The sequence below is a fragment of the Pararobbsia alpina genome, assembly GCF_965118125.1.
Lineage (GTDB): Bacteria > Pseudomonadota > Gammaproteobacteria > Burkholderiales > Burkholderiaceae > Pararobbsia > Pararobbsia alpina_A.
In genome coordinates this window covers 2,185,967-2,301,309 of record NZ_OZ221287.1, presented here as the reverse complement: position 1 = coordinate 2,301,309, position 115,343 = coordinate 2,185,967, and the positions used below count along the sequence as shown (strand labels likewise).

The window sequence follows — 115,343 nt, the reverse complement described above, 5'->3', positions numbered from 1 at the left end:
CCCACGCCGCAAATCTGATTGTCGACGACGACGGCGGTCGGCCGTGGATCGCAGAGCATCAGCCGCGCCATGCGTTCATAGCCGCCGACCTGATTCAACACGCCGTCGACCACATAGCGTGGATCGACCTGCAGACCGGCATCGGCCATCGCAGCCAGAAAGCCTTTGCGCCCCTGCTGCACGAAGTACAAATCCTGCGGACCGCACAGCAATGCGATACGGCGATGGCCGAGGCTCACGAGCCGCTCGACAGCACGGCGCACGCCAACCGCAGTATCGAGGTCGAGCCATGCATAAGGCTCAGGCAGGTTGCTGCGTCCGTACGCGACGAACGGGATGCGCTTTCGTGCGAGATATTGCAGTCGCGGATCGTCGAGCTTGGTCCGGGCCACGACCATGCCGTCGATACGGCGCCCTTCGATCATGCGCTCATACGTGCGCACTTCATCGAACTGCGAAGCGGAGGCGATGATCAGGTCCATGTCGGCACTGTTGAGCGCCTCCGTCATGCCACCGACGACCTCGAGGAAGTACGGGTCGCCAAGGTCTGCGACGCGCAGCGGATAGATGATGCCGATGGCATCGGCACGCCCGGTTGCAAGGCGTCTCGCAACGGGATTCGGACGGTACCCGGCCTCAGCGGCCGCCGCAATCACGCGTTCGCGCGTTTGCGCACTGACTTCGGGATAGCCGTTCAATGCACGGCTCACCGTTGTCTGCGACATACCGAGTCGCTGGGCCAGGTCCTTGAGATTCATCGCGTCATCGCGTCGTCGCGTTAGCCAGCGCGCGCGGCATCGCATGCCGCCCAGCAGAAACGGGTGCGCCGGAATGTGCGAATACTACCCCCTCCCCCCGCGAATTCAAAGCGCTTTGAAACAGGTACTACACCAAGACAAATGACGTGATCAGGCACGGGTTGCAGCGCACCCGCGATACTCGAGTACGACGATCGTGTTCATTGATACTGTCCATATTCACCATGCTGCGACGCACTTACCCGTTTACCCTGAGGATTCCAGAAAATCCTTGTGTTGCGCAAGCGGACTGCTAAATTGATTTCCAAAGCGCTTTGGACGATTCGTCATCATGGCCCGGAAGGCCTGTCCTGAGGGACGCCATCCGAAGCGCTTTCACGCAGGTTTCATCACGCCCCGAACCCGGTTCCAACCAGCCATGGAGCGATTCAAAGGTATGCGCAATGAATGACCGTCTCGCCTCTCTTCGCCACGCCAGCCTCAAACCCACCGAGTGGTGGCGCGGCGGCGTGATCTACCAGATCTATCCACGCAGCTTCGCCGATGGCAATGCCGACGGCACCGGTGATCTTCCGGGCATCACATCGCGCCTCGACTATGTCGCAAGCCTCGGCGTCGACGCGATCTGGCTTTCACCGTTTTTCAAGTCGCCGATGAAGGATTTCGGCTACGACGTGTCGGACTATCGTGAAGTCGACCCGATTTTCGGCACGCTCGCCGACTTCGATGCGCTGATCGAGCGCGCGCACACGCTCGGGCTCAAAGTCCTGATCGACAAGGTGTTGAGCCATACATCGGACGAGCATCCGTGGTTCCGGGAAAGCCGTTCGAGCCGCGAGAACCCGAAAGCAGACTGGTATGTGTGGGCCGATGCAAAGGCGGATGGCACGCCACCGAACAACTGGCTGTCGATCTTCGGCGGCTCGGCGTGGCAATGGGACTCGCGTCGCGGCCAGTACTACCTGCACAACTTCCTGACCAGCCAGCCCGATCTGAATTTCCACCACGCCGAGGTACGAACGCAGATGCTCGACGAGGTCAAGTTCTGGCTCGATCGAGGCGTTGACGGCTTGCGCCTCGACACGGTCAACTTCTACTTTCACGATCGTCTGCTGCGCGACAATCCGCCCAAGGAAGTCCGCAAAGTCGGACTCGATGCGATTCCGCTGTCGAACCCATACGGTTTCCAGCGCCACGTCTACGACAAGAGCCAGCCCGAAAATCTGGCCTTCCTCAATCAGCTGCGCGCGCTGCTCGACCGATACCCCGCCACGACGACCATCGGCGAAGTCGCTGACGACGATCCGTTCGGCACAATGGCTGAGTACACGAGCGGCACCGATCGGCTGCACAAAGCCTATACGTTCAGCCTGCTGACACACGACTTCAGCGCTGCGTATATTCGCGGCATTGTTGAAACGCTCGAATCGCGCATCGGCGGCGGCTGGCCATGCTGGTCGATTGGCAATCACGATGTCGAACGCGTGATGACGCGATGGGGCCGCGGGCAAGCCCCGGCTGCGCTCGCCAAGGTGCTGATGGCGCTGCTGCTGAGCTTGCGTGGCAGTGTGTGCATTTATCAGGGCGAAGAACTCGCGCTGACCGAAGCCTCGATTCCGTTCGAAGCGCTTCAGGATCCCTACGGCATCACCTTCTGGCCCGAATTCAAGGGGCGCGACGGATGTCGTACGCCGATGCCGTGGACGGCGGATGCCCTTCACGCCGGATTTTCAAAGGCCACGCCGTGGCTTCCGGTCCCGCCTGAACATGCACGTCAAGCGGTCGATGTCCAGGACGCCGACCCCGCTTCGGTGCTCAATGCTTATCGGCGCTTCCTGGCCTGGCGGCAGGACTACGCGCCGCTGATCAAGGGCTCGATCCGGTTTGTCGATGCCCCCGACGAACATCTCGCGTTTGTGCGGGAATTCAACAACGAGCGCGTGCTCGCGCTATTCAACCTGTCAGACAGGTCTTCGGAGTTCGCTCTGGGCGGCATCGCGTCGTCAGGGGCGTTCGCGCCCTTGAGCGGCCACGGCTTCGACGCTCAGGTCAGCGATGCCGCGGTTTCATTGCCACCGTATGGCGTCTTCTTTGCACGGATATAGCGCGACAACCATACCAACCAGGGCCAACAGACAGTTGCGCCCACGAGACTGGAGGCAACATGAACATGCAGAAGATGGCCGCGCTCGGCGCGAGCCTGCTTGTCGGTTCGGTGCTGTGTATCGGTGAAGCGTCGGCGACGACGGTGACAATTTCGTGCAGTGCGACCGGCCATGATCTCGAGCAATGTACGCAGGGCGCGCAGGCATGGGCCAAGAAAACCGGCAATGAGGTCAAGGTCGTGTCAATGCCCGCGACCGGGCAGCTTGCGCTGTATCAGCAATTGCTCAGCGCCGGATCGTCCGATATCGACGTGCTGCAGATCGATGTGGTCTGGCCCGGCATTCTCGCGCAGGACCTTGTCGACCTCACGAAATATGCCGGCAACAGCACCGCGGGCGACTTCCCGGTCTACGTGAAGAACGATACGGTCGGTGGCAAGCTGGTGGCCATGCCCTGGTTCGCCGACGCCGGCGTCATGTACTACCGCAAGGACCTGCTCGACAAGTATCACGTCGATGTCCCGAAGACCTGGGAAGAACTGACTGCGGATGCGAAGAAGATTCAAGACGCGGAACGGGCCGCAGGCAACAGCAAGATGTGGGGCTTCGTGTGGCAGGGCAAGAACTACGAAGGGCTGACCTGCGATGCGCTTGAATGGGTGCAAAGCTATAACGGCGGCTCTATCGTCGACGGTTCGGGCAAGGTCACGATCGACAATCCGGCTGCCGTCAATGCGCTCAAGATGGCGCATGGCTGGATCGGCACGATCAGCCCCGAGGGTGTGCTGAATTACCAGGAAGAAGAGGCACGCGGCGTGTTCCAGTCCGGCGACGCTGTCTTCATGCGGAACTGGCCGTACGCCTGGTCACTCGCGAACAGCGCCGACAGCCCGATCAAGGGCAAGGTCGGGATCACGACGCTGCCAGCAGGCGGCGCCAACGGCAGACACGCTGCAGTACTTGGCGGCTGGCAACTCGCCGTCTCGAAGTATTCGAAGAACCCCGACGCCGCCGCGAGCCTCGTCATGTATCTGACCAGCGAGCAGGAGCAAAAGCGCCGGGCCATCGAAGGCGGCTATGCGTCGACGATCGAAGCGCTCTACAAGGACAAGGACGTGCGCGATGCGATCGGACCGTTCGCCGATTCGCTGCACGATAACCTCGTCAATGCAGTCGCGCGGCCGTCGTCGATCACGAAGACCCGCTACAACCAGGTCAGCACCGAGTTTTCAGGCGCGGCGTATGCTGCGTTGTCGGGCAGCGTCGATCCGGCCGCCAGCCTCAAGGACCTCGACGACAAACTCCACGGCCTGAGCCACGGCGGAAAATGGTAACGACGAAGTCAGCGGGCACCTCGACCCCATCGGGTAGCCCGATCGTACCGGCGCCTTCCCGGAGGCGTCTGGGGTTACATCGCCGCTTGTCGTCACTCGAGCGCGAGCGCGTTCGCGCGGCGTGGACCTTCCTCGCGCCGATGCTGATCGTGCTTGCGCTGATCGCCGGCTGGCCGCTCGCACGCACGATCTGGTTCGGGTTCACGAATGCCAATCTCGCTGACTTGCGACATGCGCAATGGATTGGTCTGTCGAACTACCTGAGCCATGACGACGACGGGCGCTGGAGCGGACTGCTTGCCGACCCCGACTGGTGGCGTGCGGTACGCAACACGCTCGAGTTCGCCGTCGCTTCCGTCGCCCTTGAGACAGTATTCGGCATGATCATCGCACTCGTGCTCAACACGCCGTTTCGCGGTCGTGGTTTCGTGCGGGCGGCCGTTTTGATCCCTTGGGCCATCCCAACCATCGTGTCGGCGAAGATGTGGGGGTGGATGCTCAATGATCAGTTCGGCATCCTCAATCACGCGTTGATGGGCATCGGCCTGCTGTCGCATCCGATCGCGTGGACGGCGGACCCGCATCTCGCACTGATCGCGGTCGTTGTGGTCGATGTCTGGAAGACGACGCCTTTCATGGCCCTGCTCATCCTCGCGGGCCTGCAACTCCTGCCCTCCGACTGTTTCGAGGCGGCCAGGATCGATGGCGCGAATCCGGTTCAGGTGTTTTTTCGCATCACGCTGCCGTTGATCCGCCCTGCCGTCATTGTCGCAGTGATCTTTCGTGCACTCGACGCACTGCGCGTATTCGACCTGATCTACGTGCTGACTTCGAATAGCACCGACACGATGTCGATGTCGGTCTACGCGCGTCAGCAACTCGTCGATTTCCAGGAGATCGGCTACGGATCGGCTGCATCGACCCTGCTCTTTCTGATCATCGCGTTTTCGGTCATCGTGATGATCGTGTTCGGGCGATCGCGGTCCGAAAGACAAAATTGATGCCGCTATAGGCTACGAGGAAAGGACCATGCGTATCGCCGTCCCGAAGCCCATCCGCACCACGGCGTTTTATCTGCTCGTGGCCGTGATCGTGTTCTATGCGGTGTTCCCGTTCTACTACGCGGTCATTTCATCGCTGAAGCCCGCCTCACAGTTGTTCCGAATCGATTACTACCCTGCCTTCTTCGAATGGCGCAACTACGTCAGCATTTTCCGCGGGCAACCCTTTGCCGCGAATCTGCTGAACTCGTTGCTGGTGTCGGTGGCGACCGTCGCACTCTCAACGTTGTTGGGCATCACCGCAGCCTATGCGCTGGGCCGTGTCAGATTCCGCGGCAGACAGACGATTCTAATGTCGATCCTCGCTGTGTCGATGTTTCCGCAAGTCGCGGTGCTGTCGGGGATGTTCGAACTGATTCGGGCGCTCGGGCTCTATAACAACCTCGCTTCACTCGTGTTCTCGTATCTGATCTTCACCCTGCCCTTTACGGTCTGGGTGCTGACCACGTATGTACAAGGTCTGCCTCAGGAACTTGAAGAAGCCGCTGTCATGGATGGCGCGAGCCCGTGGTCCGTGCTGGTCCGAGTTTTCGTGCCGCTGATGATGCCGGCCCTCGTCACGACGGGCCTGCTCGCGTTTATCGCTGCATGGAACGAGTTCCTGTTCGCGCTGACCTTTACGCTGACCAACGAGCAGCGCACGGTGCCCGTCGCCATCTCGATGATCACCGGAGGCAGCGCGCATGAATTGCCCTGGGCCAATATCATGGCTGCCTCCGTGCTCGTGACCGTGCCAGTCGTTGCGCTCGTGCTCGTTTTTCAGAAACGCATCGTATCGGGGCTCACGACGGGTGCCGTCAAGGGCTGACGGGAACGCGTTCGCCGATAGTCGTACCTGGAGCGCGGTTGTGGGAGGCGGCGGCAGCGTTGTCGCCCGAGGCGTGATTGGCGGCGGTCCGGGCGTCCGCAGTGCTGCCGTCCACGCCGGGCGCATCAAACAACACACGCAAGCGCTCGAACATCGCCTCCGAGGCCTGCGTCATGGGCGCGCGAAGCGAGGGGTCGATTCGTCTCTGGATCGACAACGCGGCCTTCACCGGCGCCGGATTGGGCTCGCCGACGAGCGTCTGAATCATCGGCACGATGCGATGGAACGCGTCGCGTGCGTCGTCCAGCCGCCCGTCACGGACGGCATTCCACACAGCGACAAACTCATGCGTTCGCAGATGCGCAGTCGCAGCGATCGCTCCATGCCCACCGAGACAGACCGTATTGAAGAACTGGATATCGTCACCCGCCAGCACGGACAGCCGGCCATCGCGAATCAACGCAAGCGTGGTGTCGATCGATGCCGCGCAGTCCTTGATGGCAACGATATTCGGATGTGCGGCGAGCGCCAGCAAGGTCTGAAGCTCGATACGTACGCCCGTCCGATACGGAATGTCGTACACGATCAGCGGATGCTCGCTGAGATCAGCCAGTGTCGTGAAGTGCGTCTGCAAGCCCTGTTGCGAGGGCCTCACGTAGTACGGCGCCGGCACAAGCAGGCCGGCGAGCGGCAATGCGTTGAGTTCGGCGACTCGCGCATGGAGTTCCGCCGTGTTATTGCCTGCGAGGCCCGCGACGACCGGTAATCCCTGCGCGGCGTCGAGAATCGTAGCGAGCACCTCGCGTTGTTCCGCATCGGTCAGCGAAGCGGGTTCCCCCGTCGTGCCCAACGCCACAAAACCCGAGATGCCGCTATCCACGTAAGACGCGACGAGCGCGCGCAATGCCGGTTGATCCACCACGCCGCTAGAAAAAGGCGTGACCAAAGGAATCCAGATGCCAGAAAACGAGGACATATTCAATGCTCCATAGACCCATTAAGCTGAACCGATCAGGCCAGTCAGAGTCACGGACAACGCGGAAGGGAAAGAGATGAGCCGCAGCGATGGTTCCGTCACATCTGACGGAACAGCGCTCCGGTCAGATGAGCGGCTGTTTTTTTGCTTTCAGAACGACGCGCGTCAGCGCTGCGGCGGCGAAGGCCGTCGTCGCGTGACGAAAAGCGATGGAATGCGAAAAGGACGAGCGCGTGTTCATGGGTCAGTAATCTACACGAAATTGGCGGAGTGCGTGATGCACTGTATCGCGCGCGTTATCAATGCCGCATAAAAACTTCGACTATGTTTCTACCGTCCGCCATATGCTGCATTTCCGCCAATCGGACCTGAATGCTGTTCAGATCGCCATTCGGATCGGTTGCAAACCCTACTCGGGCTTGCGATCGAACAAGGCGAAGGGATCGTCCTTTTCTTTGCCGGTCGCCTCATCGGCGAGGTTGTATTCGGCTTGCACTGCTTCGAGCACCATGGCGATCGAACGTTCAAGGCCCGCTGCGTTGCCGAAGTGTTTCATTGTCCAGTTACACCCTTTCTTGTCGGGCTCCTGAAGCTTCGGCCTTGGCACCGCGATTCGCACGCCCTCGTCGTTCACTTCCGGCAACTTCTGCAAGCGGCGGCTGACTTCCTCTTGCAGACGTGAAGCATTGAGCGTCTTGCGGATCATGCGAACCTCCGTGGCTGTTCTCGACAGTCTAGCGCAGCTATGATTCGGCAACCGCCGCCTCTACGCGCATGACTGAATCCCTGACTCCCGCTTCGATTGCCTTTCGTGAAGACGGCACGCCGTATTCGTTGCTTCACGACGACATCTACCACAGCGCTGCGGGCGGGCTCGCGCAGGCACGCCATGTGTTTGTCGACGGCAATGGCTTGCCGCAGCGCTGGCAGAACCGATCGAGATTCACCGTGCTCGAAACGGGTTTCGGCATGGGCATCAACTTCCTGACGACCTGGGCGGCGTGGCGCGCGGATCCGGCGCGGTGTGCGCATCTGCACTTCGTGTCGCTTGAAAGGTTTCCGATGACCGTCGACGATCTGCGGCGTGCGCATGACGCTGTCATCAGCGACGCTCCTATGGGCGTTCTCGCGCATGAGCTGGCGAACGCGTGGCCCGCATTGCGCCCTGGCGCACACGCGATCGACTTTGAGCGCGGCGCGGTCCGCCTCACGCTGATGTTCGACGATGCGGTCGAAGCGCTGCCCGAGCTTGACCTGCATGCCGATGCGTTCTACCTCGACGGCTTTGCGCCGGCGAAGAACCCCGAACTCTGGTCACCCTCGCTGGTCGCTTCGCTCGCGCGCGTCGCGCATCCAGGTGCGACGCTGGCAACTTACACGAGCGCGGGCGAGGTCAAGCGCGCGCTGCGCGCCGCGGGCTTCGAAGTGCGACGTGCACCGGGCTTTGGGTGGAAACGCCACATGCTGGTGTGCCGGTATATCGGGCGCGTCTGAGCGTTAGAACAACGCGGCCTGTCCCGATACCAGCGTGTCGAAGTTCTGACGAAGAAACGGCAGAATGGCGTCCGCTAAAGGCTTGAGCTGGCGCGTCACGTAGAAGTCGTAGTCAATCGGAGAGCGCCACGTCTCGAGCGGCTCGGGACCACCGGTCGTCATCACATAGCTGATCCAGCCGCCGTTCTGGTATTGCAGCGGGCGTCCCTGCGTTCGATTGAAGTCATCGGCCAGGCGAGCCGCCCGAACATGCGGCGGCACGTTGCGTTCGTATTCCTTGAGCGGACGCCTCAGACGCTTGCGATACACGAGCAGCTCATCGAACTCCCCGCTCAGCGTGCGCCGCACGTAGTCGCGCAGAAAGTCCTCATGCGGTTCACGCTTGAAAATCCGACGATACAGCTCTTGCTGGAACTGCTGCGCTAGCGGCGTCCAGTCGGTGCGTACCGTCTCGAGTCCGCGATACACGACCTCTTCGATGCCATTCTGGCGCAACGTCAGCCCCGCATACCGCTTCTTGCTACCCTCTTCCGTGCCACGCACGGTCGGCATAAAGAAGCGGGCGTAGTGCGTTTCGAACTGAAGCTCGAGCACGCTGTCGAGCCCGTACTCCTCAGCGAGATGCTCCCGCCACCAGGCGTTGACATAGGCGACGAGCTTGCGACCGATCTCGCCCGCGTCTTCTTCGCTGCGCGCCCGCTTGAGCCAGACGAATGTCGAGTCGGTATCGCCGTAAATCACTTCGTAACCGCGGGCTTCGATAAGCGCGCGCGTCTTGTGCATGATTTCATGGCCGCGCATCGTGATCGACGACGTCAGACGGGGATCGAAGAACCGGCACCCGTTCGCACCGAGCACACCGGCGAACGCGTTCATGATGATCTTGAGTGCCTGCGAGAGCGGCTTGTTCTTGTCGCGCTTGGCCGCTTCTCGCCCCTGGGAAATCTGCGTCACGATGGACGGTAAAGCGTGTTTCTCGCGTGAGAAGCGCGCACCGATAAAGCCCGGCACCGTTGTTGAGACTCTAGCTCCAGCCTTGGGCCCGGCTTTGGCTCCGCCGCTGGTTTCGGAGCTGGCTCCGGCGTGGGTGTCGGCTTCAGCTTCGGACTCCGGTGCGTGCAGGCCTTCGACAAGACCCACAGGATCGATGAGGAACGTGCGAATGATCGACGGATAGAGGCTCTTGTAGTCGAGCACCAGCACCGAGTCGTACAAGCCGGGGCGTGAGTCCATCACAAAGCCGCCGGGAATCGCCGCGCCCTGAATGTCGCCCACATTGGGCGCGACATAACCCTGCCTGTGCATCAACGGCAGATATAGATGCGTAAAGGCTGCGACCGATCCACCGCTTCGATCGGCTTGCAGGCCCGTGACCGTTGCGCGTTCGAGCAGGAACGGCAGAAGTTCGGTCTTCTCGAAGATCCGTGTGACGAGTTCACAGTCCTTGAGGTTGTACTGCGCGAGCGCCGGCTTGTCCTCGTCGAAGCGACGCTGAATCTCGTCCATGCGTTGATACGGCGTGTCGATCGCCTTGCCTTCGCCGAGCAGCGTCTGAGAGACTGATTCGAGGCTGAACGACGGAAAGCTCCATGTCGCCGAGCGCAACGCTTCGATGCCGTCGATGATCAGTCGGCCCGCAGCCGATGCGAAGAAGTGCCCTTCACGCATACCGTGTTCGCGCCACTCGAGCACGCTGCGTCCGCGGCCAAGGCGCAGCGGTACGCGCAAACGCTGTGAGTGTTCGTGCAGGATTCGCAAGTCGAACTGCACGAGATTCCAGCCGATCACCGCATCGGGATCGTGTCGGTCAAACCACGCGACAAGCCGCTCGAGCATCTGCGCGCGCGACTCGCAATACTCGAGATCGAAATCAAGCGCCGGGGTTTTCTCGTTCGCCGCATTCGCCGAGTCGGTGCCGTTGGCCGCGTTGGCTCCGTTGGCTCCGTCGGCTCCGTTGGCTCCGTTGGCTCCGTTGGCCGGTCCGAGCATATAAACCTGACGCTGCCCGCATCCCTCTAGGGCGATCGAATAGAGATCGCCCTGTGCGCTTGTCTCGATGTCGAGGGACACGATCCTGAGCCGGGGCCGATAGGCGGGAGCCGGACGCATCTCGGCATTCACGAGAGCACCTCGAGCATCGGGCTCGCCGCTGAACGAGACCGGTGCGGTAATGAAGCGCTCCATCAGATAGCGATCGTGCGGGAAAATATCCGCCTCGTAGACGTCGACCCCGCTTTCACGCAGACGCTTGTCGAGCTTGGTCAGGACGCGATATTGATCGCAATAGAGACCGAAGACGGGCCGCTGATGGAAGTCGCGGAGTTCAAGGTCGCGCAGTTCGATGCGCGGAGCACGTCGCCCTTCCATCGCCAGGTCACGCGAATCCTGAATCACGCGTTCGACGTAGTCACGTTGCTCGACAGGGATAAAGGCGACCGACATCGGCGGGCGCAACCGCACTTGCCGCGGCCCAGCATCCGTCGCAAGCCAGAATTCGACTTCTGTGCCTGAGTCGGTATCCCGCCAATGACGGGTCAAAAGAAATCCCTGTTCCTGCTCGGTCAAACGCCCACCTCGATTTTCGGTCCGGCGCGATTCTAACGCCGTTACCCGGACATTGCTTCGAGGATACCCATCAGCGACATCGCGTTGCGCTGCCCCTGGTCCTCGTAGTTGTTGTTGAACACAACGTGCGTCATCGAGACGAGACGCGATATCTCGTAGATCTGCGTCGCGAGTTCGCCAAGTTCGTCGTCGTTGTAATCGTAGTTGAATCGCGACGATGCTGCGGTCGCGCCCTGGATATTCCAGGTTTCGTGGTTACGGCCATGCAGCCGGACGATCGCGAGGTCGTCGTTGGTCGGTTCCCAGACCGACGGAATGCTGTTCGTCGCGCCCTGTGGTTCGTCGACCGTCACATTGACGAGACCTAGCGCGCGTTTGAAATCCAGTGTGGCTTCGGTGCGCTTGTCGTCGGCAAACCAGGAGCGATGGCGGAATTCGGCCGCCACGGTGAAGCCGTCCATCCGTTCGGCGCAATGCTCGACGTGCTGACGACCTTCGGGGTTATTGACGATCCACGGCGCGAACTGGAAATGCACGGCGCCAAGCTTGCCACCGGTGCGCAGCGGATTGATCGCTTCAATATATCGGCGCCAGATTTCGTGGCGAATCTCGGGCGGCAAGTCCTTGTAGTAGAGGTTCTTCTTGCCGTTCTCGGGCAACGACGGCTGCATGTCCTTGGGGAACATCTCGCGCCCCGTCTGGTGGCCCGTCAGCAGCCGAAACGCCTTGATATTGAACGTGAAGTCCGGTGGCGTGCGCTCGACCCAAAGCGCCGAGTTCGCGCCATTGGGCATGGCGTAGTAGCTGCTGTCGACTTCGACCATCGGGAACACGGACGAATAAAAGCGCAGCCGCCCTTCCGCCGACGAACAACCGGGTGGATAAAAGCGCTTGGACTTGATGAGCGTAGGGTCCGTCCAGCTCGCCGTTCCGACTTTGATGGGCATGATTGGCACCAATCGAATCGTGGAGTCTGAAAGATACCTCAGAAGCTTCTACTGCGATTTTCCGAGATCGTCGAATAGCTTTACTACAAAGGCTTCTGGAGAATGTTTGGCATCCGATGCAAGTTGTTCGGATGCGCATTTAGAGCATCCGGAAGCGACGCGCGGACATCAGGAATCGCAACGCACGATACGACTCTGTGCCTGTGCGGCGAACCTAACTCATTCGATTGACGAGGTAGAAACACAGCTATGACCTGCATTGCCCGAGAGGAATTTGAAGCAAAGATCGAGACCATCGAGACACGGATGGATGCGCGCGTTGACCGAATCGAAGCGAACTCGCGAGAAACGATAGCGAAGATGGACGCACGCATAGAACGAGTCGAGGCACATTCGCGAGAAACGGTAGCGAATATAGGCGCGTGCTTACAACAGTTCGCGGCTGAATCGCGAGATGCCCAGACCAAGTTGGACGCACGCGTGCAGCAGACAACCAACGGTCTTGAAAGCTTGAAGGAGGTCATTGCGGAACGCGACAAACGTTTAGAGCTCACCACGGACCGAGCCATGAAGGCCGCCGAACATGCACTGACCGTGAAAGGTCATACTTGGGCAACTGCCATTGCGGTCACGGTTACCATCGTCGGCTCCATCCTCGGCACCAAAGTCTCCAGCCTCATTTTTGACGACGCCGGAGCAAAGAGCGCATCCTCAGAGGTACGTCACTCTTCGACCGTCGCAAAGTCGGTAGACTCGTTACAGCCTGCGGAGTGATAGACGTGGAAAAAACAGACTTGGATACGCGCGCAGGTCGTCTCGACGATCGTGTCAATAAAGCTGAGGCAGACATAAAGTCGCTCAATGAACAGATGGATCAAGTGCACGCCGCGATAGCAGGGATCAACGAAAGAGTGAACATCCGAGATGTTCAGCTCGACGTTGAGAAAGCGCACACCTCCATCTACAAGTGGATTGCTTCCGCACTCGTGTCTAGCGTTGTAATCGTCGTGTTCGTGTTTGCCACGCTTCGCTAGGAGATACTGTGCTGCCCGCATACCAATCAATCCAAGCGCAGAAGCCGTTGCAAAGGTTTGTGTCGTCGGCACAGACATGAAGGATGTAGTGGCGGGATCTGGCTGAACGGCCCTCGCTTGTGGGGGCAAGCCACGTCGAATCCCTGCGTTGCGATTCTCGTCCGACGGGGTATGATTTCGACGCGCCGTCCCGCTCAGCCCCATAGCGATAGGGGCGCCCGGCGCGTCGATACGAAGCATCCGAACAACTCGGCGAAGGCACACACTGCCAGCCTACCCCTGCGATCACATGAAATTAGCGACCTGGAACGTCAACTCCCTGAAGGTCCGTCTTGCGCATGTCCTCGAATGGCTCAAGTTGCAGCCGGTCGACGTGCTCGCGCTTCAGGAGCTTAAGCTGACCGATGACAAGTTTCCGGTCGAAGCCATTCGCGGCGCGGGGTATCACTCATTGTTCACCGGGCAAAAGACCTACAACGGCGTGGCATTGCTGATTCGCGATGGCTTGTCGTTTGATGAGAACGACGTCGTTCGCAATATCCCGGGTCTCGAAGACGAACAGAAGCGTGTGATTTCGGCGACCGTCGAAGGCGTGCGTGTCGTCAGCGCGTATTTTCCGAACGGCCAGGCCCCTGACAGCGAGAAGTTCGCCTACAAGCTCAATTGGCTCGAAGCCCTGCATGCATGGCTGGCCTCCGAACTTCAAGCCCACCCGAATCTCGCGCTCGGCGGCGATTTCAATATCGCCCCCGAAGACCGCGATGTTCATGATCCGGCCGCGTGGGTGGGTCAAAACCTCGTGTCCCCCGAAGAACGCGAACAATTCCAGCGCCTGGTCGCGCTCGGGTTCGTCGATGCGTTCCGCAAGTTTGAACAGCCTGAGAAGCTGTTTTCGTGGTGGGACTACCGGATGATGGCGTTCCGCCGCAACGCCGGGCTGCGCATCGATCACTGGCTGCTGTCCACACCGCTCGCCGAACGCTGCACGCATTGCGAGATCGACAAAGTGCCGCGCAAATGGGAGCAGCCCTCGGACCACGCACCTGTCGTGGTCGACATCACCTGATTAGGCATTGTCCTGCCACTGCAACAATCCGTCCCGGGCGGTGCGTCTTGTTCCGGGGCGTGACCGCCCTTACCTTATCGCCTAGACTCCTGCACTATTGGCAGGAAAAACGAGGCGATGACCATGACGACAGCTACCCCCATCGATACACGCGCCGAACGCCAGATTGCGGGCGTGTTCCGCGGCCCGGGATTCCACTGGGTCGGCGATGGCTTCCGTGTCTCGAACTATTTCCCCTCGGGCAACAATTTCGGCCACCGGATCAGCCCGTTCTTCCTGTTCGACTACCACGCGCCCTATTCGCATGCGCCGACCGATCAACCCGATCGCGGCGTCGGCTCGCATCCGCATCGCGGCTTCGAAACGGTCACGCTGGCCTGGGAAGGCAGCGTCGCACACCACGACAGCACGGGTAACTCGGGCGTCATTGGTCCGGGCGACGTGCAATGGATGACGGCAGCGTCGGGGATCCTGCACAAGGAATATCACGAGGCCGAGTACGCACGTCGAGGCGGTCCGATGCATATGGCGCAGATCTGGGTCAATCTGCCGAAAGCCCACAAGATGGCTGCGCCGGGTTATCAGGGCATCGTGGACGCCGACATTCCCCGCGTGGCGCTGGCCGGCGACAGCGGCTATGTGCGTGTGATCGCAGGTGAATATGCCGGCGTCAAAGGCGCCGCTCGCACGTTCACAAAGCTCAGCATGCTCGATATCCAGCTCAAGGCAAATGGACGGGCGGAGTTTGCGTTCCCGGCGCATGAGAACGCAGGGCTGATGGTGCTCAACGGTCACGTGACTATCAATGGGCATACCGTCGCGAAAACCCACGACTTCGTGCTGTTCGAGAACGCAGGCGAACAGATCGTCGTCGAAGCGTCGGAAGACTCGCATCTGCTGATGCTCAACGGCGAACCGATCAACGAACCGGTCGTGCAGTACGGCCCGTTCGTCATGAACACCGAACAGGAGATTCGTCAGGCGATCCTGGACTTCAACGCGGGCAAGTTCGGGCACATGGAAGACTGACGGACGCTGCATACTGCATATTGTGCGCGCCGTAAGGGTTCGTTCAAGCACCTTTCGGGATCATTTCATGCCTTAAATCAAGGCATGAAATGACGGGCCGATGAACTGAACCCTGAAAACAAAAGCGCTGAGTCATTCGATGACTCAGCGCTTTTTTGTGCGCAGATCAGTTACAGATCATAGGTACAGGCGCCGCATACCCGAGCGAGAGCGCGGTCACACGCTCTCCGATCCGATCACGGCTCGAGGTTGAGCTCCTGAATCTTGCGCGTAATCGTATTGCGACCGATCCCGAGGCGCTCAGCGGCTTCGACCTTCCGGCCGCGCGTGAAATCAAGCGCTTCGAGAATAACGGCAGCTTCGAAACGTCGCGTCAGCGCGTCCATCACATCGACCGATTGCTCGCGCAACAGCTTGGCCACCTCGGTGCGCAGTCCGCTTTCCCAGCCGGCGGCCGCATCAGGACGGCCCATCGTGCGCGAATAAATCCCGCCGGGTAGTGTCGCTGCGCCGACAGCCGACGCAGTCGCCGGGGCCAATGCCGTACCTGCATCCAGCCCACCACCTGCAACCACACCCGCATGCATCGCTGCGCCGTCGTTCGAAATCTGCGCACCAGGATCATTTGACGTCGTCGGCAACAGATCCGACGGCAGATCCTTGATTTCGATCGTCTGCGCAGGCGCCATCACGGTCAGCCAGTTGCAGAGATTCTCGAGCTGTCGGACGTTCCCTGGAAACGACAGCGACGAGAGGAACGCGAGCGCATCATCGGACACACGCTTGGGCTCGACACCCAGATCGCGCGCGCTCTTTTGCAGGAAGTGGCGCGTGAGCAGCGGGATGTCCTCATTGCGTTCGCGCAGCGCCGGCAGGCGCAGACGAATCACGTTGAGCCGGTGATACAAGTCCTCGCGGAACAAGCCTTGCCGTACACGTTGCTCGAGATTCTGGTGCGTCGCCGCGATCACACGGACGTTCGCGCGCAGCGGGTTGTGCCCGCCGACCCGATAGAACTGCCCGTCGGACAGCACGCGCAGCAAGCGCGTTTGCAGATCGAACGGCATATCGCCGATTTCATCGAGGAACAGCGTGCCGTTCTCGGCCTGCTCGAAGCGGCCCTGACGCATGGCCTGCGCGCCCGTGAACGCACCGCGCTCATGACCGAACAGTTCGGACTCGAGCAGGTCCTTCGGAATGGCTGCGGTATTCAGCGCGATAAACGGCCCGCTCGCACGCGGACTATGCCGATGCAGCGCACGTGCGACGAGTTCCTTACCCGTTCCCGATTCGCCCGTGATCAACACCGTCGCGCTCGAATTCGACAAGCGGCCGATCGCTCGGAACATGTCCTGCATCGCGCTCGCCTGGCCAAGCATTTCCGGCGTTTCGGTCAGGCGCTCTTCATACGCCTGCTCGCCGCGCAGACTTTCCTCGACCGCGCGTTGAATCAGTTCGACGGCCTTGTCGATATCGAACGGCTTGGCCAGATACTCGAACGCGCCGCCCTGAAACGCCGCGACCGCACTATCGAGGTCCGAAAACGCGGTCATGATGATGACCGGAATGCCGGGCCAGCGCTCGCGAACGATCTCGAGCAATTCGAAACCCGACCCACCCGGCATGCGGATGTCAGAGACCAGCACCTGCGGGGTATCGTGCTCGAACGCCGTTAATGCTTCGCGCGTGGTCGAGAAGCTGCGGGTCGCGAAGTTCTCGCGGGCAAGGGCCTTTTCAAGCACCCAACGGATCGATTGGTCGTCGTCTACTATCCAGATCGGCTTCATATATCGGTCGGCTGAAGTTCTTGTAAGCGCAGCATTGAAAACACGTCGTGCACGCAGGCCAGATGGCGAAACGTGGTCAGACTAAATCGACAGTGGCAACAGGATCTGGAACTCGGTGCGCCCAGGCCTGCTATCGCATTCAATCAGGCCCTCGTGCTGATGCACGAAAGTCTGGGCAAGCGTGAGTCCCAATCCGCTCCCGTCTTCACGACCGCTCACAAGCGGATAGAAGATACGATCGCGGATGTCCTCGGGAATGCCAGGTCCGTTGTCGATGATATGCAAGTCCAATGCCAGCTTATGCAGCTGCTTGGAAATCGTGACGTTGCGTGCGATACGCGTGCGCAGGTCGATGCGAGCATCGCCGGCAGCGATGCGCTCCTTGAGCGCTTCGGCCGCATTGCGCACGATGTTCAGAATCGTCTGAATCAGCTGTTCCTTGTCGCCGCGCAGTTCCGGCACGCTCACGTCGTAGTCGCGTTCGATCGTCAGCCCGCGCGGGAACTCGGCGAGAATCAGCGCGCGCACGCGTTCGCATACTTCGTGGATATTCACGTCGCCGACGATATGCGGATGCCGATGCGGCTCAAGCAACCGGTCGACCAGCGTCTGCAGCCGATCCGACTCCTTGATGATGACTTGTGTGTACTCGCGCAAGTCGCGCGAATCGCCGAGTTCGAATTCGAGCAATTGCGCCGCGCCACGGATCCCGCCAAGCGGGTTCTTGATTTCGTGGGCGAGATTGCGGATCAGTTGCTTGTTGACCGCGGTCAGGTCGTGAATGCGCTCTTCACGATCCGTACGCAGTTGCTGCTCGTTCTCGAAGAGCTCGAGCAACACGTAGTCCGGCACCGCTTCGAGATAGCCGACGATCGCGTGCACGTGCAGCGGTTCGCGGCCGGTTCGCTCGAGCGAGGCGTCGAGGTGTGTCGCGTTGAAGCGGTTGTCGGCAATCGCCGCAATCGCATCGATCGTCGCGATCAGCTGGTCCGAGTTCGTAAAGAGATCGGGCCAGCACATCTGCGAAAGCTGACGGCGCGACATCTCGAGCAGCGACTCGGCCACCGCATTCGCAAAGGCGACGCCCAGTGTGCGTCGTTCGATCACGAGCACCGCGGTTGGCAGTGCTTCGAGCCCGGGCAGCAGCGATGACTGCACGAGTGCGGCCGGACCGGATGCGATCTCGGCACGCTTGGATTTCATCAGGTCTTTCAGTCCCATCTACCTCATCCTCAAGACACTGACAAAATGAAGCGGTTCAGCTCACATCGGGCCTCGGGCCCTGATGCCGCGTGCATGGATCGCATGCACGCCTGTTGCACATACGCCGTACGCGTGTCGCTGTGCATGGCGTCCCCCGCGGGTTCAGCTTTCATTTTGTCAGGCTCTCACGGACAAAAAAGGGACGGCCCTGCCGTCCCTCTGCTGCGAGCTCACACCGGCCGACATGCATGGCCGGTGTGCATCGCCATCGACAGCAATTACAGCGAGTAGTACATCTCGAATTCGACCGGGTGCGTCGTCATGCGGAAACGCGTGACTTCTTCCATCTTCAGCGAGATGTAGGCATCGATCATGCCGTCGGTGAACACACCACCGCGCGTCAGGAATTCGCGATCCTTGTCGAGGTATTCGAGCGCCTGGTCGAGGCTCGAGCACACGGTCGGGATCTTTGCGTCTTCTTCCGGCGGCAGGTCGTACAGGTTCTTGTCGGCGGCTTCGCCCGGGTGGATCTTGTTCTGCACGCCATCCAGACCAGCCATCATCAGTGCCGAGAACGCGAGGTACGGATTCGCCATCGGATCCGGGAAGCGCGTTTCGATACGACGGCCCTTCGGGTTCGCCACGTGCGGAATACGGATCGATGCCGAACGGTTACGAGCCGAGTACGCGAGCTTGACCGGTGCTTCGAAGCCCGGAACCAGGCGCTTGTACGAGTTCGTCGTCGGGTTCGTGATCGCGTTCAGCGCGCGAGCATGCTTGATGATGCCGCCGATGTAGAACAGCGCGAATTCCGACAGGCCTGCATAGCCGTCACCAGCGAACAGGTTCTTGCCGTCCTTCCAGATCGACTGGTGAACGTGCATGCCCGAGCCGTTGTCGCCCACGATCGGCTTCGGCATGAACGTCGCCGTCTTGCCGTACGTGTGTGCGACGTTCTGGACGATGTACTTCAGTTGCTGCGTCCAGTCGGCGCGTTGCACGAGCGTCGAGAACTTCGTGCCGATTTCGTTCTGGCCCTGGCCCGCCACTTCGTGGTGGTGCACTTCAACCGGGATGCCGATTTGTTCGAGCAACAGGCACATTTCCGAGCGGATGTCCTGGAACTGATCAACCGGTGCAACCGGGAAGTAGCCGCCCTTCGTGCCCGGACGGTGACCCGTGTTGCCGTGTTCGAACGACTTGCCCGACGACCACGGTGCTTCTTCCGAGTTGATCTTCACGAAGCTGCCCGACATGTCGGTAGCCCATTCGACCGAGTCGAAAATGAAGAATTCGGGTTCCGGACCGAAGAAGGCCGTGTCGCCCAGGCCCGTGCTCTTCAGATAGGCTTCAGCACGACGTGCGAGCGAGCGCGGGTCGCGTTCATAGCCCTTGCCGTCCGACGGTTCGATGACGTCGCACGACAGCACGAGCGTCGATTCTTCGTAGAACGGGTCGATGTAAGCCGTGTTCGGATCCGGCATCAGCAACATGTCCGATGCTTCGATGCCCTTCCAGCCGGCGATCGAGGAACCGTCGAATGCGTGGCCGCTTTCGAACTTGTCTTCATCGAAGGCCGACACCGGTACCGAGACGTGCTGTTCCTTGCCTTTCGTATCCGTAAAACGGAAGTCGACGAACTTGACGTCCTCGTCCTTCACCATCTGAACGACGTCGGCCACGGATTTGCTCATACCTTTCTCCTGTTCCTTTTCACTTTCACTAGAAAGACGACCTCGGCCGTCCGAATCCCTACGCTTTGTTGACTGCACAAAACCGGATGCGTCGAAAAAGCACATACCATGCCAATATCGACCAGCACTGTGCACGCGGGCAACTTAAGGTGCATTTTCACCGGCTTGCGCGAATCGTCCGAGCGCATGCGACGCAGCGCTCGCGAGTGCATCCGCTGCTTCGCGGTGCCTCGAACGCACTATTATGATGCGTTGCCGCGATTGAGGCTAAGTTTACGCACCACAAAAGAACAATTCGTTAGCAAAGCACCTGGATTGTGCGCCGATGCCGACTCGCAATCGTTCCGGAGCGTCCAAAGGCGCGCGCCCAGGCTCGACTAGAATGATTATTTTCTGATCCGGAGACATTTGAATGACTTCGTTGGACGAATTGCTTGCGCAGGCCGACAAGCGCCGCGCTGAAAGCGCGCTTCCCTATGCGGGCGCGCTGTCCCCGGCTGAGACGCTCGACTTGCTCAAGGTCGCGCCCAACGCACGACTCGTCGACGTGCGCACGCGCGCCGAGCTCGATTGGGTCGGCCGCCCCGACATCCCGGCGGAACAGTATGTGCATATCGAGTGGTCACGCTATCCGGGCGCGGTGCCGAACGCCGAGTTCGTAGATCAGTTGCGCGCCGCGGCCGACATCGACGCCCCGATCGTGTTCCTGTGCCGCAGCGCCGCGCGTTCGAAGCACGCCGCCAAGGCCGCTGCCGCCGCCGGCTTCACCCATGCCTACGACGTGCTGGAGGGGTTCGAGGGCGACAAGGATGGCGAAGGTCACCGGAAGTCGGTCAGTGGCTGGTGCTTCCGCGGCCTGCCGTGGGTCGGTGCCTGATCCGTCGCCGAATTCGGAGAGGGATCCTGCAGGGTCGTCGCCTTCAGGGTGGCCTGCGGAGTCGTCGGCCAGGAGCGCGTCAAACGCGCCCTGCACGGCCGCCCGCACCAGCCGTCACACCGGAAATCGCCATGCGAGCAAACGTTCGACCCGAGACTCGCCAGTACGCGGCTGTACGCGGGCATACGCTCGCATTTATAGTGGCAGGCATGCGACGCCGATCAGCCCTTCCTGTCTGATACCACTCGACACCCGATGACGCGCACACCTTCTCCGCCGCCCTCGATGCCGACACCTCCGCCGCGCCATGGGCGGCGCGTGCATGCCCGCTTTGTCTCGATCTCGTGGCACGACTTCGCCGTGCTGGTGTTGCCGATCATCGCGCTGTGCGTGCTTGCCATCGGCCTGATGGTCTACTGGGTCGACCCCGCACCGCCCAAACACATCACGATGAGCGTCGGGCCTCGCGACAGCACTTTCTGGCCGTATGCGGAACAGTACAAGCGCATTCTGGCCCGCGACGGCGTCACGCTGAATCTCGAGACCTCAGACGGATCGGTTCAGAATCTCCAGCGGCTCGCCGATCCGAAGCAGCACGTCGAGCTCGGCTTCGCGCAGGGTGGCGTGTCGGATGGCATTGCGACCAAGTCGCTCGTGTCGCTGGGCAGCATGTTCTATGCGCCGGTCGTGGTCTTTTATCGCGGCGCAAATCTGACCGAGCTCGGGCAACTCGCCGGCATGCGCATCGCCATCGGCCGCGAAGGCAGCGGCACACGCTCGCTGGCGCTGAGCCTGCTCAAGGCGAACGGCATCGAACCCGGCGGTTCGACTCAACTGCTGCCGCTCGACGGCGAAGATGCCGTGCAGGAACTGATCCAGGGCCGCATCGATGCGGCGATCCTCAACGGCGATTCGGCGAGCCGCAACAACATGTTGCGTCTTCAGCGCATGCCGGGCGTAGCGCTGATGGACTTCAGCCAGGCCGACGCGTACACGCGCCGGTTCTATTACCTCGCTGAACTGGATCTGCCGCCTGGCGTGCTCGACCTCGGTCAGAACCTGCCGCCGCAGACGATTCACCTGATCAGCCCGACCGTCGAACTCATTGCGCGCAGCAACCTGCATCCCGCGCTGTCCGATCTGCTGATCAGCGCGGCGCAGGAGATTCACGGGCGCTCGAACGTCTTGCAGCGCGCGGGCGAGTTTCCTTCGCCGATCGCCCACGACGTGTTCCCGATCAGCGACGACGCGCAGCGCTATTACAAGTCGGGCAAGAGCTTTCTCTACCGGTCCTTGCCGTTCTGGCTTGCGAGCCTCGCGGACCGCTTGCTCGTCGTGGTCGTGCCGCTGATCGTGGTGTTGATCCCCGGTTTGCGGATCGTGCCGGGGCTTTATGCGTGGCGCGTCAAATCACGGATCTACCGGTGGTATGGATCGTTGATTTCGATCGAGCGCGCGGCGATGTCCGAAGCGACGCCGGAAGAGCGCGAGGAACTGTTGCACCGCCTCGATACCATCGAAGACGCCGTGAACCGGATGAAAATGCCGCTCGCGTATGCCGATGCGTTTTACGTACTGCGTGAACACATCGGCTTTGTGCGCTCGCGTCTGACCGGCGCCCCGACCCAGCCTGTCGCGCAGGATTAAAGCACTTCGCCGTCGATCTCGACCATCGTGCCGCCGAGCGTATAGACGCCCTTGCGCAAGGCTTCGAACGCCGGCTCCACCAGCGCCGGATCGCCCTTCACGCCCAGATCGATATGGCGCTTCGCATAGATGCCGCCGCGCGTCGCATCGCCCACGCTCGGCAGGCTGAACACACGAACGCCCGCGAAGTCACGCTCGATCTCGACCATCAGCGGCGTCAGCTCCGACTCGACGAGTTCGAACACCAGCACCGAACGCTCTTCGTGGGGTGTTGCGTGATGCAGGTGCGAGTAGTACGTATCGAGCACCCATTCCATCATCGGCCAGGCCATGACGGGAAAGCCCGGCATGAAGTGGTGATCGCCGACCGAGAAGCCGGGAATCTTGTTGTAGCTGTTCGGAATGATCCGCGCCCCTGCCGGATACGTGCCCATATTGAGCCGATGCAGATTCTGCGCCGAATTGAGATCGACAGGCTCCCCCGCCGGCGCGCTCTCGAGCGTGCGTTCGATAATCAGTCGCTTCGCTTCGGGATGCAGTTCGAGTTCGACACCCAGCGCCCTGGCCGCGCACTGACGCGTATGGTCATCCGGTGTCGCGCCGATGCCGCCCGTCGAAAACACGATGTCGCCCGTGGCGAACGTGCGCTTGAGCGTCGCAACGATGCGTTCAGGGTCGTCGCCAATATATTCGGCCCACGCCAGCGACAGCCCGCGCGCCGACAGCAGCTCGATCAGTTTGGCAAGATGCTTGTCTTGCCGGCGTCCCGAAAGTATTTCATCGCCGATGATCAGCGCGCCGATTGCCATGACATTGTCCTTGTAGAGAAATCGCCGCGCCCGTGTGCCTTCAGGCCGGCAACCGCGGTACCCCGCCACCCGGCTCGGCATCCTGCCCGGCGTGCGTCACGTGTCGCAACTGTTGCAGCGCGTGCAGGCAATAGTGTCCGAACCAGAGCGCGGAAAACACGAAGATAAAGATATAGAGCCACACCGCGGCAACCGCCACGACCGGGAACAGCACGATCACGATCATCGAGCTGGCCCAGATAAACGTCGGCACGGAACCCAGCAGACCCGTGCAGATGCCCATGATGAGCAGCGACCAGCGGTGCTTGCGCACAATCGTACGCCGTTCGTCGGATGTCGCATGGTCGGCCAGCGCGTCGTAGCTCATGACGCGGTAGCTGAGCCAGCCCCAGAGCAAGGGCGGCAGAACAGCGAACAGCGGCGGCACGATCCACAACGGCACCGTCGCGGCGGTCAATACGATGCACACGATCGTCACGAACAACGAGTGGAAGAGGCTGCCGTACCAGCTTCCGCCACGCTGCTTCTCGAGTGCGGCGAACCGGCCGCGGCCCAGATGACGGAGCACGACCGGCATCGCGATCGACGCGATCAGCACGAGCACCGACGCGACGATCAGCGGGATGGCAAGCATCACGACGACGAAAGGCGCCACGACAGCATGCGCGGTCGCCAGGCCGATCGAGCCGAACAGTGAATAGAGATGCGGGCTCAGGGACCAGCGCGTGAGCGCCGACGCAACGAATGCAACCGCGTATTCCCAGCCGAACCAGAAGATCGCGAGCCAGGTGACGCCGGCGATCGCGAACGGCAGCAGCGTCAGCATCAGCATGCGCGGATGAAACGCCGTGCCGACCGCACGGACGAACGAATCGAACAGATTCGTCATTGAGTAGCTTGGGCGCGGCGTCCACGCAGGCGAGCGGCAATACGCACCATGGCGTACCAGTGCTGCGCGATGAGTCCATGACCGTAGTTGAGGCCGATGCCGCCTGCCTGTGCGGGCAACTGGTCGCGAATACCGGTCGGCTCGACCTCGCGCGTCCATGCAGCGGTGCGGAACATCATGTCCCACCACGGGAACAGCACGCCGAAATTGCAGCCGTATTTCGTGCCCTCGTGGCCATACCCGACGGCGTGATGACGGCGATGGAAAGTCGGGCTCACGAGAATACGTTCGAGCACGCGACCATAAGGCAGACGCGCGTTGACGTGCTGAATGCTCTGCAACAGGTTGCTGACGGCCACGAGCACCACGAATTGCGACGGGGCAACGCCGACAAACAAGGCAAGCGCGGCAAAGAACGCAGCCTGAATCATGTCGTCGAGCAGATGATTGCGATCGTCCGCCCACAGCGACATCTGCTGCTGGCTGTGATGGACCGCATGAAGCTCCCACCAGACGCCGAACTTGTGCTGCCAGCGGTGATACCAATACCCGGCGAAATCGAGCACGATCAGATAGATCAGGAAGGACGCAATCGGCTGATCGGTCACGCCGGGCCACACACCATCAAGCTCGAAGGTCGGGATGTTGTGAATCGTGAGCCAGCTTTGCGCCTTGAAAAACGCAGGCTGGAGCAGAAAGAAGAACGCAAGGTTGATCACGCCAAGCTTGGCGATCCACGTGTAGGCGACATCCGCGCGCACCGCCTTGCGGTCTTGCCATTGTTCGATCGGGCGCAGCGCTTCGAGGGGCCGCAGGATCGCGTACATGACGCCGATCTCGAGCACCCCGACGATCACCCAGTAGAGCATGTCGTACGTGTCTTCGTCGTAGTCCATCAGCCCGACCTTGAACATGACGGGCTGAACGACGTCGACATACAGCAGCGTCTGCAAGGCCGACACCAGATTGTCGAGCTGGCTGACGATTTCATGAATCATGCTTGCCTCGTTTTCTCAGGCGAAGTGTATTTCGTTACCGCTATAACGGCGTCATGCGCCATTGGCTGACGTCACCGGAGCGCGATCGAAAAAGTAAATGCCGTGCGGCGAGCGTCCCACGGCGATCGTCTTGATCAACTGATGGTTGGTCAGGTCGATGATGCCAACGTGCTTCGCAAAACGGAACGTTACCCACAGATACCGATGATCGGCCGAAAGTTCCATATCGTCCGGTCCGGGCAGCAATCCGGTGATATCGCCGGCATTCGTCAGCGACTGTTCGTCGATGATGCTGATCGTATTCGCGACGCGGTTCGACACGACGACATGGCGGCCGTCGTCGAGCGAGCGGAAGTTGTGGGCGCCCTTGCCTGTGTGAATCGTCTTGACCACCGTACGGTTGTGCCAGTCGACCACCGCCACATAATCCGCGCCCGTCATGCCGACCAGCAGGTACTGGTCGTTCGGCGTCATCCAGAGTCCTGCCGGCACCGGTCCGACTTTCATCTTCCAGAGCACATTTTGCGTCGCGAGATCGATCGCGGCGACTTCGCCCGAGATCTGCAGCGTCACAAACGCGATCTTGCTGTCGCGCGTAAAGGCCATGTGGCTCGGCATCGTCGCGAGCGGCACACGTTTGGCCAACTCGATGTTGTCGCCCGTCGCACGGTAAATATCGACGCGATCCAGGCGCAGGCCCGTCGTCACGAACCACTTGTGGTCGGGCGAGTAACCGATCTGATATGGGTCTTCGATATTTTCGATCCAGCGCTGAATATGGCCGGATTTCGGATCGAGAAATACCAGATTATTGGAAATCGAATTGGCGACGATCAACGATTTGTTGTCGGGTGTCGCCATCAGATGGTGCGGTTCTTTACCGACCGGAAAGGTTTCGGTGACGCTCAACGACACCGGGTCGATCAGGGAAATGCTCGCGTCGGCGGAATTCAGCACGACGACATTGCCATTGGCGGCCTGCGCGACCGATGAAACACCCGCAGCAACCGTGAAAGCACCCGCCAGCACGGTCGAAAACCAGAATTTACGCATATAAATCAATCACTCTGAATACGCGCTATTGTAGTGCCATTGTGCGTCGCAACGTATCGTCAAAATGACGAATGCCAATTATTTTGCGAAAACGCAAATCTGACCGACATTGCGCGACGCGGGGTCGGCGCAAGGTTCGCCGCCCCGTCGCGGCCGCGGTCGACGCACGGTGTCAGGCCCTACCCGAAGGCCTCATTCGAGGACTCGGCTCGACGGCACGGCTCGTGGATTGACCCGCGGCCGTCCCTTGGCTCCCTCAGCTCGACCTGAGCCGCATCGTCGTTACCGTTCGAGCGCGTCCCAGACTTTGTGCAGGCGTTTGACGGACACGGGCATCGGCGTACGCAGTTCCTGCGCAAACAGCGACACACGCAGCTCCTCGAGCAGCCACCGGAATTCGACAAGCCGAGGGTCAGCGATCGATTTGCGCTGCGCGACGGTGCGCTGGAACTGCTGAAGCAACGGCGCCATCTCGGCCGCCTGGCGCGCATCGCGCGCCGCGTCGGCCTTGAGCTTGTCGATGCGCATCGAAATGGCCTTCAGATAGCGCGGAAAATGCACAAGCTGCGCATACGGCGTGTCGATCAGGAAACGCTTGCCCACGAGTGACTGCAACTGCTGCGTCATGTCCGCGTACGCGGCCGTAAAGCTCTTGGCCTGGACGAGCTTTTTGGTCGCCGCCGCATGCTCGGTCAGGATCGACGACGCGAGCCGCGCGATTTCCTGGGCCAGCAGCGACAAACGGCTACGCCCCTCGTCGCGTCGGGCGGCGAAGCTCTGCGCGTCGGCCGGCAACGGTTCCTGCAGGCACGCACGATCCAGCGCGCATTCAACGATCTGGTCCCGCAACTCCTCCTGCGTACCGAGCGCCATGTACTGCATGGCCATCTGCTGAATGCCCGGAATATTCTTCTCGAGAAACTTGATCGGCTCGCGCAATTGCAACGCAAAGAGTCGACGCAGCCCTGCGCGATGGATACGCGCGGCTTCCTCAGGCGAGTCGAACACTTCGACGTCGCAGTGATCGCCGCGATCGACGAGCGCGGGATAGCCGAACATCGTCTGTCCACGCCGGCGAACCTCGAGCAACTCAGGCAGCGTGCCGAAGTTCCACGTCGTCAGGTTTTCGTACAGCGCGGTCGACTCGGAACCGGCCGCGGCATCGCCCGTGCGCGGTGCCGCTTCACTGGCATTGCCTTTGGAACGGCCGGCGCCCTGCTGCGTCGCCCCACGGGTTGCCGCACTCGCTGTCGCGCCGCCGTTTCCTGCTCCGGCGGCCGAACCGGATGAACCCGGACGCCCCGCAGCGGTCGTCGGTGCGCCCTTCGGTACGCTGGCACCCGCGCCTCGACCGGACGAAACGCGTCCGTCGTCGGCGTCGTCGCCTGCTTCAACCGACTGTGTGTCGCGGTGCGCCGCCGCGATTTTCTGGAACTCCTGTTGCGCCTGTGCGCCGAGTTCGGCACGCAATTGCGCAAGATTGCGCGCCATCGCGAGCTGACGTCCGTGCTCGTCGATGACCTTGAAATTCATGAACAGGTGCGTCGGCAGCGATTCGAGCTTGAAATCCGATGTCCGCGCCTGGACCTGCACCTGCTCGCGCAAATCGGCGATCAGCGCGTCGACGACGTTGCCGACGCCGAAGGCGGCGCGATCGGCAAAGCCGGCGGCGTAGTTCGGCAGCGGCACACAGTGACGACGCAACTTCTGCGGCAGCGACTTCAGCAGCAATTGCGCCTTTTCCTTGATCATGCCCGGCACCAGCCATTCGCAGCGGCGCGCATCGACCTGATTCAGTGCATAGAGCGGTACGGTTAACGTGACCCCGTCGCGGGGCGATCCCGGCTCGAAGTGATACGACAGCCCCATGTCGACACCGGCGATCGACGTCTTTTTCGGGAACATGTCCGTCGTGACGCCTGCAGCCTCATGGCGCATCAGATCGTCACGCTGCAAATACAGCAGTTTCGCGTTATCGCGCGACGCTTCGCGGTACCACTTCTCGAACGCGACGCCGGTGTAAATCCCGTCAGGCAGCGCCTGATCGTAGTAACCAAAGATCAGTTCATCGTCGACGAGCACGTCTTGCCGGCGCGACTTGTGTTCGAGCTGCTCGATATCGGCAAGCAGCTTGCGGTTGTGCGCAAAGAACGGCAACCGCGTCTCGAACTCGCCTTCGACCAGCGCACCCCGGATAAACAATTCGCGCGCACGTGCGGGATCCTGCCGGCCGAACGCGACCCGACGCCGGTTGTAGACCGTCAAGCCGTAGAGCGTGCCGCGCTCATAGGCGCTCACCTGCGCTGCCTTCTTTTCCCAGTGGGGTTCCGACTGCGACGTCTTGATCAAATGCCGGCCGACGCGCTCAATCCAGTCCGGCTCGATCTTCGCAATGCCGCGCGCGAACAGGCGGCTCGTCTCGACAAGCTCCCCGGCCATCACCCATCGACCGGCCTTCTTGGCAAGCGCCGAGCCCGGCCAGATATGAAACTTGATGCCGCGCGCACCGAGATAGTGAGGCTCGTCGTCGGCCTTCACGCCGATATTGCCGAGCAGTCCGGTCAGCAGCGACCAGTGAACCTGTTCGAACGTCGCTTCGCTCTCGTTGAGGCGCCAGCCCATCTCGCGCACCACCGTCAGCAGCTGACTGTGCACATCGCGCCATTCGCGCAAGCGCAGATGCGACAAGAAATTCGCGCGGCATGCGTCGACGAGCTGCCGGTTTGACTTTTTGTGCGCGACCGCCTCTTCGAACCATTTCCAGATCCGCAGCCATCCAAGAAATTCGGAGCGTTCGTCGACGAATTTCTTGTGTGCCTGATCGGCGGCTTCCTGTGCTTCGATCGGCCGGTCGCGCGGATCCTGCACCGACAGCGCGCTCGCGATGATCAGCAACTCGTTGAGCGCCTGATGATCGCGCGCGGCCAGAATCATGCGTCCGATCCGCGGGTCGAGCGGCAGCCGGGCCAATTCCCGCCCCGTCGGCGTCAGCGCATTGTCGTCGTCGGTCGCCCCGAGTTCGTTGAGCAGCTGATAGCCATCGGCGATTGCGCGCCCGGGCGGCGCCTCGAGGAACGGAAAGCGCTCGATATCCGTCAGGTGCAGCGACTTCATGCGCAGGATGACGGCTGCAAGCGACGAACGCAGGATTTCCGGATCGGTAAATCGTGCGCGCGCGACAAAATCCGCCTCGTCATACAGGCGAATGCAGACGCCGTTCGCGACGCGACCGCACCGGCCCGCGCGCTGGTTGGCCGCCGCCTGCGACACCGGCTCGATCTGAAGTTGCTCGACCTTGTTGCGATACGAATAACGTTTGACGCGAGCGGTGCCCGCGTCGACGACATACCGTACACCCGGCACCGTCAGTGACGTTTCCGCAACATTGGTCGCCAGCACGATGCGCCGTGCGTTCGACGGTTTGAACACGCGCTCCTGCTCGGCGGCCGACAGGCGCGCGAACAGCGGCAGGATCTCAGTGTGCGGCGGGTGGTGTTTGCGCAGCGCCTCGGCCGCGTCACGGATCTCGCGCTCGCCGGGCAGAAAGACGAGCACGTCGCCCGGACCTTCGCGGCACAGCTCGTCGACCGCGTCGACGATCGCGTCGTGCAGATCCCGTTCCTGAGCGCGCTCCTGCGCACGCGTGGTGCGCTCCGGCGCGCGCGGCGCCGGTTTGTTGCCGGCGTCGCCCTGCGCACCGCCTGCCTGACCCGCCGCGCGTGCCGCATGATCATCGGCCACGGGCTGGTACCGGATCTCGACCGGATACAACCGTCCGCTGACTTCGATGACGGGCGCCGGCCGCTCGTCCGAGCCGAAGTGGCGCGCGAAGCGCTCGGCGTCGATCGTCGCCGACGTGATGATCAGCTTCAGATCGGGGCGCTTGGGCAGAATCTGCTTCAGATAGCCGAGCAGAAAGTCGATATTCAGGCTGCGTTCGTGCGCTTCGTCGATGATCAGCGTATCGTAGGCGCGCAACAACGGGTCCGTCTGGGTTTCAGCCAGCAGAATCCCGTCTGTCATCAATTTGACCGACGCACCCGGAGCAAGATTGTCGTTGAACCGGACCTTGTAGCCGACGACTTCGCCGAACGGCGTCTTGAGCTCTTCCGCAATGCGCCTTGCGGTCGCGCTCGCGGCGATCCGTCTCGGCTGCGTGTGGCCGACGAGCCCGGCGCCGCCCGCGCCGCGTCCGCGGCCGAGCGACAGGCAGATTTTAGGAAGCTGCGTCGTCTTGCCCGAACCCGTTTCACCGGACACGATGACGACCTGATGATTCGCGATCGCGCGCGCAATCTCCTCCCGTCGCCCGGAAACGGGCAGCTCGGGGGGGAACTCGATCGGCGGCACGGGGTTCGCGACGATCTCGCGGGCTGGCCGCGGGGCGTTTTTCGGCCTGGGGCCGGGCGCCTTTTGGGGCGCGCTTTCACCGACATTCGACATGGGCGCGCATTATAATCCCGCCATGAATTCGCAAACCGATCTCGTTACCCTGCCCGAGGCCACCGACCATTCCCAATTCGTCGAATGGTTGCGATCGGTCGCGCCTTACATTCACGCGTTCCGCAACAAGACCTTCGTCGTCGCTTTTGGCGGCGAGCTCGTCAAGGAAGGCGGACTGAATGCGCTGGTGCAGGATCTTGCCTTGCTCCACGCGATGGGCATGCATATCGTGCTCGTTCACGGCTCGCGTCCCCAGGTTGAAGAGCAACTCCAGCTTCACCAGGTCGAATCGCAGTTCGCGCTCGGCATGCGCATCACCGACCTGCGCGCGCTCGAAGCCGCCAAAGAGGCGGCCGGTGAAGTTCGGCTCGATATCGAAGCCGCGATCAGCCAGGGGCTGCCGAACACGCCGATGGCGCACGCGCGCATCAGCATCATCTCCGGCAACTTCGTGACCGCGCGACCGGTCGGTATCCTCGAAGGCGTCGACTTCCAGCACACGGGCGTCGTGCGCAAGATCGATGCCGACTCGCTGCGCCAGTCCCTGTCGAGCCCCGGCCGCAAAATGGTGCTGCTGTCGCCGCTCGGTTTCTCGCCGACCGGTGAGGCGTTCAATTTATCGATGGAAGATGTCGCGTCGTCGGTCGCGATCGCGCTGCGCGCGGACAAGCTGATCTTCCTGACGGAGATGCCCGGCATCACCGACGAAAGCGGCGATTTGCTGCGCGAGCTGTCACTCGAGGAGGCGCAGCAGATTCACGAAGGGCTCGAGCCCGAGACCGACGCCGCCAGTTACCTGAAGCACGCGATCCGCGCCTGCCGCGGCGGTGTGCCCCGTGCGCATATGGTGCCGTATCTGCTCGACGGTAGCGTGCTGCTCGAGCTGTTCCTCCACGACGGCGTCGGCACGATGATTTCGTACGAAAATCTCGAGAGCCTGCGCGAAGCGTCGTCGGATGACGTCGGGGGCATCCTCCAGCTCATCGAACCGCTCGAGGTCGACGGCACACTCGTGCGCCGTGGCCGGCACCAGATCGAACGCGACATCGATCACTTCTCCGTGATCGAGCACGATGGCGTGCTGTTCGGCTGCGCCGCGCTATATCCGTATCCGCAGGAGCGCATCGGCGAGATGGCTTGCCTGACCGTCGCACCCGAAGCGCAGGGCTCGGGCGACGGCGAACGGCTGCTCAAGCGCATCGAGCAACGCGCGCGGGCACGCGGCCTGAACCGCCTGTTCGTGCTGACGACCCGGACCGAGCACTGGTTCCTCAAGCGAGGATTCGTCAAGGCAAGCGTCGAAGACCTGCCTGAAGACCGTCGCAAGTTTTATAACTTTCAGCGAAGATCACTCGTGTTGATCAAACAGCTGTAATCCCCACCGAACGCGACAACACGTTCAACCCGAGATTGGAGAAGCATCACGATGGCACGCACTGTTCATTGCGCGAAACTGAACAAGGACGCAGAAGGTCTGGATTTCCCGCCGGTACCCGGCGAGTTGGGCAAGCGCATTTACGAAGGCATTTCGAAGGAAGCGTGGCAAGGCTGGCTCAAGCAGCAAACGATGCTGATCAACGAAAATCGCCTCAATATGGCCGATTCGCGCGCACGCCAGTATTTGCTCAAGCAAACCGAGAAGTATCTGTTTGGCGAAGGCGCCGACACCGCGTCGGGTTTCGTTCCGCCTGAAAGCGCCTGAGATCCCGTGCGGCTGATGACCTGATTGATGACCTGACTCATGGCCTGACTGATGATTCGAACGTTGGTCCGGATCGTCGTTGGGTCATTCTCCGCATCATCTGCGTCATCTGCATCATTTGCGTCATTTGCATCATCAGTGCCGGCTCGCCGGCCTCTGCATCCGATCTTGCCTCGGCGACTGCAGCGATTCCCTCACTGACTTCTGATTTGCGAACCGAGCCCCATCGTGTATCTGCCTGAAGCATTCGAAGAATCGAAACCGGACGCCTTGCATGCGCTAATTCGCGCCAACCCTCTCGGCGCGGTGATCATTCATACGGAAGACGGACTGGATGCCAATCACCTGCCTTTCCTGCTCGACATCGATGAGCACGGCAAGGCGGTGCTGCGCGGACACGTCGCGCGCAAGAATGCATTTGCCACGCTGAGCACGGCCGGCACCGATACGCTGGTGATCTTCGAGGGACCCTCGGCTTACATCTCGCCCAATTGGTATCCGAGCAAGCAGACGACGCACGAGGTCGTGCCGACCTACAACTATGCGGTCGTTCACGTACACGGAAAGCTGACGCCGATCGACGACCCTCGGTGGGTGCGTGGGCTTGTCGCACGCCTGACTCAGCGCATGGAGTCGACCCAGCCCAAGCCCTGGAAAATGGGCGATGCACCGTCTGACTATCTCGATCAGATGATCGAGAAAATCGTCGGCATCGAAATCACGGTCGACCGAATGATCGGCAAGTGGAAAATGAGCCAGAACAGGACGGCCGAGGATCGCGCTGGCGTCGTGCAAGGGCTCGCCAGCACGGGTTCGCCCGTCGATGCCGAGGTCGCAGCGATTGTGCGACGTGAGGCCTAGGGGCCTTCGCCCCTGGCCTGTCGACGCGTAACCACGAGTCGCCGACTCTTAGTCGATTGATTGGTCGGCGATTGGTCGGCGATTAGTAAGCGATTGGTCGGCGATTAGTAGTCGACGCGATCCACGCCGTCCGGCGTGCCAAGCAGACAGATATTCGCGCCACGCAGCGCGAACAGCCCCGAAGTCACCACGCCCGGCCAGTTATTGATCTCGGCTTCCAGCGCAACCGGATCGTCGATACGCAGCGATTGCACGTCGAGAATCCAGTTGCCGTTGTCGGTGATAAACGTGCTGCCGTCCTTCGCCTTGCGCAGCTTCGGCTCGCCGTCCATTGCGACGAGGCGGCGCGCGATCGCCGAGCTCGCCATCGGAATCACTTCGACGGGCAGCGGAAATTTGCCGAGCTGCTCGACGCGCTTGCTCTGATCGACGATGCACACGAAGGTCTGCGCCACCGCCGCGACGATCTTCTCGCGCGTGAGCGCCCCGCCCCCGCCCTTGATCATATGGCCCTGCGCGTCGATTTCATCGGCGCCGTCGACATAGACCGGCAACGTTTCGACGTCGTTGAGCTCCAGAATCTCAAAGCCGTGATTGCGCAGGCGCTCGGTGCTTGCGACCGAACTCGACACCGCACCGCGAAAGCGATCCTTATGGACCGCGATCTCGTCGATAAAGAAGTTGGCCGTCGAGCCCGTGCCGACGCCGAGCACGGCACCGTGCGCCACATTGGACAGGACATAGTTGGCGGCCGCGCGGCCTACCAGGTGTTTGAGTTCGTCTTGATTCATGGTCGGCACCGCAAAAGAACAGAGGCGCGTAGTGTATCGGACAGCGAGGTGATCGGACTACCTGCGAGGCAGAGCATGCGCTGTGCCCGGGGTAAGGACTCTCGACGTTGAGCCTTGGTCGTCGGGTCTTGGTCGCCGGGCCTTGGTCGTTCAACCAATGGGCAGGGTCGGTAACGACTCGCCTCGCGGCGCCCGCCCGCTAGCTTTCTGCGTTACCGGATTCGGACAACAACACCGGCAGGCACTCCGCAGCCTTCTGATAGAGCACGATATCGGCGTCGTGATCGAGGTCGCTGCGCTGGGGATTGACGATGATGACGCGCGCGCCGTGCTCCGCGGCGACAGTCGGAAGGCCTGCCGCCGGATAGACCATGCCGGACGTCCCGACGACCAGGCAGATGTCGCACGAAGCCGCAGCCTCATGCGCGGCTTCGAATGCGCGCTCAGGCAAGGCCTCGCCGAACCAGACGACCGCCGGACGCACCAAAGCCCCGCATGTCTCGCATTGTGGCGGCGCGTTGTCATTGGATGATCGGGCCACCTCGATCGAGCACCGCCCGCAGCCGCGAAACCAGGTGTTCTCGAACAGATTGCCGTGAAGCTCGATGACGTCGCGACTACCCGCACGCGCATGCAGGCCGTCGACATTCTGCGTGGCGAGCGTCATCGTGCGACGTGCCTGCCACCGCGAGAGCGCGAGATGGGCGGCATTGGGCTCGGCGCGCGAAACGAGTTCACGACGATGCGCATACCACTGCCAGACTAGCGCAGGGTCACGTGCAAACGCATCCGGCGTGGCGAGATCAAGCGGATCGTAGCGGGCCCAGAGCCCCGTCTGCGCATCGCGAAACGTGGGCACACCGCTTTCGGCCGATATGCCTGCCCCCGTCAGCACGAACAGATGACGCGCGTTGACGATCCACTCATGTGCGCGCGTCATGGGATGCCCAGTGTTGAACGCGCGCAGGCTCATGGTGGGCGTTACCCCTTCGCTATGCCGGCCACGGTTCGCTGGCGAACGGCCTCGAACAGGCACACGCCGCTCGCGACCGACACGTTCAGACTCTCGACGCTGCCGGCCATCGGGATATGCATCAACATATCGCACGTCTCACGCGTCAGACGTCGCATGCCTTCGCCTTCGGCACCCATCACAATGGCGATCGGGCCGTCGAGCTTGGTGTCGTACACAGACTCGGACGCCTCATCATCGGTGCCGATCACCCAGACGCCGGCTTCCTGAAGCTCGCGGATGGCGCGTGCGAGATTGGTGACCGTGATGTAAGGCACCGTTTCGGCGGCGCCACTCGCAACCTTGGCCGCCGTCGCATTCAGTCCGACAGCGCGATCGCGCGGCGCGATCACGGCATGTGCGCCAGCTGCATCGGCGACACGCAGGCATGCGCCGAGGTTGTGAGGATCGGTCACGCCATCGAGCACCAGCAGCAAGGCCGGGCCCGAGACGCCGTCGAGCAGTTCGGCCAGATTCTGCGCAAGCGCGATATCTTCAGCGCGCGCAACGACACCCTGGTGCCGGTCGTTCCCGGTGAGCCCTTGCAGACGCTGTGCGTCTGCCGCAATGACCCGCACGCCCGCCGCCTCGGCTTGCGCGAGAAAATCCATCATCCGGCGATCACGCCGGGTCGGGTCATAGAGAATCTCTTCGATCGTCGACGCATCGTGGCGCATGCGCGCGGTGACGGCGTGAAAACCATAGAGAACTTTGAGACGGGCCATCGAGGTGCAACCTTTCTAGAGAAATCAATCAACAATCAAAACACGGGCGTCGCGAATTCGACGCCCGTCAGATACTGCGTGTTCTTCCCGTGCATCGCCGAGCGGCGATCGCGGGCCGTGCTCGCTTAATACTTGCGCGTGCGCTTCTTTGCCGCAGGCGTGGCCGCGCGCTTCTTGGCGGCCGGTTTGGATGAACGCCCCGACTCGCTCGAGCGCGATCCCGACTTGCGCGATTCGCCGCGACCGGAACCGGATTCGCCACGACCCGAACCGATTTCGCCGCGACCCGCACCGTTCAGTTGCCGGATCGCCGGCCCACCGCCGGACGCACCGCCCTTGCCAACCCGTTCCGTCGCGCCCGCTCGTTCTGCCTTGTCGGGCATCCCGCGAGCCGCCGTGATCGCTTTGGAAGGCGTGTCGCGCACGAGCCGGAAGTCGATCTTGCGTGCATCGAGATCCACGCGGCTCACCTGAACGCGCACGCGATCCGACAAGCGATAGCGAATCCCCGTGCGCTCGCCGCGCAGCTCGTTCTTGATCTCGTCGTACTGGAAATAGTCCGAGCCGAGCTCCGTCACATGGACGAGCCCTTCGATAAACAACGAGTCGAGCTGCACGAAAATGCCGAACGACGTCACGCCGTTGACCATGCCGCCGTATTCCTCGCCGAGCTTGTCGCGCATGAAGTAGCACTTGAGCCACGCTTCGACGTCGCGAGAAGCCTCATCGGCACGGCGCTCGTTCGCCGAGCAATGCATGCCGAGTTCTTCCCAGATCGCCACGTTCGAACGGCTGCGGCCGCGCGCGTTGTCGTCTTCGCGTTGCATGGCTCGCGCAGCCGGCGACAACGCCGTGTTGAGCACGACGTCATGCGACACCTCGGGCTGATACTTGCGGCGCGAGAGGATCGAACGGATCACGCGATGCGTCAGCAGATCGGGATAGCGGCGAATCGGGCTCGTGAAATGCGCGTACGCATCGTAGGCAAGACCGAAGTGCCCGATATTGTCGGGGCTGTAGACCGCCTGCTGCATCGAGCGCAGCAGCATCGACTGAAGCATCTGCGCGTCCGGGCGCGTGCGGATTTGCGCCATCAGCGCCGCGTAGTCGCTCGCATGCGGCTTGTCGTTGCCACCGAGCGTCAGGCCGACGCCCCGCAGGAAGCTGCGCAGATTCGCGAGCTTCTCTTCGGTCGGGCCCGCGTGAATCCGGTACAGCCCCGGGTGCTTGTGTCGCTTCATGAAGTCGGCCGCGCAGACGTTCGCCGCGAGCATGCATTCTTCAATGAGCTTGTGCGCGTCGTTGCGCGTGCGCGGCACGATCTGTTCGATCTTGCCCTGCGCGTTGCAGACGATATAGGTCTCGGTCGTATCGAAGTCGATGGCGCCGCGCTTCTGGCGCGCATGCAGCAAGGACTTGTAGACGTTGTAGAGATTCTGCAGATGCGGCAGCAGATCCGCGCGCTTCGCGGCCTCCGGACCCTTCGTGTTGCCGAGCACCGCGGCGACTTCGGTGTAGGTCAGGCGTGCGGCCGAGTGCATGACCGCCGGATAAAACTGGTACGCCTTGATTTCGCCCTTGCTCGTCACAACGAGGTCGCAGACCAGCACGCAACGGTCGACATCGGGATTCAGCGAGCACAAGCCGTTCGACAGTTTCTCGGGCAGCATCGGAATGACGCGGCGCGGGAAATAGACCGACGTGCTGCGTTCGAGTGCATCGACGTCGAGGGCGTCGTTGGGCGTCACGTAGTGCGAGACGTCAGCGATCGCCACGAGCAGTCGATACCCTTCGCCGCGGCCCACCTTGATCGGTTCGCAATAGACCGCGTCGTCGAAGTCGCGCGCGTCTTCGCCGTCGATCGTGACAAGCGGAACATCGCGCAGATCGACACGATGACTCAGGTCGCTGCCTTTGACTTCATCGGGCAACTGAGCAGCTTTGGCGAGCGCCGGCTGGCTGAACTCATACGGAACGCCGTACTTGCGAACGGCGATCTCGATCTCCATGCCCGGGTCGTCGATCTCGCCGAGCACTTCGATCACACGGCCGAGCGGCTGCGAATGACGGCTCGGGAAGTCTGTGATTTCGACACTGACGACCTGGCCGACGCGCGCCTTGCCCTGCGTGCGCGATGTGATCAGGATGTCGTGGCCGATGCGTTTGTCTTCGGGTGCGACCAACAGCACGCCGTTTTCATTGAGCAGACGGCCGATGACCTGGCGATTCGCGCGATCAGTGACTTCAACGATATGGCCTTCCGGGCGACCGCGGCGATCGTAGCCGACGATGCGCGCGAGCACGCGATCGTTGTGCATGACCTTCTGCATCTCGGCGTTCGCGAGAAACAGATCGTCCTGCCCGTCGTCGCGGATCAGGAAACCGTATCCGTCGCGGTGACCTTGTACGCGGCCTGCGACGAAGTTCGACGGATGCGTGAGCTGGTAGTAGCCGCGCTTGTCGAGCCGGAGTTGGCCGTCGCGTTCCATCGCGGCAAGCCGCTTGAGAAAGCCTTCGCGCTCCTGTCGCTTGATCGCGAGGGCTTCTGCGATATCGTTGGCCGCCAGCGGCGCTTCGGTCGTGCGCAACACGCCGAGGATTTCCTCACGGCTGGGAATCGGGTAAGGGTATTTACTCAAGGGCGGGTCGGCGCGAAGGTGAGTCTGTTCTGTGAAGTGTAAAAAGACTGAAATCGATTCTATCACCAGCCTTTGTCCGTACAGCGTGCGGCGTGGGCGCGGCGAGCTGTTGGAACCTGCGATGTCGCTCGATCTTTGGGCGCGTCTGCTCAAACGAAAGAAAAGCGTGCGGGGGTGTTGACAGATTCCGAGAAGCCCGGAATAATCGCTGCTTCGCTGTTCGAGAAACAGCAAGCAGTAAGCAGTGCCCAGATGGCGGAATTGGTAGACGCACTAGGTTCAGGTCCTAGCGGTGGCAACACTGTGGAGGTTCGAGTCCTCTTCTGGGCACCAATATATGAAAGCCTGTGATCGCAAGATCACAGGCTTTTTCATTTTCCGCCCAGAAAGGAAAGCCCTGAGGGCTTTCCGTGGGGACTCGAAAGGCCTTGCTTGCAAGCAAGGCCGGGGTCGCGCTCGTGTGACCGAGTCCTCTTCTGGGCACCAAGATTCGGAACGCCGTGATCGCAAGATCACGGCGTTTTTCGTTGGTCGGTTGAGTCGTGTTGTTGTGGTTGTTTCGTGAAGTCTTCGAAGTCTTAAGAGACGTTGTTGAGCGCGGTTTATGTGTGTCGGCATCAAGTCCGAATTAATGATTGACACATATGAAGACGCCGCTACAATGGCGGCCTTGCTTAAGACAGCAAGCAAGCCCAGATGGCGGAATTGGTAGACGCACTAGGTTCAGGTCCTAGCGGTGGCAACACTGTGGAGGTTCGAGTCCTCTTCTGGGCACCAATTTAAAAGCCGTGATCGCAAGATCACGGCTTTTTTCATTATTCGGCCCAGAAAGTAACGTGCCTGCGCACGTTACGCGAGGACTCGAAAGACTTTGCTTGCAAGCAAAGTCGGGGTCGCGCTCGCGTGACCGAGTCCTCTTCTGGGCACCAATATATGAAAGCCTGTGATCGCAAGATCACAGGCTTTTTCATTTTTCCGCCCAGAAAGGAAAGCCCTGAGGGCTTTCCGTGGGGACTCGAAAGGCCTTGCTTGCAAGCAAGGCCGGGGTCGCGCTCGTGTGACCGAGTCCTCTTCTGGGCACCAATTTAAAGGTCGTGATCGCAAGATCACGACCTTTTTCATTATTCCGCCCAGAAAGTAACGTGCCTGCGCACGTTACGTGGGGACTCGAAAGGCTTTGCTTGCAAGCAAAGCCGGGGTCGCGCCCGTGTGACCGAGTCCTCTTCTGGGCACCAATACAAAAGCCTGTGATCGCGAGATCACAGGCTTTTTTCATTGCAAGTGTCCCCGGGTCTGTTACGTATCGTCGTGGGGATACAAGCGTCGGTCTGCACAACGTCATAGAATCTTCCGCAGGGCCCGATGACATGAACGGGCCTTTCCACCCATGGGTAGCCGACGATGACCGACAACGGCGCGAAGGACGTGCAGTTCCGCTGCAGGGACAGCTATGTCCTGCAAGGGCATCTGTGGTCGAGCGCCGAATCCGCGCACGCGGCTGTCGTCATCGTCAATCCCGCAACCGGCGTGCTCGCCCGGTATTACCACCACCTCGCACGATTCCTTGTGCGACACGGTTTCGATGTCATCACCTACGACTATCGGGGCATTGGACGTTCACGCCCTGCTCGGCTTCGCGGCTCGGGCATCCAATGGCGCGACTGGGGAGAACTCGATTTCGATGCAGTGATCCGGTGGTCATGCGAGCACTTTCCTGACTCGCAACACCTTGTGATCGGCCACAGCATTGGCGGTTTTCTTCCGGGCATGGCGGAATCAGCCACCGCGATCGATCGCATGCTGACGGTCGGTGCGCAGTACGCGTACTTTCGTGATTACGCGCCGCGACATCGCGCGCGGCAACTCGTCAAATGGCACGTCGTGATGCCCATCCTGACCTTGTTATGTGGCCGCTTTCCCGGCCGCAAACTGGGCTGGCTCGAAGATCTGCCCGCGGGGGTCGCCAACGAGTGGGCGTTCCGGGGCGCCGATATGGAGTCGAGCTATCCGTCACGCGATCGCGAGCCGATGCTCGCGCGCTTCGCCGCGGTGAGTGCGCCGATCACGGCGCTTGCCACACGCGACGACGACTTCGCGACGCTCGCGGCCATGCGCCGGACCACGCGTTACTACCGGTCCAGCGATCGCACGATCGCAATCCTCGACCCCGACGAACTGGGTTACACGGAGATCGGGCACTTCGGGCTTTTTCACTCACGCCACGAGAATGATTTCTGGCAAGGTCTGCTGCAGTGGCTGCAGACCGGCGCGCATCCATGGCCGTCGAAGATCGTCGAACGCGCGCCCGCCGAAGCTAACAGTGCGGAACATCCTGCATCCGCATCCGGCGTTCACGCATCCGGCACATTAGATACATCGGGCACTTCGATGCGCCCGATGTCAGCCCCGGAGAAGCCCGACCCGGACTCAGCCGAGATCAGTGCTTCGCCAGTTCCGCGTCGATCGCAGCCAGCAGAGCCGGCGAGTCCGCCGGCGTGTCAGGCGAGAAGCGATTGACGACCGTGCCGTCGCGGCCAATCAGGAATTTCTCAAAGTTCCAGAGCACATCCGGAACTGCGTTCGTTTCGATGCCGTGACCCGAGAGGCGCTCGCGGAACGGGCCGTCGCCCGTCGCGTTCGGGAACGTCGTCGTCAACGACTTGTAAAGCGGGTGTTGATCGTCCCCGACCACCGACACCTTCGAGAACATCGGGAACGTCACGTCAAACGTCGACGTGCAGAACGCCTTGATCTCTTCGTTGCTGCCCGGCTCCTGGCCTTTGAAGTTGTTGGCCGGAAAACCCAGAATCTCAAGGCCTTGGGCCTGCTTGTCCCGGTACAGGGCTTCGAGCCCGTCGTACTGCGGCGTCAATCCGCACTTCGACGCCACATTGACGACGAGCAGCACCTTGCCCTTGTACTGCCCGAGCGTTTGCGGCGCGCCGTCGATGGATTGGACCGGAATGTCGTACAGCGTCTCGCTCATGGGATGTCTCGCGCATGGAAGTTAGGGGAGCGCGCGGCGCACTATCGAGCCCACTATCGGACCCGACACCGAGCCGCGCGAACGCAGTCTGCCACGAAGACGTGACGGTTGCTCGAACCCGCTACGATGCGCGCCCGGTTCACAGCGGTCTGCTGCGGGCTATCGACATCCCGCGCAGGTCCCGGAGTTCACGCCATCTCCCTACGCTTCGGTCTGCGCCTCGCTCTGCGCAGCCGACTCGTCGCCGAACGACGGTGTCCCGCGTGCGAGCACGGGCCCCAGCGCCATGCCCGTATGGCTCACGGGCAACGTCACCAGGCGCTCGGGCGTCGTCGCCGCGACGATCGTGCCGCCCTGCACTCCGCCCTCCGGCCCGAGGTCCAGAATCCAGTCGGCCTCCGCAATCACATCGAGATCGTGCTCGATGACCAGCACGCTGTGTCCGCCGTTGACCAGCCGGTGCAGCACCTTGATCAGGCGTGCGACGTCCGCCATATGCAGGCCCACCGTCGGCTCGTCGAGCACGTAGAACGTATGCGGCGCCTTTTGACCACGGCGGCCGATATCGTCACGCACCTTCGAGAGTTCCGATACGAGCTTGATGCGCTGCGCTTCGCCGCCGGACAAGGTCGGCGACGGCTGTCCAAGCGTCAGGTAGCCCAGCCCGACATCCTTCATCAACTGCAGCGGATGCGCGATCTGCGTGACGGCCGAGAAGAACTCGACCGCTTCGTCGATCTCCATCGTCAGCACTTCGCCGATATTCTTGCCGCGCCACGTGACCGCCAGCGTTTCGGGATTGAAGCGCTGGCCATGGCACACGTCGCAAGGCACTTTGACGTCAGGCAGGAAGCTCATGCCGATCGTGCGCACACCCTGCCCCTCGCAAGCGGGGCAACGTCCGTCGCCGGTATTGAACGAGAAGCGCGACGCGGTATAGCCGCGCGCCTTCGCTTCGAGCGTTTCGGCGAACATCTTGCGGATCGTGTCCCACACGCCGATATACGTCGCCGGGCACGAGCGCGGCGTCTTGCCGATCGGTGTCTGATCGACTTCGAGCACACGATCGATCGCCTCGAACCCTGAAATCGAACTGCAACCGTGCCACGCATACTTGACGTCGAACTTGGGGCGCGGCGCAGTGCGCGCGAGCACGCTCGACTTGCGCGACGCCTTGGGTTGCTCGACTTGAGCGGCCGCCCTCGCACGACGCGTCGCAGGCGACGACAACACCGAACGTCCGACGGCATCGAGCAGATTGGTCATCAACACATCGCGTGCAAGTGTCGACTTGCCCGATCCGCTGACGCCGGTGATCGCCACGAGGCGCGCCAACGGCAGGGTCGCCGTGACGTTGCGCAGATTGTGCAGCGTCGCGTCGTGCACGGTCAGCCACTGCTCGGGCACCGCCGCTTCGCGTGCACGAGCCGCCCTGACCTCACGCCTTGGCTGCAAGGGATGCAGTTGCGGATGCGCGAGGAAGCGGCCTGTCAACGAGTCTTCGTGCGCAGCAAGATCCGAAACGCCGCCTTCGGCAACGAGATGACCCCCACGCTTGCCGGCCCCGGGACCGATATCGATGATGTGATCCGCGCGGCGGATCGTGTCTTCGTCATGCTCGACGACCACGAGCGTGTTGCCCTTGTCGCCCAGCTTGCGCAAGGCATTGAGCAGGATCTGGTTGTCGCGCGGGTGCAGGCCGATCGTCGGTTCGTCGAGCACATAGCACACGCCCTGCAAGTTGCTGCCGAGCTGCGCGGCAAGACGGATACGCTGGGCTTCACCCCCCGACAGCGTGGGTGCGGCGCGATCGAGCGTCAGATAGCCGAGCCCGACTTCTTCAAGGAACTCGAGCCGTCCGCGAATTTCGCTGACCACGTCGCGTGCGATATCGGCTTCACGCCCTTGCAAGGCGAGGCCCTGAATCCACTCGCGCGTATCCGTCACGGTCCACTGCGCCACCAACGCGATCGACTGTTCATCGAAGGTCACCGCGCGAGCCACCGGGTTCAGGCGCGTGCCTTCGCAATCCGGGCACGGCTCGCTGCCCACGCCTTCGGGCTCCTGCTCCTCGGACGGAATCGTCTGCTCGCGCCCGCGTTCGTCGCCCGCCAGCAGCGTGTCGTCGAACGCCGCGCGCTGCTCGCGTGTGAGCTTGAGGCCCGTGCCGACGCAGGTCGTGCACCAGCCATGCTTGCTGTTGTACGAGAACATGCGCGGATCGAGTTCGGGATAGCTCGTGCCGCAGACCGAACAGGCGCGCTTGGTAGAAAACACCTTCGTCGCGCCGACGCTCGCCGTGCCTTGCTTGCCGTTCATCGCGGCGCCCAGATCATCGAGCGGCGCGAGCACATGCATGATCCCCTTGCCGACCTCGAGCGTCTGCGCGAGCAAGGCACGCAGTTGCGCTTCGTTCTCGGCGGAGACCACAAGGTCACCCACCGGCAATTCGATCGTGTGCTCCTTGAACCGGTCGAGACGCGGCCACGGATCGACCGGCAGGAATTCGCCATCCACGCGCAGATGCGAGTTGCCTCGCGCCTTGGCCCATTTCGCCAGATCGGTATAGACGCCCTTTCGATTGACCACCAGCGGCGCGAGCAGGCCGATATGCTGACCCTTGTAGTCACGCAACAGCTGCGCGGCGATCGATTCGGGACTCTGCGAAGATACGGCCGTGCCGTCGTGAATGCAGTGCTGGATCCCGAGCTTCACATAGAGCAGGCGCAAGAAGTGCCAGACCTCGGTCGTCGTGGCAACGGTACTCTTGCGTCCGCCGCGCGACAGACGCTGCTCGATGGCCACCGTTGGCGGAATACCGAACACCGCGTCGACTTCCGGTCGCCCCGCGGGCTGGACAATCGACCGCGCGTAAGCGTTGAGTGACTCGAGATACCGCCGCTGACCTTCGTGAAACAGAATATCGAACGCGAGGGTCGATTTGCCCGAGCCCGAAACGCCGGTCACGACATTGAACTTGCCGTGCGGGATATCGACATCGAGCGCCTTGAGGTTGTGCTCGCGCGCGTTGACGATACGCACGACGTCTTCGCCTTCAAGTTCGCGCCGCGCTTTTTGCGAAGCCTTGATCGCCGATTGAAGCGGCAGCCCATGACCCGCATCGCCACCGGACAGCACCGCGCGGTCGTAGTCGAGCAGCGCTTGTCCGGTGTGCGACTGCGCGCAAGCCCGGACATCGTCGGGCGATCCGACGCACAAGACCTCACCACCGCCTTCGCCGCCTTCGGGTCCGAGGTCGATCAGCCAGTCGGCGGAGCGAATCACGTCGAGATTGTGCTCAATCACGATCAACGAATGGCCGCCATCGAGCAGCTTGCGAAACGCGCGCATCAGCTTGGCAATATCATCGAAGTGCAGACCGGTCGTCGGCTCGTCGAACATGAACAGCCGGCCCTTGCGTGCGCCGCGACGCGCACCCACCGCACCCTCGGCAGCCGTTTCCGCAAGAAAGCCTGCGAGCTTGAGCCGCTGTGCCTCGCCACCCGACAGCGTCGGAACGGGCTGGCCGAGCTTCACATACTCGAGTCCCACATCGACGATCGGTTGCAGCACGCGCAAGACTTCAGGGTCGTCGCGGAACAACGACGTCGCTTCCGATACCGTCAGCTCAAGGACATCGGCGACGTTGAGTTCCCGCACGACGCCATCCTGCATCGCGCGTTCGATGCGAATCTCGAGAATTTCGGGGCGATAGCGCGTGCCATCGCAATCCGGGCATCGCAGATAAACGTCGCTCAGGAACTGCATCTCGACGTGCTCGAAGCCCGAGCCTCCGCATGTCGGGCAGCGTCCGTCTCCGGCGTTGAAACTGAACACGCCGGGGCCGTAGCCGCGCTGAAGGGCCAGCGGCGCCTTGGCGAACAGCTTGCGGATTTCGTCGAACGCACCCACGTAGCTCGCGGGGTTCGAACGCGCCGTCTTGCCGATCGGCGACTGATCGACAAAGATGACATCGGCCACTTCGTCGGCGCCCGACAACGAATCGAACGCGCCGGGTGCCTCGGTCGGTTTGCCGAAATGTCGCGCAAGCGCCGGGTGCAACACGTCCTGCAACAGCGTCGACTTGCCGGAGCCCGACACGCCTGTCACGCACACGAGGCGTTGCAACGGAATCTCAACCGTCACGTTGCGCAGATTGTGTTCGCGCGCGCCCTTGAGCGTGATCTTCGGCGTGCCCGACTCGACCGGTCGCGCGACCCAGTTCGACGCGTCGGCGACGTGCTTGCGTGCACCCAGGTAGGCGCCGGTCAGCGTATCCGCCTCGCGAATCGCACCCGGCGTGCCGTCGAATACGATCGTGCCGCCCTTCTCGCCCGGTCCGGGCCCCATGTCGATCAGGCGGTCTGCCGCGAGCATGACCGCCGGGTCGTGCTCGACAACCACCAGCGTATTGCCCGCGTCGCGCAGCCGATGCATGGCCTCGACGATCCGGTTCATATCGCGCGGATGAAGCCCGATGCTGGGTTCGTCGAGCACGAACAGCGTCTTGACGAGCGACGTGCCGAGTGCCGTCGTCAGGTTGATCCGTTGTACTTCGCCACCCGACAACGTGCGGCTCTGGCGATCGAGCGTGAGGTAGCCAAGTCCGACGTCGCACAGATACTTAAGCCGCGTGCGGACTTCGCCGAGCAGCAGCTTGAGTGCGTCATCGAGCAGCGTGCTCGGCAGTGTGAGTCGATCGAAGAACGCACGGATGCGGTCGATCGGCATCAACATGAGATCGTGAACGGTCAACCCGGGCAACGATTCAAGCTGCGCGCGCGTCCATTCGACGCCACGCGGCATAAAACGCGATTCAGCCGGCAGCACCGCCGCGGCGTCGTCGGCCGTGCCGAGACGCCACAACATCGGCTCGGTTTTCAGGCGCGCACCACCGCATGCCTCGCACGTTGTGTAGCTCCGGTACTTCGAGAGCAGCACGCGGATATGCATTTTGTAGGCCTTCGACTCGAGGTAGTCGAAGAACCGCCGCACGCCGTACCACTTGCGGTTCCAGTCGCCATTCCAGTCGGGCGCGCCGTTGATGACCCACTTGCGATGCTCATCGCTCATCTCCGCCCACGGCGTGTCGCGCGGAATGCCCGCGGCCGCCGCGTACTTCATCAGGTCGTCCTGCTGCTCTTTCCAGGCGGGCGTCTGAATCGTCTTGATCGCGCCCTGACGCAGCGTCTTACGCTCATCCGGGATTACCAACCCCAGATCGATGCCGATCACGCGTCCAAAACCCCGGCACGTCTCGCAAGCGCCGTAGGCCGAATTGAACGAGAACAACGCCGGTTGCGGGTCGGCGTAACGAATGTCGCTGTCCGGATTGTGCAACCCGGTCGAGAAGCGCCAGATCGCGGGTTCGCCTTCCTCGGCGAGCACGTACACATTCACGCGGCCAGTGCCGCGCTTGAGCGCGGCTTCGATGGCTTCAACGACGCGGACCTTTTCCGTGTTCTGAATCCGGAAGCGATCGGCCACGACATCGAGCAGCTTGCGCTTGCCTTCGGCCGTCGCGATTTCACGCTGGGCCTGCACACGCGTATAACCGCTCGCCGACAGCCATTGCTGCACTTCGTCGTCCGTCGTCGTATCGGGCAACTCCACCGGGAACGTCACGACCAGCCGCGGATCGTTGTCGCGCGTGCGCGCCATAAGTTCGGCGTAGATGGTCTCGGGCGAGTCGTGACGGACCGGCTGGGCGTTCTTGCGATCGAACAGCTGCGCCGCGCGCGCGTAGAGCAGTTTCAGGTGATCGTTCAGTTCGGTCATCGTCCCGACCGTCGAGCGCGAGCTGCGCACCGGATTAGTCTGGTCGATCGCAATCGCGGGCGGGACGCCGTCGACCCGGTCGACGGCCGGACGGTCCATCCGGTCGAGGAACTGACGTGCGTACGCGCTGAACGTCTCGACATAACGACGCTGCCCCTCGGCATACAGCGTGTCGAACACGAGACTCGACTTGCCCGAACCCGATGGCCCGGTCACCACGGTCAACTCGCCGGTGTGCACGTCGACGTCGAGATTCTTGAGGTTGTGCTGACGCGCACCGCGGATACGAATAGCGTTATTCGAAGGCAATTGAACCAACCTTGTCAGTAGATAAGCGAGCGGATGAAGCGCCGCGGCGGTTGCCGCGATCTGCCACCAACAGCCGGCGCGGGGCCGATCACAAAAGCCTTCGACCGTCATACGCCGGGTGCCACTCGCACGATGACGGCATTGTACTGTGCATCCATACAGTAGTGCACCTCTGCCGTCAGGCCAAAAGCGTATCCTGTTGCCGGATTTTCCGCTGGCACCCAGGTGGGCAAGGCCGAAGGCAGTGCAACCGCGCCCGCGCAGATCGACCTCGGCAAACGGGCTTGGGGCTGCTTCAATCGTCTATAATTCTCGTTTTTTCCGGAACAGATTGCGACATGGAAGCCGAACGCCTCAATACGCTCGAAGCGTCAATCAACGACCTGCGCCGTCGCGCGGTCGAACTTCGGGGGTATCTTTGACTACGACGTCAAAGATGCGCGCCTGAACGAAGTCAATAAAGAACTCGAAGACCCCAAGATCTGGGACGATTCGCAGCGCGCGCAGGCACTCGGCAAGGAAAAGAAGCTGCTGGATGGCGTCGTGATGTCGCTGCGCTCACTCGATGAGGACCTGCGCAACGCCGCCGACCTCTTCGAACTCGCTCGCGAAGAAGACGACGAAGACACGCTCGTCGCGGTCGAAGCCGACGTGCAAGGCATCGAGTCGCGTGCGGCCGATATGGAATTCCGCCGGATGTTCTCGAACCCGGCCGATCCGAACAACGCATTTATCGATATCCAGGCTGGCGCGGGCGGCACTGAAGCGCAGGACTGGGCGTCGATGCTGCTGCGTCAATACCTGCGCTATTGCGAACGCAAGGGTTTCAAATCGGAAATCCTCGAACAGTCCGACGGCGAAGTCGCGGGCATCAAGAGCGCGACGATCAAGATCGAAGGCGAATACGCCTACGGCTTCCTGCGCAGCGAAACCGGTGTGCACCGTCTCGTGCGCAAGTCGCCGTTCGACTCGTCGGGCGGGCGGCATACGTCGTTCTCGTCGGTGTTCGTCTACCCCGAGATCGACGATTCGATCGAAGTCGACGTCAACCCGGCCGATCTGCGTATCGATACGTACCGCGCATCGGGCGCCGGCGGTCAGCACATCAACAAGACCGATTCGGCCGTGCGGATCACGCACATCCCGAGCGGCATCGTCGTGCAATGCCAGAACGACCGCTCGCAGCACCGTAACCGCGCGGAAGCGATGGCCATGCTGAAGTCGCGCCTTTACGAAGCCGAGATGCGCAAGCGTCAGGCCGAACAAGACCGGCTCGAGTCGAGCAAGACCGATGTGGGCTGGGGTCACCAGATCCGTTCGTACGTGCTCGACCAGAGCCGGATCAAGGATCTGCGCACGAACGTCGAAATCAGCAACACGCGCTCGGTGCTCGACGGCGATCTCGACGAGTTCATCAGCGCGAGCCTTAAACAGGGCGTCTGACAAAAAGGCGTCTGACCTTTGAGGGCGGCGCTCAGGCGCCGCCCGCGGCATCACCCCCACCGACACCAGACTGCGTCTTCGCGACGCGACACCGTGACCATGACCGACCAGAACACCACCCCGGCCGCCGAAGTGCAGCGCGACGACAATCAGATCATTGCGGAGCGTCGCGAGAAACTTCAGGCGATCCGCGAGCGCGGCGTCGCGTTCCCCAACGACTTCCGGCCGACGCATCACGCGGCAAATCTGCAAACGACCTACGCCGACACCGACAAGGAAGCCCTCGAGGCATCGCCGCTCGAAGTCGCGCTGGCGGGACGCATGATGCTCAAGCGCGTGATGGGCAAGGCGAGCTTCGCGACGGTCAAGGACGGTTCGGGCCAGATCCAGTTCTTCATCACGCCGGCGGACGTGGGTGAAGCGGCTTACGACGCGTTCAAGAAGTGGGACCTCGGCGACATCGTCGCCGCGCGCGGCGTGCTGTTCCGGACGAACAAGGGCGAGCTGTCGGTGCGCTGCACCGAGCTGCGTCTGCTGTCGAAGTCGCTGCGTCCGCTGCCCGACAAGTTCCATGGCCTGTCGGATCAGGAAACGCGCTATCGCCAGCGGTATGTCGACCTGATCGTGACGCCCGAAGCCCGCGATACGTTCATCGCGCGGACCAAGGCCATCTCGTCGATCCGCCGCTTTATGGCGGATGCGAGCTTCCTCGAAGTCGAAACGCCGATGCTGCACCCGATTCCGGGCGGCGCGGCAGCCAAGCCGTTCACCACGCATCACAACGCACTCGATATGCAGATGTTCCTGCGCATCGCGCCGGAGCTGTATCTGAAGCGGCTGGTGGTCGGCGGCTTCGAACGCGTCTTCGAAATCAATCGCAATTTCCGTAACGAAGGCGTGTCGCCGCGACACAACCCCGAGTTCACGATGATGGAGTTCTACGCGGCCTACACCGACTACCGGTGGCTGATGGACTTCACCGAAAGCCTGATTCGCCAGGCGGCCAGCGATGCGCTGGGCAGCGCGACGATCACGTACCAGGGTCGCGAGCTCGATCTGGCCAAGCCGTTCCATCGTCTGACGATCTGCGAAGCGATCCAGAAGTACGCGCCGGACTACACGGACGCACAGCTCGCCGACGTGGCATTCCTGAAGACCGAGCTCAAGAAGTTCGGCGTCAATACGAATGACGCGGCCTTCCTGAATGCCGGTGTGGGTTCGCTCCAGCTCGCCCTGTTCGAAGAGACGGCCGAGTCGCAACTGTGGGAGCCGACGTTCATCATCGACTATCCGATCGAGGTATCGCCGCTCGCGCGCGCCTCCGACACGCAACCCGGCATCACCGAACGCTTCGAACTGTTCATTACGGGCCGCGAAATCGCGAACGGCTTCTCCGAGCTCAACGATCCGGAAGACCAGGCCGCACGCTTCAAGAAGCAGGTCGAACAAAAGGATGCAGGCGACGAGGAAGCGATGTACTTCGACGCCGACTATATCCGCGCGCTCGAATACGGTATGCCCCCGACGGGCGGCTGCGGTATCGGCATCGATCGTCTGGTCATGCTCCTGACCGACAGCGCAAGCATTCGCGACGTGATCCTCTTCCCGCATCTGCGAAAGGAAGATTAAGAAGAAAGGTTTATGCGGTTGAGATTTATGCGATTAAACGTTCGCATAAAGAACATATTGATAAAGCAAGCAATAATTAATTGCTAACACAACGAAATATTGACGAAATGCCGCGAGTGAAATCGCGGCATTTTTATTTGTGCATCAAGACCTTAGTAGTGTGTAGGCACAATAAGCACATTTTGGCAATTACGAGTGACTTTCAGGGTTTCCGCTAGATGTCGCAGTGCGGCACATCCATATAATGGATTGCATGAAACTACACGAACAACGCTTCGGCTTTCTCGTGACGGACGTCGGTCGACTCGTCGGTAAGCTGTTCGACCAACGCGCCAAGCACGTGCTTAGCCTGACCTGCGCTCAGTGCCGGGTCCTCTCCTATCTCGCGAATAACGACGGGATCAATCAGGCCACGCTCGCCGATCTGCTCGATGTGACGCCGATCGCGATCGCACGCTTGCTCGACCGGATGGCTGAAGGTGGCTGGATCGAACGCACCGATCACCCGACCGACCGCCGAGCTCACCAATTACGTCTGACCGCGAAGGCGTATGCGACGCTCGACGCCGCGCATCACGTCGGCGACGGCGTGCGCGACGAAGCGCTCGCAGGTCTGACGGAAGACGAAGTGACGCAGCTGATGCGTTTGCTTCGCAAGGTTCGCGGCAATCTCAGCGATCGCCTCGACGCAATCGATCCCCCCGTCCAGAACCAGGCTGCCTGATCGACGGGCGGCGACGCCGCCCAGCGGCTGTGCGCCGCATCCCTGCAAGTCTTGGGTTGCCTAATCGCGCAACCGTTTGCTACCCCTCCCGAAGTCGTATTTTTCTCCCCAGTCTCGTCGCCCGTAGTCCCATTACCCCAGGCGGTGACCGAGGCGCCTCCCTCTGCTTCGTGCTCCCTGCTCCCTGCTTTCCGTCCCGCGCCTTCGTACTGCGCCTTCGTACTGCGGCACTTTATGTTCGGCGTTATTGTCTGACTAACCTCTCTCACTACATCGCGTTACAAAAAGACAAGGTTTTGCCTTCACGTGCTTGTCAAAATAACGTTGAGCAGATCGAAAGCTGCGTGAAACCGCCCGGAAAGGGCCGACCATCATGAACTCACCCATCGAACCACCGAAATCATCGTCCGCGCCGCGTGCGCGTCTTCATCCGTTGATGGCGACCGCCGCCGTCGCTGTCATCGTCGCGAGTCTGGTTGCGGTCGCAGCCATCACCGGCGTCCTGCCCGGTGCGTCGAGCAAGCCGTCCAACGCCGGCGCCGCGCCGACCGAGCAGGTTGCCGATGCCAATAGCGGTCCCGCGCCTCAGCACGGCGACTCAGCCGCGCCCGCGCCGGCGGACGCGACAGCCAACGCGCCGCAGCCGCAGCCCGCACAGCCAGCGGAACCCCAACCGGCGCCTGCACCGGCACCGGCTCAGGCACAACAGCAGCCGGCGCAGCCCGCCCCGGCGCCGCAACCCCAGGCAGCGCAGGTGCCGCAACCGCCCGCGGCGGCACAACAGTACAACCAGGCGCAGCAGGCACCGGTTCAGCAACGTAGCCCATCCCGCCAACCTGCTCCGAGCTATTGCTCGACATGCGGCACGGTCACGTCGATCGAAGCGGTCAAGGTCGAAGGTCATGGCACCGGCATCGGTGCAGTCGGTGGCGCGGTAGCCGGCGGTCTGGTCGGCAACCAGTTCGGCAACGGCAGCGGCCGCACGGCGATGACCGTGCTCGGCGTCGTAGGCGGCGCGCTCGGGGGCAATGAGGTCGAGAAGAAAGTCCGCAGCTCGACCAACTATCGCGTCAACGTCAGAACGGAAGACGGTCGCACGCACTACTTCACGTATCAGCAGGAGCCGCCGTTCCGGTCAGGAGATCGTGTTCGCATCGAGAACGGTTCGCTGGTCGCCGGCTGACGCAGCCCCGCGGACGCGAGAGACGTGCCGGCCGCACGGCTGCCGGCATGAAAAAAGGGCGATACGCGCATGACGCATATCGCCCTTATCTTTGCTCAACCTGCTTTGCTCAAGCTGCTTGCTCAACGGACGTTGCCGAATGAGCTTTGCTCAGCCCGGTTTGCTGCATCGGCGTTGTTGAACACGCTCTGTCGTACTTGCTGCAAGGGGTTGAGCGCTGTCCAGCGTGTCGCGACCCCGCACACCTCAATAATCCGAGTCCTCGATCCAGGCAGCCTGGATGGCCTCGAGAATCTTCTCGCTCGAACGGTCGGGCGCGTCGTTGAATTCGGGCAGTTCGGTAATCCAGCGATGCAGATCGGTGAACCGCACGTATTGCGGATCGATATCGGGATGCGCGTCGGTCAGGGCCATCGCGATCTCCTGCACATCAGTCCATTTCATTGCTCGCTCCTCAATGGTTTTCTTTCGCGTGATTGATCGTGTATTTCGGAATCTCGACCACGTATTCGCCTTGGGCCGGCATGAGCGCCTGACACGACAAACGTGAAGTCGGTTCGAGACCCCACGCCTTGTCGAGCAGATCCTCTTCGTCATCGGTCGCGTCGGCCAGGTTCGCGAAGCCTTCGCGCACGATCACATGACAGGTCGTGCACGCGCAGGACTTCTCGCAAGCGTGTTCGATCTCGATTCCGTTTTCAAGCAACACATCGCAGACGCTCTTGCCAGCGGGTGCATCGATCACCGCACCGTCCGGGCACAGTTCGCCATGGGGTAACACTACGAGTTGGGGCATAGTCGAGTCAATCAGTTTCAGGCAGGGGCCGCGAACACCGCGCCCCGGTGGATCACAGTTCGCTAAGCTTGCGTCCGGTCAGTGCGCGGCGGATGCCCTTGTCCATCCGCCGTGCCGCGAATTCATCGGTCGCTTGCGCCAGCGCTTCGACACCGCGGCGCACTTCATCTGCCACCGTCGAATTGGCACGCGTCTGCTGGAGTTGCGCGACGATTGTATCGATGGCGGCACGCTCGGTCTCATCGAGCAGTTCGCCATCTTCGGCGAGCGCAGCGGCCGTCGCTTCGATCATGCGATCGGCTTCGACCTGCTCCTCGCGCAATGCGCGCGCCTGCATATCGACCGTCGCCGATGCAAAACCGGCTTCGAGCATCTTCGCCACTTCATCGTCGGCAAGGCCGTACGACGGTTTGACTTCGATCGATGCTTCGACACCCGAGTGCATTTCGCGTGCTGACACCGACAGCAAACCGTCCGCATCGACCTGATATGTCACGCGAATGCGCGCGGCGCCCGCGACCATCGGCGGAATTCCACGAAGCTCGAAACGGGCAAGCGAACGGCAATCGCTCGCGAGTTCCCGTTCGCCCTGCAGAATGTGGATCGCCATCGCCGTCTGGCCATCCTTGAACGTCGTGAACTCCTGCGCACGCGCAACGGGAATCGTCGAGTTGCGCGGGATGATCTTCTCGACGAGACCGCCCATGGTTTCAACGCCAAGCGAAAGCGGAATCACGTCGAGAAGCAGCCAGTCGTCGCCCTCGCCGCGTCGATTGCCGGCGAGCAAGTCGGCTTGAATCGCTGCGCCGAGCGCAACCACCTGATCGGGGTCGATATCGAGGTGCGGAGCCTTGCCGAAGAACGACTCGACCGCACGACGAACATGACGCATCCGCGTCGCACCGCCGACAAGCACAACGCCTTCGACTTCGTCCGCGGCCAGCTTCGCATCGCGCAACGCCTTGCGCGTTTGCGTCAGCGTGCGCTGCACGAGCCTGTCGGTCAGCTCGGCGAACTCCGTCTCCGTGACCGTGCATTGCACGCGTTCGCCGCTTGCAAGGGTCACGTCGAGCGACGCTGAATCCGTATCCGACAGCGCTTCCTTGAGCACGCGCACGTGGTCGAGCATCAGGCGCACATCTTCCGGCGTGAGACCGCACGCACCGGTCGCCGCCAGCACATGCGTATACAGCGCCTGGTCGAAATCGTCACCGCCCAGCGCAGAATCGCCGCCGGTCGCCAGCACTTCGAACACGCCGCGCGTCAGACGCAGGATCGACACGTCGAACGTGCCGCCGCCAAGGTCGTAGACGATATAGACGCCTTCCGCGCCGCTATCGAGCCCGTAAGCGATCGCCGCCGCCGTCGGCTCGTTGAGCAGGCGCAAGACATTCAGACCGGCAAGCTTGGCGGCATCCTTGGTCGCCTGGCGTTGCGCGTCGTCGAAATAGGCGGGCACCGTGATGACCGCACCGACCAGATCGTCGCCCAGCGTATCTTCGGCGCGCTGGCGCAACGTCGCGAGAATCTCGGCCGACACTTCGACCGGGCTCTTCACGCCATCGATCGTCGAGATCTGGACCATGCCGGGCGCGTCGATAAAGTCATACGGCGCATTCGCGGCCCCTTCGACTTCCGCCTTGCCACGTCCCATGAACCGCTTGACCGACACGATCGTGTTCTTCGGGTCCGATGCTGCGTCGGCCTTCGCCGTCGCGCCGATACGCCGGCCGCCCTTGGGCAGATATCGCACCACCGACGGCAGAAGCAACGCGCCGTCTTCGTCGGGAAGCGCTTCAGGAATGCTGTTGCGAACCGAGGCTACGAGCGAGTTGGTCGTGCCGAGATCGATACCGACTGCCAGGCGCCGCTGATGGGGCGCGGGCGCCATGCCCGGTTCTGAGATTTGCAATAAAGCCATAGTGTTCGGTCTAGTGATCGAGACGCTCGATTTGCGTGCCGACTTCTTCTGAAACGCGCTCGATAAACATCAATTGCCGCACGGCCTGCGCAGCGCCCTGATCCGCATGGCTGTCGAGCAAGGCAGCCAGCTTGTCGAACCGCACACGGGCATCGTCACGCAACTCGCGGCCCAGCGATTCGAGCTCGTCGACGTTACGCGAACCTGCCGCGTCTTCGATGCGCTCACGCCACTCCATTTGCTGCATCAGGAACGCAGGCTCCATCGCGGTGTTGTCTTCGGCCTGAACGTCAACGCCGCGCAAATGCAGCAGGTAGATCGCGCGCTTGAGCGGCTGACGCAGCGTCTGATACGCATCGTTCGCCTGGCTGGCCCATTGCATGGCCACGCGCTTCTGGGCTTCGCCCGCGGCAGCGAAACGATCCGGATGGACCTGTGCCTGCACGGCGCGATAGGCCTCATCGAGTGCGCGTGCGTCGACGGCAAAGCGTTTGGGTAGTTGGAACAGTTCGAAATGGTCAGCGGCCATGATGTGCTTCGTTAATCCGTGATCCCTTCAAAGCGCGCACGTAGCGCTTTTCGAGCGCCCAAACAAAAAGGCGGCAGCAGCCGCCTTCGCTGGCGCCCGCGTCGCTCGATCAGACGCGGAACGACTCACCGCAACCGCACTCGTCCTTGACGTTCGGGTTGTTGAACCGGAAGCCTTCATTGAGGCCTTCACGCGCAAAGTCGAGTTCTGTGCCGTCGATATAGGCCAGGCTCTTCGGATCGACGATCACCTTGACACCAAAGCTCTCGAACACCTGGTCCTGGTTTTCGAGCTCGTCGACATACTCGAGCTTATAGGCCAGCCCCGAGCATCCGGTCGTACGCACGCCGAGCCGCAAACCGATGCCCTTGCCGCGCCGGTCGAGGAACTTCTGAACGTGCTTTGCTGCTTTTTCGGTCAATGTAATCGACATAGTCAAACCTGCTACCGTGCTTTGCTGATGTACCTGGCTAACGTGTCCTGCCGACGTATTCGTCTTGCGGTACTCGTCTTGCGCCGTACCTTCGCATCACGTGTTTGTTTGGGCGAGACCTCGACACACCGGGCCTCGCCTGAGCTTGCTTGCCTGAGCTCGCTTAAGCCGCGTCCGCCTTGACTTCCGTCTGATGACGTTGCTTGTAGTCGGCGACGGCCGCCTTGATGGCGTCTTCTGCGAGGATCGAGCAGTGAATCTTGACCGGCGGCAGCGCGAGTTCTTCGGCGATCTGCGTGTTCTTGATCGCGAGTGCTTCGTCGAGCGACTTGCCCTTGACCCATTCGGTCACGAGCGAGCTCGAGGCGATCGCCGAGCCGCAGCCGTAAGTCTTGAACTTCGCGTCTTCGATCAGGCCATCCGCGCCGACACGAATCTGCAGCTTCATGACGTCGCCGCATGCCGGTGCGCCGACCATGCCGGTGCCGACTGCGTCGTCGTCCTTCGCGAACGAACCGACGTTGCGCGGGTTTTCGTAGTGGTCGAGAACCTTGTCGCTATATGCCATTTTGATGCTCCTGAATTGGGGGATATCGTTATTGGATCGTTCGAGGCGTGTCGCTTAGTGCGCTGCCCATTGGATCGAATTGATATCGACCCCATCCTTGTACATTTCCCAGAGCGGCGACAAATCGCGCAGCTTCTGGATCTTGCTCTTCATCAGATTGATCACGTACTCGACGTCCTGCTCCGTCGTGAAACGGCCCACCGTGAAGCGGATCGAGCTGTGCGCGAGTTCGTCGTTGCGGCCCAGGGCGCGCAGGACGTACGACGGCTCGAGCGATGCCGACGTACAAGCCGAACCCGACGACACGGCCACGTCCTTCACGGCCATGATCAACGATTCGCCTTCGACGAAATTGAAGCTGATGTTCAGGTTGTGCGGCACACGGCGTTCCATGTCGCCGTTGACGTACGTTTCTTCGATCTCACGCAGGCCGGCCAGCAAGCGATCACGCAACATGCGGACCCGCTCGTTTTCCGTGGCCATCTCTTCACGCGCGATACGGAATGCTTCGCCCATGCCGACGATCTGGTGCGTTGCGAGCGTGCCCGAACGCATACCGCGTTCGTGACCGCCGCCATGCATCTGCGCTTCGATCCGCACGCGCGGCTTGCGGCGCACGAACAACGCACCGATGCCCTTCGGACCATATGTCTTGTGTGCCGAGAACGACATGAGATCGACTTTCAGTTTCTCAAGATCGATCACGACCTTGCCCGTGGCCTGCGCCGCGTCCACGTGGAACACGATGCCCTTCGAGCGCGTGATTTCGCCGATCTTCTCGATATCCTGAACGACACCGATTTCGTTGTTCACGAACATCACCGACACCAGAATCGTGTCAGGACGAATCGCAGCTTCGAATGCCGCCAGGTCGATCAGGCCGTCATCCTTCACATCGAGGTACGTGACTTCGAAGCCTTCGCGTTCGAGTTCGCGTGTCGTATCGAGCACGGCCTTGTGCTCGGTCTTGACGGTGATGATGTGCTTGCCCTTGCCCTTGTAGAAGTGCGCCGCACCCTTGATCGCAAGGTTGTTCGACTCGGTCGCACCCGACGTCCAGATGATTTCGCGCGGATCGGCGTTGACGAGCGCAGCGACGTTTTCGCGCGCTTCTTCGACAGCACGTTCCGCATCCCAGCCGTAGCTATGGCTACGCGACGCCGGATTGCCGAACTGCTCGCGCAGATACGGAATCATCTTGTCGACCACGCGCGGATCGACGGGCGTCGTTGCGCTGTAGTCCATGTAAATGGGCAAATGGGGAAGCTCTTTGTTCATCAAATACTCCGAATCTGCGTTCGATCTATCGTCGATTGTGTGGGGTGGTTGTCGAAGGCTCAGGAGCGCGCCATGTTGAACACCGAATTGGGTCCAAGCGGCACGGCGTGAGGCGTCGTCGCGGTCACGGCTTCAGGCGAACCGCCCGAAACACGCCGGTCGCGCAACACCGTCGCCTGTCCTTCGCGTGCGCGCTGCTGATCGACGAGATCCTTCAGCGACACGGAGTCGAGATACTCGACCATCTTCTGATTGAGCGTCGACCACAGCTCATGCGTCATGCAATGACCGTGCAGGTCCTTGGTTCCGTCGCATGTGCCCTTGCCGCCGCATTGCGTGGCATCGATCGGCTCGTCGACCGCAATGATGATGTCGGCGACAGTGACTTCCTCGGCGCGACGCGCGAGGTTGTAGCCACCGCCCGGTCCGCGCACGCTTTCGACAATCTCGTGCCGGCGCAGCTTGCCAAACAGCTGCTCGAGGTACGAGAGCGAAATCCGCTGGCGCTGGCTGATCCCGGCGAGCGTGACAGGACCATTCTCCTGACGCAGGGCAAGATCAATCATGGCGGTGACGGCAAAACGGCCTTTCGTGGTGAGTCTCATGATGGTGGACGACCCGTATTCTCGACAATTTTCCTCAAGTATAAATACCCTAGGCTTTTAGTCAACCTTATCGGCGGTAAGGTCTACTTGATCACGCCATTTCTGACGTGGCAGATGTGAACCCGGTGGTATTTGCGCAGCGGTATTGTCCGCCTGCGCGGCGCCGCCTGCAGGACACGTCATGCGCCGCCAGCGCGATATTTGAGTCGCATTGCGTCGAAAATCAGGTCATTCAGATCGAATTCACACTCTTCGCTCAGCAATTCCCGACAATTTCAGTCTGGTTTGAGGCGATCACGCGAACACAGAATTTTTTTCGTCCTGCTTCAGGTGAATCATGCTGGTGAATCAGATCGGCCGACGCCACTCGCTGAACGAGTCAGTGATTCACGGATTCACCGGCGACTTGATTCGCCGGTTTGGCAACGATCCGGCGACGGCCCAGTGACTGTTCGACCGCTCTCCCGCCGGACAGTCAACGATCGCCTTGGCATTTTTTTGGCCTACTGATTCGCCTTAAGCGCATCGAGAAGTCCGTCGCAAGCGAGTTCGCATTCGTCGAGCACGCGCTCAAAGCCGTCCGCGCCACCGAAATACGGATCCGCGATCTCGGCGCCCTGCTGCCCCGGCGCGAAATCCATGAGCAGTTGAACCTTGTTTTGTAACGGAGGCGGACACAGACGCAACAGCTCTCGCAAATTGGCGCGATCCATGGCGAGGATATGGTCGAACCGCTCAAAATCGGCGATATCGATCTGGCGTGCCCTCAAGGGTTCGAGGTCATAACCGCGCCGCGCACCGAAACTCTGCGCACGGTCGTCCGGCGCCTCGCCGATATGCCAGCTGCCCGTGCCTGCCGAATCGACGACCACGCGGTCGCTCAGGCCGGCCTGTTCGACCTTGTGCAGCATGATGGCTTCGGCCGTCGGGGAACGGCAGATATTGCCAAGACATACGAATAAGACGCTTTGCATGGAGAGACCGTAAAAGAGAGCGACGTGTAGCCCGCGATTTTACGACGGAGTACGACCCGATTTGTGAGGGGTCTGCACGAGCACAAGAAAAAGCTGATGATCGACACCCTCATTTAACGAAGCCGGAAAAATCCCGTTACACGTTTTCCGAGATGACCCGCGGATTTAGGTGTCCAATTGAGATCTGAAACCAGCATGTGCACGCTTTCGTGGCACCGCGTGATCTCGCACTGCGATGTTCGCGGCGTCATCGGTGGTTACGCATCGACGCGTGCAAAACGATCATGAATGCACTGTCCGGGCGCCCGCGCCGTCTCGCGGCCCTCGTTGCAACCAGCGCGGCCGCGCTGGTTCTCGGCGGTTGCGTTGCCTATCCGTACGGCGACGCCTATGTTCCCGCGCCGACCTACCCTTATCCCTATGACTATTACTACGGCAGCGGATACGCCGTGTATGGTGCGTACTACGGCGGGCCATGGGGCTGGTACGGCGGCGGCGGCCGGTGTTGCTACGCGAACTGGTACGGCGGCCGCTACTGGCGTGGCGGGCACTGGGGCGGCGGCGGTCATTGGGGCCATTCCGGCGGCGGCGGCCACTGGGGAGGCGGTGGCGGACACTGGTCCGGCGGTTCGGGCGGTGGCGGCCACGGGCACTGACTGACGATCCTGCGTCACCGACGCGATCCAAATCGACGACTTAGGACGACGACTTAGCGCGACGACGTAGCGGGCCGCGTGGCAGCAAAAGGTTTCGTCAGCAGAACCGCGACCCGCCCCTGCGCTCGCCCTACGTCAGAGACTGGCTACCGGTACAGCACCGCGACGCCCCAACCTCACGCAATTAAAGTCCGAGCGCCGCGCGGCTCCGGTCGACCACGTCGATCATGTGGCGCGACATGTCATGTGAAATCACCGGGCTTTCGATCTGGCCCTGCGCGAGCAGTTCGCAGAAGTGCGCGGTCTCATAGTTCAACCCGCCTCCGACGAACGGCGCCTCAAGTCTGACCGTCCGGCCATCCTTGTACGAGACCGTCGCGGTGCTCGGATTCCACCACGGACCGTCGATCGTCACATTGCCGTGCGGCGCGCAGATCAATGCATCGCCGCGGCCGTGCAAATCGAGGCCGCAGTACCACTGCGCAACACCGTGCTCATGAACACTGTTGACGCTCGCAAAGACGTCGACTCCACCACCCAGCCGCCCGAACGCCTGCACGTCGCGCGGTGCGCCCAGCCAGTCGATTGCCAGAAACGATTCGTAGATGCCAATGTCGAGCAAGCTTCCGCCGACGCGTTCAAGGTCGAACTCCGGCAGGCCCGGTCCGTAGTTGGACACGCCACAGCCCGCGCGCACGAAGTTGGGCGTGCCGATCGGATCCTCGGCGAGGTGTTCGCGCAAACGACGATAGAGGGGATAGAACGGAGGCTTCATGGCCTCCATGAACAGCACGCGCTGCTCGCGTGCGACTGCCAGCATCGATTCGAGTTCGGGCAGCGAAATCGCCGCAGGCTTTTCGCACAACACCGCTTTGCCCTTGCGCATCGCGGCGATGCTGTATTCAGCGTGTGAAGGATGCGCTGTCGCGATATAAACGGCATCGATATCCGCGTCGAGCAGCGCTTCGAAACTTCCACACGCCGACAAGCCGTGTTGTTCCGCAAACGCCTGCGTCGCCTCGGCGCGCCGTGACCACACATGCGTCAACTCCGCGCCATCGACATGTTCGAGGCCCGTCACGAAGCGTCGTGCGATATTCCCCGCGCCCACCATTGCCCATCGAATCAAGAGAGTGCTCCTTGTCCCGCCTTCGGCGTCAGGCGGTCGATGGTCGGCGAACCCGCGGGATCAAGTCAAGGAACAATCTGAAACTGAAGATCCAGGGTCGAACGATCCGGGTCAGCTCGGCAGACTCAGCTTGATCTTCTGCCGAACTTCGTAGAGCGCGGCGAGCGCAATCAGATTGGCGCGCTCTTCATTCGCCTCGTCCTCCGATACGCCGCCGCATGCGCAGCCACCCATCAGAATGCCGAGGCAAAACGCGTAGTTGCCCGCGAAAGCGGCCGGGGACACATCCGTGCCCTGAATTTTCGAAAGTGCTTCGTCCAGCACTCGCCTGACCCGCGCATCCATCTTCGTATCCTTCTTCTGCCGGGCGCCGCATGCACGGCGCCGGACCCGCTTCGCCCCCGCACGCATCCCGGTAAGCGTGGAGGCCCCAAAACAGCAAGGTTGAAACCGGGCCGCGTATTTTACGCACATTGCGCGACTTTTCGATGTGCGCCAGGCCGAGCAGCGGCTCTAAATATGTGCAGGCGGCGCGCATTATTGACCACGATCGCGGTACGCCACGCGCTCAGTGAGGGTAGAGCACGCCGCGTGCCGCGCCGCCTCCGAAGACCGCAGGCCGCGTTCCACCCTAGAATGCGCAGGGACAGCGCCCTCCCTTTTCCCATTTCCACGATGACTCGCAAACGCCATACGATCGCAGTGATCCCCGGTGACGGCATCGGGCAGGAAGTCATGCCCGAAGGCCTTCGCGTGCTCGAGCGCGTGAGCGCCCGGTTCGGCCTCGACCTCGAATACCGCCACATGGATTGGGCGCACTGTGCCTACTACGAAAAGACGGGGCAGATGATGCCCGACGACTGGAAAGCCCAGCTCGAAGGCTGTGACGCCATCCTGTTCGGTGCCGTCGGCTGGCCGGACAAGGTGCCGGACCATATTTCGCTATGGGGCTCGTTGCTCAAATTCCGGCGCGAGTTTGATCAGTACATCAACCTGCGACCCGCCCGCACGTTCGAAGGCGTGCGTTCGCCGCTCGCGCCGCACAACGCACGCGACATCGATTTCATGATCGTGCGCGAAAACACCGAAGGCGAATATTCGTCGGTGGGTGGCGTGATGTTCGAAGGGACCGACCGCGAGTTCGTTGTTCAGGAATCGATCTTCACGCGCCACGGCACGACGCGCGTGCTCAAGTTCGCCTTCGACCTTGCGCAACGCCGCCCGCGCAAGCATGTGACGGTGGCCACCAAGAGCAACGGCATCGCGATCAGCATGCCGTGGTGGGACAAGCGTGCGGCCGAGGTGGCCGAGCAGTACCCGTCGATCCAGTGGGACAAGCAGCACATCGACATCCTGTGCGCGCGCTTCGTGCTTCAGCCGCAGCGATTTGATGTCGTCGTCGCGTCCAACCTGTTCGGCGACATCCTGTCCGACCTCGGGCCGGCGTGTACGGGCACGATCGGCATCGCCCCGTCAGGCAATCTGAATCCGGAGCGGCGTTTTCCGTCGCTGTTCGAGCCGGTCCACGGCTCGGCGCCCGATATCGCCGGTCAGGGCATCGCCAATCCGGTCGCCATGATCTGGTCGGCCGCGATGATGCTCGATTTCCTCGGGAACGGTGAAGGTCCTGAACACGACGCGCACGAAGCCATCCTCTCCGCGATCACGGCCTACCTGCGTACGGGTCCGCATACCCGCGATCTCGGTGGATCGGCCTCTACGGCACAAGCGGGTCAGGCCATCGCCGACCTCCTGTAGCCGCGTGGATCCGAGTGAACACAGGGCGTCGGGACGCTGTGCCCCATTATTCTCGAATCAAGAATAATGATTTGATCCAGACGCCTATTCATTGTCGATCCTTATGTTCTTAAACTGCAGGTAGACGGATTCGATTCACGAACCGCGCCCGCACAAGGACAACGACAATGAAGCTTTACTCCACCCCGCTTTCCGGCCACTGCCATCGCGCCCGACTGATGCTGTCGCTGCTGGGGGTCGATCATGAAATCGTCGACGTTAACCTCGCCGCCGGCGAGCACAAGTCGGCTGAATTTCTGAAGCTCAATCCGTTCGGGCAGGTCCCGGTGCTCGTGGACGGCGCACTGACGATCGCCGATTCGACCTCTATCCTTGTTTATCTTGCGAAGAAATATGGCCGCACGGACTGGCTGCCCGACACGCCGGAAGGCGCGGCGCGCGTGCAGCGATGGCTGTCGGTCGCGTCGGGAGAAATCGCGTTCGGCCCCGCCGCCGCGCGGATGATCACGTTGTTCAAAGACCCGCGCAATCCCGTCGAAGTCGGCGAACGCGCGCGCCGCGTGCTGGGTGTGATCGAAGCTGAGCTTGGCGGTCAAAACTGGCTCGTCGGCGACCATCCGACGATCGCTGACGTGGCGCTGTACAGCTATATCGCACGCGCCAATGAAGGGCATGTCGATCTGTCGTCATACGCGAATGTGAATGCGTGGCTGCGCCGGGTGGAAGCCTTGCCGGGCCACGTCGAGTTCGTCAAATCGCCGGTGCCGGCCTGCGCTTAGGCGCCGCCCGCTTGCCGGCACCGATGACGGCAAGCGGTCACTGAGGTTTCAGGAGCGCGAAATGAGCAGCGTGATCGACCCACCGGGCACCCAAAGCGAACAACGCCCCGCCTCCCCATGGCATCCGGGCGAGCTCGAAATGCAGACGCACGCGGGCATCGTCGAGCGCATGGAGCCCGTCGGGCGCCGCAACGTGCGTCGCTTCCTGCTCGACCAGCATCGCGAGTTCTTTCCGCAGCTTCCGTTTATCGTGATGGGCGCCGTCGCGCCCGACGATACCGTGTGGGCAACCCTGGTCGCGGATCGCCCGGGCTTCATGCACTCGCCCAACGAACTCGAACTCGACATTGCCGCGCTGCCGTATCCGGGCGATCCGGTGCGCACGGGTATCGCGGACGGCGCATCGATCGCCTTGCTCGGCATCGAACTTCCCACGCGACGCCGCAATCGGCTCAACGGCGTCGTCAAACGGCTCAATGCATATGGCTTCAGCGTCGGCGTGCGCGAGAGCTATGGCAACTGCCCGCAGTACATCCAGCTGCGCGATTTCACGCTGGATCGCGAGCCGTCCGTCGCCCCGTCCGATCCGGTCATTGAATCCGACACGCTCAACGGCGCAGCAGAAGCACTGGTCCGCCAGGCCGACACGTTCTTTGTCGCGTCGTACTTCGACGATGCAGACGGGACACGCAAAGTCGATGTCTCGCACCGCGGCGGCCGGTCGGGTTTCGTTCGCGTCGGCGACGACGGCGTGCTCACAATTCCCGACTTTGCGGGCAATCTCTTTTTCAACACGCTGGGTAATTTCCGAGTCAATCCGCGCGCAGGCCTGGTGTTCCCCGATTTCGAAACGGGCGCCCTTGTCCAGATGACCGGCGTACCGGAAGTCATCCTCGACTCGCCGGAAATCGCTGCGTTTCAGGGCGCGGAACGGATCTGGCGATTCAAGCCGACCCGCGTGCTGTATCGACCGCGCGCCTTGCCCATGCACTGGGCCTTCCGCGAGAACGGCTGGTCACCCAATGCGTTGATGACCGGCGACTGGAAGACGGTGGAGGCGCGCCTGCACGCCGCTGCAAAAGCGAACGAATGGCGGCCGTTTCGCGTCGCGCGCATCGTCGACGAAAGCACGGTGATCCGGTCGTTCCATCTCGAGCCCACCGATGGTGCCGGGCTGACCGTTCATGAAGCCGGTCAGCACCTGCCGATTCGCGTGACGCTTCCGGGAGAGGCGAAGCCCGTGATCCGGACCTATACGCTGTCGACGGCACCTTCCGACGACGCATACCGGATCAGCGTCAAGCGTGAGGGCGCGGTGTCGACGTATCTGCACGACGCGGTTCATGTCGGCGACCTGATTGAAGCGCGCGCGCCCGCTGGCCAATTCACGATCGATGCGTTGGAGTCACGCCCGGCCGTACTGCTCGCGGCGGGTGTAGGCATCACGCCGATGCTGTCGATGCTGCGGCACATCGTCTATGAGGGACTGCGCAAACGCAAAATCCGTCCGACATGGTTTTTCCATTCAGCTCGGCTCAAGACAGAGCGTGCCTTTGCGCGAGAAGTCGCGGAAACCGCTGCACGCGCACAAGGCAAGGTTCATGTGATCCGGTTGCTGTCCGACACACGCGATGCGCTGCTGGGGCAGGACTACGACCTCGAAGGTCGCATCGATATCGCAGCGCTGCGTGCGACGTTGCCGTTCGACGACTACGATTTCTATCTGTGCGGCCCGGGCGCATTCATGCAATCGGTGTACGACGGGCTGCGCGCGCTCAATATCGCGGACGCGAGAATCCACGCTGAAGCATTCGGCCCATCGGGCCTGGTGCGCAAAACCGACACGGCGCCTGACCAGGCTCCGAGCCTGCCGGTTGCCACGCAGCCCGTCACGGTGCATTTTGCGAAGGCAGGTAAAGACGCTGAATGGACGCCCGACAAGGGCACGTTGCTCGAGTTCGCCGAGGCTCAGGGACTTCAGCCGGAATATGGTTGCCGCGGCGGCTCATGCGGAACGTGCCGCACGCGCATCGTCGAAGGCCACGTCGGTTATCCGGCGCCGACGGACTTCAAGGTCGGCGACAATGAAGCGCTGATTTGCTGCGCGATGCCTGCGCAACCGGACGAAAATGCAACGGCGCGGATCGTGCTGGACTTGTGATTCGAGATAAGGGATTGTGAAGCGCGGCAGCCTCGCCGCAGGGCGACGGCTGGATCGAGCGTAACCGTGAAGACCAGTGTATTCGTTGAGGACGGGTCCAAGCATTGGGCTACAGTGCTTACCGAGTTACTTTGCGCCAACCCTGCTTTGGCCCAGGGAAACTGGCAAGCCATCGCGGAGCTTCTGGCAAGGACAATGGTCTGGCGAAATTCGATGCATCGCGTTTGTCGAAACGACTGTCCACGGACCAAGCGAGCCGGGTAGCTAGCATTCTCTAGGATCGTGGTTACGACACTACGACCTTATCCACCGGCATAAGCATTCGAGATATTGTGAAAGAAAATCTGCGCGCAGTGGCTGCGAAACCAACTACGATAACCACCCGGTTCTTTGCCAATCACATCGAAATCGACGGAGTTTCGTTTCAATATCGGCCTAGGGAGCGTACCGCAATGGGCAGACCAGAAAATGATTTCTGTATTCGAGTTGCGGGCGTTGATGCGCCTTTAATCGCGGTTTTGCGCCTCAGGAATATCGGTCTGGGCGCGTTTAGAGTGGCTGACCACGGAGCAGTCCAAAGTGCAGACCAAGTCAAAAGACGTAACCGTGACGAAATAAATCGCGAATATCAAAAGCCATCACAGCTGAATCGACTGTACAACGAACTGCAGCGCGCGACACGTGAACATGACGTGACGAAGCCGAGAGCCCCTACAAGGATTGATCTTGCGAATGGGGCGCCTTCAAGCATTAAGTGGGGGTGACATTTGAGGGGCACATTTAATATAGCGTCGCATGTCAGCCGAATCACCTCCCTCCAAGAATCAAGGAGCCAAATCAAGTAGTATACCGCTTTTCTTATAGTAGCCATCTAATTCTGTGAGAAATAAATCAAAATCATTTTCTGTTTTTATTCTCATATAATCGGATCGGAGTTTTAGATAGGCAGGCTCGCCGATATAAGGACGTATCATTTCCATATGTTTTTCGGAGTAAATTCGAATATCAGCAATGGTTGTTCCGCGTGCCGCCATGAATATGCAAAAAACAAACAAAATACCCCAATAACAGACCGAAAGCCAGCTAGAAAAAAACCGCTGCATCGCCTCGAAAAATCCGTCGGTCACAATACTATTTCGCTGCGCACGCAGGGAGACCCAGAGCAAAAATCCCGACGATAGCCCCATTATAAAATTTATGACCATGCCGCCTGATGGGGCCGCATATAGGTTCGCGGCTGTTAAATAAATTGAATCCGAGTAAGACTGAGAAATGAATGATAAGAATCCCGTTATTTTTGCAGCGGAAAAACTAAGAAATGGAGAAAGAATTCTCTCCCAAACCCCACTGCTTATGGCACCGACAATAATCGTTCCAAATAACCCAAGGAAAATTTTTAGTGGTTTGTTGAAATTCATTTTTTCTGACCTTACGTTTTTAGCTCTGTAATTTTGTCCCGCTACCTTGCCTGCGACGACCGAAACTAGCAACTAGAGTGCTACGTCCGCTGGGGCGCAACCGTCGGATCAATCCGAACTTCCCAACGCCATCTTAATGCGAGGATTGCTCAATCAGGGTACAGCCATTGTCGCGGCGCACAGTACCTGCTGTTCATAGGGAGACCGAGTGCATCACGACCTCAACGATTACGTACAACGCACATTGCAACATCAGGGCGACCTGCGTGCGGCGACGCGATCAAGCGAGTACAGCCTGCATCTTGAGTGCGCGCAATTCGTTTAGCCTTGAGCTTTGGTCTGGGCCTTACCAGTCGCCGCTGCGATCACTTTCTCCATGTGCTGTTGTCGTTCATAGCGATGGACATACCATTCTTGAATCAGCACCTCTATGAGCTTAATGAGCAATTCAGCTTCGTTTTGATCGACATCAACGATTAAATTAATGTCTCTCTCCATGTGCGCGCCGATATTTCCGATTTTCCTAACTGAATCGATAGCCTGCCATGTCGTCGGATCAATCTTTTCCTTCAGCGCCTCGATTTCGTCGACTAATCTCGATTTTTGAATTCCCCAAAAATCTCGGATAACACCTTGCAGACAGCGGCGCGACAGAGTGGCGGACGCTTTCGGGCTAAGGCTTGCTATAGCACATGCTTCCTCATAGTCCTGAATGATCGGCTTAGGAACGTAATCGGGAAATGGTTTAGCGCTCGATTGAGGCCTCATAGACCAAGATTCGATATTTGCACCCACGGCCTCCCACCTACCATTCATTTCGACCGTTCTCAGCGTCGCCTGAAGAGTAAATTCTTTGCACTTATCATTCGGGCATATCGTAACGAACGTTGTCAAACCAAGCGGGCCTATTCTATTATTCTTATTGAACACGTGCATGCCGTGGCTAAAATTCTCATCCGTGATCGTCGCAACGTGATTGCAATAGGGGCACGTCCAGGAATATGACATAACTTGTATTTTGCTGTTTCGGTGTTCGGCTGTGGTTGGTTACTGGCCCAGTGTTATGCGCCGCCGAGTAATTTCCAGCCCGATTCGAGCAAAGGCGCAAGCTCATGGAGATTTGCTGCTACCGTTGTAACGACCGCCGTATTTTCCAGAATCTCGACAATCTTTTCTCCGATGGTCGTTTGACCCTTTAGTAACTCCCGGTAATCGTGGTCTGTTAAAACTCGTCCGCATGCCGCATTGACCGCATCGAGAACCGGCATCACTCCCGTAATGAAATACTCATCGATCGAATTTGCGAGATTTGCTAAATACCTCGTCACAGTGAGCTTCAGCGCGTCATCCAGGTCCGAATTTCGAACGTCGCTAAGCAGCGCATGAATCGACTCGCGAATCTCCTCTAGCTTGGGCCTGTCCGCAGGTTTATATGCGACGACCATTTGCAGCATTTTTGCGGTGTTGCTCAGATAATTCATCGCATGTGCGTCTATGAGCGACGAAAAGGAATTCCATTGAGCGGCCAGATGGAGCTTCACGAACGCGCTATCTACTTGTCCGCGCCAGTGCGACAACATCGCGGTTTCGTCTGGGTAGTGTTCGGTCATACCCACGGCGATTTCACGTGGAAGCCCCATCACTTCCGCGAGCCGCCTCGTGAGCAGCGGATGGTCGCCCGGTTCAACTCTGAGGACACTCGTCCACACGTCCCTACATACTTCTCCCGGGTTGTGCGCCAAGGCTTCTTTCAGAATCTGGTGCAAACGTGCAGCAGGATTATCTACGGTCATTGCCAAGATGGTTTCTCGATTGAAGTTTATGACTCGGCCCGGTCTGAAAGTCCGATCGCTAGATCCGGCGTAATCGTAACCGAAACCAACGCGCCCGCTGAATCGTTCCTACCAATTCCTTGAACACCCCCTCCTCGAACAAGCGAGATGCGAGCTTTTAGGAATTCAAAACGGAGCCTCACGACCGGTTTGTTAATTACGCCGTGGGTCATCCTGACGTGCGCGGCCCTTAACCTAGGAGGAAATGAGTCAGCCAGGAGTCACCGACATGCAGCTACTCGCCGTAGCTAGCAAGGCTATCGAGCTGTACGCGATGCGTCATCCGCGACCTAAGCACGTCACGCAGATCCAGGCTGCGGAAATGCTCGAAGTCCACAGGCACACCGTGCGACGCTTCGTAGAGTCTGGCCGACTAAAGCTTAATAAGCTCGGCCTGATACCAACAGAGCAAGTAGACGCCCTGCTGAGGGCTGAATAACGGGAGGCTTCGGCCCCCTTTTTTATTGCGGGGAGTAAATGGCCTCAATCACCAAATACAAAGACCGATACTGAGTTCAGGTATTCGTGGACGGCAAGTGGATCAGCAAGATTCTTGACACAAAGCGCGAGGCGAACGCCTGGGGAGCGTAGCAGGAAGCCCAGGCCAGAGAGCGCAAGCACAAGCCCGCAGGCGAGCTGCATACCGTGCGGGAGATGCTGGAGCGATGCAGCCGGGACGTATCTTCAATGAAGGCTTCAGCGCGGCAAGAGCGGCTCCGTATTGCAGCCCTGATCCGAAACTTCCCGCTGCTCGCTGAAAAGACGCTGGCCCAGGTGCGTACGCCGGATCTAGCAGACTGGCGGGATGCTCGACTGCAGGGCTTTATCGGGCCGGATGGTGAGCCGGTGCGGCCTGTCTCGGGGTCGTCGGTAGTGCGTGACGCGGTGTGGCTCGGGAATGCCTTCAGCGTTGCGCGCCTTGAGTGGCACTGGATGCAGAACAATCCTTGGGAAGGCTTCCGCCAGTCGATGGCTGCACCGCCCCGGGACCGTCGCGTAGATCCCTGGAAACAGGTGAGGCCACTCTGTAGGCGACTCGGGTACGTGACCGGTGCGGTTCCCACAACGAAGCAGCAGGAGGTCGCCCTGGCGTTTCTCGTGGCGTTGCGAACGGGTATGCGCGCTGGCGAGCTTCTGCAGCTCGGGGGCGGTATGCTCGGCATTGTCCAGCGCGTCGCCACGGTAAAGCACAAGACACAGCACCTCACGGGCCGCCCCCGGAAGGTGCCTCTGACCCGGCATGCAATCCGGCTGCTGCGCCCTGTGGCGTACAAGGAGTCCTGTTTTACGCTTACCTCGGCCTCGCTCGATGCGCTATTCCGAAAATGCAGGGACCAGCTCGTGATTACCGGTCTGCACTTTCACGACTCGCGAGCAGAGGCGCTAACCCGGCTGAGTCGTAAGGTCAATGTGATGACGCTCGCGAAGATCTCCGTGCATAAGGACATTGGCCTGCTGCAGAACACGTACTACCGGGAGACTGCCGCGCAGATTGCGGCGCGCCTCTCGGCGTGTGGAGGCCGCGTGCCGCTAGCGTACGACCGTGTGCACAGAGGTGTGCAGTCTGTGCGCAGCCCGGAGTACAAAGACCGACTTTCCGTGTATCAGCCTGTACTAGGCTGCTCCTGGCCAATCCTGCTGGGTAAGGCTTCTGCCCAGAGTGCCCTGCTGGCACTGCCTCCTAGCGACACTGCTTGAAATGCGCCATGGTGCCCGAGACCGGAATCGAACCGGTACGACCGCGAAGTCGAGGGATTTTAAGTCCCTTGTGTCTACCTATTTCACCACTCGGGCAAAGCGGACCCGGATTCTAACATCGCTGCCTGTGCGCGCTAACATGGTTCTTTGCAACGTTGCGCACCCGCGCAGTGTCGCGTAAAGGATGCCCGCCATGCGCCTTGCTCAGATCAGCGACCTTCACGTCAGACCCGAAGGACAACTCGCCTACGGTACCGTCGACACGAACCGGCTTGTTACGGTGGCCGTCGATCGGCTCAATGCGCTCGGCGATCAGATCGACGCAGTGCTTGCCACCGGCGACCTGGTCGACGAGGGTCGCCCTGACGAATACGCCTACCTGCGCACGCAACTCGACCGGTTGACCCGGCCGTACTACCTGATGGTCGGCAATCACGACCTCCGGGCCCCGTTGCGCGAGGCATTCGGCGACCACACCTACCTGCACGATGCCGGGCCGTTCGTCCAGTACGCGATCGATATCGGCGAGGTCCGTGTCGTCGCCCTCGACTCGCTCGTGGAAGGCGAAAGCGGCGGCCATCTGTGCGAAGCCCGACTGACCTGGTTGCGCGACACGCTGGCGCGTTCCGCCGATCGTCCTGTGATCATTGCGTTGCACCACCCGCCGTTCGAAACGGGCCTCGCACAGATGGACGAGATTTGTCTTGAGCATGAGTCGGCGCGTGAATTCGAGCGCCTGGTTCGCGACCACCCGAACATCGAGCGTGTGCTGGCGGGCCATGTGCATCGCCCCATGCTGCGCCGCTTTGGCGGGACGCTGGCGGTGACCTGTCCGTCGACCGCGCATCAGGTCGCGCTCGATCTGCGTAAAAACGAACAGATGGCCTTTGTGATGGAACCGGGAGGCTTCGCCATTCACGACTGGATGCCCGGCCGCGGCATGGTCACGCATTTCGGGGTGACAGGAAATTTTGGCGACGTGCACCCCTTCTGACCCGCATCACACGCGCTTATCCGACCTCCGGTATGATCAGCGGCTCTTCTGAACCGCTGACTCCTTCGTCCCATGTCGAACGACAGTTCGCCCGCGCTTTCTCGCAGCACGTTGATGCTGATGGCCACGGCCGCCGGTCTTTCCGTTGCCAACATCTACTACAACCAGCCGCTGCTCGACGATTTTCGACACGCCTTTCCATCCGACGCTCACTGGGTCGGCGCGGTGCCGACGATCACACAGGTCGGCTACGCGGCGGGCATGTTCTTCACGGCGCCGCTTGGCGATCGGTTCGAGCGCCGTTCGCTGATCCTGCTGATGATCATCTGCGAATGTGTATCTCTCGCGGTTGCAGCGGCAGCGCCGTCGCTGTGGGTCCTGGTCGGAGCGAGCCTGATGATCGGGCTGCTCGGCACCATCGCGCAGCAGATCATTCCCTTTACGGCCGAACTGGCCCGCCCCGAGCAGCGCGGTCATGCGGTCGGCACGGTCATGAGCGGGCTGTTGCTCGGCATTCTGCTGGCCCGAACGGCCTCGGGCACGATCGCCTCGTTGACCGGCTGGCGCTCGGTATTTACCGCGGCCGTTGTCGCGATGATCGTGCTCGGCGTGCTGATCATGATGCGTCTGCCGCGCAGCACGCCGACATCGAACCTGTCGTATCCGAAACTGCTCGGCTCGATGTGGCATCTGTGGCATGAATTGCCCGTGCTGCGCGAAGCCTCGCTGACCGGAGGCGCCCTCTTCGGCGCGTTCAGCGCGTTCTGGACCACGCTCGCACTGCTGCTCGCCGATGCTCCGTTTCACTATGGGCCGCAGGCTGCCGGTCTGTTCGGCCTCGTGGGCGCCGCGGGCGCACTCGTCGCGCCCATGGCAGGCAAGTCGGCCGACCGTCGCGGCCCGCGGATCGGCATCACGCTGGCGCTTGTGATCACAGCGCTGTCCTACGGGGTATTCGCGTTGTCGGCAGCGAGTCTCACGGGTCTCGTGATCGGCGTGCTGCTGCTCGATATCGGTGTTCAAGGCGCCCAGATTTCGAATCAGGCACGCATCTTCGCGCTGAAGCCCGAAGCGCGCAGCCGCGTCAATTCGATTTTTATCGTGTTCTATTTCATCGGTGGCGCAGCGGGATCGGCGATGTCGGCCTACGCATGGCGCACGCACGGATGGCTTGGCGTATGTTTCGTGGGCTTTGCGTTCACGCTCGTGGCCACTGCCAGCCATCTGGCGCGTGGCTGGCGGTAGCTCTATTCGAGTAGTCCGTTCTTGACCGCGTAGTACGTGAGATCGGCGTTGCTTGTCATGCCCATTTTCTCGAGCACGCGCGTGCGATACGTGCTGACGGTCTTGACGGACAGATTGAGATCGTCGGCAATCTCGGTCGGCAGTTGTCCGGCCGCGAGCTTGCAGAACACCTGAAACTCACGCTCCGACAAGCCCTCGTGCGGCATATCGTGTTCGGGTTTCGTGAGCTTCTGGGCGAGCGCGTCGGCGGCCGATTCGGACAGATACCGATGGCCGCGGGCCACCGTGCGTATCGCGCGAACGATCTCATCCGGCGCCGCGTCCTTGCTGATATAGCCGCTCGCACCCGCCTTGAGCAGGTTCAACGCATACTGGCTCTCGGGATAGCCCGACAACATCAGCACACCCTGCTCGGGACGAATCTGCTTGATCACGCGTAACGTGTCGATACCATTCTTGTCGGGCATGCCGATATCGAGCAAGACGACGTCAAACGACTGCTCGCGCACCAGCGCGATGGTCTGTTCGCCATTGGCAGCTTCGGCAGCGACTTCCATGTCGGGCTCGTCGGCCACAAACTCCTTGAAGCCGCTTCGCACGATCGCGTGATCGTCTGCGATCAGGACTCGAATCATCGGCACCAGACCAGCCTTTAAAAAGCGAGCGGCCGAAGCCGGCGCTTGCGATTGAACGCGCGACAGCGCCGGTGCGGGCGCATCGGCCAGCGCTGTCGATGTGGATGGCATTCTAACGCCCGGTCTCATCGCAAGGCACACCGGTGGAACGCGCTGTCCGCCACGGACAGCGCGCCGGGTGAAGCGCTTGCCTGAGATACCCTGCCTCGAGATGCCTTGCTTTGCGATGCCCTGCCTGAGCAGGACATTTCAGCGATGCTCATTCGCGCCCCTCAAGCAGATCCGCCATATCGTCGGCGTGCTCTTCCTCGACGGCCAGAATCTCTTCAAACATGCGTCGCGTCGTGATGTCGTTGTCGCCGAGGTACGTGACGATGGCCTTGTAGCTGTCGATCGCAATGCGCTCGGCAATCAGGTTCTCGCGGATCATCTCCGTGAGCGACTGTCCTTCGGCGTATTGCGAATGACTGCGCGAGGCCAGCGAGTCCGGGGCAAAATCCGGCTCGCCGCCGAGTTGAACGATCCGCTCGGCCAGCATGTCGGCGTGTTGCTGTTCCTGCGTCGCATGCTCGGCGAACTCCGCCGCGACGCCTTCCGAGTTGATGCCCTTGGCCATGAAGAAATGGCGCTTGTAGCGCAACGTGCAGACGATCTCGGTCGCCAGCGCGTCGTTGAGCAGCTTGAGCACCGTTTCGCGATCGGCCTTATAGCCTTCGGTGACGGCACCTTCCTGAATATGCTTGCGTGCATTCTCGCGAATCTTTTCGACATCCATCACGAATGCACCGCGATCCTTTTCGTTGCGCACGCTGACCGGCGCACCGGCTTTCGAGCGCAACGCTTCCTGAGTGGTCTGAGCCATGTATCGTCCCCTTGGGTACGGTTGAGATGAAGCAGGGGTAGCGAGACCGGACATGCGCGCCTCGTTGCCGAACGCACCGCCCGTACGTGCTACCCCTGGCAAAGCCTGACTGATGCGCTTTGCGATCCACGTCAGCCTATGTAGCAATCGATGGACCCGAGCCCGGCCGAAGCGCTGACGTGCGCGGCACCGGGCTCGTGTGCCTGACAAGAGCCGGCACTATGTCCGGAACACGCCCATCAGCAGCGTGACAACGAACACCACGAGAAAGATATAAAACAGGATCTTCGCGATTTCCGCCGCACCGGCAGCGATACCTGTAAAACCGAACACCGCCGCGATGATCGCGATCACGAAGAAAACCACAGCGTAATGAAGCATGGCGACCTCCTTGTTGTTGTAAACAGCGGCCTGCGCGGCTAATCGACGATCTTCTTCGCGATCGTGAAACCGAGCACAAGAAACACGACAAACAGCACGAGAAATACGACGAACAGGAACTTCGCAATCGCAGCGGCGCCCGCTGCAATGCCGGTAAATCCAAGCAGCCCCGCGACGACGGCGATGACCGCAAAGAACAGTGCCCACTTGAGCATGATCAGCCTCCCAGTCAGGTGATGGTGGAGGCATCGTAATCACGCAGTGACGTAGGCGCATTCCGTCGATGGCTGTTTTTCTTGTCGGAATCCGCTGACACGCAAAGAAGTTTGCGTCCTCATGAAATCGGTGGGTGTCGTCTGACGTTGTGTGAAGTTGTCCGGAGCGCCGTCCGGCGGCACCTGCGTTTGCGAACAGCCGGGACAATGAATCCGCGTCAGCGAGCCCTGCTGAAAACATCCGCGCTCCACGTCGCGCACTCACGCTCGATGCAGTCGATGCAAACGCATCGTCGTGCGACGAGTTAGCGCGGCGGCGTCTTGTCCCGTTCGACGGGCAATACGACATACGAATGCAGCGACCACGCTGGCAGCGAGCATTCGTTACCGCGTCATATCCAAAACTTTCACGTTCGACGTGCTTTCCATCGGGGCAAGACTTCGCGATACGTAACAACAGCACGGCAAAACGCGGAATACCGCCGATTCAGCCCGACCTGGCCAAATTCTTGCAAAGCGTTCAATGAGCCTCCGTTTGAACGGTCTGAAACACCGTTTTGTTGACCGGCTGCGGCCTTCTTGTAGGCATGCGCCGACACAAAATCAGGAATCGGCCCACGCGCCTGTGATCACTTCGCTGGCAGCGGTTCGGACATTGGCTCACTACGATGCAGACATGCCTTCGGTACATCTCCGGCCCAAGCCGGAATCCGGTAAAACCGCTGACAAGGAGAACGACCATGACGCGACTGATCGCACTAGCATTGCTCACGAGCACCGTGCTGCTTGCCGCCTGCAACACCGTCGCAGGCGCCGGCCAGGACATCCAGAACGGCGGCGCAGCGCTTCAGAACAAAGCGCAAGAGCACAACAACGAATAGCCCGGGCGGGAATGCGTCGCGCGACGCAATCGATCCGCGCGACTCGATCGTTCGATTGAGCGCGTCTGGACGGTTGTCCGCGCGACGTGACCGCGCGACGTGACTGAGCAACTAGAAGAGACCCTCCTCGCCGCCGCGCGCGCGAGGGTGTATCGTCCGCCAAAAAATCGGCGGTCTGCGCCGCTCACCGGTCTCTTCCATGTCCACACCCCACGCGTCACCCTACCCGCACCTGACTGCGCCGCTCGACCTCGGCTTCACGACACTGCGCAATCGCGTCGTGATGGGTTCGATGCATACCGGACTCGAAGACCGGTTCTGGCAGTACCCGAAGCTCGCCGCCTACTTCCGCGAGCGCGCCAAAGGCGGCGTGGGATTGATCGTCACGGGCGGCATTTCGCCGAATCGCGAAGGCTGGCTGCTGCCCTTCGGCGGCACGCTGAATTCGATCTTCGACGTGCGCAATCACCGGCTCGTCACCGATGCCGTACACGCCGAGGGCGGCAAGATCGTGATGCAGATTCTTCACGCGGGTCGCTATGGCTACCAGCCGTTTGTCGTTTCGGCATCGGCCATCAAGTCGCCGATATCGAAGTTCAAGCCGCGCGCACTCGACGAGCGTGGCATCGAGCGCACGCTCGATGCCTACGTCCGGTGTGCGAAGCTCGCCCAACGCGCCGGCTATGACGGTATCGAACTCATGGGCAGCGAGGGCTACCTGCTCAACCAGTTCCTGAGCCCGCGCACGAACCGTCGCACCGATCGCTGGGGCGGCGACCTCGAGGGCCGCATGCGCCTGCCCGTCGAGATCGTCCGGCGCGTGCGCGAGGCCGTCGGCGAACGCTTCATCATCATGTACCGGCTGTCGGTCGTCGATCTCGTGGACGAAGGCAACACCTGGGATGAGACGGTCGCCATCGCGCAGGCCCTGGAAAACGCTGGCATCACTTTGCTCAATACGGGCATCGGCTGGCACGAAGCGCGGATTCCGACGATCGTGACGTCTGTGCCGCGTGCCGCGTTCGCGGGATTTACGCAGCGGCTTCGCGCGTCGCTGCGCGTGCCGGTGGTTGCATCGAACCGCATCAATACGCCGGACGTCGCTGAATCGCTGCTCGAGAATGGCAGCGCAGATCTGGTTTCGATGGCGCGTCCGTTCCTCGCTGATCCCGAGTTCGTCAACAAGGCGGCCGCGGGCCGTGCGGACGAGATCAATACGTGTATCGCCTGCAATCAGGCGTGCCTGGATCACACGTTCCAGAATATGCGTGCGACGTGCATGGTGAATCCGCGTGCCGGCCACGAAACGACGTTGATCTATCGCCCGACGACGAACGCAAAACGCGTCGCGGTGATCGGTGCGGGCCCTGCCGGGCTGTCGGCCGCGACAGTCGCCGCAGAGCGCGGTCATCACGTGACGCTGTTCGACGCATCCGATCGAATCGGCGGTCAGTTCAATCTCGCCATGCGCATTCCCGGCAAGGAGGAATTCGCAGAGACGCTGCGCTACTACGGCAAGCGTATCGAGCGTCTTGGCGTCGAGTTGCAACTCGGCACGCGTCTCACGCACGACGATCTCGCTGCGCTCGGCGCAGACCATATCGTGATCGCGACCGGCATCGTGCCGCGCGCGCCGTCAATCACAGGCAGCGACGGGCCGAACGTCGTGTCGTATATCGATGTCCTGCGCGGCGCGCCCGTCGGCCAACGCGTCGCCATCGTCGGTGCGGGCGGTATCGGCTTCGACGTCGCAGAGTTTCTATTGCATCCCGCCGGCGTGCCGTTGCCGGTTCCGGTAGCGACCTGGTTCGACGAATGGGGCATCGACGATCAGGCGCGCGGACGCGGCGGTTTGAAGCCCGCCGTGCCTTCGCATCCGCCGCGGCAGATCTGGCTGCTTCAGCGCAAGGCCGGCAAACTCGGCGCCGGGCTCGGCAAGACGTCGGGTTGGGTCCATCGCGCTACCCTGCTGCGCAATGACGTCAAGATGCTCGGCGGCGTCACGTATCGTTCGATCGATGCCACTGGGCTGCACATCGAACGCGATGGCACGCCGCAACATCTCGAGGTCGACACGATCGTCATCTGTGCAGGACAGGAATCGTTGCGTGAGCTGTATCCGGCGAACGATGCGAACGATGCGAGGAACCGCGGAGGAGATCGCGGCAAAAACAACGCCAACCACAGCAATCGCGAAGATGGCCGCGCCAGTGTCCCGACGTTTCATCTAATCGGCGGCGCGCGTCTTGCCGGCGAACTCGACGCCAAGCGCGCCATCCGCGAAGGTGCGGAATGCGCAAATGGGCTGTAGCGCCCGCAAAGCCGCATCCGGCATCCACCTTTTCCGGCGACTTGCTGCGATCGTTCACGGCGTGTATCGTGTGCACCTCGACGCAGGGGTCCTGCGGTGCATCGCGCCGCGGGTGAGAAATACCCTTTGAACCTGATCTGGATAATGCCAGCGCAGGGAGCGTGGTGGCGCGACTCCCTCCTTCCTGCGCCATCAACCCTTCCCCGTTGACTAGCCTGATCTCCTGCGTGGTCCCCTTCAGGAGATGCAATGAACGCCAACCCGAAATTCGTATCCGCGCAAGCGCACGTCGATGCCGCCGCGGTCCAGCCGCTCCCCAACTCCCGCAAGATTTACGTGACCGGCTCGCGCGACGACCTGCGCGTGCCGATGCGCGAGATCTCGCAGGCCGACACGCCGACCGGCTTCGGCGGCGAAAAGAATCCGCCGGTCTACGTCTACGACACGTCGGGTCCGTACACCGACCCCGATGCGAAAATCGACATCCGCGCCGGCCTGCCGGCACTGCGCGCGCAATGGATTGAAGAGCGTGGCGACACCGAGCAGCTGCCCGGCCTGTCAAGCGCGTTCGGACGCGAGCGCGCCGCCGATCCGGCCACGGCCGAACTGCGCTTCCCGTCGCTGCATCGCCAGCCGCGTCGCGCGATAGCCGGACGCAACGTCACGCAGATGCACTATGCGCGTCAGGGCATCATCACGCCGGAGATGGAGTTCATCGCGATCCGCGAAAACCAGCGGCGCGCCGAATATATCGACGGCCTGCGCAACTCCGGCCCGCAAGGTGCGAAGCTCGCCGATCTGATGGGCCGCCAGCACCCGGGCCAGAACTTTGGGGCGGTCATGCCGCGTGAGATCACGCCCGAATTCGTGCGCGAAGAAATCGCACGGGGTCGCGCAATCATCCCCAACAACATCAATCACCCGGAAAGCGAGCCGATGATCATCGGCCGCAATTTCCTCGTGAAGATCAACGCGAACATCGGCAACTCGGCCGTCACGTCGTCGATCGGCGAAGAAGTCGACAAGATGACGTGGGCGATCCGCTGGGGCGGCGACACGGTGATGGATCTGTCGACGGGCAAGAACATTCACGAGACGCGTGAATGGATCATCCGCAACAGCCCCGTGCCAATCGGCACCGTGCCGATCTATCAGGCGCTTGAAAAGGTGAACGGCAAGGCCGAAGACCTCACGTGGGAGATCTTCCGCGACACGCTGATCGAGCAGGCCGAACAAGGCGTCGATTACTTCACGATTCACGCGGGCGTGCTGCTTCGCTATGTGCCGATGACCGCGAATCGCATGACGGGCATCGTGTCGCGCGGCGGCTCGATCATGGCGAAATGGTGTCTCGCGCATCATCGCGAAAGCTTCCTGTACGAGCACTTCGAAGACATCTGCGAGATCATGAAGGCCTACGACGTCGCCTTCTCGCTCGGTGACGGCCTGCGGCCCGGTTCGATCTACGATGCCAATGACGAGGCGCAGTTGTCGGAGCTGAAGACGCTCGGCGAGCTCACGCAAATCGCGTGGAAACACGACGTCCAGGTCATGATCGAAGGCCCGGGTCACGTGCCGATGCAGCTGATCAAGGAGAACATGGATCTCCAGCTCGAGTATTGCGACGAAGCGCCGTTCTACACGCTCGGGCCGCTGACGACGGATATTGCACCGGGCTATGACCACATCACATCGGGCATCGGCGCGGCGATGATCGGCTGGTACGGCACGGCGATGCTCTGCTATGTCACCCCGAAGGAGCACCTCGGCTTGCCCGACAAGGACGACGTCAAGGAAGGCATCATCACATACAAGCTCGCGGCACACGCCGCTGACCTCGCCAAAGGTCATCCGGGTGCACAGGTACGGGACAACGCCCTGTCGAAGGCGCGCTTCGAATTCCGCTGGGAAGACCAGTTCAATCTGGGCCTCGACCCGGACAAGGCGCGCGAATTCCATGACGAAACGTTACCGAAGGACTCCGCCAAGGTTGCCCATTTCTGCTCGATGTGCGGGCCGCATTTCTGCTCGATGAAGATCACGCAGGACGTGCGCGACTACGCAGCGAAGACGGGTCTCAGTGAAGATCAGGCGCTGCACAAGGGCATGGAGGTCAAGGCGGTCGAATTCGTGCGATCGGGTGCGGAGATTTACCAGAAGCAGTAACGGTGTCGCCGGGGCTGTCGACGCATCGCGCCTTCAGCCCCGATGGATCGACGCCTCACCGCTGAAATGTGCTGAAACAAGCGTGACGCTTTTTGCAATAGTTCAAGGCACGGATTTTCATATCCTTGAATGAGTGCGCCCGTCTTATTCGTTGGCGCCGGGGAGAATGGAATGAAAGCCGGTTTGATCGGCGCGGCGGCAGCCGCGTTTGTACTCGCGGGGTGCTACTACCCCGGTCCTTACACGTATTACCCGGCGGTGCCAGCGCAAGCAGCAGGCGTCGAGACCATCCCGCCGAACTCGCCCGACTATCCGCAACCGGGCTCGGCACAGACCACGCCGCCCTCGGCCCAGCAAAACGCGCCGTCGCCGGGATCGGCTCAGTCGCAAACGCCGCCGCCGGCTGGCTATAACGGCGGCACCGTGTACTCGGGCCAACCGGGCTATACCTGCTATCCGGGGTATCCGTGCTACCCGGCCAATGGCTACCCGGGTTACCCGGCGTATCCTGCCTACCCCGCGTACCCGGTGTATCCGGCCTATCCCGTCTACGGCGCGCCCGCCATCGGCTTTGGTCTCTCGTTTGGCGGCCACTGGCACTAGTGCCTGAACCCGAGACATCGACCCAGTCGACGCTCCGGCTCTGCGATCCCGAAACGCCCGGCGGTGACACACCGACCGGGCGTTTTTTCATAATCGGCGCACGCCGAAACGTTATTGCCGCAATTGCACAAAAGCGCAAAACACGCGTTGCTCGCCGATCGCTGCTGCGGGCATCGCTGCGCAGGCCGCTGCGCGCATCTCCCCTTTTACCGCGTAATCTCCGATTGCGAACGAATGAAGTCCTCACTACGCTAGATTCAGCCTCGTGGGTCTCGTGCACCTATTGCCCCCCAAAGCGGGCAGCACGCGAAGGCAGAAGCATCTGGGCGTCACTGCGGTTCTCATACGAAAACAATCAGGAGACAAGATGTTCCAGCAACTACTGACACCGATCGGCAACGCGCTGTTGCCATCGTTTATCGTCGCGGCAATCCCGATCATCGTGGTGCTCGCGATGCTTGGCTGGCTGCGCCGGCCTGCATGGCAGGCTTCCCTGGGCGGTCTGATCGCCGGCGTGATCATCGCGATCGTCTGGTGGCAATTCCCCACCGATCTCGCGTTCCAGGCCGTGGCGAACGGCGTCGTCTTCGCGCTCTGGCCGGTCATGTGGATCGTGTTCGCCGCGATCCTGCTCTACAACATCGCGCAGCGCTCGGGCCGATTCGATGCGTTCCGCCGGTGGATGATCGACAACATTCCCAACGACCGCCGCATCGTGCTCGTGGTCGTCGGTTTTTCGTTCGGCGCGCTGCTTGAAGGCATCTCGGGTTTCGGCACCCCGGTCGCCATCACCAGCTCCCTGCTGATCATGCTCGGCTTCCCGACGCTCGAAGCGCTGACCTTTACGCTGATCTTCAATACCGCCCCGGTGGCATTCGGCGCGCTGGGCGTGCCGATCACGGTGCTCGGCGCGGTGACACACTTGTCACCCAATGTGCTGAGTCAGATGGTCGGCCGGCAATTGCCGCTGTTCGCGTTCTTCCTGCCGTTCTATGTGATCGCGGTCTATGCGGGATGGCGCGCGATGACGCGTATCTGGCCCGTGCTGCTCGTCGCAGGCGGCAGCTTTGCCGTGACACAGTTCGTCGTGTCGAACTACATCAACTACAGCCTGACCGACGTGCTGTCGTCGCTCGTCTCGCTGATCGTCACGATCGCATTCCTCAAGGTCTGGAAACCCGCAGCCGACCCGCGCTTCGCGCTTGCACTGAATCGCAGCGCACCGGTCACCCAGGACGCCAGTCCGGCGGGTGGCGGCACGGTCGGCAGTGCGGTCGGTGGTGCGCAGGGCTGGTACCCCTGGATCATCGTGTCGGTCGTCGTGATTGTCTGGACAGTCGCCAAGATTTTCATGATCGGCGACGTCAAAGTGAACTGGCCGGGCCTGAACAACGCCGTCTTCATCACGCTGTACAAGAAGCCCTACGCGGCAGTCTGGGACTTCCAGCCGCTTGCCACGGGTACCGCGATTCTGGTTGCGTCGATCATCACGGCACTGGTTGTGCGCCTGCCGGTGCGCGCGTTTTTCGAAGCCGTTCGCGATACATGGGTGCAGACGCGCATCGCCATTCTGACGGTCGCGATGATCGTCGGTCTCGCGTACCTGATGAACTATTCGGGCATGACGTACACACTGGGCCTCGGCGTCGCATCGGTCGGCGCGCTGTTCCCTCTCGTCTCGGCGTTCCTCGGGTGGGTTGCAGTGTTCCTGTCGGGCAGCGACACATCGGGCAATGCGCTGTTCGGCAACCTGCAGGTCGTTGCGGCGAATCAGCTCAATCTCAACCCGGTGCTGATGGCCGCGACCAACTCGTCGGGCGGTGTGATGGGCAAGATGATCTCGCCGCAGAACATCTCGACGGGCGTGGCGACGACGGAGCTCAAGGGACAGGAAGGCATCGTGTTCGCCAAGACGTTCAAGCACAGCATCCTGCTGACGATCATTCTCGGCGTGCTGGTGTGGTTCCAGCAGAACGTGCTGACGTGGATGATTCCGCCGCACTGACAAAAGTGTCATAGGCTTCGAAACGGGTCAGATGCCAGACAGCCGCATCTGACCCGCCAGTCACGCATCTTCACGTATCGTCACGTCGCTTCACGCACATCTGCCCGGGCATCCGCTCGGACATCGTCCTCCTCCCGTCCTCCTGACGTCGTACCGCGCGCCGCCTGCCGCATCCCGCTCAGCGAATCCCGCTCAGGGATCCCGCTCGTCGAATCCCGTTCACCTGGTCTTGCCCCCGCCCACCGGATCCCGGCCGGTGACGCTCGCTCGCCTTCGATTCGCCTTCGAATACCCGTACGGAGAATATTCGTTCACGTGCTTACCTTTTTTATCGCATGGCGTGCTTCGAATCCACGAACAGAGACGCAAAATAACCTCAAATCGCGCCCTGCATCGTCCGTTTGAACCTCTAGAATCGCCTTCAATGGCGTTCGTGCGCCTCGATTTGCAGCCCTTGCATCACAGACCACAAGGCGTTCCTGCAGCGTGCACGGCAAGTTGGTCAGTTTGAAGGGGAGAAGCACAACGTGGGCAAGCTCAGCATTCGACAAAGAATTCTCGCGAGCTTCGGCGTCATCCTGGCGCTGATGATCGTGATGGCGGCCGTCGCCTACTTGCGGCTCAACGCAATCGAGCGCGATACGCAGAGCCTGCGGTCGGACTCGATGCCGGGCCTGCATCTGTCGACGATGCTGCGCTCGAGCTGGTTTGCGAATTTCCTCGCAGTGCAGCGTCTTGTGCTGTTCGACAACGACCCCGAGAGCATCAAGCGCGACCACGCGGAAATCGATTCCACGTTCGACGCGATCGACAAGGCGGCCCACGACTACGAATCGACAATTTATGTCGAAGCGGACCGCGCACGCTTCAACACCTTCAAGAACACCTACGCCCAATACCGTGCGCTTGAAGCCCCTCTTGTCAGCAATGCGGCAAGCGGACGCGCTGCCGCGACGCAGACGTTCAATACCCAATTCATGCCGCTCTGGGAAGGGGGACGCACGGCGCTCACCGCGATGGTCGACGAAAACAACGCGCAGTCTCTCGAGTCGACGGACCATATTCAGGGTTCGGTCGTCGAAGCCGAAGTCGCGCTGTTCTCGGCGGTGCTCGTCGCATTCGTTGTCGCGCTCGTCGCGGGCTATTTCCTGCTGCGTGCGATTACACGACCCATGTCCGAAGTGGTGCTCGCACTCGATGCGATGCGCACCGGCGATCTCACGCAACGGCTCGACCTGCATCGCGCCGACGAGTTCGCCACACTCGAAGCGGGCTTCAATCGCATGGCAGACGAGCTGACCGAACTGGTCGGTCACGCGCAGAAGTCCTCGCTGCAAGTGGCCATGTCCGTATCGGAGATCGCCGCGACATCGAAAGAGCAGCAAGCAACAGCCACCGAAACTGCCGCCACTACGACGGAAATCGGTGCGACGTCGCGCGAAATTCACGCCACATCGCGTGACCTGGTGCGCACCATGAGCGAAGTGTCGACAGTCTCCGACCAGACCGCAGAACTCGCGAGCGCGGGTCAGCTCGGCCTCACGCGCATGGAAGACACGATGGACCAGGTGATGGCCGCGGCCGGTGCGGTCAATGCCAAGCTCGCCGTACTCAATGAGAAGGCAGGCAACATCAATCAGGTCGTGTCGACGATCACGAAGGTCGCCGACCAGACCAACCTGCTCTCGCTCAATGCGGCCATCGAAGCCGAAAAAGCGGGTGAATATGGCCGAGGCTTCTCGGTTGTCGCGACCGAGATCCGGCGCCTCGCCGATCAGACGTCCGTGGCCACGTATGACATCGAGCAGACGGTCAAGGAAATCCAGTCCGCCGTCTCGGCGGGCGTCATGGGCATGGACAAGTTCTCGGAAGAAGTGCGCCGCGGCATGGTCGAAGTCCAGCACGTCGGTGCACAGCTGTCGCAGGTGATCCAGCAAGTGCAGGCACTCGCGCCGCGCTTCCAGATAGTCAATGAAGGCATGCAGGCTCAGGCGACAGGTGCGGAGCAGATCAATCAGGCCCTCTCGCAACTCTCGGAAGCCGCGCAGCAGACCGTCGAGTCGCTGCGCCAGTCGACCCAGACGATCGACGATTTGACGCTGGTAGCAAACGGCCTGCGCACCGGGGTATCGCGTTTCAACGTGAAGCCCGAACGTTTGAGCGCATGAGTGCATGAGGACGTGACGACGTGAGTGCCCGAGTGCGCGCATGAGCTTGTGGACGATGCGTTGAACGAGCATCTGGACGAATACCTTGTTTTTGCGCACCGCAGCTGAGTACCGACACCACCGATGCTATTTCTGATCTTCGAGCTGGGCTCCGACCGCTACGCCATCGACACATCCGATGTCGTCGAGGTGCTCGCACGCGCGCCGCTCAAAGCGCTGCCGGGAACGCCACCGTGGGTGTCGGGCCTGTGCAGTTATCGCGGGCATACGGTGCCGGTTATCGATTTGTGCGAGCTCGCACTCGGACGCCCTGCTTCGGACCATATCTCGACACGCACGGTGATGGTTCATTACCGCAACAGCGACGCCACGGCGGAATCCGAACGCAGCAACGCGCAAAGCAGCGAACCTCATTGGCTTGGGCTTGTCGTCGAGCATGCGAACCGGACGCAACGGTTTGACGCCACCGATTTCAGACCGGGCGGCATCGATACACCCGACGCACGCTGGCTCGGCCCGGTCGCGCAAAGCACCGATGGCCTGGTGCAATGGGTCCGCATCGAACATCTGCTGACAGACGAAGCACGCGAGCTGCTGTTCAAGGAGGCGAACGGATCATGAGCGACGACCGCTTCGAACGGCTGCTCCGTGAACGCATCGGACTCGATGCGTCGTCCATCGGCTCGGCGAGCATCGAGCGCGCCGTACGCGAGCGCGCATTTGCGTGGCTGCTCGCGCAGGAGTCAGCGGTACCGCAACCCGCCGCATCGACCTCCGCCGCCCTGACGGCGTCGCAGCGTGACGCGTACTGGCTCAAGCTGTGTGAATCGGAGGACGAGCTGCAGTCGCTCGTCGAAGCCGTGGTCGTGCCCGAGACGTGGTTTTTCCGCGACCGCGAAGCGTTTGTCGCGCTTGCCCGGATGGCGCGCGAACGTCATGCGCGCTGGCCCGACAGGACGCTGCGCATCGTGAGCCTGCCGTGCTCGACCGGCGAGGAACCGTACTCCATCGCGATGGCGCTGCTTGACGCCGGGCTGCCCGCCAGTGCCTTTTCAATCGACGCGTTCGATATCAGCGCGCGCGCGCTCGAACACGCTGCGCGCGCCGTCTATGGACGTAATGCGTTTCGCGGACATGGGCTCGAGTTTCGCGACCGGCACTTCACCGTCGATGGCACGCTCTGGAAGCTCAACGACGCGGTACGTCGCGCGGTCCGGTTTTCGCGGATCAATCTGTTCGATTCGGCGATTCGCGCGCATGGCCCCTATGACTTCGTGTTCTGTCGCAATGTGCTGATCTATTTCGACAAAGACGATCAGGCGCGCGCCGTCGATACGCTCGACCGTCTGCTCGCAAGCGATGGCACGCTGTTCGTGGGACCGTCCGAGACCGGCACGTTGTTCAGGCACGCGATGCAGTCGGCCCGTATTCCGCTTGCCTTTGCATTCCACAAGTCGGCGGCGCCACCCGTGGACTACGCCGCCGCGCTCGGCGCGTTGCGTTCGCCCTCGCATCGGCATACTCCTTCGCACCCGGCGCAGCAAGTACCACCCACCGCGTCGCCACACACACCGGTGCACACAACGTTACACACGCCGCTGACGCGTGTCGTCAATGCGATGCGCAATCCGGTCACGGCGACATCGTCGCGCCCGAAAGCAGGCAAAGCTCCGCAAGCAGCACCGACTCAAAGCCCGACGCCCGCGGCCGGCGGCGTCGATGCAATGCCGCTCGCCGACGCGCTGCGTCTGGCCAACGAAGGACGGCTGCGCGAAGCGACGCTTGCCGCCGACCAGCACCTGAGCACCTACGGTCCGTCGGCTGAGGTGTTTTATCTGCTCGGCCTGATCGCTGACGCGGATGGACGTGCCGCCGACGCCATGGGCCTGTATCGCAAGACGCTGTATCTCGACCCCGCGCACTACGAGGCACTCACGCACCTCGCCACGCTGCTTGAATCGCAAGGCGATGTGGCCGGCGCGCATCGGCTCACCGAACGCGCCGCACGCGCGAATACATTGCGGGTAAGCGGCCATGGCTGATCCCCGCATCCTGACTTCGCTCACGCTCGACGACTGCTGGAATCGTATCGGCGTGCAAGGCGATCGCTCCTGCGAGCGGCTCGACGACGCCGTGCATTGCCGCAACTGTCCGGTCTATGAGCGTGCGGCCATCGCCCTGCTCGACCGACCGCGCGTCGATATGCCGGACACGGTTGCCGCAGCGAATACACGCGGTCCTGCACCGACGGGGAACGCGGCGGTGAACGGTGCGTCGGCAACAGACATTTCGACACCACACGCTTCGACGACGCGGTCCGGGTCCGATACGAGCGCGACTCACACTGGTACGCCTCAGGTCCTGGAATCGATTCTCGTGTTCCGGCTCGGCGATGAGTGGCTGGGTCTGCCGACGACCGCGTTGCGACAGGTCGCGCCATCGCGTCCGGTGCATCGCATCCCGCACCGCAAGCATCCCGCGTTGCTCGGCGTGGTCAATATTCAAGGCACGCTGCGCCTGTGCATTGCGCTGTCGACGCTGCTGGGCGTCGAATCGTCGCCTGGCACGGCGAAATCCACCGGGCGGGAACGACTGCTCGTGATCGACGGCACAATGAACATCGCACGCGATGCGACGTCAGCAAATGGTCAAAGCCATGGTCAAGGCCACCACGCTTTCGAACCCGTGGTGATACCCGTCGATGAAGTCGACGCCGTGCATCGGGTTCCGGTCTCTGCACGCGAAGCAGTCCCCGCGACGGTGGCCGGCAAGGCGTTGAGCCACGCACACGCCGTGCTCAGGATCCGCGATCGCACCGTGGGCCTGCTGAACGAACGCGTCGTCTTCGAAACGCTCGAGCGGAGTCTGCGATGAGTCACGACGACGACCTGAGCCGGCTCTCGCTCGAGGAACTGTTCCTTCAGGAGGCACAGACCCAGTCACGTGTGCTGACTGATGGGCTGCTCGCGCTCGAACGCACCCCCGACGATGCCGCCACACTCGAGGCATGCATGCGCGCCGCGCATTCGCTCAAAGGTGCAGCACGCATCGTCGGTCTCCAACGTGGCGTCGACATCGCGCACCGGATGGAGGAATGCTTTGTCAACGCACAACACGGCCTCGTTCGGTTGCGCGCCGATACGATCGATCGACTCCTTGAAGGCGTCGACCTGCTGCTGCGCGTCGCGGGAAACACCGACCCGACGCTCGATGCCCGAATCGACGCGTTTATCGCGACCCTCGGTGCCGATTCGCCATCTGCGCCTGACGCTGGCACAGATTGGGATGCGGCAATGCCGGCCATGCTTGAAGACGACAATGTGCAGAACGCTGCACAGCGGCCTGTAGAGCGGCCTGTAGAGCGGCCTGCAGAGCGACCTGCACAGCAGCGCGAGCCATCACCCGCCGTGCCGGAGATCGAGAGCCAACGCCTGGCCATGGAGCCCAACCTCACGGCGCCGGACGATCGGCTGCTCCGCGTCTCGGCTGCGCGGCTCGATCGGGTGCTCGGACTGTCGGGCGAAGCGCTTGTCGAGGCACGCTGGCTGCATCCGTTCGGGGAATCGCTCCAGCGCGTCAAACGGATGCAGCGCGAGGCGGGTCAATCGCTCGACCGTCTGCATGACGCACTCGTCGACACCGGACTGGACACGAATTCGCGCCAGGCACTCGACGCCCTGCGTCACGCGCTCACCGAATCACAACGCGTGCTCGGCGATCGGCTCGCCGAACTCGAACAGTTCGATCGTCGACACGTCAACTTGTCGCGCGAGCTCTACGACGAAGCCCTCGCATGCCGGATGCGGCCCTTCTCGGACCGCACCGCGGGCTATGCGCGGATGGTGCGCGATCTTGCCCGCACGCTCGGCAAGCAGGCGCGCCTCGAGATCGTCGGAGGCTCGACGCCGGTGGACCGCGACATCCTCGACATGCTCGATGCACCGCTCGGTCACCTGATCCGCAATGCGCTCGATCATGGCATCGAGCCGGACGCGGACCGTCGGGCCGCGGGCAAACCTGCGGAAGGCACGATCACTGTCGAAGCCCGGCATAGCGCCGGCAAATTGCAGATCACCGTCGCGGACGACGGCGCGGGCATCGACCTCGATGCGCTGCGTGCCGCGGTCGTCGACCGTCGCCATGCGAATCCGGAGACCGTCGCACGACTCAGCGACGCCGAATTGCTCGAGTTCCTGTTCCTGCCCGGGTTCTCGATGCGCAGCGAGGTCACGGACGTCTCAGGGCGAGGCGTCGGGCTCGATGTCGTCCAGACCATGGTCCGGCAGGTACGCGGCACCCTCCGGATCGTTCAGGCGCCGGGCCAGGGCACGCGTTTTGTGATGCAGTTGCCGCTGACCCTGTCGGTCATGCGCAGCCTGCTCGTCTCGATCGGCGACGAGCCCTATGCCTTCCCGCTCGCGGCCGTGATGCGCGCCGTCGACGTGCCACGCGCGCGGATCGATCTGCTCGAAGGGCAGCAGCATTTCGCGTTCGAAGGGCATCAGGTCGGACTCGTCAGCGCCCGGCAAGTACTGGGCATCGACGGCCCCGTCACCGCACCCGACCCCGTGCACGTGATCGTGATCGGCGACGAACGGCGTGCCTACGGCCTCGTCGTCGACCGCTTTCTCGGCGAGCGCATGCTTGTCGTACAGCCACTTGACTCGCGACTCGGTAAGGTCCGCGACATCACAGCCGGCGCGCTGATGGAAAACGGTGAACCTGTCCTGATCGTCGACGTCGACGACCTGATGCGGTCCGTCGAAAAGATCGTGAACGCGGGCACGCTCGACAAGGTCGGACGCGACGACGCGCTGGCCGGTGCTGCGCGGCGCAAGCGCGTCCTGGTGGCCGACGATTCGCTGACCGTGCGCGAACTCGAGCGCAAGCTGCTCGCCAATCGCGGCTACGAAGTCACCGTCGCCGTCGACGGCATGGACGCCTGGAATGCGCTGCGCGGCGACACATTCGATCTGGTCGTCACCGATGTCGACATGCCGCGCATGGATGGCATCGAACTCGTCACGATGATCCGGCGCGACGCCGTGCTCAAATCGCTGCCGGTCATGATCGTCTCGTACAAGGATCGCGAGGAAGACCGGCAGCGCGGTCTCGATGCCGGCGCGGACTACTACCTGACCAAAGGCAGCTTCCATGACGAGACCCTCGTACATGCCGTGCACGATCTGATCGGGGAGCCGCATTGAGATGAAGATCGGCATCGTCAACGATCTCGCCCTCGCCGTCACGGCCTTGCGCCGTGCGTTGTCCCTGCGCCCCGACCATCAGGTCATCTGGGTCGCGAAGGACGGCCAGGAAGCGGTCGACTATTGCTCGGTGCAAAAACCCGATCTGATCCTGATGGACCTCGTGATGCCCCGGCTCGACGGTGTCGAGGCAACCCGTCGCATCATGGCTGAGAGTCCGTGCGCGATCCTGATCGTGACCGTGGATGTCCACACCCACGCGCAGCGCGTCTACGAAGCGATGGGCGCCGGGGCGATCGACGCAATCGACACACCGATTCTCGGACACAGCGACGCCCGCAAAGCCAGCAGGCCGCTGCTCGACAAGATCGACCAGATCGGGCGCATGACCAGCGAACGCGATCCCGTGCGCCGCGCCATGCCGGAGGCATCGTCCCAACCTGCCGGCGAAAGCGCGACCCAGCTCGTGGCGATCGGCGTCTCGGCCGGCGGCCCGGCGGCGCTCGCGACATTACTCAGTGCACTGCCGCGGGATTTTCCTGCGGCGATCGTTATCGTCCAGCACGTCGATCGAGCCTTTGCGGTGGGTCTCGCACAGTGGCTCGACGAGCAATCGGCGCTGCGGGTGCGGATCGCCACGGAAGGCGAACGCCCGCAATCGGGCGTCGCGCTGATCGCGGCCACCAACGATCATCTGACCTTTCTGCCCGATGGCCGCCTCGGCTACACGCGCGAGCCCGTTCAGGCGCCGTACCGCCCGTCGGTCGACGTGTTTTTCCAGAGCCTGGTGCAACGGTGGCGCGGCAAGGCGATCGGCGTGCTGCTGACGGGCATGGGGCGCGACGGCGCCGCCGGACTCAAGGCGATGCGCGATCACGGCCACTGGACGATTGCGCAGGACGCCGCGACCTCCGCGGTCTACGGCATGCCGAAGGCTGCAGCGGCGCTCGATGCAGCGAGCGCGATCCTGCCGCTGGGTTCGATCGCGCACGCCCTCGCTCATGCGCTTGCCGAGCCGGGGCGCCACGCCAACTCCGTGACACGGGGTGACAAATATGAATAGACGAAACATGGACCACACGACACACCCGATGATGGAACCCGATCTCGATCAGGGGGCCATGGACGAGACGCGCATCATGGTGCTGCTCGTCGACGATCAGGCGATGATCGGCGAAGCAGTGCGACGTGCATTGTCGACCGACGAGAACATCGGCTTTCACTATTGCTCCGATCCTGAAAAGGCGGTGCAGGCAGCGGAACTCACGCGCCCGACCGTGATTCTTCAGGACCTCGTGATGCCCGGCACCGACGGCCTGACGCTTGTGCGCAAGTACCGCTCGATCCCGCTGCTGCGCGATGTGCCGATCATCGTGTTGTCGACCAAGGAAGAGCCGGCCGTCAAGAGCGCATCGTTCACCGCGGGCGCCAACGACTACCTCGTGAAGCTGCCCGACACGATCGAACTGATCGCACGCGTGCGGTACCACTCGCGCTCCTATATCAATCTTCAGCAACGCGATGCCGCCTATCGCGCGCTGCGCCGCTCGCAACAACAACTGCTCGAAACCAACCTCGAGCTGCAACGGCTCACGCACTCCGACGGCCTGACTGGCCTGTCGAACCGCCGGTACTTCGACGAATACCTGCAGGCTGAATGGCGCCGCGCGGAGCGTGATCGCACCGAGCTGGGCCTGTTGATGATCGATGTCGACAACTTCAAGTCGTACAACGACACCTACGGTCACGTTCGCGGAGACGAAGTGCTCAAACAGGTGGCGACGACCCTCCAGCGCGTGGCGAATCGCCCTGCCGACCTCGCTGCGCGTTTTGGCGGCGAGGAGTTCGCGATCGTGCTGCCCGCTGCCTCGAGCGGCGGCGTGCGGCTGCTGGGCGAACGCGTGCGGCGCGAGATCGAGGCGCTCGCGCTGGTTCATGAGGGTTCATCGACGGGACCTGTGCTGACGATCAGCGTCGGTGGCACGAGCGCGCAGCCTGAACCGGGTGCGCTGGCGACGCGTCTCGTCGAGGCGGCCGATCGCGCGCTCTATCAGGCCAAGCACGAAGGACGCAACCGCGTCGTCATTGGCCAGGTGGCGGCCCAGGGATAAGCAAAGGACACTACGGCTATGCCACTGTTTAACGGCACAACCGCGGCCAGACTTAAGCGGGATTTTCCCCGGGTATCGGTGGCGGATTTTCCCCTGCTAGATTCTCCCGGTCGTCAAGGTAGCGGAGATCGGATGGAAGATGTGATGGGCGTGCGCGCTTCGCGCCGGCACCAGGCGCTAGCCGCCCTGGTGACGCTTGCGCTCGTCGCGACGTTCGTCGCCGTGGCCCCGATCGCGTCGGTGCCCGGCCCCATGCTCACCGCCTTCTTGCCGCTGTTCGCGATGGCCGTGCTCGTGACCGAGGGCATCACGGCCTATCTGCTCGCGTCGCAGTTCGTGATCGCGCGCGAGCCTTTTCTCGCGGCGCTGTCGGGTGCCTATGGGTTCACCTCGATCACCGTGACCCTGCAGCTGCTGATGTTCCCCGGCGTGTTCTCACCCACCGGGTTGTTCGGCGCCAATGCGCAAAGCGCGGTCTGGATGTGGGTCTTCTGGCACGCGGGCTTTCCTTTCATGTTGCTTACGTCCGCTTCGGTGCGTCGCAAGTACAGCATCGACCCGATCGAACCCAGGCGGCTGCAGCTTGTCGGCTTGCTCTGCATCGGCATTCCGCTGCTGCTCGCCGTCGGCGGCGCCTACCTCGCCATTCATTGCGACCGCCTGCTGCCGGCGCTGATCGGCGCGAACGGTTCATACACGAATCTGATCAACGGGCCGATCGGGCCGGCGGTCATTGCAATCAATCTCGTTACACTTATCGCGATCTGCGTCTCGGGACGCTTCCAGACCGCGCTCGATCTGTGGCTGGCGGTGGCGGCGCTCGCGAATCTCGTGGACGCAAGCCTCACCCTGATCGCCTCGTCGCGTTTCTCGCTGGGCTGGTACACGGCGCGCGTCGCCGCCCTCGTCTCGTCGATGGCCGTGCTCAGCGTGCTGCTCTGGGAAATCAACCGCCTCTACCGCGGCTTGCAGAAAGCGCATGCGCGCCTGCAGGAGTTTTCAATTCGGGACGGGCTCACCGGTGTCTACAACCGCCGCTTCTTCGATGAGCGTTATGCGCGCGAAATCGAACGTGCCAAGCGCACGGGACGGCCGCTGTCGATCCTGATGGCCGATGTCGACCATTTCAAGCAATTCAACGACACGCAGGGACATCAGCGCGGCGACGAATGCCTGATCGCTGTCGCGACCGCGATCTCGCGTCAGGCCAGACGGCCTGGCGATTTTGTCGCCCGCTACGGCGGCGAAGAGTTCGTGTTCGTCCTGCCCGATACCGATCGCGCAGGCGCGGCCACCGTCTCCGAACGTGTTCGCGACGCTGTCGCCGCTTTACGCATTGCATCCACGGCGCCTTCGGGTATTGTCACGCTGAGCGTGGGTGCGTCGACGATCGAACGCACCCCGCCCACGACCGATGCATTGTTGCGCGCCGCCGATACCGCGCTCTATATGGCCAAAAATAGTGGCCGCAACCGAGTCTGTTTCTCGGACATTGCGGTGCCCGCATGATGAGTACTGAACTGACCTGTTGCAAAGCCCGCGTTCGCGCGGCACGACCGTCGAGGTGCGAACGATGACCCGCGCCTCTGTTGCAGCCGCCACGCCGCGCCGCGCGGCGCCACCGCTCGACATGCTGTTGTCCATGATGGAACGGGACGGCAACAGCTGGTTCGCGAACTATCGCGGCATCGAGATCCGCAGCGCGTTCCAGCCTGTGCTGAGTGTGGCGCATGCGAAGGTGATCGGCTTCGAGGCCCTGATGCGCGCACGCACGCCCAAGGGCGAAGCGTTGCCGCCGCCGCTCGTGTTCTCGCTCGCACGCCGTCACGATGAAGCCGTGCTGCTCGACCGCCTGTCGCGCGCCGTGCACGTCGCGAATTTCGCGGACCAGGGCGGCGATCTCGGCTGGCTCTTCCTGAATGTGCTGCCGCAGATCCTCGAGGCCAGCTGGGAAGACGCTGTGTTCGCCGAGGACCTGATCAAGCATTTCGGACTGCCCGCCGAGCGCATCGTGCTCGAAGTGCTCGAGCAGCCCGCCGCCGATGAGCGTACGTTGACGCGCACGGTCGATGCATTCCATAGCAAGAACTTTCTGATTGCGATCGACGACTTCGGCAGCGGCTTCTCGAATTTTGACCGGATCTGGTCGACGCGCCCCGATATCGTCAAGCTCGACCGCTCATTGGTCGGGCGTCTCACGCAACGCAGCTCGGATCACGAGCTCATGCGTCATCTCGTCTCAATGCTCCATCAGGCGGGCACGATGGTGCTTGCGGAAGGTGTCGAGGCCGACGGCGAGTTGATGGCGCTGATGGATGCGGACGTCGACTTTGTGCAAGGGTACTGGCTCGCCCGACCGCATTTTTCCTTGTCCCGCGCGCGCCAGGCCGCGCTCGAACGTGCGCCGCTGCTGTGGCCGTTGTTCGGCTCGCACGTCGCCCGCGCCCCGCACTTGCCCGCGATCCGCTTCGAATCGTTCGAATCGACGATGACCGCGGCCGCAAACCTGTATGCCCGCGAGCGCAGTCTCGAACGCGCCGCCGAGATCGTCTTCAAAGTCGCAGGCGCGCGGTGTGTGTTCACGGTCGATGAACACGGCATGCAGGCGAGCGACGCGGTACTCGCGCCGTTGCCGCCGGGACCTGCGGCTGAGCGTCGCGACGCAGCCAAGCGCCGGCTCGCGCCGCTGCTCGATGGCTCGCCGGGCAATTGGTCGCGCCGTGCGTACTTCAAGCGAGCGGTTGCGGCGCCGGGCCGCGTTGCGGTCATGGGTCCGTATTTCTCGCTGACCGAGGGCAAGGGTTGCCATACGGCGGCCGTCTCCGTGCTCGTCGACGGGCGGACTACGGTGTTCTGTGCGGACTTCGTGCCCAACGACGACGGCGCGGAACTCGATCTCTCCGATACGGAATAACGCGCCATCCGGGACGATGGCGCGTCGGTGCTTGGTGCAGGATGCGTGGCGTACGTAACGTGTGTGGCGTACGTCGCGCAGCTGACCGGTTGTTCCCGCCGCGACGCTTCGTCGCACCCGCTCGCACATCGGAGCCCGCACAGGGTAGGATGACCGGTCTTGTCATCCCCTTGACCCTGTTCGCCCCTTTCCGATCGCCGCACCATGTCCAGGACCGCCTTCACACTGCTGCCCGAAGAAATCGAGATCACGGCCGTGCGCGCGCAAGGCGCGGGTGGCCAGAACGTCAACAAGGTGTCGAGCGCGATCCACCTGCGGTTCGATATCCGCGCTTCATCTCTGCCGGATCTGCTGAAGGAACGCTTGCTGTCGCTCGCCGATCACCGGGTCACGCGTGACGGTGTCATCGTCATCAAGGCGCAGACCCAGCGCACCCAGGAACGCAATCGCGACGAAGCGATCGAGCGTCTTCGAGAACTGATCGACAGCGTCAGCGTGACACCCAAGACACGCCGTGCGACCCGGCCGACGCTGGCATCGAAAGTGCGACGTCTCGACGGCAAGACACGCCGCAGCGAGGTCAAGGCCGGCCGCGGACGGGTCATTGACTGACACGCGATCAGCCTTTACCTACTGCCCACCCGGCGCCAGACAGGCTAGACTGACCGCCATTCCACACTGGCGTCCGGAGCCCATCGCCACTCGATGCGATATTCGACCGAGATCAAGAAGTTTCTCTATAGCCAGTACTTCTACGGCGGCCTGCGCATCGCGTTCGGCGTTTCATTCCCGGTCATCCTGTGCATGCTGGTGCTGCACGACACGGACCTTGGATTTACGATTTCGGCCGGCTGCCTTGCCGCGTCGGTCGTCGATATGCCCGGCCCGGTCAAGTACAAGCACAACGAGATGCTCACGTGCACGGTGCTCGGCTTTCTGTCGGCGCTCGCCACCGGACTTGCGACGCCGTTCCCCGCGGCGCTCTTCGTGACCGTCGTCGCCCTGTCGTTCACGCTCTCGCTGCTCGTCGTGTATGGCTTTCGATGGCCGCAGATCAGCTTTGCGACGCTGTTCATGATGATCCTGACCATGGACTCGACGTTCACGGTGCTCGAAGCCATCACGAACGCGGCGTGGATCCTGGCAGGCGGTCTTTGGTACACCTACTGGAGCACCGCCGTCAGCTCGCTACAGCGTGACCGGATCGAACAGCAGGCCATCGCCGACAACCTGTTTACCCTTGCCGAATACGTGCGTGCCCGCGCGGCGTTCTATGACCCGCACAACGATCTCGACGAGTGCTACCGGAACCTCGTGCTCAAGCAGATCCCGACGGTCGACAAACAGGACGCCGCCCGCGATATCGCCCTGCGCAATCTACCGAGCCTGCGCGACGGACGCCTCGATCCGCATCGCACGGTGCTCTTCAATCTGTTCATCAATACCGTCGACCTGCACGAAGGTGTACTTGCCGCGCATACGGACTATCCGCTGGTGCGCACGACCTTCGGCGACTCTGACATCATGCTGTTCTTTCGCGACTTGCTCGACAAGCTCGCCGACGATCTCGAACACGTCGGGCTCGCGGTGTTGCGCGATACGCCTGTCGACGAGCGCGTGCACACGAAGGCCGAATTTCGCGCGATCGAGTACGAGATCGAGCAGCTGCGCAAGAAGGACTATCCGACACTGCATCCTGAAGCGTATTCGGCGGTCGTCGCTTCCTATCGCCGAATCTGGAGTGCCGCACGGGTGCTCGACAAGATGCGCGTCAACACGCATCACGACGTCGCCGTGCAGAAGCCCGAGATGCCGGTCGACAAGGCGCTCGATCGCTTTCTCGTCAAACGCCGCGTGCAATGGGGACTGCTGCTGTCGAACCTGACGATGGCCTCGCCAAGCTTTCGTCATGCGTTGCGAGTGGGCATCGCCGTTGCACTGGGCTTCTGGCTCGGCCGGATCCTGCCGCTGACGCACAGCTACTGGATCTGCATGACGACGATCATTATTCTGAAGCCCGGCTTTTCGCTGACGCGCCAGCGTAATACGCAGCGGATCATCGGCACGACGATCGGATGCGCAGCAAGCGTCGCCCTGATCTTTGCGATTCACAATCGCGAACTCGAGCTGCTGATCATGGCCGCATGCATGGTCATGTCGTACAGCCTGACGATCTTCAACTACACGGCCAGCGTCACGTTCACGTCGGCGTTCGTGCTGATCCTGTATCACCTGCTTGCACCGGCCAGCATGCGACTGATCGGCGAGCGCGCGATCGACACAGCGGTCGGCTGCGCACTGGCGATTGGCTCAAGCTATCTGTTTCCGTATTGGGAGTACCGGCTTATGCGGCCGGCGGTCAAGGAAGTCATTGCGTCGATGCGCCGCTACCTCGATACGGTCTGGCCGCGAGGGGCTGTGGATCCTGATACGGCAAAAGCGGCCACGGCAGCAGGCGCAACCGTCGCCACTCCGGCAGTTACCGCGGTCGACACGGCCGTCGGGACCCTCGCGGCCCACGCACCGTCCAGCACTGCCGCAACCGATGCAGTGGCGAACGCAGCGTCTGCGATGGGTCCCGGCCCGGCCATGCAAAGCGGGAAACTCGGCGAAAATCTCGGCAGCCGCGCTGGCAGCCGTTCACCGACACGCGCGGCAGACGCCGTCATTGAGTCCGATTTTTCGCGCCGCCTCGCGCGCAAGAATATGCACGTCGCGTTTGCGAATCTGGGCAACGCGTTTCAGCGCATGATGCTCGAACCGAAATCGCAGCAACGCTTCGTGGCCGAACTCAATGATCTGCTGATACAGAGTCACGCGCTCGGGTCGCAGATGGCCGCTGCGACACCGCTGCTGATCGCACCGCCCGCTCCCGCCTCGGAGATCGGCAAGCTTGATGATGCGCTCGCCGACGTGCGGACCAACCTGATGCTTGCGGAGCAAGCGGACGCGTCGTCACCGTCCACCGATCTCAGAGAACACACGCGCGTGCTCGACTCGATGGTCGTGGCACTCGAAAAGGACACGGCGGTCACGGCCGAGACCGTGCAGGACCTCAAACTGCTGATCCATCAGACCAAGCAGATGCTCGCCGTCTCGCAACGGATCCGCAAAGACACGGCCGCAATCCGCCTGCCCGCCTGACGCGGCGTGTCCGCGCGGCTTACTCGACGCAATTTGCCCGACGCAATTTGCCCGACGCAATATGCCCGACGCGATGTGTCCGGCGCCGTTTGTCCGACGCTGCCTTATTGGCTTGCGGCGGATGCGGGGGCCGGCGCTGCGGTCGCCGGGCTGCTTGACGCATCGGCACCCGACGCACCGGTGCCTGAAGCATCCGCTCCCGATGCACCGGGAGCAGCTGAAGCAGGCGAAGCCGCTGACGCACCCGATGCGGCGCTCAACTCGGCGCGTTGCTCGGCCTCATACTCGTTGCGCCCCGAGATGGCCTCGTAGAGCAGCATCGCAATCATCAAGGCGACAAATACAAATACAAAGACGCCGACCCATCGGACCGCGTCGAGTTTTTTTTTCTGTGCGTTCATGAGGCAAGGATGGCATTCGGGCGGCAAGAAGCGCCGCCGGGTTCGCCGCGCATTCTACGCGTCTATTCTTCAAGCGACCTGACAGGCAGCGCCGTCGAGTACTTGATCTGCTCCATGGCAAAACTCGAACTCACATCGTGAAGCGGGACATCACGAATCAACCGTTTGTAAATCCGGTCGTAGTCATCAATGTCCGACACCACCACCCGCAGCAGGTAATCCGTCTCGCCGCTCATGCGGTACACCTCGACGACTTCGGGAATCGTCGAAACCATGTCGGTGAATTGCTGTGCCCAGGCCTCGTTGTGCTGATTGGTTCGAACCGAAACGAACACCGTGGTGCCCACGCCAAGTTTGCGCGCGTCGCAAAGCGCCACTTGCGAGCGGATGACGCCATTTTCCTTGAGCCGCTGCACGCGTTTCCAGCACGGTGTCTGTGACAGATTGACCTGTTGAGCGAGTTCGGCCACCGGAGTGGTCGCGTCTCGCTGCAGCAATTCGAGGAGCCGTCGGTCGATCTGATCCATTTTGCAATTCCGTAGAAAAAAATTCTATCCGGTAAGTTTTGCAGACAATATTTTAGAAAAGTTTTCGAGGGTGTGAATGATATAAATCCCTTAGCAGTATCAAGCACTTCGCAAGGATTTGTGAATTCAGGCCCAAATAACGAGCACACCATGCCCTCGTCACTTTCCGTCACTCACCCTATTCCCAGCACGAACCGTGCGCAGGCCGCATTCAAGGCGCTTTCCACGCACTTTCGCGCCGCGCTCGAGGCCGCCTGTGGCACACCCTGCGACGTATTCGGTTCGCGCGTCGGGGCGGCGCTGGCGGATGCCGCGGCACTCGTCGACGTCTTGCCGGCCGACGTGCTGCTCGGCAGCCCCGAACGCTATACGCGGCATGTGCTGGCGAGCGATCCCACGGGGCGATTCGCGGCCGCGGCCCTGATCTGGCGGCCCGGTCAGATGACACCCGTGCATGGCCACCATACGTGGTGCGCCTACCGGGTCGTCAAGGGCGTGCTGACCGAAGAGCATTTCAGATGGGATACCGCGGAATTGCGTGCAATCAGCACGGGCACGCGACACCGGTCAGCCGGCGCGGCATCGTTCGTCGGCGCAGGATTCGAGGGCATCCACCGCCTGGCCAATCAGAGCAGCGAGATCGCGGTGTCCTTGCACGTCTACGGGGTACATGCCGATGCGCTGGCCACCCGCGTCAATCACTGCGTCGATACTAAGCTGCCGCGCCAGGCCGCATGACGGCGGGCTAACCGGGAGCATCACCCGCTGTCGGGATCTGCGGTTGCACCTGGTTCGACGCCTGAGTCGCCTCGGGCACCACCTCGGGCTCGTGTCGCTTCGCAGCGCGGCCCCCGGCGTCGCGCGAGCCGGCTCCGGCGGCACCGGCCGTGACCGGCACCGCTGCTTCGGGCTCACGCGCGACTGAGGGCGGCGTGGCAGGTGGCATAACGGGTGACGTAAGGGGCGGCTTCGGTGCCGGCGCGTCCTCCGTCACCCCTGCGTGCTCAGCCGGCTCGTGCACCGTAAATCGTTCGCGGCTATCCGACGTGGCCATCTGCTCCGGCACCAGCAGCGCGCCCGGACGCAATGCGTCACGCACGGCGCCCTCTCCCATCGTGCCCATCGCACCGATTGCGCCCATGGCGCCGACACCCTCGTCGGATTGACGCAGCATCATCTGCGGCACCGGAATCTCGATGCCCGCCTCATCCATCTTGCGCTTGAGCCGCTGATTGAACGCCCGCACGATCGGCCATTGCTGAAGCGGCCGGGTGCGAATCTGGCCTTTGATCACCATCCAGTTCGGATCGAAGCGATCGAGCCCGAACACCTCGACCGGGCCGAGCATCTCGCGCCGATAGCGAATGTCCTCATGAAGCTCTTGCCCGACTTCGCGGATCAAATGCGTGATGTGATCGACGTCGGCTGAAAACGGCACACGGACGTCGAACACGGCGAACGCAAAGTCCCGCGAAAGGTTCTTGATCGTCTTGATCTGGGAAAACGGAATCGCATGAATCGCGCCTTGCGCATCGCGCAGCCGGCAGGTCCGGATGCTCAGCGTTTCGACAATCCCGGCGTGACCGCCGTCGACCTCGACCGAGTCGCCGACCGAGATCGTGTCTTCGATCAGGATAAAGAGACCCGTGATCAAATCCTGCACGAGTGACTGCGCCCCGAAGCCGAATGCGAGGCCGATCACGCTGGCCCCTGCGAGCAACGGCGTCACGTTGATCCCCAGATTCGCGAGCGTCGAAATGATCACGATCACGAGGATCACGACGAACGTGAAATTGCGTATCAGCGGCAGCATCGTGCGCGCGCGACTGCTCGGTTGCGATTGTTTGCCGTGATGCGTCGTCGGATTCAGCGCCTCGGTGACCGCGGTATCGAGCACGATCCACACGAGCCATGAAAAGAACAGGGTTGCGCAGATGCTGAAGATCGAATGACTGATGCCGCGCCCGCTCGCCGACTCCTGCGCAAAACGAATGACGGAGTGATTCCACAGACGCGCGCTGAGCTCGATAAAACCCAGCCAGACGAACATCGTGATCAATGAGCCGAAAAACCGCACCAGCCGGATCAGGTAAACCGATTGACCGTGCCGAAGCCGGCGCTTCGCACGTTCAGGCGAGCGCGTCAGATGGCGAACGATGGCGGTCAGGAAGAAGGCCACGACCATCAGCAGGGCCGTACCGATCGCCTCCTGGAGCACATGCTCCGAGGAGTCCGTGCTGATCAGCGTGGCGACAATCGACGCCGCGCACAGCAACAGCATCGGCACATGCCAGAGCGACGCGATGATCGAGAACGTCTCGTTCATCGCACGATGTTCAGTTCGATAGTCGTAGGCACGGTTGCCGAGCAAGTGCGCAACAGGACGGCGAAACGTCAGCGCGAAAATCGCAGCGCACAACGCCGCGCCCATATTGCACGCTGTCGACAACAGAGCGGCAAGATTGCCGCCCAACGCCGCAATCACCCGCTCGTCGACCGCAGCATCGCCCAGCGCACCGAGCACGCCGATCACCACGAGCAAGCGGCGGGCGTGCACGAGCAAGGCCTGAACCGCGGCGCGCCGATGGCCCGCTGAAAACAGCGAGAACATGATCAGGCAGAGCGCCGAAAATGCGGCGCCCGCGACGATCGCATACGACACGACCACGGCCAGCGTGCGGCCCAACGAAGGATCGAGTGCGCGCGACAGCCACAACGTCGCGAAGAACGCGACCGTCAGCGGTGCGATGCGCCGCGTGGCAAACAACAGCAGCGCAGGCGTCGTCGGATTCGGATGCAGACTGACCGTGTAGTTGAAGTAGCGCGCCGAGCGACGCTCCGCAAAGGCGAGCGCGAGCGCCGTGAACGCCCAGATCGCGAGCATCGAGAAGAAGTCGAGGACAAGCTCCTTGAAAGGCGTGCCCGTGCTGCCGTAGAAGATCCCGACGAGGTCACGCCCTGCCGCATGCACGCGTGTCTGCCAGTAGCTGACCGGTGAGCGGCCCACACGAACATTCTGTTGCACTTCCGTCAGGCCCGTCGCGATGGCACCGAGCAAGCCGGCGCTTGCCGCCGGCGGTGCGGGCTGAGAGGCATCGGCAAGGCGGTTCGCATCGCGCAGCTTCTTGAGCTGACTGACGAGCGCCGTGCGTTGCCGGTCGTTGTCGAGCGTGGCGATGACGGAATCCAGCGACTGCGCGAGTTCCGCACGGCTCGCCGCTGTCGGCGCAGACGCTGCCGATGCAGGCTCTGCGGGCGCAATCAGCTTTGCGAAGGTCGGTAACGAAGGGATAGCCGCGGCGGCACCGGTCGGCGCGACAGGTGCGGGAGCTGGAGCGGTTGTCGGTGCAGGCGCGGCAGCAGCAGCGCCCGATGCATAGGCCATCGACGCGGGCGCGCATACACCGACGCCTGCGAGCACCAACCAAAGGAAGAGAAAACCCGGCGCCCACGCGTGCAAGCGCATCACCCGTCGTGGCCGGATTGTCGAAAACTGCGGACGCATCAAGCCCTCTGCAAGACGTTAAAACGATCGCGCACCACCGTGTGTTTGCACGGTGGTGACATCGGCCGCTATTTTGCCTGCTCGCAGGGCTCAAAAAGAAGATCAGCGACGACGCACGCCGATCGTTTGAAACAAAACGTTTCGCAAATAATCAGCCGACTTTGCGTTTGGCGACCTTGCGAACGCGGGCCCGTTCATGCTGCGCGAGCGACCCCGCGATGTCGGCGAGCGTCTGCTCGGCGAGCGTGGCATCGATCGCATGTTCGATACGATCCGACACTTCGAGCAGGACGGTGCGGATGTGTCGGCCGACCACCGACCCCGCTGCCGGACGTTCCCGATGCAATGCGAAAACCGGCGCGTCTTCGAGAGCTCGATAGACATCGACCAGCCGGATTTCCGCGGGGTCACGAGCAAGCAGCGCGCCACCGCCCGTGCCGAGCTGTGCTGTTGTCAGGCCTGCCTGCGCAAGCATCGACAGCAGGCGCCGGATCAGCGCCGGGTTGGTATTGACGCTTGCCGCTATGCGCTCGGATGAAAGCGGCGAACCGTCATGAAGGGCAAGCATGGCCAGGATATGTACACCGACCGCGAACCGACTACTGGTGTTCACTGTCTCTCCTCGTCGATCATGGAATGATCAAGGCAAACATGCTCACGATTGCCAGGGGTTTCACCGGCTTCGTTGATTCCGGGAAACTGAAACGAGAATAGGTACAGATATAGAGACGGTCAAGGGATAAGTGGCGCGCAAACCATTGCGTGGGTGTTTGATGCAGTTACATGTTCTTACGCGACGGCCGGACGAATATCTCGCCCCGGCCGCGCCACCGGACGAATTTGCGCTGCGAACGGGCATGCGCAGAGCGTAATCGCGCCGGATACCGTTCAAACGGGAATGAATGCGTCGCGCGGACATCGAGCGGTGCCCGGCGCGGGACCGTATGAACCACAAGACGGCAGACCGGCCGGACGATGCCGCGAATCGAACTTATTGACTGGCCGCGCTCGCCGCGTCGGGCGCACTCGCCGCAGTGGCACCGCTGGCGATCGCCTGCAACTTTTGTCCCGCGGCAACGAGCCCTTGGCCAGCTTTCGCGGCAACCGATGAGGCGGCTTCACCGAGCGCCGCGTTCGTCGCGCTCGCGATCTGTCCGAAGCTTGCACCCGATGCGGGGATGCCGACCGCAGCCTTTGCCGCGTCAACGAGTGAGGCCGCCTGAGCACCGACTGCACTCGCTGCGCTGGCGACGGCCGAGGTGGCTGCATCTACTGTGGGCTTGGCGGCCGACACTGCCGATGCGCCTTCTGCCACGGCAGCGCTCGCAGCACTGGCCATGCCGTTGATCGCACCGGATGCCGCATCGGCCGCGCTCGCCGAACTCGCGGCCTGATCCGTCTGATTCGATTGGGAATGGCAACCGCAGAGCCCGGCAACCAGCGCCACTGAGGCTGAAGACAACGCAAACACCGCCAGCGTAGTGGCGGCGTACCGGGACGCGCGTGCGCCCCGGGCGATTCGGACGTTCATACACTTCTCCGGACGAATGGGTCGTGCGTGAAGTGTAAGTCCTTCGGAAGCGATTTAGCGCAAACGGCGCGGCAAGCCGCTTTCAGTTTGCTGACGCAACTGTTCGATCTGGCGACGCAGATCATCCAGCTTGGCCTGTTCAGCCTTGCGTTGCGTCTCGAGCTGCGCCGCTTGCTGCGCCGTATCCTGCTGACGCGCGACAACTTCGGCCTGCTGCGCCTTCTGGTTGTCGAGGTCGGCCTGCAGGAATGCAGCGCGCTTTTCGCTCAATGCGATGAGCTTGGCCGTATAGGCCTTCTGCGCTTCGAGTTTCGTCCGACGAATCTCGATTTCCGAGAGTTGCGCCGTGCGCTTCACGAAGTCGGCATAGATCCCTTCAGCACGCGTATCGCTCGTCGTCTTGATCACGCGCCAAAAATTTTTCTGCTGAAACAACGTGACGTAGTACGTCATTTCGTTGCCGTTGAACAACAGACTTGCCCCGTAAGTCCCGTTGTACGACGTGCGCAACTCGGTCACTGCATTGGTCTGGATGAGCTTTTGAAGCTCGGCGACCGTGCCGCCCGCGTCCGGATCCGGCGTGGCTTGCTCGGTCAAAGCGGTCTGCGTCTGGCCGGTTGCGAGAGGCGCATCGGCCGTCGTGCTGGCCGACGCCATCGCGCTGTCCGCCGCGCCAGGCTGGGCGGCCGACGCGACGACTGCCGTATCTGCCGTCGCTGTCTGGGCCTGCGCCTCGTTTGCCGCGCACACGACTGCGAGCGCCGCGAGCGCTGCGCGCATTCCCACCAACTTATTCTTCATGTGAATCCACAGATCTAATTATTATGAGACGCGCAATCTTACTCAAATTTACTCAAACTCGCGCGTCTCCGGTTCGTCATCGAACATCCGATATTTCCGCATCTTTTCCCAAAGGACCTTACGGCTGATCCCGAGAAACTGCGCAGTATCCTGGCGGCGCCACCCGTTGGCCTCGAGGGCGTCGGAGATACGGCCGCGTTCCGCCATATCCCACTTACTGCGATCAATCACCTCGACGCCCGGTTCGGTGCGTGGTGCCGGGTTATGGCGGGCGCGCTGCACAATGCCTTGCAGGCGTTCCGCGTCCCACCCGAGCTGCCGCACCGTCACGCCGATCCGCTCGGCGAGGTTACGCAGTTCACGAACATTGCCGGCGAAATACGTGTCGGCAATCGCATCCGTGAGCCAGTACGGAATATCGTTAAGTTCGGCCAGTTTGTCTTCACCCAGTACAGAAACCAAAAAAGCCTTGAAAATCGCGATCTTATCGACTGCCCCCCGCTCTTCGAGGCTCGGAATCGTCAGTTCGATCACCGCCAGCCTGTAATAGAGATCGGCACGAAACAGCTGTTCTTTAATCAGATCGGGTAAGTTTTTGTTGGTCGCTGCAACAAGACGAAAATCGAGCTGGATGGGAGTGGCGGAACCGATTCGCGTGACGGCACTGTCTTCGAGCACGCGTAACAACTTGACCTGCTGATAGTGAGGAAGATCTCCTATTTCGTCGAGAAATAAAGTACCGCCGTCGGACTGTTCAAAAAACCCTTTATGCGCGCCGACCGCGCCGGTAAAGGACCCCTTGGCATGACCAAAAAACAGTGATTCAAAGAGGCCATCGGGAATCGCACCGCAATTCACCGCGATAAATGGCCCTTTTCCATATTGGGTGTTTTTTTCGTGCAGCAATTGGGCAATGCGCTCTTTGCCCACCCCGGTCTCGCCATGCAATAACACGCTGGCGTCGCAGTCGGCGAAGGCGTCGACCTCCTTCAGAAACTTCTGCATGGGCTCCGAATTGGCGATCAGCGCGGTCGGCGCCTGCGTTTGCGCGCTGTGCGCGCGCATCTGGAGCACGAGCTTCGTGACCATGCTGCGCAATTCGGCGCAGGTGAAGTCGACGGCGAGGATATGCGAGTACTCGGCCGGAAACATCGAGGGATCGGAGGTGCGCGCCGCTGCGCCGACCCAGACCACCGGCATGCCATGCGCGGTTTCCCAGTCGCGCGCCGAGAGCGAGCCGCTGTCGATCACGCTCACGCTCATCAGGGCGATCGACGGACGCGACGCGACGCGCTCGGCCGAGATCGGAATGCCGTCGGCGCGAATCACCTCGACTTCGAAACTCGCCATGCAGCGCGCGACACGCTCGACGATGTCTGTCTTGCCTTCCCAGACATAGATATCGAGCTCGTCGATCTTCGGGATAGTGGTTTTATTGGCCATGGTGTGTTGCGGCTACGTGTTCGGGTGCGGGGTGCTGATGTTCATGTCCATTTCAATCTTCACGGTCATCTTCGACGCACTATCCGACGACCCATCGTGGCAATCGTCGTTGCCCGGATCATCCGCGCGGGGTCCTTTCTATTTGACGAGTTGCACATTGCCGCAGGTGAGTGAGACATCGGTCACGGTCGCCTGTCCGACCTGAGCGCCGACGAGCCCCAATACCTGCGGGATCACCGCATTCAGGGCCGGCGTGAGCAGGCCGACAATGCCGGTCGTAACGTTCTGCAGGACAGTCCCCAATCCAAATGTCTGAAGCGAAATGGGAATACCGCCGACATTCACTGTCAGGTTCGTCGTCAGGTTGCCAATCAGGCTGTTGCCGGACGTGCTCAACGCCGTCGCAAGGTCCGAGCCGGCCGCATTGGAATTAACGTAGACCGGGTTGGGCTGACTGATCTGATTACTCACGCCGATGAAGGTGTGCGCCTGTGGTGAGCCTGGCGCGAGTTGAAGTGAGCCACCCAGACTGGTCACGGTCACCAGGTTATTCAGCGCGGTGACCACCGTCGTAGCCGGAGTGCACGATGACGAACTCCCGCTGAATATCTTCGACGCGTTATCCGAAATACAGATTGCAGCGATACCTGGCGTGATCTGCACGGTACTGCTGCTGTCACCTGGTCCGGCACCACATTGCGTCTGGGACAATGACGCGGTCGCAGGCGCCACGGTGATCAACACCGGAAGCGAAACGGAAAGAAGTGTTGGCAGGTTTGGCACTGGCAATGCACCGCTGCCGACGTTCACGCCAAGCTGCAGGAATAGCTGAACCTGTTGAGAACGCGCAACCGCACTCGCGCTGCCCGCTTCGCCGACGGCGAGCACAGGCGGCTGCCCCAGGCTCAGCTGTACCTTGCTGGCCAGCACGCCATTGGGAAGGTTCGGTAGCAGGCTCGTGTCCACAGTGATTGGCGCTACGTTTGACGACGTCGTATTCGCGATCATCGCCGCGACCATCACAGCATCGAGCGCGTCGATCGTGGCGTTCGATGCCGCATTGATATTCTCGAGTCCGATGTCGAGCAGTCCCGTCTGATTGTTCGCACCGTTCATGGGCACGCTGTTGCCGCCGTTCGACGTATTGGCCCACCCCACGAGCTGAGACAGAAAGGGTTTCGATGCGTCACCGCTCGGCACAGCGTTGTCGATCGCCGTGATCAGCGTCTTGAGCGTAGGTTTGGTCGCCAGCATCTGCACAATATCGTTTGCACCATTCGAATTGAGCTGAACGGCGAGATTCGAAAGCTTGATCTGAGCCTTGGCGAGCGCCGTGTACGAAACAACGTCAAGATTCACCGAGGAACCCAGCAGCGCCGACAGCACGCCGTTAAGCAACGCAGAATTGCCCGTCTGCAACGTCGCAAGCGTTGTACCCAGCGTGAACGCGCCAATATTGACCACGCGCGAGGTCGACGCAACGGCAATCCCCTCACCTTTGCTACCCACCATCGGCATGAACCAGTATTTGACGTTGCTGTTGAGCTGCACGTAAATACCGTTGACCGTGGTGTACGGCGCACCGACGATCATGAACTGGTTCAGCTTCGTATCGAAGTGCCCGCAGTTGACCGTGTAAGCACCGCTATAGCCATTGGAAGTGGCAATCTGCGCAACGACTGTTTGCGCACCGCCGCATGTATCGTCGAGGCGCTGCGCAGCCGCCAGCGCCATCATGTCGGCGACGCCTTGCAAATGACGGCGTTGCCACCAGACGTGCCCGACGTCCACCACACCCAACGCGACGATGATCGTCATGAGCCACAACGCAGCCGTGATCGCGATGCTCCCTCGCATCGCGCGCGCGGCATGTTGACGCTGAATGGGTTGTCTCATGATCCTTCCCCGATCGCTTCGCCTGCTTCCATGGCCAGCGAAAATCCTTGTACTTTTATTGACCGCCCTGCGAACCACTCGCGCTACTGACGTCGCTCTTGAGCGACGATCCGAAGAACACCGGAATCGCCGTATCGAACGACTTCAGATAGCGCCCGTAGGCAGCACTCGCCTGATCGCCCGACATCGTCAATGGCTGCCCTGCATTCGCGCCGCTGCGTTGCATTTCAAATGCACTCCGCGTTGCCGAATCGATTGGGGTATCGAGCGTCGCGTCACCGTTCAAGGCAAAAGCGCTCGCAGATGCGGCGCACGCAGCCACCGCGACGCAACCCGACAAGATGAACCGCGTGGCGGCCCCATATCGCGTCCGTCTCGTCCACACGTGCAGCGGCAAGCTCAGGCGCACGGTGCTACGTGCGTGCCCGCAATGGTCACAGTTCGAATGTTTCATTTGCACTCTTCCTCGGGCGCGCTCTTGTGTCGCCTTTCTGCTTCGAATTAGTCCGTCGACCCGCGCCGCGCGGACGCGGCAACCGCGAACGGCGACAATGCCGGCCCCTGACGCCACTGCTGGCTCGGGAACATCTGATCAATCGGTTGAGTAGCCGTGGTACCTACCGGAGCCACCAGCTGCACCGGCGGCTCGGCATGCGCTGCCGTCCCCGATGCACCTCCCGGCTGCGCCGGCCTGGTTGCTCGGGATGCGTTGGCCACCGACCGGTCTGCTGCGTTTCCGTGGCTGGCCGCCGCGGCGCGCTTTTCTCGCTCACGCGCTGCCGCTGCCACTGCCTGCGCGTCTTTGCGTACAGCGTCGCGTACATCCTTGGGCATGTTCTGCGCGTCCATCAAACCATTGGCGTTTTTGGTCTGCCCGTCCGCGAGCAGATAGAGCGCGAGGTTGCCCATCACCTTCGGACTTTTCTGATCAAGTTCGGCGGCCTTCATCATCGGGACGCGTGCTCCCGTGACATCTCCCGATCGCATCAGCGCGTAGGCCAGATCGCTGAGCAACTGCGAATCGGTCGGGTTCGTTTCCGCCGCCTTGCTCAGTGACTGCGCCGCCGAATCGAAATCGCCCTGCGCTCCCGAGATCAGACCCAGTCCTCGATATCCCTGAGCGGCGAGCGAAGTGCCAATCAATGCATGGTAAGCGGCCGCGCTCGCCGGAAGCTGATCGGTTGCGCGCAGCGCATCGGCGCGCATCAGCGTGGTTTTCGGCGATGTTCCGTAGGTGCGTTCGTACTCATCGAGATGGGCGAGCGACGCAAAATACATATTCTTCTTCTGCATCTGCTCGATCAGCGCGAGGTAGACCGTCGCCGAGTCGGGCTTTTCTTTTTCGGCGAGCGCATGCTGTTCGGCGGCCTGGCTGGCGGCCGCGTCGCTGATGCCATAGCCCGCCGGCTGACTCGCGCATCCGCCTGCGAGCATGGCTACGGCGAACGCAACGCCCCAGCCAGGCGCGGCCAAGTGAAGTCGAAGTAAGGAATGAAGTGTCGATGTCATGGCTTGGCGAGGGCAGAAAGGGATCGGATCACGGCGATGAATCCGGGGCCAGCCGTCACAATCAGCAACGCGGGTAGCAGCGTGGTAATCATCACGGTCGTCATCTTCACGGTCAGCTTGCCGATACGTTCGCGCATGGCTGTGCGCCGGCCTTCGCGCAGACGATCGGCAAATTGCTTCAACGGCTCTTGCACCGCGCCGCCGTGCCGGTCGACCTGGATGATGAGCCTCGCCACCGCGCGCAGATCGTCGTTGTCGTACGTCGTGATCAGGCGCTGGAGCGATTGTTCACGCGTGCGACCGGTGACGAACTGCCGATTCGCGATCTCGAGTTCCTGCCCGACCACGGGCAACACGCGACGAAATTCCCCGACGATGACCTGCACGCTCTGATCGATCGACAACCCGACGCCCTGCAACAAGCGGAGCAAATCGATAAACATCGGCAGCTCATCGACCACGGACTGCCGGCGGTTCGCGGCGATTCGGCCCAGCACCCACTTCGGCGCCATAAAACCGATGCATAGCGCGCCGAACAGCAGAATGAACACGCGTGCAACGCTCGCACTGTCCGTGCCGCCGAAGGCCATGCTGGCTGCCAGCGGCGCACCGATTCCGCAAATCACGCGTGTCGTCAGAAACAGTCCGCGCGCGCGGGGATCGACAAAGCCGCATTGCTCGATCAGCAACTGATCTTCCTTCGCAACGAGTTGCTTGCCGATGCGCGTATCGAACCAGCGCATGCCGATCGTCGCCAGCGCGTCGGATACCGAGCGGACCAACGTGCGTCTGCCGTTTGCCGGAGCCGAAAGGCCGCCGCCCCCGGCGCCGCGCGATCCCGCTACCAACGATGCCTGCTGCAATCCGGATGCCGTGTGAGCCGCAGCACGTTGCGCCTGCTCTGTGCGCATCTCCATGGCGCGAGCGACCGTTTGCTCGCTACGCGACCGAGTGCGCAGCACTCGCACAACCAGGCTCGCGTACAACAGCGCGGCGACGCACGTCAGGCCCAAGCTGATAGCGATCAGAGTATGAGCATTCATTTCCGCACGCTCCGCGGGCGCATAAGCCGATCACTGGACATGGACATGGATCTCCGATTCAAAGCTTCGCGAGCCGGTAAAGCAGGAACACACCGACCAGCTGCAATCCGAGCGCCCCATAAAACAGATGTCGCCCCGTCGGATCGAACCACATGCCAACGAAATAATCTGGATTGCTGAGCACGATGAAGCACCCGATGACGAGCGGCAACAGCCCCAGAATCCACGCCGACAAACGCGTCTCGGCGGATAACGCGAAGAGCTCTCGCTGTGCCATTTCCCGATCGCGCATGAACGCAGCCATGCGTTCAAGCACCTGGTCCGCGCGCCCCCCGTAGCGCACCGACAGACGCACAACGGAGGCGATAAGCATGAACTCCTCGACGACGTAGAGCTCGGCCAGCTGATTCAACGTCTTGTCGAGTTCGACACCCGCTCGCATCATGCGAGACGCACGCTCGAGACATGTGCGCAGTGGCAAGTCCGCTGCAGGCGCCGCCGCCTGAAATGCCGCCGGCACACTGTTGCCGATCGTGATCATGCGCACGACGCCATCGAGAAATTCAGGCAACTGGGTCACGATGCGGCGTTGTTGCCGCGTGGAGCGATGCCAGAGCCACAGGCGCAAACCGATCAGCATGAACGCGAGCAACACGGTGCTCGCAATGAAATTCGTTTCGATGCCGACAAAGAGGAAGACCCCTGCCAGGAGCATTACGCACATCGAGTAAAAGCGGCGAATATCAAGCACACCGGCGCGATGCACGATGCGATTCATGCGTTCGATGTGCGGCGCCAGACGGCGCAATACGGCATCACCGAGCGGACCGTCGGTCTTGTTCGTGTCGCCCCTGCCCGCCACTTGCCCCGATGCGCCACCGACCGGTCGTGCACTCAGGCCGGCATTATTCGAGGGGGCGCCTGGCGTTGCGGCGAGCCGGCTGTCGACGAACCGCTGGGTCGTCACGCTCTGCTGCATCAGCGATGCACGGTGCCAAAGCCAGAGTGCGCCGACAACGCAGAAGAGTGCGACCGCGAGCACGGCAAGCAAGGTGCTAGACACCGTAGCCTCCCGCACCAAAGCCGCCCGAGCCGAAGCCTCCGCGACCATATGCGTCCCCTGCGCCCTGCATCTGGGCCGCGGTCAACGCGGCGCGGAATCGCGCGAGCTTCGGCGAATGCGGCAGAATACCGAGCGATTGCCAATGATCGACTTCCTCGCCGTCCGGGCCGATCGTCGGCTCATACCGATATAGCTCCTGAGTCGAAACGATGTTGTCACCGAGCCCCGTGACCTCCGTGACCGAGAGGATGCGTCGCTTACCGTTGGACTGGCGCCCAATCTGGACGATAAAGTCGATCGCGTTCGCAATCTGTCGCCGCAAGCTGACTTCACTACCCTGGTACCCCGCAAACCCTGCAAGCATTTCCAGCCGGTACAGGCATTCGCGCGGCGAACTCGCATGGATGGTGCCCATTGAGCCATCGTGTCCCGTGTTCATCGCCTGAAGCATTTCCAGCACTTCCCCGCCGCGGACTTCGCCAACGATGATGCGGTCGGGACGCATACGCAGCGTGTTGCGCAGCAAGTCACGAATACTGATCACACCCGCACCATCGAAGCCGCCCGGGCGGCTTTCGAGGCGAACGACGTGAGGGTGGTTCAATGAAAGCTCGGCCGTATCCTCAATCGTCACAACACGCTCGTGCTCAGGGATATAAAACGCGAGCGCGTTGAGCAGCGATGTCTTGCCCGAACTCGTTCCCCCGGAAACCAGCACATTACATCGCGCCTGTACCGCAGCGTCGAGCAATGCTGCAATCTCGGCATCCATTGTGCCGAGCGAAAGCAGGTCTGCAGGGCGAAGCGGGTCCTTGCGAAACTTCCGGATCGACACGACCGGTCCGTCGATCGACAGTGGCTCGATCACGACATTGACGCGTCCGCCGTCGGGCAATCGCGCGTCGACCATCGGATTCGACTCATCGAGCCGTCGCCCGATCGGTGCAAGGATGCGTCGCACGATGCGCAGCAAGTGTGCGTTGTCGACGAAGCGAACCCCGATCTTCTGCAGCACGCCGTGTCTAGAAACGTACACGTCGTTGTAACCATTGATCAGAATGTCTTCGACCGCCGGGTCTTCGAGCAGATCTTCGATAGGACCAAAACCCGCGAGCTCCTTTGTCAAGGCCTCGGAAATATGGCGGACTTCGCTTTCGTTGATCGGCACATGACGCAGCCGCACGAAGCTGTCCATCTCGAGATCAACGAACTGGCTGATGGCTTGCCGCGACCATCGCCCGAACTCGGCGCCAAGCTCTTCGATGCGCGTAAGCAGATGCTCATGCGCAGCGTGCTTGACGTCCTGGTATTGCTGCGTCTGAGCAAACGCGCGTGCGTCATCGGCAAATTCAATGCTCTTGCTCATCGTTCATCAGCCCGCTTTTTTGGATGGAGAGAGAAAACGGCCGAGATGCAGGCGCGAGCCGATACCCGCGCGGTGTGGCGTCCTGGCGTCGTCGCCCGGTTGCAGGCGATCGATCAGCGCATCGAGCGCGCGTACGTATGGGTCACGTTCGGCGCTTTCCGCGAGCAGCTGTCCTTGATTCATCGCGCGACCGAGCGGCACCGCACGTGCGGGAATCACCGCGGTCAACGGCAACTGAAGGCGCTCGGCAACCTGTTCCGGCGACAGCCCGTAGCCTGCGTCGAATTTGTTGATCACCAGACGCACGCACGATGTGTCGACATCGAGGCCCTTGAGCTCATCGAGCAAGGCCGCGGCCGAGACGATCGACGCCACACACTGATCGCACACGAGCCACACCTCGTCGGCCGCCCGGGCCAGATGCGCGGTAAATGCACTATTGGAGAAGCCGCCAAGGTCGACGACTTGCTGGTCAAAAAAAGAACGCAATCGGTTGACGAGGCCGATCGCGCCAGAAAACGAGACCTCGCGCATTTCGCCGAGATCGAATGGCAACGTCATCAGCGCAAGACCACTCTCATGGCGAGACAGCGCGGTATGGACAAACGTCTGATCGATGCGTCGCACATTGCGCACGGCGTCGACGAAATTGAAGTCACACCGTGTATTGAGATGCAGCGTGCCGTCGTTCGCCGGCAACCCCAGATCGAGCAACGCTACGGGGTGATCGGAGTGCCGTCTGCGCGGCACCTCGTCCTCACGAACCGGCTGGTCCTTGTGCTGGCTTTGAAGCAGATACGACAAGTTCGCGGCAAGCGTCGACACGCCCATCCCGACTCGGGCGCCGAGGAGCACCGTGAGCTTGCCACGCCGCGCGACCTGGTCCGACAGGTTCATCAGCACATCGCGCGTGATGCGCAGCGCATCGTCCGACGAACCCTTTGCATCGACAAAATCCCGCACGCCGGCGCGCAACGCCGCAAGCGCACTGCCCGCGTCGGTCATTGCTCCAAGCGCCACCACAGCCAGTTCGGGGTACGCCGACCTAGCCGCATTCGCCACTTCGGACGCAACGCCTCCCTGCTCACCCGTAAAGTCGAGGAACAGGATCGACGGGTTGATCACGCCGATCATCTGCATGACCGCCGTGGCATCGAGCGCCGAAGGTTCGACGGCACCCGCTCCCTGAAGCGTGCTGGTCAGCCAGAACACATGCGCCGCATTGTTCGATGCGAGGACAAAGTGATCGACGACGTCGCGTTCAGCCAAGGGCTCTGCTCTCGCATTCATAGTCAAACTCCCTGAAGCGCGACCCGGGAACTCGCGCGATACCGTGTACACCACTCATTTCGAAAACCCCGGTAATGCGTCCTGAGACGCCATGCCTCCGACATACGACCGCCAGACCGGCCCGTCGCGCTGCTCCTGTTTCTCGCCCGGAAGCGGCACCACCGTGCCCTTCGCCAACGGCGACACCAGGTGCGGCGTCACGACGATGATCAGTTCCTTGTCCGTTTGCTGG

General features: G+C 61.7%; 94 protein-coding genes, 3 tRNA genes, 1 pseudogene and 1 riboswitch (2 of these 99 running past the window's edge). Of the genes and pseudogenes, 45 read left to right on the top strand and 53 right to left on the bottom strand.

Annotated features, from left to right (window positions below):
• A protein-coding gene (locus ACMFWR_RS10025) for a substrate-binding domain-containing protein (protein ID WP_413191527.1) crosses the window boundary here: on the bottom strand, positions 1–758 show its 5' portion. The gene continues 256 nt to the left of window position 1, outside the view; 758 of the gene's 1,014 nt are visible here — the first part of the coding sequence; it begins with the start codon at positions 756–758; its stop codon lies off the left edge, out of view.
• Positions 759–1,201: 443 nt separating this feature from the next.
• Here ACMFWR_RS10025 and ACMFWR_RS10020 point away from each other — a divergent pair, with 443 nt between their 5' ends.
• Genes ACMFWR_RS10020 through ACMFWR_RS10005 form a run of 4 tightly spaced genes read left to right on the top strand, consistent with a single transcriptional unit; the run spans position 1,202 to position 6,066 of the window.
• Positions 1,202–2,863, top strand: a complete 1,662-nt coding sequence (locus ACMFWR_RS10020; RefSeq protein WP_413191526.1) for an alpha-glucosidase family protein — start codon at positions 1,202–1,204, stop codon at positions 2,861–2,863.
• A gap of 59 nt (positions 2,864–2,922) precedes the next feature.
• Entirely contained in the window at positions 2,923–4,197 is a 1,275-nt protein-coding gene (locus ACMFWR_RS10015) for an ABC transporter substrate-binding protein (RefSeq protein WP_413191525.1), read from the top strand.
• Positions 4,191–5,198 carry a carbohydrate ABC transporter permease gene (locus ACMFWR_RS10010; RefSeq protein ID WP_413191524.1) on the top strand — a complete coding sequence of 336 codons (1,008 nt, stop codon included), beginning with the start codon at positions 4,191–4,193 and terminating at the stop codon, positions 5,196–5,198. Before ACMFWR_RS10015 ends, ACMFWR_RS10010 begins: the two co-directional genes overlap by 7 nt.
• A gap of 28 nt (positions 5,199–5,226) precedes the next feature.
• A complete protein-coding gene (locus ACMFWR_RS10005) occupies positions 5,227–6,066 on the top strand; it encodes a carbohydrate ABC transporter permease (protein ID WP_413191523.1) in 840 nt (279 codons plus the stop codon).
• Here ACMFWR_RS10005 and dapA read toward each other — a convergent pair.
• Both dapA and ACMFWR_RS09995 read right to left on the bottom strand, forming a co-directional pair.
• On the bottom strand, positions 6,056–7,042 hold the full coding sequence (gene dapA / locus ACMFWR_RS10000) for a 4-hydroxy-tetrahydrodipicolinate synthase (RefSeq protein ID WP_413191522.1): 987 nt from the start codon (positions 7,040–7,042) through the stop codon (positions 6,056–6,058). The two genes, ACMFWR_RS10005 and dapA, sit on opposite strands and share 11 nt — an antisense overlap.
• A 409-nt stretch (positions 7,043–7,451) precedes the next feature.
• Positions 7,452–7,748: a hypothetical protein gene (locus ACMFWR_RS09995; RefSeq protein WP_413191521.1), complete on the bottom strand. Its 297-nt coding sequence runs from the start codon at positions 7,746–7,748 to the stop codon at positions 7,452–7,454.
• Positions 7,749–7,816: 68 nt separating this feature from the next.
• On the opposite strand from ACMFWR_RS09995, the pseudogene mnmD reads away from it, so the two are divergent.
• A pseudogene (mnmD, locus tag ACMFWR_RS09990) lies at positions 7,817–8,530 on the top strand (tRNA (5-methylaminomethyl-2-thiouridine)(34)-methyltransferase MnmD); the annotation flags it as partial.
• A 9-nt stretch (positions 8,531–8,539) separates the two neighbouring features.
• Here mnmD and ACMFWR_RS09985 read toward each other — a convergent pair.
• Together ACMFWR_RS09985 and ACMFWR_RS09980 are read right to left on the bottom strand one after the other, a co-directional pair.
• Positions 8,540–11,101 (bottom strand): DNA polymerase II, encoded by a 2,562-nt coding sequence (locus ACMFWR_RS09985; protein WP_413191520.1) that lies wholly within the window; start codon positions 11,099–11,101, stop codon positions 8,540–8,542.
• A 41-nt stretch (positions 11,102–11,142) separates the two neighbouring features.
• The gene (locus tag ACMFWR_RS09980; RefSeq protein WP_413191519.1) at positions 11,143–12,048 is read right to left on the bottom strand and encodes a DUF72 domain-containing protein; all 906 of its coding nucleotides are present in this window, start codon (positions 12,046–12,048) and stop codon (positions 11,143–11,145) included.
• Positions 12,049–12,297: 249 nt separating this feature from the next.
• On the opposite strand from ACMFWR_RS09980, the gene ACMFWR_RS09975 reads away from it, so the two are divergent.
• The 4 genes from ACMFWR_RS09975 (at position 12,298) to ACMFWR_RS09960 (ending at position 15,177) form a co-directional block, all read left to right on the top strand.
• Positions 12,298–12,822 (top strand): hypothetical protein, encoded by a 525-nt coding sequence (locus ACMFWR_RS09975; protein ID WP_413191518.1) that lies wholly within the window; start codon positions 12,298–12,300, stop codon positions 12,820–12,822.
• Between the two features lie 5 nt (positions 12,823–12,827).
• A complete protein-coding gene (locus ACMFWR_RS09970) occupies positions 12,828–13,082 on the top strand; it encodes a hypothetical protein (protein WP_413191517.1) in 255 nt (84 codons plus the stop codon).
• A 289-nt stretch (positions 13,083–13,371) separates the two neighbouring features.
• Positions 13,372–14,148: an exodeoxyribonuclease III gene (xth, locus tag ACMFWR_RS09965; protein WP_413191516.1), complete on the top strand. Its 777-nt coding sequence runs from the start codon at positions 13,372–13,374 to the stop codon at positions 14,146–14,148.
• 123 nt (positions 14,149–14,271) lie between these two features.
• Positions 14,272–15,177 carry a pirin family protein gene (locus ACMFWR_RS09960; RefSeq protein WP_413191515.1) on the top strand — a complete coding sequence of 302 codons (906 nt, stop codon included), beginning with the start codon at positions 14,272–14,274 and terminating at the stop codon, positions 15,175–15,177.
• 236 nt (positions 15,178–15,413) lie between these two features.
• Here the strand turns inward: ACMFWR_RS09960 and ntrC are convergent, their stop codons facing one another.
• From ntrC to glnA, 3 genes are all read right to left on the bottom strand, one after another.
• Positions 15,414–16,964, bottom strand: a complete 1,551-nt coding sequence (gene ntrC / locus ACMFWR_RS09955) for a nitrogen regulation protein NR(I) (protein ID WP_413191514.1) — start codon at positions 16,962–16,964, stop codon at positions 15,414–15,416.
• Between the two features lie 81 nt (positions 16,965–17,045).
• Entirely contained in the window at positions 17,046–18,185 is a 1,140-nt protein-coding gene (gene glnL / locus ACMFWR_RS09950; RefSeq protein WP_413191513.1) for a nitrogen regulation protein NR(II), read from the bottom strand.
• Positions 18,186–18,445: 260 nt separating this feature from the next.
• Entirely contained in the window at positions 18,446–19,861 is a 1,416-nt protein-coding gene (glnA, locus tag ACMFWR_RS09945; protein WP_413191512.1) for a type I glutamate--ammonia ligase, read from the bottom strand.
• A 412-nt stretch (positions 19,862–20,273) separates the two neighbouring features.
• Here glnA and ACMFWR_RS09940 point away from each other — a divergent pair, with 412 nt between their 5' ends.
• On the top strand, positions 20,274–20,738 hold the full coding sequence (locus ACMFWR_RS09940) for a rhodanese-like domain-containing protein (protein ID WP_413191511.1): 465 nt from the start codon (positions 20,274–20,276) through the stop codon (positions 20,736–20,738).
• 255 nt (positions 20,739–20,993) lie between these two features.
• On the top strand, positions 20,994–22,385 hold the full coding sequence (locus ACMFWR_RS09935; protein WP_413191510.1) for a TAXI family TRAP transporter solute-binding subunit: 1,392 nt from the start codon (positions 20,994–20,996) through the stop codon (positions 22,383–22,385).
• On the opposite strand, the gene ACMFWR_RS09930 is transcribed toward ACMFWR_RS09935, so the two are convergent.
• The 5 genes from ACMFWR_RS09930 to hrpA all read right to left on the bottom strand — a co-directional run bounded on the left by ACMFWR_RS09930 (position 22,382) and on the right by hrpA (position 30,577).
• Positions 22,382–23,194, bottom strand: a complete 813-nt coding sequence (locus ACMFWR_RS09930) for a competence/damage-inducible protein A (protein ID WP_413191509.1) — start codon at positions 23,192–23,194, stop codon at positions 22,382–22,384. The genes ACMFWR_RS09935 and ACMFWR_RS09930 overlap by 4 nt on opposite strands.
• Before the next feature lie 40 nt (positions 23,195–23,234).
• Positions 23,235–24,083, bottom strand: a complete 849-nt coding sequence (locus tag ACMFWR_RS09925; RefSeq protein ID WP_413191508.1) for an EI24 domain-containing protein — start codon at positions 24,081–24,083, stop codon at positions 23,235–23,237.
• Positions 24,080–25,081 carry a sterol desaturase family protein gene (locus ACMFWR_RS09920; RefSeq protein WP_413191507.1) on the bottom strand — a complete coding sequence of 334 codons (1,002 nt, stop codon included), beginning with the start codon at positions 25,079–25,081 and terminating at the stop codon, positions 24,080–24,082. The genes ACMFWR_RS09925 and ACMFWR_RS09920 overlap by 4 nt, the downstream gene beginning before the upstream one ends.
• A gap of 51 nt (positions 25,082–25,132) precedes the next feature.
• Positions 25,133–26,134 carry a beta-propeller fold lactonase family protein gene (locus ACMFWR_RS09915; protein WP_413191506.1) on the bottom strand — a complete coding sequence of 334 codons (1,002 nt, stop codon included), beginning with the start codon at positions 26,132–26,134 and terminating at the stop codon, positions 25,133–25,135.
• A 282-nt stretch (positions 26,135–26,416) separates the two neighbouring features.
• A complete protein-coding gene (gene hrpA, locus ACMFWR_RS09910; RefSeq protein ID WP_413191505.1) occupies positions 26,417–30,577 on the bottom strand; it encodes an ATP-dependent RNA helicase HrpA in 4,161 nt (1,386 codons plus the stop codon).
• A gap of 22 nt (positions 30,578–30,599) precedes the next feature.
• Between hrpA and argA the strand changes: the two genes are divergently transcribed.
• The 3 genes from argA (at position 30,600) to ACMFWR_RS09895 (ending at position 33,140) form a co-directional block, all read left to right on the top strand.
• Positions 30,600–31,952: an amino-acid N-acetyltransferase gene (gene argA / locus ACMFWR_RS09905; RefSeq protein ID WP_413191504.1), complete on the top strand. Its 1,353-nt coding sequence runs from the start codon at positions 30,600–30,602 to the stop codon at positions 31,950–31,952.
• A 51-nt stretch (positions 31,953–32,003) separates the two neighbouring features.
• Positions 32,004–32,279, top strand: coding sequence for an oxidative damage protection protein (locus ACMFWR_RS09900; RefSeq protein WP_413191503.1), 276 nt, complete (start codon positions 32,004–32,006; stop codon positions 32,277–32,279).
• 228 nt (positions 32,280–32,507) lie between these two features.
• Complete coding sequence (locus tag ACMFWR_RS09895) at positions 32,508–33,140, top strand: FMN-binding negative transcriptional regulator (RefSeq protein ID WP_413191502.1); 633 nt, start codon at positions 32,508–32,510, stop codon at positions 33,138–33,140.
• Between the two features lie 104 nt (positions 33,141–33,244).
• Here the strand turns inward: ACMFWR_RS09895 and rpiA are convergent, their stop codons facing one another.
• The 4 genes from rpiA to rnr all read right to left on the bottom strand — a co-directional run bounded on the left by rpiA (position 33,245) and on the right by rnr (position 38,307).
• Positions 33,245–33,931 carry a ribose-5-phosphate isomerase RpiA gene (gene rpiA, locus ACMFWR_RS09890; protein WP_413191501.1) on the bottom strand — a complete coding sequence of 229 codons (687 nt, stop codon included), beginning with the start codon at positions 33,929–33,931 and terminating at the stop codon, positions 33,245–33,247.
• Between the two features lie 199 nt (positions 33,932–34,130).
• Entirely contained in the window at positions 34,131–34,871 is a 741-nt protein-coding gene (locus tag ACMFWR_RS09885) for an SIR2 family NAD-dependent protein deacylase (RefSeq protein ID WP_413191500.1), read from the bottom strand.
• Positions 34,872–34,912: 41 nt separating this feature from the next.
• The gene (rlmB, locus tag ACMFWR_RS09880) at positions 34,913–35,668 is read right to left on the bottom strand and encodes a 23S rRNA (guanosine(2251)-2'-O)-methyltransferase RlmB (RefSeq protein ID WP_413191499.1); all 756 of its coding nucleotides are present in this window, start codon (positions 35,666–35,668) and stop codon (positions 34,913–34,915) included.
• 125 nt (positions 35,669–35,793) lie between these two features.
• On the bottom strand, positions 35,794–38,307 hold the full coding sequence (gene rnr / locus ACMFWR_RS09875) for a ribonuclease R (protein WP_413191498.1): 2,514 nt from the start codon (positions 38,305–38,307) through the stop codon (positions 35,794–35,796).
• Positions 38,308–38,553: 246 nt separating this feature from the next.
• Here rnr and ACMFWR_RS09870 point away from each other — a divergent pair.
• The 3 genes from ACMFWR_RS09870 to ACMFWR_RS09860 all read left to right on the top strand — a co-directional run bounded on the left by ACMFWR_RS09870 (position 38,554) and on the right by ACMFWR_RS09860 (position 40,824).
• Positions 38,554–38,640, top strand: a tRNA-Leu gene (locus tag ACMFWR_RS09870).
• Positions 38,641–38,997: 357 nt separating this feature from the next.
• A tRNA-Leu gene (locus tag ACMFWR_RS09865) sits at positions 38,998–39,084 on the top strand.
• A 624-nt stretch (positions 39,085–39,708) separates the two neighbouring features.
• On the top strand, positions 39,709–40,824 hold the full coding sequence (locus tag ACMFWR_RS09860) for an alpha/beta fold hydrolase (RefSeq protein ID WP_413191497.1): 1,116 nt from the start codon (positions 39,709–39,711) through the stop codon (positions 40,822–40,824).
• Here the strand turns inward: ACMFWR_RS09860 and ACMFWR_RS09855 are convergent.
• Together ACMFWR_RS09855 and uvrA are read right to left on the bottom strand one after the other, a co-directional pair.
• Entirely contained in the window at positions 40,745–41,293 is a 549-nt protein-coding gene (locus tag ACMFWR_RS09855; RefSeq protein ID WP_413191496.1) for a glutathione peroxidase, read from the bottom strand. The genes ACMFWR_RS09860 and ACMFWR_RS09855 overlap by 80 nt on opposite strands.
• Positions 41,294–41,494: 201 nt before the next feature.
• Complete coding sequence (gene uvrA, locus ACMFWR_RS09850) at positions 41,495–47,380, bottom strand: excinuclease ABC subunit UvrA (protein WP_413191495.1); 5,886 nt, start codon at positions 47,378–47,380, stop codon at positions 41,495–41,497.
• A 338-nt stretch (positions 47,381–47,718) separates the two neighbouring features.
• On the opposite strand from uvrA, the gene prfB reads away from it, so the two are divergent.
• The 4 genes from prfB to ACMFWR_RS09830 all read left to right on the top strand — a co-directional run bounded on the left by prfB (position 47,719) and on the right by ACMFWR_RS09830 (position 52,359).
• A protein-coding gene (gene prfB, locus ACMFWR_RS09845) for a peptide chain release factor 2 (RefSeq protein ID WP_413191494.1) occupies positions 47,719–48,823 on the top strand; the annotation gives its coding sequence in 2 pieces (ribosomal slippage) (positions 47,719–47,799 and positions 47,801–48,823; 1,104 coding nt in all).
• A gap of 99 nt (positions 48,824–48,922) precedes the next feature.
• Positions 48,923–50,452 carry a lysine--tRNA ligase gene (gene lysS / locus ACMFWR_RS09840; protein ID WP_413191493.1) on the top strand — a complete coding sequence of 510 codons (1,530 nt, stop codon included), beginning with the start codon at positions 48,923–48,925 and terminating at the stop codon, positions 50,450–50,452.
• Between the two features lie 253 nt (positions 50,453–50,705).
• Positions 50,706–51,176: a MarR family winged helix-turn-helix transcriptional regulator gene (locus ACMFWR_RS09835; protein WP_413191492.1), complete on the top strand. Its 471-nt coding sequence runs from the start codon at positions 50,706–50,708 to the stop codon at positions 51,174–51,176.
• A 373-nt stretch (positions 51,177–51,549) separates the two neighbouring features.
• Positions 51,550–52,359, top strand: a complete 810-nt coding sequence (locus tag ACMFWR_RS09830; RefSeq protein WP_413191491.1) for a glycine zipper 2TM domain-containing protein — start codon at positions 51,550–51,552, stop codon at positions 52,357–52,359.
• A gap of 246 nt (positions 52,360–52,605) precedes the next feature.
• Here ACMFWR_RS09830 and iscX read toward each other — a convergent pair whose 3' ends face one another.
• The 9 genes from iscX to ACMFWR_RS09785 form a co-directional block, all read right to left on the bottom strand.
• Entirely contained in the window at positions 52,606–52,803 is a 198-nt protein-coding gene (gene iscX / locus ACMFWR_RS09825) for a Fe-S cluster assembly protein IscX (RefSeq protein WP_413191490.1), read from the bottom strand.
• A 10-nt stretch (positions 52,804–52,813) separates the two neighbouring features.
• On the bottom strand, positions 52,814–53,155 hold the full coding sequence (fdx, locus tag ACMFWR_RS09820; protein WP_413191489.1) for an ISC system 2Fe-2S type ferredoxin: 342 nt from the start codon (positions 53,153–53,155) through the stop codon (positions 52,814–52,816).
• A 52-nt stretch (positions 53,156–53,207) separates the two neighbouring features.
• Positions 53,208–55,076, bottom strand: a complete 1,869-nt coding sequence (gene hscA, locus ACMFWR_RS09815) for a Fe-S protein assembly chaperone HscA (RefSeq protein ID WP_413191488.1) — start codon at positions 55,074–55,076, stop codon at positions 53,208–53,210.
• A gap of 10 nt (positions 55,077–55,086) precedes the next feature.
• Positions 55,087–55,605, bottom strand: a complete 519-nt coding sequence (gene hscB, locus ACMFWR_RS09810) for a Fe-S protein assembly co-chaperone HscB (protein WP_413191487.1) — start codon at positions 55,603–55,605, stop codon at positions 55,087–55,089.
• Positions 55,606–55,714: 109 nt separating this feature from the next.
• Positions 55,715–56,038 carry an iron-sulfur cluster assembly protein IscA gene (gene iscA / locus ACMFWR_RS09805; protein ID WP_413191486.1) on the bottom strand — a complete coding sequence of 108 codons (324 nt, stop codon included), beginning with the start codon at positions 56,036–56,038 and terminating at the stop codon, positions 55,715–55,717.
• 163 nt (positions 56,039–56,201) lie between these two features.
• Positions 56,202–56,606: a Fe-S cluster assembly scaffold IscU gene (gene iscU / locus ACMFWR_RS09800; RefSeq protein ID WP_413191485.1), complete on the bottom strand. Its 405-nt coding sequence runs from the start codon at positions 56,604–56,606 to the stop codon at positions 56,202–56,204.
• 54 nt (positions 56,607–56,660) lie between these two features.
• Positions 56,661–57,884 (bottom strand): IscS subfamily cysteine desulfurase, encoded by a 1,224-nt coding sequence (locus tag ACMFWR_RS09795; RefSeq protein ID WP_413191484.1) that lies wholly within the window; start codon positions 57,882–57,884, stop codon positions 56,661–56,663.
• 59 nt (positions 57,885–57,943) lie between these two features.
• A complete protein-coding gene (iscR, locus tag ACMFWR_RS09790; protein ID WP_413191483.1) occupies positions 57,944–58,489 on the bottom strand; it encodes a Fe-S cluster assembly transcriptional regulator IscR in 546 nt (181 codons plus the stop codon).
• Positions 58,490–58,992: 503 nt separating this feature from the next.
• Positions 58,993–59,463: a low molecular weight protein-tyrosine-phosphatase gene (locus ACMFWR_RS09785; protein WP_413191482.1), complete on the bottom strand. Its 471-nt coding sequence runs from the start codon at positions 59,461–59,463 to the stop codon at positions 58,993–58,995.
• 284 nt (positions 59,464–59,747) lie between these two features.
• On the opposite strand from ACMFWR_RS09785, the gene ACMFWR_RS09780 reads away from it, so the two are divergent.
• Entirely contained in the window at positions 59,748–60,119 is a 372-nt protein-coding gene (locus ACMFWR_RS09780; protein WP_413191481.1) for a hypothetical protein, read from the top strand.
• Positions 60,120–60,303: 184 nt separating this feature from the next.
• On the opposite strand, the gene ACMFWR_RS09775 is transcribed toward ACMFWR_RS09780, so the two are convergent.
• Together ACMFWR_RS09775 and ACMFWR_RS09770 are read right to left on the bottom strand one after the other, a co-directional pair.
• Entirely contained in the window at positions 60,304–61,233 is a 930-nt protein-coding gene (locus tag ACMFWR_RS09775) for a Gfo/Idh/MocA family protein (protein ID WP_413194844.1), read from the bottom strand.
• Between the two features lie 126 nt (positions 61,234–61,359).
• Entirely contained in the window at positions 61,360–61,593 is a 234-nt protein-coding gene (locus ACMFWR_RS09770; protein ID WP_413191480.1) for a hypothetical protein, read from the bottom strand.
• Positions 61,594–61,923: 330 nt separating this feature from the next.
• On the opposite strand from ACMFWR_RS09770, the gene ACMFWR_RS09765 reads away from it, so the two are divergent.
• The 3 genes from ACMFWR_RS09765 (at position 61,924) to ACMFWR_RS09755 (ending at position 65,946) form a co-directional block, all read left to right on the top strand.
• Positions 61,924–63,006 carry a tartrate dehydrogenase gene (locus ACMFWR_RS09765; protein WP_413191479.1) on the top strand — a complete coding sequence of 361 codons (1,083 nt, stop codon included), beginning with the start codon at positions 61,924–61,926 and terminating at the stop codon, positions 63,004–63,006.
• 167 nt (positions 63,007–63,173) lie between these two features.
• Positions 63,174–63,785, top strand: coding sequence for a glutathione S-transferase family protein (locus ACMFWR_RS09760; RefSeq protein WP_413191478.1), 612 nt, complete (start codon positions 63,174–63,176; stop codon positions 63,783–63,785).
• Positions 63,786–63,846: 61 nt separating this feature from the next.
• A complete protein-coding gene (locus tag ACMFWR_RS09755; RefSeq protein WP_413191477.1) occupies positions 63,847–65,946 on the top strand; it encodes a pyridoxamine 5'-phosphate oxidase family protein in 2,100 nt (699 codons plus the stop codon).
• A gap of 824 nt (positions 65,947–66,770) precedes the next feature.
• Here the strand turns inward: ACMFWR_RS09755 and ACMFWR_RS09750 are convergent.
• From ACMFWR_RS09750 to ACMFWR_RS09740, 3 genes are all read right to left on the bottom strand, one after another.
• Positions 66,771–67,364 (bottom strand): hypothetical protein, encoded by a 594-nt coding sequence (locus ACMFWR_RS09750; RefSeq protein ID WP_413191476.1) that lies wholly within the window; start codon positions 67,362–67,364, stop codon positions 66,771–66,773.
• Positions 67,365–67,685: 321 nt separating this feature from the next.
• Entirely contained in the window at positions 67,686–68,159 is a 474-nt protein-coding gene (locus ACMFWR_RS09745; RefSeq protein ID WP_413191475.1) for a DUF4145 domain-containing protein, read from the bottom strand.
• 266 nt (positions 68,160–68,425) lie between these two features.
• Positions 68,426–69,163 carry a hypothetical protein gene (locus tag ACMFWR_RS09740; protein ID WP_413191474.1) on the bottom strand — a complete coding sequence of 246 codons (738 nt, stop codon included), beginning with the start codon at positions 69,161–69,163 and terminating at the stop codon, positions 68,426–68,428.
• Between the two features lie 720 nt (positions 69,164–69,883).
• Between ACMFWR_RS09740 and ACMFWR_RS09735 the strand changes: the two genes are divergently transcribed.
• Positions 69,884–70,894, top strand: coding sequence for a tyrosine-type recombinase/integrase (locus tag ACMFWR_RS09735; RefSeq protein WP_413191473.1), 1,011 nt, complete (start codon positions 69,884–69,886; stop codon positions 70,892–70,894).
• Between the two features lie 9 nt (positions 70,895–70,903).
• On the opposite strand, the gene ACMFWR_RS09730 is transcribed toward ACMFWR_RS09735, so the two are convergent.
• Positions 70,904–70,990 (bottom strand) — tRNA-Leu (locus ACMFWR_RS09730).
• A gap of 97 nt (positions 70,991–71,087) precedes the next feature.
• Between ACMFWR_RS09730 and ACMFWR_RS09725 the strand changes: the two genes are divergently transcribed.
• The gene (locus ACMFWR_RS09725; RefSeq protein ID WP_413191472.1) at positions 71,088–71,888 is read left to right on the top strand and encodes a phosphodiesterase; all 801 of its coding nucleotides are present in this window, start codon (positions 71,088–71,090) and stop codon (positions 71,886–71,888) included.
• A gap of 72 nt (positions 71,889–71,960) precedes the next feature.
• Entirely contained in the window at positions 71,961–73,133 is a 1,173-nt protein-coding gene (locus ACMFWR_RS09720) for an MFS transporter (RefSeq protein WP_413191471.1), read from the top strand.
• A 2-nt stretch (positions 73,134–73,135) separates the two neighbouring features.
• Here ACMFWR_RS09720 and ACMFWR_RS09715 read toward each other — a convergent pair whose 3' ends face one another.
• The 4 genes from ACMFWR_RS09715 to ACMFWR_RS09700 form a co-directional block, all read right to left on the bottom strand.
• The gene (locus ACMFWR_RS09715) at positions 73,136–73,768 is read right to left on the bottom strand and encodes a response regulator (protein WP_413194843.1); all 633 of its coding nucleotides are present in this window, start codon (positions 73,766–73,768) and stop codon (positions 73,136–73,138) included.
• A gap of 259 nt (positions 73,769–74,027) precedes the next feature.
• Positions 74,028–74,543 carry a ferritin-like domain-containing protein gene (locus ACMFWR_RS09710; RefSeq protein ID WP_413194842.1) on the bottom strand — a complete coding sequence of 172 codons (516 nt, stop codon included), beginning with the start codon at positions 74,541–74,543 and terminating at the stop codon, positions 74,028–74,030.
• 306 nt (positions 74,544–74,849) lie between these two features.
• On the bottom strand, positions 74,850–75,011 hold the full coding sequence (locus ACMFWR_RS09705) for a DUF1328 domain-containing protein (RefSeq protein WP_413191470.1): 162 nt from the start codon (positions 75,009–75,011) through the stop codon (positions 74,850–74,852).
• Positions 75,012–75,049: 38 nt separating this feature from the next.
• Complete coding sequence (locus tag ACMFWR_RS09700; protein ID WP_413191469.1) at positions 75,050–75,226, bottom strand: DUF1328 family protein; 177 nt, start codon at positions 75,224–75,226, stop codon at positions 75,050–75,052.
• 740 nt (positions 75,227–75,966) lie between these two features.
• On the opposite strand from ACMFWR_RS09700, the gene ACMFWR_RS09695 reads away from it, so the two are divergent.
• From ACMFWR_RS09695 to ACMFWR_RS09620, 16 genes are all read left to right on the top strand, one after another.
• Entirely contained in the window at positions 75,967–76,107 is a 141-nt protein-coding gene (locus ACMFWR_RS09695; RefSeq protein ID WP_413191468.1) for an entericidin A/B family lipoprotein, read from the top strand.
• A gap of 199 nt (positions 76,108–76,306) precedes the next feature.
• A complete protein-coding gene (locus tag ACMFWR_RS09690; protein ID WP_413191467.1) occupies positions 76,307–78,418 on the top strand; it encodes an FAD-dependent oxidoreductase in 2,112 nt (703 codons plus the stop codon).
• Between the two features lie 74 nt (positions 78,419–78,492).
• A riboswitch (TPP riboswitch) is annotated at positions 78,493–78,594 on the top strand.
• Positions 78,595–78,667: 73 nt separating this feature from the next.
• The gene (gene thiC / locus ACMFWR_RS09685; RefSeq protein ID WP_413191466.1) at positions 78,668–80,584 is read left to right on the top strand and encodes a phosphomethylpyrimidine synthase ThiC; all 1,917 of its coding nucleotides are present in this window, start codon (positions 78,668–78,670) and stop codon (positions 80,582–80,584) included.
• A gap of 171 nt (positions 80,585–80,755) precedes the next feature.
• On the top strand, positions 80,756–81,187 hold the full coding sequence (locus tag ACMFWR_RS09680; RefSeq protein ID WP_413191465.1) for a hypothetical protein: 432 nt from the start codon (positions 80,756–80,758) through the stop codon (positions 81,185–81,187).
• Between the two features lie 367 nt (positions 81,188–81,554).
• Positions 81,555–83,192 (top strand): L-lactate permease, encoded by a 1,638-nt coding sequence (locus ACMFWR_RS09675; protein WP_413191464.1) that lies wholly within the window; start codon positions 81,555–81,557, stop codon positions 83,190–83,192.
• A gap of 587 nt (positions 83,193–83,779) precedes the next feature.
• Entirely contained in the window at positions 83,780–85,360 is a 1,581-nt protein-coding gene (locus tag ACMFWR_RS09670) for a methyl-accepting chemotaxis protein (protein WP_413194841.1), read from the top strand.
• Between the two features lie 123 nt (positions 85,361–85,483).
• Entirely contained in the window at positions 85,484–85,981 is a 498-nt protein-coding gene (locus tag ACMFWR_RS09665) for a chemotaxis protein CheW (protein WP_413191463.1), read from the top strand.
• Complete coding sequence (locus ACMFWR_RS09660) at positions 85,978–87,402, top strand: CheR family methyltransferase (protein WP_413191462.1); 1,425 nt, start codon at positions 85,978–85,980, stop codon at positions 87,400–87,402. The genes ACMFWR_RS09665 and ACMFWR_RS09660 overlap by 4 nt, the downstream gene beginning before the upstream one ends.
• Positions 87,395–88,234 (top strand): chemotaxis protein CheW, encoded by an 840-nt coding sequence (locus tag ACMFWR_RS09655; protein WP_413191461.1) that lies wholly within the window; start codon positions 87,395–87,397, stop codon positions 88,232–88,234. The genes ACMFWR_RS09660 and ACMFWR_RS09655 overlap by 8 nt, the downstream gene beginning before the upstream one ends.
• Positions 88,231–90,567: a hybrid sensor histidine kinase/response regulator gene (locus ACMFWR_RS09650; protein ID WP_413191460.1), complete on the top strand. Its 2,337-nt coding sequence runs from the start codon at positions 88,231–88,233 to the stop codon at positions 90,565–90,567. Before ACMFWR_RS09655 ends, ACMFWR_RS09650 begins: the two co-directional genes overlap by 4 nt.
• 1 nt (position 90,568) lies before the next feature.
• Complete coding sequence (locus ACMFWR_RS09645; RefSeq protein WP_413191459.1) at positions 90,569–91,630, top strand: chemotaxis response regulator protein-glutamate methylesterase; 1,062 nt, start codon at positions 90,569–90,571, stop codon at positions 91,628–91,630.
• 28 nt (positions 91,631–91,658) lie between these two features.
• Complete coding sequence (locus ACMFWR_RS09640; protein WP_413194840.1) at positions 91,659–92,678, top strand: diguanylate cyclase domain-containing protein; 1,020 nt, start codon at positions 91,659–91,661, stop codon at positions 92,676–92,678.
• Between the two features lie 132 nt (positions 92,679–92,810).
• A complete protein-coding gene (locus ACMFWR_RS09635) occupies positions 92,811–94,187 on the top strand; it encodes a GGDEF domain-containing protein (RefSeq protein WP_413191458.1) in 1,377 nt (458 codons plus the stop codon).
• A 64-nt stretch (positions 94,188–94,251) separates the two neighbouring features.
• Positions 94,252–95,592, top strand: coding sequence for an EAL domain-containing protein (locus ACMFWR_RS09630; RefSeq protein ID WP_413191457.1), 1,341 nt, complete (start codon positions 94,252–94,254; stop codon positions 95,590–95,592).
• A gap of 204 nt (positions 95,593–95,796) precedes the next feature.
• A complete protein-coding gene (gene arfB, locus ACMFWR_RS09625; protein ID WP_413191456.1) occupies positions 95,797–96,204 on the top strand; it encodes an alternative ribosome rescue aminoacyl-tRNA hydrolase ArfB in 408 nt (135 codons plus the stop codon).
• A 93-nt stretch (positions 96,205–96,297) separates the two neighbouring features.
• Entirely contained in the window at positions 96,298–98,736 is a 2,439-nt protein-coding gene (locus ACMFWR_RS09620; protein WP_413191455.1) for an FUSC family protein, read from the top strand.
• Between the two features lie 104 nt (positions 98,737–98,840).
• Here ACMFWR_RS09620 and ACMFWR_RS09615 read toward each other — a convergent pair whose 3' ends face one another.
• Both ACMFWR_RS09615 and ACMFWR_RS09610 read right to left on the bottom strand, forming a co-directional pair.
• Positions 98,841–99,137 carry a hypothetical protein gene (locus tag ACMFWR_RS09615; RefSeq protein WP_413191454.1) on the bottom strand — a complete coding sequence of 99 codons (297 nt, stop codon included), beginning with the start codon at positions 99,135–99,137 and terminating at the stop codon, positions 98,841–98,843.
• A 62-nt stretch (positions 99,138–99,199) separates the two neighbouring features.
• Entirely contained in the window at positions 99,200–99,664 is a 465-nt protein-coding gene (locus ACMFWR_RS09610; protein WP_413191453.1) for an Lrp/AsnC family transcriptional regulator, read from the bottom strand.
• 150 nt (positions 99,665–99,814) lie between these two features.
• On the opposite strand from ACMFWR_RS09610, the gene ACMFWR_RS09605 reads away from it, so the two are divergent.
• Positions 99,815–100,402, top strand: a complete 588-nt coding sequence (locus ACMFWR_RS09605) for a cysteine dioxygenase (RefSeq protein ID WP_413191452.1) — start codon at positions 99,815–99,817, stop codon at positions 100,400–100,402.
• A gap of 7 nt (positions 100,403–100,409) precedes the next feature.
• Here ACMFWR_RS09605 and ACMFWR_RS09600 read toward each other — a convergent pair whose 3' ends face one another.
• From ACMFWR_RS09600 to ACMFWR_RS09540, 13 genes are all read right to left on the bottom strand, one after another.
• Positions 100,410–103,130 carry a mechanosensitive ion channel domain-containing protein gene (locus ACMFWR_RS09600; protein WP_413191451.1) on the bottom strand — a complete coding sequence of 907 codons (2,721 nt, stop codon included), beginning with the start codon at positions 103,128–103,130 and terminating at the stop codon, positions 100,410–100,412.
• 190 nt (positions 103,131–103,320) lie between these two features.
• Positions 103,321–103,782: an Rrf2 family transcriptional regulator gene (locus ACMFWR_RS09595; RefSeq protein WP_413191450.1), complete on the bottom strand. Its 462-nt coding sequence runs from the start codon at positions 103,780–103,782 to the stop codon at positions 103,321–103,323.
• 378 nt (positions 103,783–104,160) lie between these two features.
• On the bottom strand, positions 104,161–104,700 hold the full coding sequence (locus ACMFWR_RS09590; RefSeq protein WP_413191449.1) for a hypothetical protein: 540 nt from the start codon (positions 104,698–104,700) through the stop codon (positions 104,161–104,163).
• Positions 104,701–104,754: 54 nt separating this feature from the next.
• Complete coding sequence (locus ACMFWR_RS09585; RefSeq protein WP_413191448.1) at positions 104,755–105,501, bottom strand: DUF2968 domain-containing protein; 747 nt, start codon at positions 105,499–105,501, stop codon at positions 104,755–104,757.
• Positions 105,502–105,549: 48 nt separating this feature from the next.
• Positions 105,550–106,944, bottom strand: a complete 1,395-nt coding sequence (locus ACMFWR_RS09580; RefSeq protein ID WP_413191447.1) for a sigma 54-interacting transcriptional regulator — start codon at positions 106,942–106,944, stop codon at positions 105,550–105,552.
• Positions 106,945–107,082: 138 nt separating this feature from the next.
• A complete protein-coding gene (locus ACMFWR_RS09575; protein ID WP_413191446.1) occupies positions 107,083–108,840 on the bottom strand; it encodes a TadG family pilus assembly protein in 1,758 nt (585 codons plus the stop codon).
• A gap of 55 nt (positions 108,841–108,895) precedes the next feature.
• Positions 108,896–109,066: a DUF3613 domain-containing protein gene (locus ACMFWR_RS09570; RefSeq protein WP_413191445.1), complete on the bottom strand. Its 171-nt coding sequence runs from the start codon at positions 109,064–109,066 to the stop codon at positions 108,896–108,898.
• A gap of 275 nt (positions 109,067–109,341) precedes the next feature.
• Positions 109,342–110,349 (bottom strand): tetratricopeptide repeat protein, encoded by a 1,008-nt coding sequence (locus ACMFWR_RS09565; RefSeq protein WP_413191444.1) that lies wholly within the window; start codon positions 110,347–110,349, stop codon positions 109,342–109,344.
• Positions 110,346–111,392: a type II secretion system F family protein gene (locus ACMFWR_RS09560; protein ID WP_413191443.1), complete on the bottom strand. Its 1,047-nt coding sequence runs from the start codon at positions 111,390–111,392 to the stop codon at positions 110,346–110,348. The genes ACMFWR_RS09565 and ACMFWR_RS09560 overlap by 4 nt, the downstream gene beginning before the upstream one ends.
• Before the next feature lie 58 nt (positions 111,393–111,450).
• The gene (locus tag ACMFWR_RS09555) at positions 111,451–112,455 is read right to left on the bottom strand and encodes a type II secretion system F family protein (protein WP_413191442.1); all 1,005 of its coding nucleotides are present in this window, start codon (positions 112,453–112,455) and stop codon (positions 111,451–111,453) included.
• Entirely contained in the window at positions 112,448–113,821 is a 1,374-nt protein-coding gene (locus ACMFWR_RS09550; RefSeq protein WP_413191441.1) for a CpaF family protein, read from the bottom strand. The genes ACMFWR_RS09555 and ACMFWR_RS09550 overlap by 8 nt, the downstream gene beginning before the upstream one ends.
• Before the next feature lie 6 nt (positions 113,822–113,827).
• A complete protein-coding gene (locus ACMFWR_RS09545) occupies positions 113,828–115,111 on the bottom strand; it encodes a fimbrial protein (RefSeq protein ID WP_413191440.1) in 1,284 nt (427 codons plus the stop codon).
• A 54-nt stretch (positions 115,112–115,165) separates the two neighbouring features.
• Positions 115,166–115,343, bottom strand: the end of a protein-coding gene (locus ACMFWR_RS09540; protein WP_413194839.1) for a type II and III secretion system protein family protein. 1,151 nt of this gene lie beyond the right edge of the window; the window shows 178 of its 1,329 coding nt (coding positions 1,152–1,329); the start codon falls outside the window, past its right edge; its stop codon occupies positions 115,166–115,168.

Bases quoted from the DNA above. Each gene is read 5' to 3' on its own strand.
- ACMFWR_RS09860 (WP_413191497.1), top strand. From the start codon at position 39,709: ATGACCGACAACGGCGCGAAGGACGTGCAGTTCCGCTGCAGGGACAGC.
- iscX (WP_413191490.1), bottom strand. From the start codon at position 52,803: ATGAAATGGACTGATGTGCAGGAGATCGCGATGGCCCTGACCGACGCG.
- ACMFWR_RS09960 (WP_413191515.1), top strand. From the start codon at position 14,272: ATGACGACAGCTACCCCCATCGATACACGCGCCGAACGCCAGATTGCG.
- ACMFWR_RS09605 (WP_413191452.1), top strand. From the start codon at position 99,815: ATGCCCTCGTCACTTTCCGTCACTCACCCTATTCCCAGCACGAACCGT.
- ACMFWR_RS09760 (WP_413191478.1), top strand. From the start codon at position 63,174: ATGAAGCTTTACTCCACCCCGCTTTCCGGCCACTGCCATCGCGCCCGA.
- ACMFWR_RS09575 (WP_413191446.1), bottom strand. From the start codon at position 108,840: ATGAGACAACCCATTCAGCGTCAACATGCCGCGCGCGCGATGCGAGGG.
- hrpA (WP_413191505.1), bottom strand. From the start codon at position 30,577: ATGTCGAATGTCGGTGAAAGCGCGCCCCAAAAGGCGCCCGGCCCCAGG.
- ACMFWR_RS09920 (WP_413191507.1), bottom strand. From the start codon at position 25,081: ATGATTCATGAAATCGTCAGCCAGCTCGACAATCTGGTGTCGGCCTTG.
- ACMFWR_RS10020 (WP_413191526.1), top strand. From the start codon at position 1,202: ATGAATGACCGTCTCGCCTCTCTTCGCCACGCCAGCCTCAAACCCACC.
- ACMFWR_RS09560 (WP_413191443.1), bottom strand. From the start codon at position 111,392: ATGAATGCTCATACTCTGATCGCTATCAGCTTGGGCCTGACGTGCGTC.
- thiC (WP_413191466.1), top strand. From the start codon at position 78,668: ATGAACGCCAACCCGAAATTCGTATCCGCGCAAGCGCACGTCGATGCC.
- ACMFWR_RS09935 (WP_413191510.1), top strand. From the start codon at position 20,994: ATGACGCGCACACCTTCTCCGCCGCCCTCGATGCCGACACCTCCGCCG.
- hscB (WP_413191487.1), bottom strand. From the start codon at position 55,605: ATGGCCGCTGACCATTTCGAACTGTTCCAACTACCCAAACGCTTTGCC.
- ACMFWR_RS10015 (WP_413191525.1), top strand. From the start codon at position 2,923: ATGAACATGCAGAAGATGGCCGCGCTCGGCGCGAGCCTGCTTGTCGGT.
- ACMFWR_RS09635 (WP_413191458.1), top strand. From the start codon at position 92,811: ATGGAAGATGTGATGGGCGTGCGCGCTTCGCGCCGGCACCAGGCGCTA.
- argA (WP_413191504.1), top strand. From the start codon at position 30,600: ATGAATTCGCAAACCGATCTCGTTACCCTGCCCGAGGCCACCGACCAT.
- ACMFWR_RS09695 (WP_413191468.1), top strand. From the start codon at position 75,967: ATGACGCGACTGATCGCACTAGCATTGCTCACGAGCACCGTGCTGCTT.
- iscA (WP_413191486.1), bottom strand. From the start codon at position 56,038: ATGTCGATTACATTGACCGAAAAAGCAGCAAAGCACGTTCAGAAGTTC.
- ACMFWR_RS09915 (WP_413191506.1), bottom strand. From the start codon at position 26,134: ATGCGTAAATTCTGGTTTTCGACCGTGCTGGCGGGTGCTTTCACGGTT.
- ACMFWR_RS09885 (WP_413191500.1), bottom strand. From the start codon at position 34,871: ATGACGCGCGCACATGAGTGGATCGTCAACGCGCGTCATCTGTTCGTG.
- ACMFWR_RS09980 (WP_413191519.1), bottom strand. From the start codon at position 12,048: ATGCCCATCAAAGTCGGAACGGCGAGCTGGACGGACCCTACGCTCATC.
- rpiA (WP_413191501.1), bottom strand. From the start codon at position 33,931: ATGAATCAAGACGAACTCAAACACCTGGTAGGCCGCGCGGCCGCCAAC.
- ACMFWR_RS09550 (WP_413191441.1), bottom strand. From the start codon at position 113,821: ATGAGCAAGAGCATTGAATTTGCCGATGACGCACGCGCGTTTGCTCAG.
- glnA (WP_413191512.1), bottom strand. From the start codon at position 19,861: ATGAGCAAATCCGTGGCCGACGTCGTTCAGATGGTGAAGGACGAGGAC.
- xth (WP_413191516.1), top strand. From the start codon at position 13,372: ATGAAATTAGCGACCTGGAACGTCAACTCCCTGAAGGTCCGTCTTGCG.
- ACMFWR_RS09775 (WP_413194844.1), bottom strand. From the start codon at position 61,233: ATGGTGGGCGCGGGGAATATCGCACGACGCTTCGTGACGGGCCTCGAA.
- ACMFWR_RS09545 (WP_413191440.1), bottom strand. From the start codon at position 115,111: ATGAATGCGAGAGCAGAGCCCTTGGCTGAACGCGACGTCGTCGATCAC.
- ACMFWR_RS09750 (WP_413191476.1), bottom strand. From the start codon at position 67,364: ATGAATTTCAACAAACCACTAAAAATTTTCCTTGGGTTATTTGGAACG.
- ACMFWR_RS09780 (WP_413191481.1), top strand. From the start codon at position 59,748: ATGAATGCACTGTCCGGGCGCCCGCGCCGTCTCGCGGCCCTCGTTGCA.
- ACMFWR_RS09680 (WP_413191465.1), top strand. From the start codon at position 80,756: ATGAAAGCCGGTTTGATCGGCGCGGCGGCAGCCGCGTTTGTACTCGCG.
- ACMFWR_RS09855 (WP_413191496.1), bottom strand. From the start codon at position 41,293: ATGAGCGAGACGCTGTACGACATTCCGGTCCAATCCATCGACGGCGCG.
- ACMFWR_RS09660 (WP_413191462.1), top strand. From the start codon at position 85,978: ATGAGCGACGACCGCTTCGAACGGCTGCTCCGTGAACGCATCGGACTC.
- ACMFWR_RS09620 (WP_413191455.1), top strand. From the start codon at position 96,298: ATGCGATATTCGACCGAGATCAAGAAGTTTCTCTATAGCCAGTACTTC.
- dapA (WP_413191522.1), bottom strand. From the start codon at position 7,042: ATGTCCTCGTTTTCTGGCATCTGGATTCCTTTGGTCACGCCTTTTTCT.
- ACMFWR_RS09630 (WP_413191457.1), top strand. From the start codon at position 94,252: ATGACCCGCGCCTCTGTTGCAGCCGCCACGCCGCGCCGCGCGGCGCCA.
- ACMFWR_RS09615 (WP_413191454.1), bottom strand. From the start codon at position 99,137: ATGAACGCACAGAAAAAAAAACTCGACGCGGTCCGATGGGTCGGCGTC.
- ACMFWR_RS09600 (WP_413191451.1), bottom strand. From the start codon at position 103,130: ATGCGCTTGCACGCGTGGGCGCCGGGTTTTCTCTTCCTTTGGTTGGTG.
- fdx (WP_413191489.1), bottom strand. From the start codon at position 53,155: ATGCCCCAACTCGTAGTGTTACCCCATGGCGAACTGTGCCCGGACGGT.
- ACMFWR_RS09940 (WP_413191511.1), top strand. From the start codon at position 20,274: ATGACTTCGTTGGACGAATTGCTTGCGCAGGCCGACAAGCGCCGCGCT.
- iscR (WP_413191483.1), bottom strand. From the start codon at position 58,489: ATGAGACTCACCACGAAAGGCCGTTTTGCCGTCACCGCCATGATTGAT.
- ACMFWR_RS09710 (WP_413194842.1), bottom strand. From the start codon at position 74,543: ATGGATGTCGAAAAGATTCGCGAGAATGCACGCAAGCATATTCAGGAA.
- ACMFWR_RS09995 (WP_413191521.1), bottom strand. From the start codon at position 7,748: ATGATCCGCAAGACGCTCAATGCTTCACGTCTGCAAGAGGAAGTCAGC.
- ACMFWR_RS09830 (WP_413191491.1), top strand. From the start codon at position 51,550: ATGAACTCACCCATCGAACCACCGAAATCATCGTCCGCGCCGCGTGCG.
- ACMFWR_RS09665 (WP_413191463.1), top strand. From the start codon at position 85,484: ATGCTATTTCTGATCTTCGAGCTGGGCTCCGACCGCTACGCCATCGAC.
- ACMFWR_RS09715 (WP_413194843.1), bottom strand. From the start codon at position 73,768: ATGATTCGAGTCCTGATCGCAGACGATCACGCGATCGTGCGAAGCGGC.
- hscA (WP_413191488.1), bottom strand. From the start codon at position 55,076: ATGGCTTTATTGCAAATCTCAGAACCGGGCATGGCGCCCGCGCCCCAT.
- ACMFWR_RS09930 (WP_413191509.1), bottom strand. From the start codon at position 23,194: ATGGCAATCGGCGCGCTGATCATCGGCGATGAAATACTTTCGGGACGC.
- ACMFWR_RS09645 (WP_413191459.1), top strand. From the start codon at position 90,569: ATGAAGATCGGCATCGTCAACGATCTCGCCCTCGCCGTCACGGCCTTG.
- ACMFWR_RS09565 (WP_413191444.1), bottom strand. From the start codon at position 110,349: ATGACATCGACACTTCATTCCTTACTTCGACTTCACTTGGCCGCGCCT.
- ACMFWR_RS09580 (WP_413191447.1), bottom strand. From the start codon at position 106,944: ATGGCCAATAAAACCACTATCCCGAAGATCGACGAGCTCGATATCTAT.
- ACMFWR_RS09795 (WP_413191484.1), bottom strand. From the start codon at position 57,884: ATGAACAAAGAGCTTCCCCATTTGCCCATTTACATGGACTACAGCGCA.
- ACMFWR_RS09585 (WP_413191448.1), bottom strand. From the start codon at position 105,501: ATGAAGAATAAGTTGGTGGGAATGCGCGCAGCGCTCGCGGCGCTCGCA.
- ACMFWR_RS09975 (WP_413191518.1), top strand. From the start codon at position 12,298: ATGACCTGCATTGCCCGAGAGGAATTTGAAGCAAAGATCGAGACCATC.
- lysS (WP_413191493.1), top strand. From the start codon at position 48,923: ATGACCGACCAGAACACCACCCCGGCCGCCGAAGTGCAGCGCGACGAC.
- ACMFWR_RS09670 (WP_413194841.1), top strand. From the start codon at position 83,780: ATGATCGTGATGGCGGCCGTCGCCTACTTGCGGCTCAACGCAATCGAG.
- ACMFWR_RS09700 (WP_413191469.1), bottom strand. From the start codon at position 75,226: ATGCTCAAGTGGGCACTGTTCTTTGCGGTCATCGCCGTCGTCGCGGGG.
- ACMFWR_RS09570 (WP_413191445.1), bottom strand. From the start codon at position 109,066: ATGCAACGCAGCGGCGCGAATGCAGGGCAGCCATTGACGATGTCGGGC.
- iscU (WP_413191485.1), bottom strand. From the start codon at position 56,606: ATGGCATATAGCGACAAGGTTCTCGACCACTACGAAAACCCGCGCAAC.
- ACMFWR_RS09735 (WP_413191473.1), top strand. From the start codon at position 69,884: ATGAAGGCTTCAGCGCGGCAAGAGCGGCTCCGTATTGCAGCCCTGATC.
- glnL (WP_413191513.1), bottom strand. From the start codon at position 18,185: ATGGGACTGAAAGACCTGATGAAATCCAAGCGTGCCGAGATCGCATCC.
- ACMFWR_RS09925 (WP_413191508.1), bottom strand. From the start codon at position 24,083: ATGACGAATCTGTTCGATTCGTTCGTCCGTGCGGTCGGCACGGCGTTT.
- ACMFWR_RS09610 (WP_413191453.1), bottom strand. From the start codon at position 99,664: ATGGATCAGATCGACCGACGGCTCCTCGAATTGCTGCAGCGAGACGCG.
- ACMFWR_RS09705 (WP_413191470.1), bottom strand. From the start codon at position 75,011: ATGCTTCATTACGCTGTGGTTTTCTTCGTGATCGCGATCATCGCGGCG.
- ACMFWR_RS09765 (WP_413191479.1), top strand. From the start codon at position 61,924: ATGACTCGCAAACGCCATACGATCGCAGTGATCCCCGGTGACGGCATC.
- ntrC (WP_413191514.1), bottom strand. From the start codon at position 16,964: ATGAAGCCGATCTGGATAGTAGACGACGACCAATCGATCCGTTGGGTG.
- ACMFWR_RS09650 (WP_413191460.1), top strand. From the start codon at position 88,231: ATGAGTCACGACGACGACCTGAGCCGGCTCTCGCTCGAGGAACTGTTC.
- ACMFWR_RS09900 (WP_413191503.1), top strand. From the start codon at position 32,004: ATGGCACGCACTGTTCATTGCGCGAAACTGAACAAGGACGCAGAAGGT.
- ACMFWR_RS09655 (WP_413191461.1), top strand. From the start codon at position 87,395: ATGGCTGATCCCCGCATCCTGACTTCGCTCACGCTCGACGACTGCTGG.
- arfB (WP_413191456.1), top strand. From the start codon at position 95,797: ATGTCCAGGACCGCCTTCACACTGCTGCCCGAAGAAATCGAGATCACG.
- rlmB (WP_413191499.1), bottom strand. From the start codon at position 35,668: ATGGCCCGTCTCAAAGTTCTCTATGGTTTTCACGCCGTCACCGCGCGC.
- ACMFWR_RS09675 (WP_413191464.1), top strand. From the start codon at position 81,555: ATGTTCCAGCAACTACTGACACCGATCGGCAACGCGCTGTTGCCATCG.
- ACMFWR_RS09720 (WP_413191471.1), top strand. From the start codon at position 71,961: ATGTCGAACGACAGTTCGCCCGCGCTTTCTCGCAGCACGTTGATGCTG.
- ACMFWR_RS09755 (WP_413191477.1), top strand. From the start codon at position 63,847: ATGAGCAGCGTGATCGACCCACCGGGCACCCAAAGCGAACAACGCCCC.
- ACMFWR_RS09690 (WP_413191467.1), top strand. From the start codon at position 76,307: ATGTCCACACCCCACGCGTCACCCTACCCGCACCTGACTGCGCCGCTC.
- ACMFWR_RS09640 (WP_413194840.1), top strand. From the start codon at position 91,659: ATGATGGAACCCGATCTCGATCAGGGGGCCATGGACGAGACGCGCATC.
- ACMFWR_RS09835 (WP_413191492.1), top strand. From the start codon at position 50,706: ATGAAACTACACGAACAACGCTTCGGCTTTCTCGTGACGGACGTCGGT.
- ACMFWR_RS10005 (WP_413191523.1), top strand. From the start codon at position 5,227: ATGCGTATCGCCGTCCCGAAGCCCATCCGCACCACGGCGTTTTATCTG.
- ACMFWR_RS09725 (WP_413191472.1), top strand. From the start codon at position 71,088: ATGCGCCTTGCTCAGATCAGCGACCTTCACGTCAGACCCGAAGGACAA.
- ACMFWR_RS09590 (WP_413191449.1), bottom strand. From the start codon at position 104,700: ATGAACGTCCGAATCGCCCGGGGCGCACGCGCGTCCCGGTACGCCGCC.
- ACMFWR_RS09785 (WP_413191482.1), bottom strand. From the start codon at position 59,463: ATGCAAAGCGTCTTATTCGTATGTCTTGGCAATATCTGCCGTTCCCCG.
- ACMFWR_RS09770 (WP_413191480.1), bottom strand. From the start codon at position 61,593: ATGGATGCGCGGGTCAGGCGAGTGCTGGACGAAGCACTTTCGAAAATT.
- ACMFWR_RS10010 (WP_413191524.1), top strand. From the start codon at position 4,191: ATGGTAACGACGAAGTCAGCGGGCACCTCGACCCCATCGGGTAGCCCG.